We start from the raw sequence: 114,789 nt of genomic DNA, 5'->3' as shown, positions 1-114,789 counted from the left end.
GCCGAAGCTCACGATCGCTTCGAGGAAGCCACGCTCGCGAACGGCGGGCGTGGGTCGCGGGGACTAGCTCGCGGTGGGCAGCAAATGCCCATCCTCGAGTTGCTCCGAGCACTCACCCTCGACCAGGAAGTCACCGTGGTAGAGAGCCTCGAAATCCACTTTGATCACGTCGGCACTGGAGTCATCGATCCACATGTAGATGAGCGTATGGGCGTCGTTTAAGGAATCTTTGAGTCACGATTCGGAAAACGTTGGCAATTGTTACCGACAAGTAAGCCCACAGTGAGGGGCTGCCCACCGGACGGGGGATCCGGATGGTTGGAACAGGCCTATTGGGCAGACGTGTAACCGCATATGCTCCGCAAATGTCCTGGTTGTCGGGAGCCGCGTTGAACTTTCGCGGGTATCCGTCTCGTTCCTCCGGTGAGGCGTTGATGACGCGCCCGGACGTTGCGTAGGTAACTTATCGCTGATAAGTTACCTACGGTATTGAACCGGAGGACACCCATGTTGCAGCGGATCGCACTCTTTGCCCTTGCTGGGCCCAGGCGCATAGTCGCAGCCGCTGTCCTGGTCTTCGTGGCGGCGGCGGTCTTTGGACTTCCCGTGGCCAAGAGTTTGTCCGCCGGCGGTTTCCAAGATCCGGCCTCGGAGTCAGCGCAGGCGACCAAGCTGCTCTCCGACAAGTTCGGGCAAAGCGATCAACAGCTGGTTTTGGTGATCACCGCGCCGGCCGGGGCGCAAAGCGAGCAGGCGCGCAGTGCCGCCGTCGACATCGTCAACCAGGTCCAACGCTCCGACGGGGTCTACAACGTCGTCTCGGCATGGACGGGCCCGGGTGCGGCCGCCAGTCCTTCCCACTTGACCGCCGACCTGGTGAGCCGAGACGGCAAGTCCGGACTGGTCGTGGCGAACCTCAAGGGCGGCGAGAACACTGCGCAGATCTACGCCAAGCAGATCGCGTCCCGCGTTGTGCACGACCGCGACGGCGTCACGGTTCGTGCTGGCGGAGTGGCGATGGTTTACAGCCAGATCAACCATCAGAACGAGCGCGACCTGTTGCTGATGGAGTCGCTGGCAATCCCGCTCAGCTTCCTGGTGCTGGTCTGGGTGTTCGGCGGCCTGCTGACCGCGGCGTTGCCGATCTGCCTGGGCGGCCTGGCCATCGTGGGCTCAATGTCCGTGTTGCGATTGATCAGCTTCGGCACCGACGTGTCGACCTATGCGCTGAATCTGAGCAGCGCGCTGGGCTTGGCACTGGCGATCGATTACACCCTGTTGATCATCAGTCGTTACCGCGACGAGTTGGCCGACGGCAGTGCGCCGGACGAGGCCCTGGTCCGAACTATGGCCACCGCGGGCCGCACGGTGCTGTTCTCGGCGACCACCGTGGCGTTGTCGATGGCCGTGCTGGTGCTGTTCCCGATGTACTTCCTCAAGTCGTTCGCTTACGCCGGGGTGGCGACCGTCGCTTTTGTCGCGGTGGCCGCGATCGTGGTGACACCGGCGGCGATCGTGTTGCTCGGCCCGCGACTCGACGCGCTGGACGTGCGTCGGCTCGGGCGCCGGGTTTTCGGTCGGCCTGACCCCGGGCCCAAGCCGGTCGAGCGATTGTTCTGGTACCGGTCGACCAAGTTTGTGACGCGGCGGGCGGTGCCGATCGGTCTGGCGGTGGTCGCGTTGCTGTCGGTGTTGGGACTTCCGTTCTTCGGCGTGAAATGGGGAATGCCCGACGATCGGGTGCTGCCGACGTCGGCGTCGGCACACGCAGTGGGCGACCAACTGCGTCACGATTTCGCTGATGACTCGGCGACTGCGGTGTCTGTAGTCGTCCCGGATGTTCGAGGGGTGCGTCCGGGCGACCTCAGCCGCTACGCCGCTGACCTGTCACGGCTGGCCGACGTCTCGGCCGTCTCGGCGCCCACTGGCACGTTCGTGGCTGGCAAACAGGTGGGCCCGCCCTCGGCGGCCACCGGAGTGGACAAGGGCAGCGCGTTCTTGACGGTGGCCAGCAAGGCGCCACTGTTCTCGACCGCGTCCGACACGCAACTCGACCGGCTGCACGCTGTGCCCGGTCCGGCGGGTCAGCCGGTTCAGCTGGCCGGGATGGCCCAGATCAACCGCGACAGCGTGCACGCCATCATCGCCCGGCTGCCCTTGGTGCTCGGTCTGATCGGCGCTATCACGTTCGCGCTGTTGTTCTTGCTCACCGGCAGTGTGCTGCTGCCGCTGAAAGCGTTGGTGTGCAACGTTTTATCGCTGACGGCAGCATTCGGTGCACTGGTGTGGATCTTCCAAGACGGCCACCTCGGAGCGATGGGCACCACGCAGAGCGGCACGCTGGTGGCCAACATCCCGGTGCTGTTGTTCTGTGTCGCCTTCGGTCTGTCGATGGACTACGAGGTCTTCCTGGTCTCCAGAATCCGCGAGTACTGGCTGACCGCGGTGGCGTCGCATCCGGTTCCCCCGGACCACCGCACCCAGCGCGCCGACAATGACGAGGCGGTGGCGCTCGGGCTGGCTCGCACCGGCCGCGTCGTCACTGCCGCCGCGCTGGTCATGTCCATCTCGTTTGCGGCGCTGATCGCTGCGCAGGTGTCCTTCATGCGTATGTTCGGCACCGGGTTGACCCTGGCCGTGTTGGCCGATGCCACGCTGGTACGGATGGTGTTGGTGCCGGCGTTCATGCACGTGTTGGGCCGCTGGAGTTGGTGGGCGCCCAAGCCGCTGGCATGGCTGCACGAACGATTCGGGATCAGCGAGTCAGACCCGGTGGCTCCGCCGGCGACCGCCGACCCGGCGGCCGGACGTCACCGCCGAACCGACCAGGATCCGGCCGAAGCCGCCGCCTACACCGCCGCGACGGTCGCTGATGGCAGCTGACCCGTCCGTCTTGCGCAGGCGGCGCGCGCCGCGCGGATCCGGTGATCTGTTGCGCGACGAAATCCTCGACGCCGCAACCGAACTTCTCCTCGACATCGGGCAGGCCAAAGCCGTGTCTATTCGGTCGGTCGCCGAACGCGTCGGCGTGACGCCACCGTCGATCTACCTGCACTTCCAGGACAAGGATGCGCTGCTGGACGCGGTGTGTGCCCGATATTTCGAGAAGCTCGAGGAGGAGATGGAGCGGGTGTCCGTCGGACAGTCGGACACGGTCGAGATTCTGCGGGCGCAGGGGCTGGCATACGTCCGGTTCGCCACTGAGAATCCCGAGCTGTACCGGATCGCGACGATGAGCGAGTGGAAGTCGGACAGCCATGTCGACGCGGCGCTTGCTAGTTCGGCGTTCGAGCACATCTGTGCAACCGTCAAGGCGTTGATAGCCGAGGGCATACTTCCCGCCGGCGACGCGAGCGACATCGCTCTGGAACTGTGGAGTGCCGCCCACGGTGTGGCCGCGCTGCTGATCGCCAAGCCGCACTTGCCGTTCGGCGATGCCGAGGCGTTCGCCGACCGGGTGCTGCGCGCCGTTTTCTCCGGGCATATGGTGGCGGGGCTGGTCGGCGCCGACGCCACCCCGCAACAGGTGGTGGAACGGTTGACGGCGCTTGGATCGCAGCGACACTAGCGACCGCTCGAAAGGCTGGTAGGTATGGCGTCTCCCGCGGACACCGTTCACCACCCGTTCTTCGCCCGGGTCTGGCCGGCGATCGCCGCCCACGAGACCGAGCAGATGCGCCAATCCCGCAGGGAGAACCTGGCAGGGTTGGCCGGCCGGGTTCTCGAGGTCGGCGCCGGTACCGGAACCAACTTCGCGTTCTATCCGGACACCGTCGAGCACGTCGTGGCCATCGAGCCCGAGCCGCGTCTGGTCGAGCGGGCCCGGGGCGCCGCCACGACGGCACCCGTGCCGGTCGAGGTCACCAATCGGACGATCGAGAGTTTCTCGGCCGACCAGCCATTCGACGCGGTCGTATGCTCGCTGGTGCTGTGCTCGGTCGCTGAGCCTGATTCGGTTGTGCGGCAGGTTTTTTCGCTGCTGAAGCCGGGCGGTGAGCTGCGCTACCTGGAGCATGTGGCCAGCAGGGGAGTCCGGGGCGGATTGCAGAGATTTGTCGACGCGACGACGCTGTGGCCGAGGTTGGCGGGCAATTGCCACGCGCATCGTGACACCGAGGCGACGATCCGGGCCGCGGGGTTCGCAGTGGACCGCACCCTAACGCAGCACGCGTTGCCGGCGTGGGCGCCGCTGCCGGTGTCGGAATTCGTGATAGGGCGGGCGCGCCGCCCGGCGAACCCGATCTAGTTCAGCAGGGCGGGCAGTCGTTGCAACAGCGACGGCAGCGCTGTGCTGGCTGATTCGCGCATCGTGATCGTGGCACTGTCGGAGAGCGGTGTCGGCTCGGGATTGACCTCGACGACCACGATTCCACGCGCCAATGCCGCCTCCGGCAAGCTCGCCGCCGGGTAGACGATGCTCGATGTTCCCACTACGACCAGCACGTCGGCGTTGGTCGTCGCCTCGACGGCGTGCTGCCACGGTGCCTCGGGTAGCGGCTCGCCGAACCATACGATGTCCGGCCGGATCAGGCCGCCGCAGTCGCAGACCGGCGGTTCGACTTCCAATGCGGGCTCGGTCATTTCGGGCAAATTACCCGTGTAGGGCAAACCGCAAGTGGCGCAACGAAATTCGTATAGGCTGCCGTGCAAGTGATGCACGGGCGAGCTGCCCGCGCGCTCGTGTAGATTGTCGACGTTTTGGGTGACGACGCTGACCTCGGCGTGGTTCTGCCACGCGGCGACGGCGCGGTGCCCGGCGTTGGGTTCGACGGTGCCGCACAGATAATGCCGCCACAGATACCAGCCCCAGACCCGTTCGGGGTTGCGCTCCCAGCCTTGGACGCTGGACAGCTCGTAGGGATCGAACTTGGCCCAGAGCCCGTTTTTGTCGTCGCGGAAGGTCGGCACGCCGCTTTCCGCAGAGATGCCCGCGCCAGACAGCACCGTGATCCGCACCTCACCAAGATAGCTGGACTACGGGATACTTGGCGCCGTGGAGTTGCACGAGTGGCTGCAGGTCGACGGGCGGGCGGATCGTCCGCTGTTCGACCAGCTTCGCACTCAGATCATCGAGGCGATTCGCGCCGGCACCCTGGCGCCCGGCGCGCGGTTGCCGACGGTGCGTGAGTTGGCCGGTGAACTTGGCCTCGCCGTCAACACCGTGGCCCGGGCATACCGCGAACTGGAGGCGGCCGGCATCGTCGAAACCCGCGGCCGCTTCGGCACATTCGTCGCCCGGGCCGACCCGGCGGACACCGCGATGGCCGCCGCGGCCGCGGCCTATCTGGACGTCGCGCGCGGGCTGGGACTGGGCAAGGCCGAGGCGCTGCGCTACCTGGAGACCTACGTCGCCGACTGAGCAGCGGCCAGCACCTTGACCAGGGTGCGCAGGTTACGGGTGGTGGTCGTCGACTTGTATTTCTTCTTGCCCATCGTCTTGCCGATAGTGCTGTCGAGTGTCTTTCCCTTGGCGACTTGCCAATAGATCACCCTGGCGGACTTCGGGCCGCGCTCGATCTTCTCGGCACCAGCGGGAGCGAGCGCCGCCAACTCGTCCAGCACCGCACCGTCGCTGACGAGCGTGACGTAGGACTGGTATCCGTCCACCTCGGCCTCGAACGGATATCGGTCGACGATCGACTGCAACTCGGTGATCGGATAGACCAGCACCCACGCGTCATATCCGAATCGCTCGCGCAGCGCCTTCTCTGCGACCGTCCGAACGTCCGCCGCACTTTTGGCCGACGTCAGTGTCACGTTGCCGGTCGCCAGGATCGTACGCACCTCATCGAAGCCGGCATCGGTCAACGTGGTTGCCACGTCGGCCATTTTGAGGTTGACGCCGCCGACGTTGACGCCGCGCAGGAAGGCCGCGTAGTGGGTCATGGGCGCGATGGTAGCCACCTGAACGGACCGGGCCGTACGCTTTCGGCATGGGGCGCCAAGTCTTCGACGACAAGCTACTGGCCGTGATCGCGGACAACTCCCTCGGCGTGCTGGCCACGCTGAAGCGAGACGGGCGACCGCAGCTGTCGAACGTGTCGTATTACTTCGACGCCCGCAACACCACCATTCAGGTGTCGGTCACCGAGCCGCGGGCCAAAACCCGAAACTTGCGTCGCGACCCGCGGGCCTCGCTGCTCGTCAGCTCCGATGACGGGTGGTCGTATGCCGTCGCCGAGGGCACCGCGAGCTTGACCCCGCCCGCCGCCGCGCCGGACGACGACACCGTCGAGGCGCTGATTGCGTTGTACCGCAACATCGCCGGTGAGCACCCAGACTGGGACGATTACCGGCAGGCGATGGTCACCGACCGCCGAGTAGTGCTGACGCTGCCGATCGCGCACGTGTACGGCATGCCGCCGGGCGTGCGCTGAATCCCGCTGAATCGAGGTCGGGGCGCTAGGCTGCGGCTATGGCTGAAGCGAAGTCGGGGGCCGAAGACAACAAGCGCAAGTTCCGCGAAGCGCTCGAGCGCAAGAACGCCAAGTCGTCGGGCGGCGCGGACCACAAGGACGCCGGCGCCAAGGGTGCTCGAGCGCACGGCGCGGCCGGAAACCATCGGGAGTTCCGCCGCAAGAGCGGTTAACCGAGCCTGGACATGTCTGTCAGGCGGCCGGGCCGAACTTCTCGACCAGCGTGCGCCAGTCGGCTGCCGAGAGCACGTAGGCCGGCGGTTGCTTGACGGCCTGCGGGTAACCCGGCCAGGAGAATCGCTCCGCGTTGAGCGCGCAGCCGAAGCTCAGCGGCGGTAGCTCGGGCATCGCCAACGTCAGCACCGGCGTTCGCACGACGCGACTGGACTCCGCGTCGCGCGTCTCGTAGTTGAGCCGAGTTGCGGTGACACGGGAAATCGGGGCCGAGGCATCGACAGTGTGACTATCCGGCTCGATCACGCGCACCGTGTCGCGGTCGACGTCGACGAACAGTTGAGCTCGATTGAGCGAATTCACCAGTTTCTGTTTCCTCCGGAACGCGAACGGTCCCGTGTCGGCGATCGTCTGCGAGTTGGGGAACAGGATGCACCGAGTCGGTTCACCCGGCGCGGGTCCGCGCGCCGAGGCGCGCCCACCCAATCGAAGTAGTTCGTCGAAATCGGCGGCCGGCAGTCGGGCGTCGACCAGCGCAGTGGGCTCGGCGTCGAGTGGCGTAGTCGGCCCGATGCTGCGGTCCTGCCTGCCCAGCACGAACCGTCGACCCTCGGCGTGCAAGTGGAGTGCAACCCCGATGTTCGGCCACAGACCGAGCTTCGCGTCGGCGAGCGAGAACACCTCGCCCCGTGGACCGACGGTCACCTCGTCGCCGCTGACGGTGAGCACGTATTTCTGCCGAGACCGCCACAGAATGTAGACGCCGAAGACCGCGCTCAGGCCCAGCAGCACCGCGATGAAGTACAACCCGGTGTAGCGCGGGATGTCGGTCTTGGCGCCCCGCGACGTGTTCAACATCGTCGAGACGGCGAAGCCGACGAATGCCAGGAAAAACACCCAGCAGACGGCTCCCCAGATTTTGGTTCCCGTGATCCACGCGGTCGAGAACGCCTCGCGCGACGCGACGAATTTGCGTGCCGCGCCTGCTTCGTTGTTGACGCTCATGGTGCGGATCATCGCTCTCGCTCCGCCCATTGCACATCGGTCAACCGCCCTATTTCTGACGTTCGACAACTCTCGGCGGCTGAAAGCTGAGGCGTCCTAGCTGGCTGTGTCTTCCAGAAGCGGACTCAAGCCGAGCTTCTCGACGAGCACCAGCCAGTCGGCAATCGACACTTCGTACTCGGGTGGAGCATTGACCACCGGCTCGTCACGACTCCAGGAAAACCGGCGAGTGAACATTCCGGTGAAGCCGCGGCATCCAACGGTCAGCGGCGGCACGCCAGGCACGCACACGCTCATAGCTGCTGATCGCGAATAGTATTGTGACACAGCGTCAGTCGCGAGGCTTCGGAGCGACGGGATTAGATGTCGGCCGCCCAACTCGTAGGTAGCCGGTGACGCGTTCAGCCCGGACAGCGGTGCCGCCGCGATCTGTGTGTTGTCGTTCGCGTCGATCACTCGAATGCTTTCCTCGTCGACGTCGATGAACAGCTGCGGCTGCGCCAGCGATTGCTGCAAGCGTTGTCTCTTGCCGAATGCGAACGGTCCCATCGCCTGCATCTGCAGCGCGTTGGGGTAGAGCAGACACCGAGTTGTTCCCCCCGCTGAGGGAGCCTCCGTTGCTGACCCGTTCCAACGGCCACTCAACGACAGCAGCCTGTCGAAATCCGCCTCATGCAGCCAGGCGTCGACACACTGCACCGGCGGACCGTCGAGCGGCGTACCCGGGCCGATGAGCCGGCCCTGTCCACCCAGGCGAAACTGATGCGGGCCACTGTAAAGCTGAAGCGCCAGTCCCGACCTGACCCACAGACCCAACTGTGCATCGGCAAATGAGTAGACGGCCTCGCGCCGCCCGTCGATGATGATCCCGTCGCCGCTGACCTCGATCACGTACGTCCGGCGTGAACGACGCCAGACGCTGGTGTTGCTGACCACGCCAAGGACGACTACGACGCCGAAAAACCCGAACGTGACGAACGGCGCGAGGATCGGCAACGGCAGTCCGAGCGTGGGGCCCAACATCGTCACAGTCAGGAACCCGACGATCACAAAAAATCCGACTCTCCAGTACTTGCGGGCGTTCGGTCCAGAGGACTTCTCCCAAGCCGACCCGTAGGCCGAGCCCGTCGCCACGAATTGGTGTGACTTGATCGATCCATCGTCGATGCTCATGCCCGCAACTCTTCTTGCGAGGCGGGGCGCCCGCATCGGGGAAATTCCCCATATGTGTCGATTGACCGGCCTGCCATTCACTTACACGAGTCAGGTGTGATTGGCTGAATGGCAATTGGGTCGCTCGACGGAAGGAACATGTCGTTGACCGTGAAGCTATGCCTGGCGCAGGAGCCTGAGGCGGACCAACTGCTGGCCGATGATCCCCTTGCGCTGCTCATCGGGATGGTCCTCGATCAGCAGGTCACCTTCGAGACTGCGTTCGCCGGCCCCAAGAAGATCGCCGACCGGATGGGCAGTTTCAGCGCCGCCGAGATCGCCGACTACGACCCGGACAAGTTCGCTGCGTTGTGCTCGGAAAAGCCTGCGATTCACCGGTTCCCGGGCTCGATGGCCAAGCGGATCCAGACATTGGCGCAGATCGTGGTCGACCGTTACGACGGCGATGCGGCGGGCCTGTGGACCGCCGGTGATCCCGACGGACCGGAGTTGCTGCGACGGCTCAAGGGTCTGCCGGGCTTCGGAGAGCAGAAGGCGCAGATATTCCTGGCGCTGCTCGGCAAGCAGTACGGGGTGACACCCAAGGGTTGGCGGGCCGCCGCGGGAGATTTCGGCAAGGCCGGCAGTTACGTGTCGGTCGCTGACATCGCGGATGCACGCTCGATGGAAAAGGTTCGTTCGTACAAGAAGCAGATGAAGGCAGCCAAAAAGGCGACAACCGGGAAGGCGACATCGTGAAGACCCACCTGAACTGTCCGTGCGGCGAGGCGATCACCGGCAAAGACGAAGACGAATTGGTCGACCTGACGCAGGCCCACCTGGCCAGCGCGCACCCCGGTCTGGAGTATGACCGGGACGCGATTCTGTTCATGGCCTATTAGGGCCATGAACGATCGGCACGGTATGGCCTATTAGGGCCATGAACGATCGGCGCGGTATGGCCTATAGGGCCGTGAACGATCGGCACGGAATGGCCTATTAGGGCCGTGAAGAACCAGCACGGTACGGCCTACTGACGAAAAATCCGCCGGAGCCCGTGAGCCCCGGCGGATTTGGTCGTCTCTAGATCAGGGCACCACCGTCGAGCCGATGGTCGGCATGAACTGGCACTGCTTGTCCTTGGTGCTGACCTGACCGAAGATCGTCGACATGATGCTGCCCGAGCCGGTGTCAACGGTCGCGGTCAGCGTCGTCGGCCCCTGCGGGTTGATGTCGGCCTGCGGCTTGAGCGTCGCGCTGCCCGACTTGCCGGTGGTCAGGTTGACCCACGTGACGTTCAGCGGAAGTTTCTGCACATCGGCAGGTCCTGGCGTTCCTACGGCGGTGAACACGTAGGACGTTTGGCCGGCGGCGGGGCCCGGCGCGGGGATCTTGGCCGGGCCGGCGACCGAGAGCACGGGTGCCATCACGGTGCCGCCGTCGGTGCCGCAGTTGTTGCTGATCGACGGATACATGAAGTCCTGCGTGGGCGGGGCGTCCGGGCTGAATCCCGGCGCGGCGGCTTGGGGAGCCGCGGCTTGCGGCGCAGCAGCTTCGGGTGCCGGAGCCGGAGCGGAGGCCGCCGCGGGAGCGGGCGGTGTCGCCGCCGCTACCGGGACGGCGTTCGCCGGAGCGGCAGCGGGCGCCGGTGCCGGGGCTGCTGCGGGTGCGGGGCCCGCGGCGTGCACCGGATCGATCCCCGTCGGCAGGTGCGCCTGGGCGCCGGGCTCCACACCGGGCGGCACGACGTGCGCCGTCGACGCGGCATCGGGTGCTTGGGCGAATTGATTCACCGATGCCGCAACATTTTTCGATTCCTCCGGCGCCGATGGGTTTTTGCTGAACGCTTGTGCGGCGGCCATCAGCAATTGCGTGGCCTGCTCGGGGTTGCCGGCGGCCTGCTGGATGATCGGGCTCAGCTCGGTCAGAGCCGGCAGCGCGGGCAGACCCGGCAACTGCTGTGCGGGGACCGGCGCGGGCGGTGCCGCCGGGTCGGCTCCGGCGTTGGGGGACATGGCCAGTGCGGCGCTGGATGCGATGGCCGTGGCGGTAAGGGCGTAGATCAGGTTCCGTGCGATGTTCATGGTGTCCTCCCAGTCGTCGACGTTTGTGGTGGCCGGCTAGCGCACGGTGGCGCTAGCCGGCCGATGCTTGGTCAGGGCAGGGCGGAGACCGGGAACAGCGACGCGCCGGCCGACGCGGGCAGCACCGGAGCTGTCGCCAGCGGTGCTGCGGTCAGCGGCAGGGTCGCCGCGGGTGCCGCGGTCAACGGCATCGTTGCCGCGGGCGCAGCAGCCGCCGGGATGCCCGCCGCCGACGCCAGTCCGCTGCTGAGCGGCGATCCGCCGGTGAACAGCGACGTCAGGTCACCGGGCAACGACACCTGTTGTGGAAGCGGGAACGGCATTCCGGGGATTTGCGGCAGGTTCAACTGCGCCTGCGGCAGCATGCTCGCCGGGTTGCTGGTCGCCGGCGCGGCCGCAGCCGGAGCCGGCTGCGTCAGACCGGGAAGACTGAGACCCGGTGTGGTGCTGGTCGCGGCCGGTGCGGGCTGAGTCAGGCCCGGGATCCCGAGTCCTGGCGTGGTGCTGGTAGCGGCCGGAGACGGTGATGCCAAGCCCGGCAGCAGCGACGAGCCGGCGCCCGGCGTGGTGGCCGGAGGCGTCTGCGGCATCTTGATCGCCGCGCTGGCCAGCGGCGGCGGCGTGGCCGGCTGACCGCCGAGCGCACCGGCGACGCCCTGCAGCAGCTGTGGCGCCTGCGCCGCGGTGCCGACGAGCTGCTGGCCGATGTCGGGCACGGGCACCGGCGCCGGGTCGGCATGGGCTGTGCCCATCAAGCCGCCCATGAGCAACGCTGCCGACGAGCCCGCCACGACAGCGGTGGCGCGAACGAAGGTTCCGATAGTTGACATGACTCCCCTTGAATCTCGATGACAGGTCCTCGCCGGAGACGATCCATGAGGAGACCGCTGTGACTGGAGTGACACGTGTGGCATTTATTCGACCGTTACGGAACCGAGTGCTGGCGGTGACTGATCGGCGGAGCTGCGGCGCCGCTCCGGCCCGGCGATAGAGTCGTGCGAATAGACACCACCTCGGCCGCTCCGGCGGCAATCCTCGACCGCCGGCGCGCGATCTCGATAGAGACGATCGGGCCGGTGCTGCTGGTCGTGAGCGTGCTGGCGCGTCTGGCCTGGACGTATCTCGCACCCAACGGGGCCAACTTCGTCGACTTGCACGTGTACGTCGGCGGGTCTGCCATGATCGACCACCCGGGCAGCCTGTACCGGTACGTCTACGCCGATCAGACGCCGGATTTCCCGCTGCCGTTCACCTATCCGCCGTTCGCCGCGGTGGTCTTCTATCCCTTGCACTTTCTGCCGTTCGGCGTCGTCGCCTTCTGCTGGACCGTCGGGACGATGGGCGCGCTGTACGGCGTGGTCCGGCTCAGTCAGCGGCTGTTGGGCGTCGCGGCCGGTGAGGGACACCGTCTGGCGATGCTATGGACCGGAATCGCGATCTGGCTCGAGCCGCTGCGCAGCACCTTCGACTACGGACAGATCAACGTGGTGCTCGCGCTGGCCACCTTGGGCGCCGTCTTCAGCTCCCGGTGGTGGCTGTCCGGACTGCTGTTGGGGACGGCGGCGGGGGTGAAGCTGACGCCCGCAATCGGCGGCCTGTATTTCGTCGGCGTACGTCGTTGGGCCACTGCGGTGTTCTCCGGGGTGGTCTTCCTCGCCACCATCGGGCTGTCGGTGTTGGTGGTCGGTGATCAAACTCGTTACTACTTCACTGAATTGATCTTCAAGACCGATCGCGTTGGGCCGATCTGCACGATTTTCAATCAGTCGTGGCGCGGCGCGATCTGCCGGATCCAGGGTCACGACGCCGGTTACAGCCCCGCGGTGCTGATCGGAATCGCCGTCACGGCAATACTTTCCGTCCTCGCCTGGCGAGTCATCGGCGATCGGCTGGGCCGCCTGCTGGTCGTGGAGCTGTTCGGGCTGCTGCTATCCCCGATCTCGTGGACTCACCACTGGGTGTGGTTGGTGCCGTTGATGATTTGGCTGTTCCACGGTCCGCTGTCTGACCGTCGAGGCGCGCGAATTCTCGGCTGGATCTGGCTGCTGCTGCTTGTCGTCGGCGTGCCCTGGTTGCTCAGTTTTGCGCAGCCGAGCATCTGGCAGAACGGTCGACCCTGGTATCAGGCGTGGGGCGGGCTGATCTACATCGTGGCGACGCTGGCCACGTTGGCGTGGGTCGCGGTCAGTCGTCGGGGGCCGGCTACTCAGCGATAATCGCGTCGATGTCGTGAGCCATCGCGAGATCCTTGTCGGTGATGCCGCCCTCGGAATGGGTGACCAGCGCGAAAGTAACTGTCCGCCAACGGATGTCGATGTCGGGATGATGGTCTTTCTCTTCGGCGCGTTCGGCGACCCGGCGCACCGCCTCTATCCCAGCCAGGAATTCGGGGAACTTCACTGATCGACGCAACGCGCCGTCTTTGCGTTCCCACCCGTTGAGGTCAGGCAGTGCGGCGTCTACTTGGTCATCCGATAACACAGCCATGATTCGACCGTATACCGTCAGCCGCGATGGTCAACCTGATCGTGGTCGCCGGCGCGATCGTCGCCGAGTCCAGGCTGCTGATCGCGCAGCGCACGCGACCACCGGAGCTGGCCGGTCGCTGGGAGTTACCGGGCGGCAAGGTCACCGATGGGGAGACCGACGCCGAAGCGCTGGCCCGCGAACTCGCCGAAGAACTCGGCGTCGAGGTAGAGGTCGGCGCGCATATCGGGGACGTCGAACTCAACGCTACGACGACGCTGCGGGCCTACGCGGCCATGCTGCTGCGCGGCGAGCCGGAGCCCCACGACCATGCCGCGCTGCGCTGGGTGTCCGCGGGTGAACTCGACGACGTCGACTGGGTGCCTGCGGACTGCGGCTTCCTGCCGGCCTTGCGAAGACTGCTCAGCTAGAACAACGCGACCAGCGAGGCCTTAGACCGCGGTGTCCTTGCTGGGTGATATCTCGCACACCCTCACCCCTTGCGGGCGCGCCGGTACACCTTGTCCAGGGCCTTGCCACGAATGCCGTCAAGTTCGGCTTTGCGGACCTTGTGCAGCACCAACGGGCAGCTCTTACACCGCGGCGACGAGCGGCAGCACTTCTTTTTCGGTTTCGCGGTCAGGTATTTAGGCTTCCGCTGCGTTTTCGCGATTGGTGTCCTCCGCTGCGACAATCACCGACGTGGATTTTCGGAACGTAGCCATCGTCGCTCACGTCGATCACGGCAAGACGACCCTGGTCGACGCGATGCTGCGGCAGTCGGGGGCACTGACCCACCGCGGCGACGACGCTATCGAGCGCCTCATGGACTCGGGTGACCTGGAGAAGGAAAAGGGCATCACGATCCTGGCCAAGAACACCGCCGTGCACCGCCGGCACCCGGACGGCTCGATGACCGTCATCAACGTCATCGACACCCCGGGCCACGCCGACTTCGGTGGCGAAGTCGAGCGCGGGCTGTCGATGGTCGACGGCGTGCTGCTGTTGGTCGACGCGTCCGAGGGCCCCTTGCCGCAGACCCGCTTCGTGCTGCGCAAGGCGCTGGCCGCCCATCTGCCGGTGATCCTCGTCGTCAACAAGACCGACCGGCCCGACGCCCGCATCGCCGAGGTCGTCGAGGAAAGCCACGACCTGCTGCTCGACGTCGCCTCCGACCTCGACGAGGAAGCCCAGGCCGCCGCGGAGAAGGCGCTCGATTTGCCGACGTTGTATGCCTCCGGACGGGCCGGCATCGCTAGCACCACCCAACCCGCCAACGGCGAAAACCCCGACGGCGAGAACCTCGACCCGCTGTTCGACGTTCTGCTGCAACACATTCCGCCGCCGCAGGGCGACCCGGAGGCGCCGCTGCAGGCCCTCGTCACCAACCTCGACGCGTCGTCCTTCCTGGGCCGGTTGGCCCTCATCCGGATCTACAAGGGTCGCATCAAAAAAGGGCAGCAGGTGGCCTGGATGCGTGAAGTCGACGGCCACCCAGTGATCACGAACGCCAAGATCACCGAACTGTTGGTGACCGAGGGTGTCGAGCGCACGCCCACCGCGGAGGCGATCGCCGGCGACATCGTCGCCGTCGCCGGTATCCCGGAGATCATGATCGGAGATACGCTCGCCGACCCCGACCACGCGCACGCGCTGCCGCGGATCACCGTCGACGAGCCCGCCATCTCGGTGACCATCGGCACCAACACTTCGCCACTCGCGGGCAAGGTGTCCGGTCACAAACTCACCGCGCGCATGGTCAAGAACCGGTTGGACTCTGAGCTGGTCGGCAACGTGTCGATCAAAGTCGTCGACATCGACCGCCCCGACGCCTGGGAGGTCCAGGGCCGCGGCGAGCTGGCGCTGGCCGTGCTCGTCGAGCAGATGCGTCGTGAGGGTTTCGAGCTGACCGTCGGCAAGCCGCAGGTGGTTACCCAAACCATCGACGGCAAGCTGCACGAGCCGTTCGAGGCGATGACCATTGACTGCCCCGAGGAGTTCGTCGGCGCGATCACCCAGCTGATGGCCGCCCGCAAGGGCCGCATGGAGGAGATGACCAATCACGCCGCCGGCTGGGTGCGGATGGACTTCATCGTGCCGAGCCGCGGCCTGATCGGTTTCCGCACCGACTTCCTGACGCTGACCCGTGGCACGGGGATCGCCAACGCGGTGTTCGACGGCTACCGGCCGTGGGCGGGAGAGATCAAGGCGCGGCACACCGGCTCTCTGGTGTCGGACCGCAGCGGCACGATCACCCCGTTCGCGATGATCCAGCTTGCCGACCGCGGGCAGTTCTTCGTCGAGCCCGGTGAGGACACCTACGAGGGTCAGGTCGTCGGAATCAACCCCCGCGCCGAGGATCTCGACGTCAACGTGACGCGGGAGAAGAAGCTCACCAACATGCGGTCGTCGACGGCCGATGTGATGGAGACGCTGGCCCGGCCGCTGGAACTCGGCCTCGAGCAGGCGATGGAGTTCTGCGCCGAGGACGAGTGCGTGGAAGTGACACCCGAGGTGGTGCGGGTGCGCAAGGTCGAGCTCGCCGCGACACTGCGGGCGCGGGCGAAAGCACGGGCCAAGGCTCGCGGCTGACGACGGATGTCCGTCGCGGAAAAGACAAGCCCCGATACCCTGTGGGGCGTGCCGAGACGAGTCCGCCGTGTGTACGCGACCGCCGGCTTGCTGGGCACGCTGCTGATGTTCGCCGGTTGCACCGTCAGCCCGCCGCCCGCTCCGCAGAGCACCGAGACCAAACGCAGCACGGCCCCGCCGCCGCAGCGCAAGACGCAGATCATCATGGGAATCGACTCGATCGGCGCCGGTTTCAACCCGCATCTGCTCTCGGACCTGTCCGCCGTCAACGCCGCGGTCAGCGCATTGGTGCTGCCCAGCGCCTTTCGACCGGTAGTCGACCCAAGCACTCCAACCGGGTCGCGGTGGGAGATGGACCCGACGCTCCTGACGTCGGCGGAAGTGACCAGCGAGAACCCGTTCACGGTCACCTACAAGATCCGTCCCGAAGCCCAGTGGACCGACAACGCCCCGATCGCGGCCGACGACTTCTGGTACCTGTGGCGTCAGATGGTCGGCCAGCCCGGTGTGGTCGATCCGGCCGGTTACGACCTGATCACCGGGGTGCAATCGATCGACGGCGGCAAGCAGGCTGTCGTCACCTTCGCCCGGCCCTATCCAGGATGGCGCGAGCTGTTCAGCGACATCCTTCCCGCGCACATCGTCAAGGACGTTCCCGGTGGCTTTCCGGCCGGCCTGGCCCGCGCCCTGCCGGTCACTGGCGGCCAGTTCCGCGTCGAGTCGATCGACCCGCAGCGCGACGAGATCCTGCTTGCCCGCAACGATCGCTATTGGGGCCCGCCGGCCAAGCCCGACTTGGTGCTGTTCCGTCGGGCCGGGGCGCCCGCGGCGTTGGCCGACTCGGTCCGCAACGGCGACACGCAGGTCGCTCAAGTACACGGCGGCTCGGCGGCATTCGCGCAGTTGTCGGCGATTCCAGACGTCCGGACGGCCCGGATCATGACGCCGCGGGTCATGCAGTTGACGCTGCGGGCCAGCGAACCGAAGCTCGCCGACGGGCAGGTCCGCAAAGCCATCCTCGGTCTACTCGACGTAGATCTGCTCGCCGCGGTCGGCGCGGGCAGCGACAACACCGTCAGCCTTGACCAGGCGCAGATCCGGTCGCCGAGCGACCCGGGCTACGTGCCGACCGCGCCGCCGGCGATGACTCGGACGGCGGCGTTGGGGTTGCTGGAGTCAGCGGGTTACCAGATCGACAACGACACCTCGACCCCGGAAAGCCCCCGCGGGCACGTCAGCAAGGACGGTAAAGAACTGTCCCTGGTGATCGGCGTCGCTGCGAACGATCCGACCTCGGTTGCCGTGGCGAACACCGCCGCGGATCAGTTGCGCAGTGTCGGCATCGCCGCGAGCGTGCTCGCGATCGACCCGGTCGCCCTCTATCGCGACGCTCTGGTCAACAACCGGGTGGACGCGCTGGTCGGATGGAGCGAGGCAGGCGGAAACCTGGCGACGCTGCTGGCTTCTCGCTACAGCTGCCCGGCGCTGGAGGCGACAGCGGTATCCACGACCACGGCGCCGTCGTCGCCCGGACCGACCGCCAAGCCCACCCCCGTAACGACGCCGACCGCGGCCACGTCGACGCCGCCCTCGAAGGCGCAAGAGCCTGGCGCGTTGGTGCAGGCGCCGTCGAATCTGACCGGCATCTGCGACCACAGCATCCAGGCCGATATCGATGCGGCCCTCGGCGGTGCCAAGAACATCAACGACGTGATCAACGCCGTTGAGCCGCGGCTGTGGGACATGGCCACGGTGCTGCCCATCCTGCAGGACGCCACCATCGTCGCCGCAGGCCCGAGTGTGCAGAACGTCAGCCTGACCGGCGCGGTGCCGGTCGGCATCGTCGGCGACGCCGGGCAGTGGGTGAAGACCGGTCAGTGACAGGTAACGATTAGGTCACTGTTAGACGAAAGTTAGCGAAGCGTGCCCGCTAATAATGCTCTCAGGTACTGTTCGACCTGACCGGTTCAGCAAGGAAGCCGCCAGAGGCGGACCGACCAGGGGGCGGCCCGCCTTTGGTCATGAAGAACCTCATTCTGTTGTGCCGCAACGTTTCTCACGTCAAATGCGGAAGCACCGTTTCGACGATCTGGGCGAGCTGACGCTTATTCGGCGGTGCGCCGGTCAGCAGCATTTGTTGGTTGATCAACGCGGTGCCGACTCGGGCTGTGTAGGGCGTGATCGATGCGGGGTCGATTTCGCCGGTGTCCGCGGCGGTCTGCAGGATCGATTCGGTGATCCGTAGGCGGGGTCCTACGACGGCATCCGCGAAGATCGCCCGCAGCTCCGGCTCGTGCAGCAGCTGGTGCATGCTGTCCAGACCCGGGAACGCGGTCTTGCCCGCGACGACATCGCAGTGTGCGTTGAGTACGGCCAGCAGATTCTCGCGCGCGGATCGATCCGGACGCGGTTCGGGTAGCGGCGGCAACGCGTAGAGCAGCGCCGCCTGGACCAAGTCGTGCTTGCAGGACCACCGCCGGTACAGCGCGGCCTTACCGGTGCGCGCCCGCGCGGCGATTCCCTCCATCGTCAATCCGCCGTAACCGACCACAGCCAGCTCGGCCAGCGTCGCGTCAAAAAGGGCGTCTTCGAGCTGCTTGCCCCGGCGGCGGGTGCGGACCGTTGCCGTCTGCTGTCCCATCCGTCGATAGTAGCCAGCGAGGTGCATTTCCGGTGCACAGGGCTTTGCCAGACCGCCGACTGTCTTTGCAGCTCAGGCGTTTCAGTCACGAAATCCTTTGCCGCGCACGGCCCTAGTAGGGTGCGGTTCATGCAGGAGACTCCGCGGTTGCTTTTCGTGCACGCCCACCCCGACGACGAGACGATGACCAACGGCGCAACCATCGCTCACTACGTTGCGCGCGGGGCGCAAGTCCAGGTGGTCACCTGCACACTCGGCGAAGAGGGAGAGGTGATCGGCGATCGGTGGGCGCGATTGGCCGCCGATCACGCCGACCAGCTCGGCGGTTACCGGATCGGGGAGCTGACCGCGGCGCTGCGGGCACTGGGTCTCGACGGCCCGGTCTACCTCGGCGGAGCCGGCCGCTGGCGGGACTCCGGGATGGCCGGCGCACCGACATATGGGCCGCCGGGTTCTCAGCGGTTCAGCGACGCAGACCAGCACGAAGCCGTCGGCGCTCTCGTCGAGATCATTCGCACGCTGCGGCCCCACGTGGTGGTCACCTACGACCCCAACGGCGGCTACGGTCATCCCGACCACATCCAGACGCATGTGGTCACGACCGCGGCGGTCGCCGCCGCCGCTCGCAGTGACGACTTTCCGGGGCGGCCATGGTCGGTGCCGAAGTTCTATTGGACGGTGATCGCGCGTAGCGCATTCACGGCGGGCTGGGCGGCGCTCGGTCCCGACGACCTGCGCGAGGAGTGGATCGTCCCCCCGCCGGACGGAGATTTCAACGAACTCGGCTTCCCCGACGACGAGATCGACGCTGTCATCGACGATCCCGCCGCATTACCGGCGAAGATAGCGGCGCTGCGGGCACACGCGACCCAGCTCACCGTGGGTCCCACCGACCGCACGATGGCGCTGTCGAACAACATCGCGCTGCCCATCGTCACGCAGGAGCACTACATACTCACCGCGGGCGTGGCCGGTGAGCGAGACGAGCGCGGGTGGGAGACCGATCTGCTTGCCGGAGTCGACCTGACCGGTGCGGCCGCGCGGTAAGCTGCCGGAATGGATCCGGATCTGGACTACAACCAGCAGCACTGGCAGGACCGACTGGACAACTTCCAGTGGACGGTCATGTCCATCGTCTCGCAGCTGGACAGCGTCCCGACCTGACAGAGATCGAGTCGCGCGGCGGCCGAATCGCGGCCGCGACGAATCGAGTTGCCCCCGTCGTCGTCTTGGGGTTGTTGGCGTTCGACGGCGTCTTGTCCGCCATCGGCGGCGCGCTTTTCCTGCCGTCCTACATCGGAGCGATTCCGTTTCCGCTCAGCGCGCTGGCCAGCGGGGCGGTCAATGCGGCGCTGGTATTCGTCGCCATGCGGTGGACCAGCCGCAATGTGCTGGCCGCGCTGCCGGTGTGGACCTGGTTGTTGACCGTTTTGGTGATGGCCCGGCCGGGTCCCGGTGGTGACGTCATCTTCGCCGGCCGCGGAATCACCGAGTTCAGCCCATTCCTGCTGCTAGCGGCGGGTACTTTGCTGCCGTTCTGGGTGCTGTTGCGGCGCCGGACCGCGCCCTGAGGGCAGGGACCACAAGTCCTGGGCCGGAGGCTACTGTTGTCGCTCATGGCACGCGTCGGGTCGCGAAGAGTTGGGACGTGCGGATGGAATTGCGGATGAAATGGCGCCGGCCGGAAGTTACACCACTGTGCCGTTGACTCCGGGCGAAGAGCCGACCCTGCTACCCAGCCCCTCGGTTCCCCAGCGATATCGCAGGCCTGGCGATCCCGCGATGCGCCGGGTGTTGCGTCGGGCCCGCGACGGGGTGGCGCTGAATGTCGACGAGGCGGCGCTCGCGCTGACCGCTCGCGGCGAGGATCTGGCGGATCTGTGTCGCAGCGCTGCGCGGGTGCGCGACGCGGGTTTGGAGTCGGCCGGGCGGCGCGGTGGGTCGGGTCGGTTGCCGGTCAGCTACTCACGCAAGGTGTTCATTCCGGTCACTCATCTGTGCCGCGACTCATGCCATTACTGCACGTTCGTCACGGTGCCCGGCAAGCTGCGCGCTCAGGGTGCCGGCATGTACCTCGAGCCCGACGAGATTCTCGACATTGCCCGTCGCGGTGCTGAACTCGGTTGCAAGGAAGCACTATTCACCCTCGGTGACCGGCCTGAGGACCGGTGGCCCGAGGCCCGAGAATGGCTGGAGGCGCGCGGCTACGACTCCACGCTGTCGTACCTGCGCGCGATGGCGATCCGAGTACTCGAGGAGACCGGGCTGCTGCCGCACCTGAATCCTGGCGTGATGAGCTGGTCGGAGCTGTCTCGGCTGAAGCCGGTGGCGCCCTCGATGGGCATGATGCTCGAAACGACGTCACGGCGGCTGTTCGAGACCAAGGGTCTGGCGCACTACGGCAGTCCGGACAAAGACCCCGAGGTGCGGCTGCGGACGCTCACCGATGCGGGCCGGCTGTCGATTCCCTTCACCACCGGTCTGCTGGTGGGTATCGGCGAGACGCTGGTCGAGCGGGCCGAGACCATCCATGCAATTCGCAAGTCGCACAAGGAATTCGGGCACGTCCAGGAAGTGATCGTGCAGAACTTCCGGGCCAAGGAGCACACGGCGATGGCGTCGACGCCCGACGCCGGGATTGACGACTTCCTGGCGACCATCGCCGTCGCGCGCCTGGTGCTGGGGCCGGCGATGCGCATCCAGGCGCCGCCGAACCTGGTGTCGGAGCAGGAGTGCCTGGCACTGATTGGCGCCGGCGTCGACGACTGGGGTGGTGTCTCGCCGCTGACCCCCGACCACGTCAACCCCGAGCGGCCGTGGCCGGCGCTGGACACCCTGGCCGAGGTCACCGCCGCCGCGGGATACGACTTGGTCGAGCGGCTGACCGCCCAGCCCAAGTATGTGCAGGCCGGGGCGGCATGGATCGATCCGCGGGTGCGCGGTCATGTTGCGGCGCTGGCCGATCCGGCCACCGGATGGGCCCGCGATGTCACCCCGGTGGGGATGCCGTGGCAGGAGCCGGACGACATTTCGGTGTCCTCAGGCCGGGTCGACCTGAACGCCGCGATCGACACCGAAGGCCGGCGGACCGAGACCCGCAGCGATCTGGACAGCGCGTTCGGCGACTGGGAGTCGATCCGGGCCAAGGTGCACGATCTGGCTGCCCGGGCGCCCGAACGCATCAACACCGACGTACTTGCCGCGCTGCGCTCCGCCGAGCGCGATCCGGCCGCGTGCACGGACGCCGAGTACCTGGCTCTGGCGACCGCCGACGGCCCCGCCCTGGATGCTGTTGCCGCGCTGGCAGATTCGCTGCGACGCGATGCCGTCGGCGACGACGTGACGTTCGTGGTGAACCGCAACATCAACTTCACCAACATCTGTTACACCGGCTGCCGGTTCTGCGCGTTCGCCCAACGCAAGGACGACGCCGACGCGTTCTCGCTGTCGGCGGACGAGGTCGCCCAGCGCGCCTGGGAAGCGCACGTCGCCGGTGCCACCGAGGTCTGCATGCAAGGCGGCATCGACCCCGAGCTGCCGGTCACCGGCTACGCCGACCTGGTCCGCGCGGTCAAGGCGCGGGTGCCGTCGATGCATGTGCATGCGTTCTCTCCCATGGAGGTCGCCAACGGAGTGACCAAGAGCGGGTTGAGTATTCGCGAGTGGTTGACCAGTCTGCGTGAGGCCGGCCTGGACTCCATTCCGGGAACGGCGGCCGAGATCCTCGACGACGAGATCCGCTGGGTGCTGACCAAGGGAAAGCTGCCGACCTCGATGTGGATCGAGGTGGTGACGACCGCGCACGAGGTGGGACTGCGGTCGTCCTCGACGATGATGTACGGCCACGTCGACGACCCGAGGCACTGGGTCGGCCACCTCAACGTGCTGCGCGACATCCAGGACCGCACCGGCGGATTCACCGAGTTCGTGCCGCTGCCCTTCGTGCATCAGAACTCGCCGCTGTATCTGGCCGGCGCGGCACGTCCCGGCCCGACCCATCGCGACAATCGCGCCGTCCACGCCTTGGCGCGGATCATGTTGCACGGCCGTATCTCTCAGATCCAGACCAGCTGGGTCAAACTCGGCGTCGAGCGCACCCAGGTGATGCTCAACGGCGGCGCGAACGACCTCGGCGGCACGCTGATGGAAGAAACCATCTCCCGGATGGCCGGCTCGGAATTCGGATCGGCCAAGACCGTCGCCGAGCTGACCGCAATCGCCGAGGGCATCGGCCGCCCGGCCCGTCAGCGCACCACCGACTACAGCCCGCTGGCCGCATAGCCCCGGAGGCCGAACATGACGGCGGTGTCACGCTCGGCGAGCGACTAGAGCTGGGCCGCCAGCTCGGTGCCCTGCTTGATCGCTCGCTTGGCGTCCAGTTCCGCCGCGACCGCGGCGCCACCGATGACGTGTGGGTGGATTCCGTTGCGGCGCAGCTCGTCTTCCAAGTCGCGCACGGGCTCCTGGCCGGCGCAGACCACGATGTTGTCGACCTCGAGCAACCGGGGTCGTTCGTGCTTCGAGCCGAAGCTGATGTGCAGGCCCTCGTCGCTGATCCGCTCGTAGTTGACGCCGGAAAGCTGCTGTACACCTTTGTGTTTCAACGAGGCCCGGTGTACCCAGCCGCTGGTCTTTCCGAGCTTGCGACCCTGTGCACCGCTGGAGCGCTGTAGCAGATACACCTCCCGGGCCGGCGGGGCGGGGATCGGTGCGATCAGTGCGCCCGGTGCTTCCCACGGATCGGCGGCACCCCACTCGGTCTTCCAGTCCTTGAGGTTCAGCGTCGGCGACGTGTCGGTCACCAGGAATTCGCCGACGTCGAAACCGATTCCGCCGGCGCCGATCACCGCGACGCGCGTGCCCAGCGGCTTGGTACCGGTGATGGCCTGGCCGTAGGTCAGCACCATCGGGTGGTCGATGCCGGGGATGTCCGGGATCCGCGGCGCCACCCCGGTGGCCAGCACGACGTGGTCGTAGCCGGCGAGGTCGGCGGCCGACGCCCGAGTGCAGAGCCGCACGTCGACATTGTTGACACCCAGCATCGTCGTGAAATATCGGATGGTCTCGTTGAATTCCTCTTTGCCCGGGATGCGGCGGGCCAAGTCGAATTGGCCGCCGATGAAGTCGTTGGCCTCGAAAAGCGTCACCCGGTGGCCGCGACTTGCGGCGTTCACCGCGGCGGCCAACCCGGCGGGTCCGGCCCCGACCACCGCGATCGAGCGGGTGCGCCGGGTGGGGGAGAGCACGAGTTCCGTCTCGTGGCCGGCCCGCGGGTTGAGCAGACACGACACCGTCTTGTGCACGAAGGCGTGGTCCAGGCAGGCCTGGTTGCAGGCGATGCAGGTATTGATCTCGTCGGCGCGGGCCGCGTGAGCCTTGAGGACCCACTCCGGGTCGGCCAGCAGCGGGCGGGCCATCGAAATCAGCTGCACGTGGGTGTCGGCCAGAATCTGCTCGGCTGCCTGCGGCATGTTGATCCGGTTCGAGGCCACCACCGGGATGTCGACGTGACCGGCGACGGCGTGGCTGATGTCGACGAACGCATTGTTCGGCACGGACGTGACGATGGTCGGCACCCTGGCCTCGTGCCAGCCGAAGCCGGAGTTGAGCAGGGTTGCGCCAGCGGCCTCGACTTCGATTGCCAGCGCAATGATGTCGTCCCAGCTCTGGCCGCCCTCGACGAAGTCGGCCATCGACATGCGGTAGCTGACGATGAAGTCGTTGCCGACGGCGGCGCGGGTCCGGCGCACGATTTCGACGGGGAAGCGGCGTCGCTTGTCGGCGCTGCCGCCCCAGGCGTCGTTGCGCTTGTTGGTGCGCTCCGCCAGGAATTGGTTGATCAAATACCCTTCGCTGCCCATGATTTCGACGCCGTCGTAACCCGCCTCGCGGGCCAGCTGGGCGCAGCGGGCAAAGTCGTCGATCGTGCTCTGCACGCCACCCGACGAAAGCTTGCGCGGCCGAAAGGGATTGATCGGTGCCTTGATCGACGACGCGCTGACCGACAGCGGATGGTAGGCATAACGTCCGGCGTGCAGGATTTGTAGCAGGATCTTGCCACCGCCATCGTGCACCGCGTCGGTGATCGTTCGGTGCCGACGAACCTGCGCCGACGAGGTCAGGTCGGCGGCGAACGGCAGCAGCCAGCCCGTCCGGTTGGGGGCGTAGCCACCCGTGATGATCAGGCCGACGCCGCCGTGTGCGCGTTCGGCGAAGTACTCCGCGAGTCGGTCGGTGTTGCGGGCGCGATCCTCCAGGCCGGTGTGCATCGAGCCCATGACCACCCGGTTGCGCAGCGTGGTGAATCCAAGGTCCAGCGGAGACAACAGGTTTGGATAGTTCACCGGGCCTCCAGCTTCGAGTCGGCCTCCAGCGCGGCTGCCACTTCGTCCAGCCAGGCGATGGTGCCTTCTTCGGTGCGAATTCCGCCGCGGAGCACGAGGTAGTGATGTAACGCGTTGCCGCGCAACGGCTCTGAATCGGCGAATTGCTTCTCGAATCCGCGGTAGGTGTCCAGCGTTCGAGCGCGCTCGGCCCGCAGCGCGATGACTTGCTCGTGTAGCGCCCTGGAGTCGCCGTAGGCCGCGCCGCGAAGCTTGACGGCCAGCTCGCGGACTCCTGCCTCGCCCACGCGGCCTCCACCCAACGGCGCGGCAATCCAGCGGGCCAACTCGGTGCGGCCGGTGTCGGAAACGGTGTAGACCCTTTTGTCCGGCCGCCCGTGCTGGGGGATGACCGTCGCCGACACCCAGCCGTCGGCCTCCATCGACCGCAGCGTCCGGTAGATCTGCTGATGAGTGGCGCTCCAGAAGTAGCCGATCGAGCGATCGAACCGCCGCGTGAGCTCGTAGCCGGAGCCGGACTGCTCGCAGAGCGACACCAAGAGCGCGTGGGGTAGTGCCACGGCCGCAGCATAGGGAATCCGGTCAGCCCTATGCAACTAGTTGCATTGCATCGACGCGCATAGTGACCTGGTACTTGCGTTGTATATGCAACGTCTAGTATCAGTAACCGAGACATTTCACCGCCGGAAAGTGAGTAGCCACCTACCGGCGCACCCAGAACAGCCCCTGGAGTCCGTGGAGGAGACGTCTGTGACGTACACGATCGCCGAACCCTGCGTCGATCTCAAAGACAAGGCATGCATCGAAGAGTGCCCGGTCGACTGTATCTATGAGGGCGCTCGGATGTTGTTCATCCACCCCGACGAGTGCGTCGACTGCGGGGCCTGCGAGCCGGTCTGCCCGGTCGAAGCCATCTACTACGAGGACGACGTTCCCGAGCAGTGGAGCCAGTACACCCAGATCAACGCGGACTTTTTTGCCGAGCTCGGATCGCCCGGCGGCGCCGCGAAAGTCGGCCAGACCGACAACGACCCGCAGCCGGTCAAGGACCTTCCGCCGCAGGAGCATGACTGAGCCGCCTGACTGACCGTCGACGATTGTCAGCGTCACTGCCGGAGTTCCCCTGGGACACCCTGGCCGATGTGACGGCGCTGGCTAAGTCGCATATTGGAGGCATCGTCGACCTGTCGGTCGGCACTCCCGTCGACCCGGTCGCGCCCGTAATCCGGGACGCGCTGGCATCGGCCAGCGCCGAGCCGGGATACCCCACCACCGCGGGCACCCTGGCGCTGCGCGAATCGGCAGTCGCCGCGCTCCACCGCCGCTACGGCATCACTGGTCTGGCCGAGTCGGCCGTGCTGCCGGTGATCGGCACCAAAGAGGTCATCGCGTGGCTACCGACCCTGCTCGGCGTGGGGGCGGGGGACCTCGTCGTCGTGCCCGAGCTGGCGTACCCGACCTACGACGTCGGTGCGCGGCTGGCCGGGGCGCGGGTGCTGTTCGCCGACTCGCTCACCCAGATCGGGCCGGAGGCGCCCGCGCTGCTGTTCGTGAACTCGCCGAGCAACCCGACCGGGCAGGTGCTCGGCGTCGACCACCTTCGCAAGCTCGTCAGCTGGGCCCGCACCCGCGGTGTGGTGGTCGCCTCCGACGAGTGCTACCTGGGGCTGGGCTGGGACGCGCAACCGCTGTCGGTGCTGCACCCGTCGGTATGCGACGGCGACCACACTGGCCTGCTGGCCATCCAGTCCTTGTCGAAGAGCTCGTCACTCGCGGGCTACCGGGCCGGCTTCGTCGCCGGCGATGCCACCGTGGTCGGGGAGCTGTTGGCGGTTCGCAAGCACGCCGGGATGATGGTGCCGAGGCCGGTGCAGGCGGCGATGGTCGCCGCGCTCGACGACGACGTCCACGAGCACGAGCAGCGTGAGCGCTATCGGCAGCGCCGTGAGGTGCTACTGCCGGCATTCCGTGCGGCCGGGTTCACCATCGACCATTCCGAGGCCGGGCTTTACCTCTGGGTGACTCGCGACGAGCCGTGCCGCGACACCGTCCACTGGCTCGCCCAGCGCGGCATCCTGGCCGCTCCCGGCGAGTTTTACGGTGCACGCGGTGCCCGGCACGTCCGGGTCGCGTTGACCGCCACCGACGAGCGAATCGCCGCCGCGGCCGACCGGGTCACGAACTGATCCAGCGCGCCGCCCGACGAGGCGAGCGCGCCGACCGATGGTGAACGGGAGTCGACACCGAAACTATCCACATGGCATGCCGACCGCGACTGGCGGGTCTGCCGGATAGGGCGTCAAGATTCCGTTAAGAAGCGTCGCAAATCGCTGGATACGCGTTTCTGGGCGCGCGAATTCCAGCCGAGAACCGTAGGCTTTGGCGAGGTCCAACCCGTTTCTGCGTAAAGCCCTTAGAAATTGTGTGAGGTATTTGCTATGTCACAGCTGGCCGGCGAACTTCGGATCTCGCCGTCGTTTTCCGACCGGTGTAAGAGGGTCTTCCTCGGAAGGCCGATGATCAACGATCAGCTGCAGCACGAGCGGTTGTCCAACCCGATCGCGCTGGGCGTACTGTCACCCGACGCGATATCGTCCACCGCCTACGGCTCAGAACAGGTGATGATCGAGCTGCTGCCGGCGGCCGGCATGGCTGCCTTCGCATTGCTGCTGCCGATCACCGGCGTCATCTTGTTGATCCTTGTGCTGGTGGCGGCGTCATATCGCCAAGTCGTGGCGGTGTACACCCGCGCCGGCGGATCGTATGTGGTCGCACGGGAGAACTTCGGGCCGAAGGTGGCCCAGATCGCCGCCGCGTCGTTGCTGATCGACTACGTCGTCACGGTCGCCGTGCAGTGCGCGGCCGGCACGGTCGCGGTGGCGTCGGCCTTCCCGGCCCTCGGGCCCTACAGCCTCGAAATAACTGTCGGCGTTGTTCTATTGATGTGTTTTGCCAATTTGCGCGGATTACGTGAAGCCGGTTTGCCTTTTGCATTACCTACTTATTTGTTTGTCGGCATGGTCTCACTGACAATTATCGTCGGAATTGCTCGGGAATTCCTGGGAGGTTTGCCGGTTTACGATCCGGTGCACGCTGACGGCGCGGTATCGGTACACCACGGCAGCGGCCTGATCATGGGTGCCACCCTGCTGATCGTGCTGAGGGCGTTCGCCAACGGCGGTTCGTCGCTGACCGGGGTCGAGGCAATCTCGAACACCGTCAACGCGTTTCGGCCACCGGAGAGCCGCAACGCCCGCAAGGTGCTGACCATCATGGCGTGCATTCTGGCGTTCCTGCTGGCGGGCGTCGCGTGGCTGGCACACCTCACCCACGCGTTCCCGTACGAGAGCGGCTACCCGTCGATGCTGTCCGAGATTGCCAAGGCGGTCTTCGGTGACGGCGTTTTCGGGCACGTCTGCTATTTCCTCGTCCAAGCTGCGACCGCGCTGGTCCTCTACACCGGTGGGAACACCAGCTTCAACGGTTTCCCGGCGTTGACGAGTTTCGTCGCCGAGGACAGCTTCCTGCCGCGGCCGTTGATGAAGCGCGGCCATCGGCTGGTGTTCTCCAACGGCATCATCGTGCTCACCGTGTTGGCGGTCGCGCTGCTGGTCGGCACGGGCGGGTCGCTCAACGCGCTGGTGCCGTTCTACGCGATCGGCGTGTTCACCGGGTTCTCGATGGCGGGCTACGGGATGACCAAGCACTGGCTCACCCACCGCGGACCCGGCTGGCGGCACAAGCTGGTGATCAACTTCTCCGCCGGGCTGCTCTCGACGGTCGTGGTGGGTATCTTCGCGATCGCCAAATTCACCGAGGGTGCGTGGCTGGTCGTGGTGGTCTTCCCGATCCTGGTGTTCGCCTTGATGCGGGTGAACCGGCAGTACCGCGCCGAGTCGTCGGTGCTGCAGACGTCCACCACCGAACCTCCTGAGCTGCTGAAACACGCCCACCACCACGTGCTTGTGCTGGTGGACTCGGTCGACCTGGCCGAAGTCGAGGCGCTGCGCTATGCCAAGGGGCTGGAAGCCGACGAAATGACCGCGGTGCACTTCGTGCTGGACTCCAAGCATGCGGAGCAGCTGCGCCAGCAGTGGGAGCACTACGGCCACGTCACCCGTTTGCGGACGGTCGACTGTTTTGACCGCAATCTCAGCCGGGCCGCGCACGACCTGGTGTGCGAGACCATGACCGAACACGTGGACGCCAAGGTCACGGTGTTGCTCCCGCGCCGGGAGTACTCGCAACTGCTGGGCCGGCTGCTGCACGATCGCACCGCCGACATGATTGCCAAGGTCATCAGCAGGATTCCTGGAGCAAGCGCACAGATTGTCGCGTACGACGTCGCTACCAGGATCGCGATGGCCAGTGCGGCCGATGCGGAAGCCGCGAGGTGCGCGGACCTGCAGGTCGATCCGATAGAGTTGCCCCGGGCCGCAGCCGATCTGCGTGGATGATTTGTGCTCCACAAGGGTCGCTGACTCCGGAGGAAAGTGATACGTGGTTACAGCATCGCAGCGCGATTCAAGCATTCCGCCGTCATTCAGCGACGGTTGGAAGCGTTTCTTTCTCGGCAAGCCACTGACGAGTGAACAGCTCGACTCCGAGCGACTCTCGAATCCCGTTGCCTTAGGCGCAATCTCACCCGACGCCATCTCGTCGACTGCCTTCGGTCCCGAGCAGGTGATGATCGAACTCCTGCCGCGGGCGGGAATGGCAGCATTCACTCTGCTGCTGCCGATCATGGGCGTGATTCTGCTGATCCTGCTGCTGGTTTCGGCGTCCTACCGCGGCGTCGTCATGGCGTACACCCGCACGGGTGGGGCGTACATGGTCGCGCGAGACAACTTTGGGCCCCGGATCGCGCAGATCGCCGCGGCGGCATTGCTGATCGACTACGTGGTGACGGCGGCCGTGCAACCCGCGGCCGGGACGGTCGCTGTCGTGTCCGCGATTCCGATCTTGCGGCCGTATCACCTGGAACTCACGATCGCCGTACTGATCCTGATCTGTATTGCCAACCTCCGCGGATTGCGGCAATCCGGAAGGATTTTCGCGGTCACCACCTACTGGTTCGTCGGCATGATCCTGCTGACCATCGTGACCGGCCTGATCCGCGAGGCGATGTGGGGTCTGCCGAAGTACGACCCGGCAACCATCGACGGCGCGGTGCCGGTGCATCAGGGCAACGGTCTGGTGATGGGCGCGACGGTCCTGGTGGTGCTTCGCGCCTTCGCCAACGGTGGCACATCGCTGACCGGTGTCGAGGCGATCTCCAACACCGTCAATGTGTTTCGCGAGCCCCAGGGTGTAAACGCCCGTAAGGTGCTGACGCTGATGGCGTGCATTCTGGCGGTGCTGCTGGCCGGCGTCGCATGGCTCGCGCACGTCACCCACGCCACCCCGTACCTCGACGAGTACCCTTCGATGCTTTCGGAGATCACCCGTACGGTCTTCGGACACGGCGTTCTCGGCAACATCCTCTACTTCTCCGTGCAGGCATCGAGCGCCGCGATCCTGTTCGCGGGTGCCAACACCGGCTTCAACGGCTTCCCGGCGCTGGCGAGCTTCGTCGCCGAGGACCGCTTCCTGCCGCGCCCGCTGACCAAGCGCGGTCACCGGCTGGTGTTCTCCAACGGCATCATCACGCTCACCGCACTCGCGGTGGCCCTGCTGCTGGTGACCCGTGCGAAGTTGAGCGCGCTGGTGCCTTTCTTCGCGATCGGTGTGTTCACCGCGTTCGCGATGGCCGGCTTCGGCATGGCCAAGCACCACTACACCCGTCGCGGACCGGGCTGGCGCCGCAAGGTGGTGGTCAATTTCTCCGCCGGGCTCATGTCGACAATCGTCGTCGGCATCTTCGTGGTGGCCAAGTTCACCGAGGGCGCCTGGCTGGTCGTGATCGTGTTCCCGATTCTGGTCTACACCCTGATTCGGCTGAACAAGCAGTACCGGGCCGAAGCGTCGGTCTTGGAGATGTCGCGGACCGAGCGGCCCGAACTGGCCAGATACGCACGACTGCGGGTCTTTGTGTTCGTCGACTCCGTCGACCTTGCCGAGGTCGAGGCGCTGCGTTACGGCAAGGGACTGCACGCAGACGAACTGCTTGCCGTGCACTTCGTCGTCGACGCCGAGCACTCCGCCAAGCTGCAGGAGCGCTGGCAGCACTTCGAGCACGACACCCAACTCAAGGTCATCGACTGCCCGGATCGGAACCTGAGCCGGGTCGCACAGGAATTCGTCCTGCAGGTCAAGCGCAACCACCCGGACACGAAGGTGACGGTGCTGCTTCCGCGCCGGACCTACTCCGCAATGCTGGGCCGCCTGCTGCACGACCGCACCGCCGACAAGATGGCCAGGGCGGTCAGCCGCATCCCGGGTGCGACCGCGATCATCGTGCCCTACGACGTCGAGTCACGCATCGCACGAGTCGATCCGGACGCCTTGACCCCAGCGGGTCACGCGTAGTACCGCTTAGGGTGTGACGTCGTCAGCTGAAGATCAGGAAGTTCCTCCGTCTTTCGCCGACGTAATTAAGCGCGTCTTCCTGGGTAAGCCACTGATCACCCAGGAGCTCTCCAACGAGCGGTTGTCGAATCCCGTTGCGCTGGGGGCGCTTTCGCCTGACGCGATCTCTTCGACCGCCTACGGTCCCGAGCAGATCCTGACCGAACTGCTGCCGCACGCCGGGCTGGCGGCATTCGTTCTGCTGCTGCCGATCATGGGCGTCATCCTGCTGATTCTCGCGCTGGTGGCAGCGTCGTACCGGCAGGTCGTCATGGCCTACACCAAGGCCGGCGGGTCGTACATCGTGGCGCGGGAGAACTTCGGACCAAAGGTGGCACAGGTGGCCGCCGCGGCGCTGTTGATCGACTACATCGTGACGGTGGCGGTGCAGTCGGCGGCAGGCACGGTCGCGGTGGCGTCGGCGGTGCCCGCGCTCGGCCCCTACAGCCTGGAGATCACCGTCGGGGTCGTGCTGTTGATCTGCTATCTGAACTTGCGCGGGTTACGTGAGGCGGGGCTGCCGTTCGCGATCGCCACCTATTCGTTCGTGGTCATGATTCTGGTGATGATCGTGACCGGCGTTGTCCGGCATCTGGTTTGGGGCCTGCCGCAATATGATCCAGGCCATGCCGTCGGGGCGGTTCCGGTGCATCACAGCAGCGGTTTGGTGATGGGCGCGACGGTGCTGGTGCTGTTACGAGCTTTCGCCAATGGTGGCTCGTCGTTGACGGGTGTCGAGGCAATCTCCAATACCGTCAATGTCTTTCGTAAGCCGCAGAGCCTCAACGCGCGCCGTGTACTGACCGCGATGGCCTGCATCCTAGGTATCCTGCTGGCCGGGGTCGGCTATCTCGCCTACGCCACGCACGCTGCGCCGTTCCTCAGTGAATACCCGTCGGTGCTGTCCCAGATCGCCCGCGCGGTATTCGGCAACGGGGTCGTCGGTGACACCATGTACGTGCTAGTCCAGGTGTCGACCGCAGCGATCCTCTACACCGGGGCCAACACCAGCTTCAACGGCTTTCCCGCGCTGGCGAGTTTCGTTGCCGAGGACCGCTTTTTGCCCCGTCAGCTGATGCAGCGCGGGTATCGACTGGTCTTCTCCAACGGCATCCTGACGCTGGCCGTGTTGTCGGTGGCGCTGCTGGTCTTCACCGGCGGATCGGTCAATGCGCTGGTGCCGTTCTACGCGATCGGGGTGTTCACCGGCTTCTCGATGGCCGGTTACGGCATGTCCAAACACCACCTGACCGAGCGCGAGCGTGGCTGGCAGTACCGGTTGGCGATCAACTTCTCCGCGGCGGTGCTGTCGACGATCGTGGTGGGAATCTTCGCCGTCGCCAAGTTCACCGAGGGCGCGTGGCTGGTCGTGGTGGTCTTCCCGGTGTTGGTATTCGCGCTGATCCGGCTCAACCGCGAATACCGGGCCGAGTCGGCGATTCTCGAGGCATTCCGCACCGATCGCCCGCAGATGACCAAGTATGCGCGTCACCGCGTCTTCGTCTGTGTGAACTCGCTGGACCTCGCCGTGCTCGAAGCGCTGCGTTACGGCAAGGGCCTGCGGGCCGACGAGTTGGTCGCGGTGCACTTCATGATCGACTCGGACCGGGCCGCGGAATTGCGGAAGCGTTGGGACAACTTCGAACTCGACACCCGGCTGCGGGTGATCGACTGCCCCGACCGGCAAATCGTTCGCGCGGTGCAGAAGCTGGTGATCAAGGCGCGCAACGAACATCGCGACACCCACGTGACGGTATTGCTGCCGCGGCGGACCTACGCACCGGTGCTCGGACGGCTGCTGCACGACCAGACCGCGGACAAGATCTCGCGTGCCGTCAGCCGCGTGCCGGACGCCGCGGCCACCATCGTTCCCTACGACGTCCAGTCGCGGATCCGGCAGGCCTTCCCGGATATCTTGGAGCAACGCATCGCCTCCAAGATCGAGGAAATCGAGATGCGGATCTGGCGTGGCGACGACGAGCCCACCGAGGCCTACGAGCATCCAGAGAAGCCCGCGGAGGTGATCGAGGTGGGCAACCTGGTTCCGGGACGCCGCGCCACCGTCGAGGGCCGGGTCAGCCAGGTCGAAGACATCACCAAGCGGGGAAAGACATTCCGGTGGATCGTCCTCGGCGACGACAGCGGCGATGTCCGGGTGACATTCCAGCCCGGTCACGGTGACGATATCGAGCCGGGTCAGGTTCTGCGCGTCACCGGGAAGGCAACCCAGAGCGGCAACAACGAAGTGGCGATGAACGACCCGAGCTACACCGTGACCGAGACGCCCGAGCAGCCGTAGCCCGGCGACGATGCAGAGCGCGTAGCGCGATGGGGAGGAGTTGGGCAATTAAGCCGTAGCCCGGCGACGATGCAGAGCGCGTAGCGCGATGGGGAGGAGTCGGGAAATTGAGCCGTAGCTCGACGACGATGCAGAGCGCGTAGCGCGATGGGGAGGAATTGGGCAATTAAGCCGTAGGGTTCAACCCGTGCAGGTCCTTCCCGAGGTGGCTGATGCGCTGGCTGCCGGCAGGCCGGTCGTTGCGCTGGAGAGCACGATCATCAGCTACGGTCTGCCGCGGCCGGATAATCTGCGGGTTGCCCGAGATATCGAGGCGGCGGTGCGCGCGGGCGGGGCTGTACCGGCGACCATCGCGATCATCGGCGGCGAGCCGCACATCGGACTCGACGATGCGGCGCTGCGGCACGTCGCCGAGAGCGACACGGTGGTCAAGGTGAGCGTTCGTGACGTCGCGGTGCTGGCTGCGCGCTGTGGCGACGGTGCGACGACGGTCGCGTCGACCGCGCATTTGGCTGCGACAGTGGGTATTTCAGTATTCGCCACCGGCGGGTTGGGCGGAGTTCATCGGGGTGCGCGCGACACCTGGGACGAGTCCGCGGATCTGATGACGCTGTCGCGGACCGGCGTGCTGGTGGTGTGCGCCGGCGTCAAGTCGATCTTGGATGTCGGGGCCACCCTGGAACGGCTGGAGTCGCTCAATGTCGGGGTGATCGGCTACCGCACCGATCGGTTCCCCGGGTTCTACCTGGCCGATTCCGGCTATCCGGTGGGCTGGCGGGTCGAGACCCCGAGGCAGGTCGCCGAGGTGCTGCACTCCCGGCGTCAGCTGGGCACCGATCGCTATGGGCTGCTGCTTGCCAACCCCATCGCGCCCGACGACGAGATGGACCGCGCGCTGCACGACCGAGTGCTGGGCGATGCGCTGGCTGCCGCCGAGGCGGCGGGCGTGCACGGTAAGGACGTCACGCCGTTCCTGCTCGAGTTTTTTCACCGCGAGACGCACGGCGCATCGCTGGCCGCCAACGTCGCGCTGGTGCTGTCGAATGCAAGGCTGGCGGCGGAGATTGCTTCCGCCGACGTTGATGCAGAGCGAAGCGATGCGGAGGAGCGGCGAGAATAATCCCGCCGACGACGATGCAGAGCGAAGCGATGCGGAGGAGCGGCGAGAATAATCCCGCCGACGACGATGCAGAGTGAAGCGATGCGGAGGAGCGGCGAGAATAATCCCGGCTTACGTCAAGATGTAGTCGGCGTCCTGGGGCTGAGTCAACATGCGAGTCAACCGCTTCCGGTCGAACGGCCACAGGTCGATGTGATTATCGTCCGCGAAGTACCATGAGTTGCAGCCGGTGTTCCACACGGTCGGCACCATCGCCTCGGCGACCTCGTCGGCGAAGCGATCGGTGGCCTCCTCAGTGACCTCGACGGCGTTGATTTCACCGTCGCGAAAGCGGTTCAGCCACTTGGCGATATAGCGGGCGGTCAACTCGGCGGTGTGCTGCAGCGACATGGACCCGGTGGGCGAGTTGGGGCCCAGCACCATGAAGAGGTTCGGGAATCCGGGAATCGCAGTCATGCCCCAAGCCCGTGGGCCCTTGGCCCACGCGTCGTCGATCGACAACCCATCGCGGCCGCGCACCGCCATCGGTCGCATGTAGTTGTGCGCGGCGAAGCCGGTGGCCAGCACGAGCACGTCGAGTTCATGGTGAACGCCGTCGGCGGTCCGCACACCGGTCTTGGTGATCTCGACAATGGCCTCGCTGACGAAGCTCGCATTCGGCTTGCCGATGCGGCGGTAGTAGTCGCCGGAGAGCACCTGACGCTTGCAGAACGGCTGGTAATCCGGTCTCAGCCGGGCCCGAAGTTTCTTGTCGCGCACCAAGACTCGTAGGCACATCGCCCCGTAGCGCTGAGCCGCCCGGCGCCGCCACGTGGGCCGGATGACCAGGTCGGTCAGATAGTCGGAGCCGATGAACTGCGACAGCCTGACCGTCTTGTCCTGCCTTGGTAGTCGTCGGAGTAGGTGGCCGACGATGCGTGGTTGCGGCATTCTCATCGGCATCCACATCACCCATTGAGGCGTGCGGGCGAAGTGGGTGATGTGGGCCGCGTCAGGTTGTAACGCCGAAAAGACCTGCACACCAGTCGAACCGGTGCCGATGACGCCGACTCGCTTGCCTCGGGTCTTGATGTTGGTCCAGCGCGCGGTGTGCACCACCGGACCGGCGAACGAGTCGAGGCCGGGAAAGTCGGGGATGAACGGCTGGTGCAGGACTCCGGTGGCGGCGATGACGAAGTCCGCGTCGAGTCGGCCGCCGTCGGCGGTGCTTAGCCGCCATCGGCCGCCGGTGAACACCGCCTCGGTGACTTCGCAGTTGAGCCGCAGGTGGGACCGCAGCTGCAGATCGTCGATCAGGTCGCGGTGATAGCGCTGGATCTCGTCACCCGTCGCCCAGACGTGGCCCCAGTCGGGCTTCGGTGCGAACGCGAATTGGTAGCCGTAAGACGGCACGTCGCAGCGCAGGCCGGGGTAGCGGTTCCAATGCCAGACACCGCCGACGTCCGAGCCTTTCTCCACAATGGTGAAGTCGTGGAAGCCGGACTGCCGCAGCACATGACCTGCGGCGATCCCAGACATGCCGGCGCCGATGATGACGATTCGTGGATCCCGCCGTTGGGCCATGGGGGAACGCTATGCCCGCCGATTGGGTGGCGGCAATAGTTAGGCGGCTTCGTCGTCGTCTCCGTTTTGGAGGAGTTTTTCGGGGTGGTGGTAGGTGTTGGTGCGGGGTTGGCCGCGGTCGAGGTGGGGTGGTGGGATCCATTCGGTTTCGCCGCGACTGTTTTTGCGGGTGGTCCAGCCTTGTTCGGTGAGGGCGTGGTTGGGGGGACATGTGAGGGTCATGTGGTTGACGTCGCTGATGGGGTTGGTGCGGTAGGGGTTGTCGTGGTGGACCTGGCAGTGGTAGCCCGAGATGTCGCAGCTGGGGAAGGTGCAGCCGCGATCTCTGGCGATGAGGACGAGTCGTTGGGCGGGTGTGGCCAGGCGTTTGCTGTGATAGAGCGCCAGGGCTTTCCCTTTGTCGAAGATGGCCAGGTAGTGATGCGCGTGTTGGGCCAGCCGGATGACATCGGACATCGGTAGCAGGGTGCCGCCGGCGGTCAAACCCCGCCCGGCGCCGGCTTCGAGTTCTTGCAGTGTGGTGGTGACGATGATGCTGGTGGGTAGCCCGTTGTGTTGGCCGAGGTCGCCGGAGGCTAGTAGGGCGCGCCCGGCGGTGAGCAGGGCGTCGTGGGTGCGTTGGTGGGCGCCGCGGGTGTCGCCTTGGATCGCGTCCTGCGACGGGGTACCGGAGATGCAGGGTTCAGCGTCGTTGGGGTTGCACATGCCGGGTGCGGCGAGTTTGGCGAACACCGCATCCCAGGTGGCCCGCGCCTCCGGGGTCAAATAGCCGCTGATCTTGCTCATGCCGTCGATGTCCTGGCGACCGATCGTCACGCCGCGGCGCTTAGCCCGATCCACATCAGAGAAGTCGCCGTCGGGGTTGAGGCAGTCCATCAGCCGGTCGGCCAGTTTCGACAACGCGTCGGGGCGGTGCTCGGTGGCGCGGTAAGCCAGCTCCTCTTCGGCGCGTGCGCGGGTGCCGACATCAACAACGTCGGGGATGCGTTGCCAAAACGAGCGGATCACCGCCACATGGGCCACGCTCAGATCCCCACGGCGTTGGGCGGCGGCGGTCGCCGGCAACACCGGCGCCAACACCTCACCGTTCAAGGCCCGCCGCTCGCCCAAATCGGCGGCTTCGTGGATACGGCGGGACGCCTCTGAACGGCTGATCCGGAGCCGGTCGGCCAGCACCGCGGGTAGTTTCCCACCCAGCACCGCCTGGTCTTCGTGGCCCAGCTCGTTGATCAGCTCGTGCTCGACGGCGGGCAGCTGCCGGCGGAACACCTCGAAGCTTTCCAGGACGTTGAGCCGCTCGGGGGTGGTCAACGCGTCGAACCCGAGGTCCAGGGTGCGTTTCATGACAGCGCGCAGCGCGTCGAGACCCTCGACGACATCCTCACGACTACTCGAACGCATGTTCGAATTCTAACGACACCCACCGACACGATTCGACGCATGAAACTGAAGTGACGCAAGTGTTTCCAGTGACCTGAAACTCCTGTGGTTAAGTGGTGGTCGTGAAGAATTTGTCAGCCGTGTTGGCTTCGCTGGCCGGCCTCATGGGCACGGCCAACGGCTACCGGCCGCTGAGTAAGCGCGGCTATCTCTCGATGTACGCGTTCAGTTTCGGGGTATTCGCGTCCGAGTTGCCGCTGCAGGTGATCGCCGCTCAGTTCGCGTTGCTGGCCGCGGTCACGCGAAAACTCTCGCCGCATGCGCGGAAGTTCAGCTGGCTGATATCGGCGCTGTCCTGGTTGGGGCTACTCAACCTGAACCGCATCGGTCAACAGTCGACGGTGCCGTTGACAGCGGCGCTGGACGCCGGGCTGGGTCCCGACCGCCGCACCCAGTCGTCGGACTTATGGAAGCGACCGGCGGGTGCGGGAACGGCCAAGTCACCGGGCGTGCTCCGAATGGCGCGCATCTACAGCGATTACGCGCACGACACCAACATCCCCTACGGCGAGCACGGCGCGCGCAATCATCTCGACATCTGGCGACGGCCCGACCTGGATCGCGGCGGCAAGGCGCCGGTGCTATTGCAGGTGCCCGGCGGCGCGTGGATGGTGGGAAGCAAACGGCAGCAGGCGTATCCGTTGATGAGCCATCTGGCCGAACTGGGCTGGGTGTGTGTCGCGATCAACTACCGGCTCAGCCCGCGGTCGACGTGGCCGGACCAGATTGTCGACGTCAAACGGGCGTTGGCGTGGACCAAGGAGCACATCGCCGAATACGGAGGCGACCCGGATTGGGTCGCGATCACCGGTGGCTCGGCCGGCGGGCACCTGTCATCGCTGGCGGCGGTCACGCAGAACGACCCGCGGTTCCAGCCAGGATTCGAGGACGCCGATACCAGCGTGCGGGCCGCGGTTCCGTTCTATGGTCTCTACGACTTCAACCGTGAAGAGGCGGTCCACCCGCTGATGGCGCCGATGCTCGGCAAGTACGTCTTCAAGATGGGGCGTCGCGACATAGCGGAAGCCTTCCGGGAAGCGTCGCCGATCAACCACGTATCTGCTGACGCACCACCATTTTTCGTGCTACACGGGACGAACGACTCGTTGATTCCCGTCGAGCAGGGTCGGGCGTTCAGCGCCCGGCTGCGTGAAGTCAGCCAACAGCCGGTGGTGTACGCCGAACTACCTTACGCGCAGCACGCTTTCGACATTTTCGGGTCGGCGCGGGCCGGCCACGCCGCGATTGCCGTCGAGCAGTTCCTCGCCGAGATCTACGCGAAGACCAAGGTTTTGGTCTAGCTCAACGGTCGCGGACTGCGCTTGTCGAGCAAAGCAATCACCTGCGCGGCCAGCTCGTCAGTGTCGGCGCCGGCGGTGTCGAGGACGAGGTCAGCGTCCTCGGGCGCCTCGTAGGGTGCGTCGACTCCGGTGAGACCTTTGAGCTCGCCACTGCGCGCCCGCTTGTAAAGCCCTTTCGGGTCCCGCTTTTCGCATTCGGCCAGCGACGTGGCGACGTGCACCTCGATGAAGGGCAGCCCGGCCGCGTCGTTGAGGGCGCGCGCGGTCTCGCGGTCCGATTTCAGCGGAGATACCAGCGACGCCAACGCCACCACACCGGCGTCGGCGAGCAGACGCGTCAAATGACCGACCCGCCTGATGTTTTCCGTGCGATCGCCGGGGGAGAACCCGAGATCATCGGAGAGGCCGTGCCGCAGATTGTCGCCGTCGAGCAGATACGCCGTTCGCCCGGACTCGACCAGCGCACGCTCCACCGCGACCGCGATGGTCGATTTGCCGGAGGCGGGCAGGCCGGTGAACCAAATTGTCGCGCCGGCCTGGCCGGTGGCCTGCCAGCGGTGATCGCGGTCCAATGCCGAGGGATGCCAACGGATGTCGGTGCGCGAGTGAGTGCCGGGCTTGATCTCGCGCGCCTCGATGATGGTGCCGGCGCCGACGGTGTCGTTGGTGGTCTCGTCGATCAGGATGAATGCGCCGCTGTCCCGGTTGTCGTTGTACGGGTCCGCGATGACGATCGAGCTGGTCCGTAGGGTGACGGTGCCGATATCGTTGAGCGCCAGCTCGACCGGCTGGTCGAGCTCGTCGAGCGTTTCGGGATCCAGCCGTGAGTGCAGCTCCTGCACGGTGGTGCGGACGCTGTTGCTGGTTTGCTTGAGTGCCAGCCGATCTCCGGCTCGCAGCGGAGTGTCGACGAACCAGCACACGGTCGCATGCAATTCGCGGGCCAGCACCGGCAGCGATGCCTCCTCGGCACCGCTGACCAGCACGTCGCCGCGACCCACGTCGATGTCGTCGGCCAGTTCGATCGACACCGACAGCGGCGCAACACCGGTGGTGCGCTCGTCGTCGAGCGTGTCGAGCGCGGTGACCGTCGAGCGGGTCCCGGCGGGCAGCGAAATTACTGGGTCGCCTACCGACAGCGTGCCTGCCGCCAAGCGTCCGGTGTAGCGACGCCGTTGCTCGTCGGTCGGCCGCGAGACCCACTGGATTGGCAGGCGCAATCGTGCCGGCTCGGCCTGCGGCGCAGTCAATTCGATGCTTTCCAGGTAGTCCAGCAGCGTCGGCCCGTGGTACCACGGGGTGTTCTCGGAGGCGTGCACGACGTTGTCTCCGAGCTTCGCCGCGATCGGAATCACAGTGATCTCGATGTTGCCCAGTCGGGCGGCCAGCTGCTGAAGTTCGGTCTCGACCTCGGTGAACCGTTTCTGGTCGAAGTCGACCAGGTCGATCTTGTTCACGGTCGCGACAAAGTGCTTGATGCCCAACAGCTTTGCGATCCGCGCGTGGCGCCGGGTCTGCCGCAGCACGCCGGCGCGGGCGTCGACCAGCAAGATAGCCACGTGTGCATTGGAGGCGCCGGTGAACATATTGCGGGTGTAACGCTCGTGACCCGGAGTGTCGGCGAGGATGTAGCTGCGGCTTTCGGTGGAGAAGAAGCGGTAAGCCACATCGATGGTGATGCCTTGTTCGCGTTCGGCGCGCAGGCCGTCGGACAATGCCGCGAGGTCGGCGACACCTTCCTCGTCGGTGACCGCTTCCAGGTGGTCGAGCGGCAGGCTGTCGGTGTCGTGCAGCAACCGTCCGATCAGGGTGCTCTTGCCGTCGTCGACCGATCCCGCGGTGGCGATGCGCAGCAGTTGGCGTGTCATCAGAAGTAGCCCTCTCGCTTGCGGTCCTCCATGGCGGCGGCGGAGGTACGGTCGTCGGCGCGCGTCTCGCCGCGCTCGGAGACCGTCGCCGCGGAAATCTCGGTGATCACTCCGCTGATGTCGGTGGCACGTGAACGCACCGCGCCGGTGATCGTCAGGTCGCCGACGGTCCGGTAGCGGACCCACTCCGTCGCGGCTCGCTCGTCCTCCTCCGGGCTGGTGTACTCCGACACGGCCAGCAGGATGCCGTCGCGTTCGAAGACCTCACGCTCGTGCGCGTAGTAAATCGACGGTATTTCAAGGCCTTCCAGCTCGATGTATCGCCATACGTCGAGCTCGGTCCAGTTGCTCAGTGGAAACACCCGGACCTGTTCACCCTTCTTGATACGGCCGTTGTACAACGACCACGGCTCGGGGCGCTGGGCGCGGGGATCCCACTGGCCGAATTCGTCGCGGAAGCTCAGGATCCGCTCCTTGGCGCGGGCGCGTTCCTCGTCGCGGCGGGCACCCCCGAACGCGGCGTCGAATTCGCCGGCCTCGAGCGCGTCGAGCAGCGTGCGGGTCTGCGCCCGGTTGCGCGACGCACGTGGACCCGGATCCGGTACGCGGCCTTTGTCGATCGATTCCTGAACCGAGGCGACGATCAGCTTGTGGCCGTGGTCGCTGACCCGGCGGTCGCGGAACTCGATCACCTCGGGGAAGTTGTGCCCGGTGTCGACGTGCATGACGGGGAACGGCAGGGGTAGTGGCCGGAAAGCCTTCTCCGCCAATCGAAGTAGGACGATGGAATCTTTGCCGGCCGAGAACAGCAGCACGGGGCGCTCGAGTTCGGCGACCACCTCGCGGATGATGTGCACGGCTTCGGCTTCCAGCAGCCGCAATTCGTCGACGTGCGTGGTCTCAACGGATGCGGTCACAGCGGCAACCCCTCTTTCTCGGCGTCTTCGCGATACCGGTCTACCCATTCGTCGGAACGCTTATCGGCCTGGCGTTCCAGCACCGGGTCGGGTGCCAGACCGCGATCCAGCCCCAGGGACTCGAGAATGTCACCGACCACCTGAGTGAGGTTGCGCCACAACACCGGATAGGGAATCTCCAGCGGCTTCACGTTCTCCTCGGCGAACCAGTTGCGCCAGCCCTCTTCCTGACCGCGCAGCATCGTGATCACGTGCGCGATGGCGCCCGCGTGGTAGGTGGCTCGGGCGTCGCGCACAGGGTCGGGCCGTCCGCGCCAGACCCGTGTCTGTACCGCTCGCCAGAACGACACCGCTTGCGACACCACATCCGGCCGGTAGACGTAGACGAGCAGTGGGTCTTGGCCGACGACGTCGCGGATCGCGGAGAGCAGTCCCTCGCCCGACCGATCAGGCAGGCCGGCGGCGCGGTCGAGCAGCAGCGGTGTCTGGTTCCACATCAGCTTGCCGCCCCACACACCGTTCGGGGTCCGTCCGACGGTGCGGATGTAGTCGCGCCAGATCTCCGGCGGGGCGAGGTCGGGCTTGCCCTCGTCGAGCGGGTCGAGCAGGCTCAGGATCGATTCGTCGTCGACACCGGCGAACCATTCGCGCGGTTGCGGCGACTGGCTGGTGGTCGGAAGGTACTGGAAGAACTCCTGGGGCTCGCCAGCCACACCCGTCGCGCGCAACGACTCCACGAGGAGGGTGCTGCCGCTTCGCTGAGAGGCCAGCACCAGGTACGCGGTCGGGTGATCTGTCACCAGCGCAGCTTAGCTGACGGAAAAATGTTGCCCCTCTTTCATTTACCGTCACGCTGAACATAACTGTTGCACGACTCCGCGCACATTTACGAGGCGCGTTCGGCGACCCGAAGTGCCAGCGACAGCAGCAACCGGACATCGGGGTCGTCCAACGACGATGTGAGGATCGTCTCGATCCGCCGGATCCGGTAGCGCACGGTGTTGGGGTGCACATGTAACTGCTGGGCCGCGCTCGCGACGTCGCCGAACTCATCCAAATACACCCGTAACGTGTGGGTCAGCATTGGGTCGCGAGCCTGTAGTTGCCGGACCCGTGGGTCGACCAGCCGCTCGTCGGCGCCCACCATCGTGACGATCTCGTCGAGCAAAACCGTCGTTCGGGCTTCGGCCAGCGATGTCACCGCTGGGAACGAATCAGGATGGCGCTCAGCACTATCGAGTACCCGGTCGATGTCCGCCCGGACCGACGCCAGCCCGTTCAGCCCGGCCAACGGCGCGGCGAGCACCGCCCGAAGCCGCACATTCAGCTCGGAATCCAGCGCGCCGATCGTGCCGCGGATCCAGGATTGCAGTGACGACCGCTTGGTGGTCTGCGGAAACACCGCATATACCCGCGACCCGCGTGAGCCGACCTGTGCGTCGGCGCGAAAAGCGTTGGCGCTGAGCGCAAGAACATCGACTAGCCGGTCGGACCGGGCTGACTCGGTGGTGTCGACGACGTCGAATCCGACCAGTGCGGCCTGACCGTCGGCGACCACACCGAGCTCGCGCGCGATTGTGGCCAGATCGACCGGTCCGCTGTCGGCCAGCCCGAGTAGTTGTTGGGCACGCAGAACCTGGATCGACGGCTTGGCGGTGAGCCTGGACATGATGCGGGCGGCCAGCACCGCGGCGCCGCGCAACATCTCCTCGGCATCGTCGGCCAGCGGCATCGACCCCTGCTGCACCCAGATACAGCCCGCGAACGCGGGGGCTCGACGGTCGTCGACGCTTCGCTGGTGGATGCCCACCGCGAGCCGCGGTCGCAGTCCCAACTCGGGTCGCTCGGGAACGCGTATCACGTCGCCGCCGGCGCGCAGCGCGTCGAAAATGCCCCACTGGCCTAGCCAGGTGAGGTGTTCGGGCGGCCCGGCGCGACCGAGGATAGACAACCGCCGCAACTCGTCGGCCTCGTCATTGGACGCCGAATAGGCCAACACATGGGATTGCTGGTCCTCGATGCTCACCATGCCGTGGATCCGGTCGGCCAGGGACTGCGCCAGCCCGAACAAATCGGTGCCGGAGTCGTTCTCGGCATCGCCGTGGTGTTCCAGGACGTGGTCGACCAAGCGATAGAGCCGCTCCCACCTGGCCCGGGGATCGACGGCCACCACCGCCGTGCCGGTCGCGACCGCACGAGCTATCAGCGCTGGGGAGGGTTCTTTGGCGAAGATCGCGACCGGGGCCGGGCCACGATCGATCCAGTGCTGCGCCTCGGTGTCGGCGACGCCGACAAGGAAAAACACGTCGGCCGAATCTGCGCCTCGCCCCACTCCGAGCCTCACGTCGTCGGCGTCGATCAGCGCGGCCGAGGCGACGGTCAGGTCGAGGCCCCGGGGCGCTTCGATCAGCCGGGCGACTGTCGTATCCAGGGCCAGCAGGAGTTGGCCGAGCCGCACTCCTCCGACGTCCATGTTGTCCGATCGTACTAGCCAAGCACTTCGATCTTGTCCGATCAGCCAAGACGATGCGGCGTTCGCACTGAGATCCTGAGACATGGACGCGATTACTGACGTTCCGCAACCCGTCAACGAGCCGATCCACGACTACGCGCCGAACTCGCCCGAGCGGACTCGGCTGCAGACCGCGCTTGCCGAGTTGGCCGATCACCCGATCGAGCTGCCGCACGTCATCGGCGGCAGCCACCGCATGGGCGACGGCGACCGCGTCGACGTCGTGCAGCCGCATCGACACTCGGCCACGCTCGGCACGTTGACCAACGCGCAGCACCGCGATGCCGCTGCCGCCGTCCAAGCGGCGTCCTTGGCTCGAACAGCCTGGGCAGCAACGCCATTCGACGAACGCGCGGCGGTCTTCCTGCGAGCCGCCGAATTGCTGGCCGGCCCATGGCGGGAGAAGATCGCCGCGGCAACCATGTTGGGCCAGTCGAAGACCGCTTACCAGGCCGAGATCGACGCCTCCTGCGAGACGGCGGATTTCTGGCGTTTCAACGTCGACTTCGCGCGGCAGATCCTGGCGCAGCAGCCGCGCAGCGCCCCCGGCGAATGGAACCGCAGCGACTACCGCCCGCTGGACGGATTCGTCTACGCGATCACACCGTTCAACTTCACCTCGATCGCGGCGAATCTGCCGACCGCTCCGGCGCTGATGGGCAACACGGTGGTGTGGAAGCCGTCGGTGACACAGTCGCTGTCGGCGTATTTGACCATGCAGCTACTCGAGGCGGCCGGTCTGCCCCCTGGTGTGGTCAACATGGTCACCGGTGACGGTTACGCGGTTTCGGAAGTGGCACTGGCGGATCCGCGACTGGCCGGCATTCACTTCACCGGATCGACGGACACCTTCCAGCATCTCTGGCGGCAGGTCGGCACGAACATCGAGCGCTACCACAGCTATCCGCGACTGGTGGGGGAGACCGGCGGAAAGGACTTCGTGCTGGCCCACCCGTCGGCACGGCCAGACGTGGTACGTACCGCGTTGATTCGGGGGGCGTTCGACTATCAGGGACAGAAGTGCTCGGCGGCGTCGAGGGCGTTCATCGCGCACTCGGTCTGGCAGCGGATGGGCGATGACCTCCTGGCCGCCACCGCCGAGTTGCCGTTCGGCGACATCACCGACCTGACGAACTTCGGCGGGGCGCTGATCGACCGGCGAGCTTTTGCCAAGAACGTCGCGGCCGTCGAGCGCGCGAAGAGCACATCCGGCGTCACGATCGCCGTCGGCGGTGAGTACGACGACAGCGAAGGGTATTTCGTGCGTCCGACGGTGCTGCTGTCCGACGACCCGACCGACGAATCCTTCGCCACCGAATACTTCGGCCCACTCCTTTCGGTCTACGTCTACCCCGACCACGATTTCGACCGCGTGCTCGACATCATCGACACCGGCTCGCGTTACGCCCTGACCGGAGCGGTGATAGCCGACGATCGCGAAGCGGTGTTGACCGCCGAGAACCGACTTCGCTTCGCGGCCGGCAACTTCTACATCAACGACAAGCCGACGGGCGCGGTGGTGGGCCGGCAGCCGTTTGGCGGATCCCGTGGGTCGGGCACCAACGACAAGGCCGGTTCGGCGCTGAACCTCCTGCGCTGGACCTCTGCACGCTCGATCAAGGAGACGTTCGTTCCGGCAACCGACCACAACTATCCGCACATGGTGCCGCAATGACCGGCCTGTTTTCCAAGACGCTGCGGCCGGCGATCCTGGCCGCCAGTCGTTCGCATGGATTGCAGCACACCGCCGAACGGCTATCTGTCACCCGCAAAGTCGTCCACCGGTTCGTACCCGGCACGACTCTGGCGGGCGTTCTGGAAAGTGCCGCGGCACTGCGTGATTCGGGTCGCCTAGTCAGCATCGATTACCTGGGTGAGCAGGTCACCGACATCGAGGGCGCCAACGCCACCGTGTCGGCTTATCTGCATCTCCTCGACGCGCTGGGTCGCCGGCCAGACGCGACCCGGGAGGGCGTGCGGCCACTTGAAGTGTCGCTGAAATTGTCGGCGCTGGGACAGGCGCTGAACCACGACGGCGAGAAGATTGCGCTCGAACACGCCTACCGGATCTGTGAGCGCGCGGAACGGATCGGTGCGTGGGTCACGCTGGACGCCGAGGATCACACCACCACCGATTCGACACTGTCGATCGCCGCCGAATTGCGCACCGACTTTCCATGGCTGGGTGTCGTGCTGCAGGCCTACTTGCAACGCACGCCGGGTGACTGCGAGCAGTTCGCCGCCTCTGGTGCGCGCGTTCGACTGTGCAAAGGCGCCTATGACGAACCCGCATCGGTGGCCCATCGCGACGCTGCCGCGGTGACCGCCGCTTATCTGCGCTGCCTTCGACTGTTGATGGCCGGACCCGGATACCCGATGGTGGCATCGCACGACCCTGCGGTGATCGACGCGGTTCCCTTGCTCGCTCGCGAGACCGGTCGAACGGCAACGGACTTCGAATACCAGATGTTGTACGGCGTCCGCGACGACGAGCAGCGTCGGCTGGCGGCCGACGGCAATCGGGTGCGGGTCTACGTGCCGTTCGGCACCCAATGGTACGGCTACTTCATGCGGCGGCTGGCGGAACGACCCGCCAACCTGACCTTCTTCATGCGCGCGTTGGCGCACCCGTAGCGGAGCAAGGACCTTCTTCAGCGTGCGACAATCACGGTGAAATCGCTGTGGCGCAACGCCGGGTCGGCGGCTGGACTTATGAGCTTGCGCAACTCGTGGACCGCGGTGGCGCCGACGACGGCCACCTGAACGGACGCCGCATTGTCGGCGAGGTAATTGAGGAACGGTCCGTACTTGACGACGGTGCGCACCGTCACGCGAGGATAGTGCGGACTCCACAGCGCCGCGTAATGATCCAATACGTCGTGCTTACGGCGTTCCTGTTCGGTGAGGGCAGCGTCGTCTTGAAGGTCTTCCAACCCAGATCGCCACGCCATCATCAGTACCAGCGGTGCGTCTCGTCGCTCGGCTTCTTCGAAGCCTCGCTGGACGGCGAATTCGTCGTCGAGTGATCCGACGACATAAGCGACCACTGAGCGCTTTTCGTCGTGATGGGGCATACCTCCTCGGACGACGGCGACCGAGCAGTGCGCGTGCTGGATCAATTCGGTAGCGGTAGAACCGAATCCCGCCGGCGATAGCCGGCCAGCCCCGACGTCACCGACACAGATCAGCTGCGTCGACTTCGAGGCTTGGACCAGCATCGGCACCGGACGGCCTTCGACGATCTCCATTTCGATTTTCACCGCTTGGCCCATTGCGACGACCGCGTCGTAGGCGGCGTACACCGCGGCCTCACCGGCTTCGAACGCTGCGCGAGTTTCGGCCCGACTTGCGCCCGAGTTCAAATCCCTCACATAGAGCAGCCGCAACGGGACGTCGGTGTCGGCGACCTCGTCGACCGCCCACTGAGCGGCTCGAATGGCTGCGTCCGATCCGTCGATACCAACAATCACCGACTTCGGAGCAAACGAATCCAGCATCAAATCTCCCGATATCTCGATGATGTGAAAGGCTCTCGACAGCAACGCTATTGCGCGGTGCGAGGCCGACGTAGGAGGAGATGGTCCTGAACTGAAAGGTATTGATACCTTTTCGTCCGGTGCCCCTGGGGCTTCAGCGGCACCGAGGACCAAAGCCTCTCGTGACAGAGCGCTGAGTTGCGCAGACTGGCGTCATGTCTGCGTCGACTCAATTCACCAAGATCGCGGTAGTTGCGGCTTTGCTCTATGCCGCACGCCGGTATTACCGCAACTGGGGAACCACCAAAGGCGAGTGCAAAGCACCGTTGCCGGGCGACGAGATGCTCGGTGAGCCGGCTATCCAGGTGACCGAAGCGATATGGATAGATTCGCCGCCGGCGATCGTCTGGCCGCTGCTGCTACGCATGGGGCTGGGACGCGGCGCTCGTGGCAGCCGATTCGCGCTGGAGAACATGGCGGGCCTTCGGATGCACGAATCCGAGCGCAGCGGTCGGGAATGGAAGCCGCTAGCGGCCGGAGACACCCTGCGTCTCAAGCCCGATGGCTGGATGGGGCTTCGTGGCGGGCTGGCCTTCAGGGTCGAGGCGGTGACACCCGAACGTGACATCGTGCTCAGCGCTGTCGCGCCAGCTCTGCCGAACGTGGTGTGGTCATTTCGCCTGCAGTCGCAGACGGCAACCCATACGCGGCTGTTGGCCCGGGCTCGGGTCGGCCTGCGGCACCCGGGTGAGGTTGTTGTGGTCGAACTTGCGCGGCCCGCCATTGCTCTGTTGATCCGGAAAGTGTTGTTACGCATCAAAGATCAGGCGCAACGGCAGAGCGAAGACCTCGCGGCCGTGCAGATTGCCGACTAACCCCTCGATCCCGGAGTCGAAGGGTATTCGACGCTTCGTAAATGGTTACGCCGATCGCTGCCACAAGTGCGCCTTGACCCCGCCCGACGAGCGCTGCATCCACCACCACGCCTCGACGACAGCGGCACCCGCCACCCCGATGCCGACTGCGGTGGCGGTCAACGCGACGTTCGACGGATCGATCGTCAAGTGGCTTCTCGCGAAGGAACTGCACAGAATCGCCAGGTACGCCCCACCCGACGACGCGACCAAGGCCACCTTCCACCAGGTGTAGGGGCGGGCGACCGTTGCCAGCACCCACACCGCGATCACCAGCAGGGTGATCAGCGCCGAGGTCGAAGCTTGCACCTGGCGGATTGAGACCTCCGTGTTTCCCTGCCATGCCAGCAGGTAGCACGCAAAAGTTGCGACGCCGGCGACCGTGCCGTTGGGCACCGCCGCCGTCACCACGCGGCGCACGAAACCCGGGCGCGCCTGTTCGTGGTTCGGGGCCAGCGACAGGATGAACGCGGGGACACCGATGGTGAACCATGCCGCGATGGTGACCTGGATGGGCTCGAATGGGAACATCGGCGACCGGAAGCCCGACCACCGCGCCGCGACACCGCAGAGTCCTACCAGCAGGGCCAGCAGCGCGGAGTACACGGTCTTCGTGAGGAACAGATTGGCTACCCGCTCGACATTGCCGATCACGCGGCGGCCTTCGCTGACGACGATTGGTAACGACGCGAAACTGTTGTCCAGCAGCACGATCTGAGCAACGCTGCGCGAAGCGGGACTGCCCGCCCCCATCGCCACGCCGATATCGGCGTCTTTGAGTGCCAACACATCGTTCACGCCGTCGCCGGTCATCGCCACCGTATTGCCGCGCCGCTGCAACGCGCGCACCATCGCACGCTTCTGGTCTGGTCGCACTCGGCCGAAACCGGTGTAGTGGTCCATCGTTTCGGCAAGTTCGTCGAGGTCAGTCGGCAACGTCCGCGCGTCACACGTCTGTCCGTCGAGGCCGGCGAGCGATGCCACCGCGCCGACCGAGGCGGCATTGTCACCGGAGAGGATTTTGACCGAAACGCCTTGCTCGGCAAAAAAGCGCAAGGCGGCGTGAGCATCCGGTCGGATCCGCTGCCGCAGCGTGATCAATGCGACGGGAGTAAGGCAACCCGGTGCATCTGGATGATCGACGGGAATCGGGCTGGATCCGAGCAGCAGTACCCGAAATCCCTGCGAGCCTGCGGCTTCGGCCTGCTGTGCGGCCTCGGATGAGGGTTCCTGGAGAACGTCTGGGGCACCGAGAATCCAGTTGCCGTGTTTTGCGAAGGAACATCCACTCCATTTCGTCGACGACTTGAACGGCGCGGTCGAAGTGACGGTCCAACCCGGCGGATGGGGATATGCCTGAGCGATCGCCTGCATGCTCGCGTTCGGGTGGGCGTCGCGCGCCGCAAGCGACGCAAACACGTCGACAATGGCGTCGAGCGCGATACTCGAGTCGAGCTGCTCTAATCCTGCGACCTGCATACGGTTCTCGGTCAGTGTTCCGGTCTTGTCGGAACACACCACGTTGACCCGGGCCAGGGCTTCGATCGCCGGCAACTCTTGCACCAGACACCGGCGCTGGCCGAGGCGAATCACGCCGACGGCGAACGCTATTGACGTCATCAGAACTAGGCCTTCGGGGACCATCGGCACTAAGGCGCCCACGGTGCGGAGCACGGATTGCCGCCAGTCGGCGTGTGTCGTGAACAGCTGCGTGTAGATGATCAGCAAAGCGGTCGGTATCAACAGGTAGGTGATGATTCCGAGAATCTTGTTGACGCCCGCCTGAAGTTCGGACTTGGTCAAGGTGAATGCGCCGGCCTCGAGGGTCAACTTTGCGGCGTACGCGTCACCTCCGACGTTGGTGGCGTGATAGGCGCCGCTGCCTGCGACGACGAAACTGCCCGACATCACCATGTCGCCAGTCTTTTTCAGCACTGGGTCGGCCTCGCCGGTCAGCAGTGACTCGTCGACCTCCAGCGCGGAATCGTGGACCACCATGCCGTCCACCGCAATTTGTTCACCGGGCCCGAGTTCGATCACATCGTCGGAAACCACCTCCGCCGGCGGCACTTCGCGCGCCTGGCCGTCGCGGCGTACCACCGGCTTGGCCTGCCCGACGATGGTCAGCCTGTCCAGCGTCAGTTTGGCCCGCAGCTCTTGCACGATTCCGATGACGCTGTTGGCGACGATCAGGAGGCCGAACAGCCCGTTGATCAGCGAGCCGGTCGCGACCACCACGATGAACAGCACGGCCAGGATTGCGTTGATTCGCGTGAAGAGGTTCGCCCGGACAATGTCGGACACCGCGCGTGTCGTCCGGCGGGGAACTGTGTTGACTTTGCCTTCCGCGACGCGTTGCGCAACCTCGGCAGACGTCAAACCGGCCGCCGGCGACGCGTTCGTAGTTGACGTCCCTATGGGCGCGCGATCAGACGTGGTGCCTCCCAATGCCGTACGCCGGGGCGAGTTCCACAGGTTGTCGGAAATACTAGGTGTGCGGCTTTTCCATGTGCAGAGACTTTCGGCACTGGCATCACCGTCCTAAGTCCCGGCGACCGCGGGCGGTCCGAGTCGGCAAGCGATTCGAAAGCTAGTCACCTTTAGAGCCTTTGGGCCCTAACCAGCCCCGCCGAATCCGCTCATCCTAAAGCAACACACGAGATGACGACAGGCGGTCACAATCCCATGAACGCTTCCTTTCCGGATCGCGACACCGTGAAGACAGCGCTGTCGCTGGCCGCCCGCGCACCATCGGTGCACAACACTCAGCCCTGGCGCTGGCGGGTGGGTTCGAACAGTTTGCACCTTTACGCCGATCGCAGGCTGCATCTTGCCAAGACCGACCCCGACAGCCGCGATCTGACATTGAGTTGCGGTATCGCTTTGCATCATTGTGTCGTGGCGCTCGGCGCGCTCGGCTGGCAATCCAAGATCCATCGGCTGCCGGATCCCGATGATCCCGAGCATCTTGCCGCGATCGAAGTTCACCGCCGGCCGGCCAACGAGCTGGATATCACGCTGGCAGCGGCCATTCCACGACGACGCACCGATCGGCGGCGCTACAGCTCGTGGGAGGTTCCCGCCAACGACATTGCGCTGCTGGGCGCGCGCGCGGCCCGCACCGGTGTAATGCTCCGCCAGGTCAATTCGCGGTCTGGGCTGAAAGACATTATGGTGCAGGCCATTCGTAAGCACGCCACAGACTACGGCTACCTTTCCGAGTTGACGGTGTGGAGCGGACGATACGCATCGTGGGCGGGCGTGCCGGCCCGCAACACCCCGGACGCCGATCCCACGGCTCCGCTCCCGCCGCGGCTCTTCGCGGGCCCCGCTTTGGACCAGCCGGTCGATACCGAACCATCCGACGACAACGCCGTGGTGCTGGCGCTCGGCACCAGAGAAGACGACCTCCTGGCACGGCTTCGAGCCGGAGAAGCCAGCAGCCTCGTGCTGCTGAGTGCCACAGCTATCGGACTGGCCAGTTGCCCAGTCACCGAACCTTTGGAGATCCGCGAGACACGCGATGCCGTGCAGCTCGAGGTCTTCGGGCTCGACGCCTATCCGCAAATGTTGCTTCGCGTGGGTTGGGCTCCGGTCGACGCTGACGTATTGCCCGCCACGCCCCGTCGCCCACTCGGGGACGTCGTCGAGTACCTGGACGGTTCACGGTTCTGCTGACGGCTCGGGACTCGGATTGAGTCGGCTTCTTAGACGGAGTCGAATTCCGCGCCGCTGAGATCGACGTCGAGGTGCACGACACCGCAGTCGTAAGCTTTGCGCTGCGGCTTCAGACCGGCCTCGTGGAGGAGGTCGAACATCGCGGAATTCGCCGATAACACATCGCCGACCAGATGCCGAACGCCGTTGACCCGCGCCACATGCACCAGCCGGCGCAGCAAAGCGGTGCCCACTCCGCGTGAATGATCACCATGCGCAACGACCGCGGCGACGTCCGCTGTCGCAGGCTTGCCGCACATCGCGTAGTTGGCCACCCCGACCAGCTCGTCGGCCTCGAAGGCGCCAAGCGCGTAGTTCTGACCGCCGCTGTCGGTGAGCTGATCGGCCAACTCAGGCAGGAAACCCGGATGGGGGGTGAAAAACCTTAGGTAGAGCTCTTCCTTGGTGAGCCTGTTGTGCAATTCCTTCACCGCATCGATGTCACTTGGGCCGAGCCGTCGCAGCAACACGGTGGCACCGTCGCGGAGCTTAGAGCTGACCGGGTCTTCCATTGCGGCACAGCATATTTCATGGTCGGACCACACGGAGTCTACGGCCGGACGATCAGAACGGAGCATTCAGCGTGCCCGATCATCGAGTGATCATGCGGCCCGATCAGGTTGGCGACCTGGTCCGCATCGCTGCTTCCGATGACGGCCAGCGCAATCGTCCTGTTCGTCACGCCGAGGAAATCCGCGATGCCGTCGCGCGTGGCCGCGCAGTAGACGTCGACGTCCGGGTGGGACTCGTTCCAGCACTGAACTCGGTGTTCCCAATCGCTGTTGGGCATGCGACTGGTCTCCCCGCGCAGCACCTCGACAGCAAGAACCGGCGCCGTGCGCAATCTCGCCTCTTTGATGGCCATTTCGACCACTGCGTCGCTGTCGTCCGACTCATCGATCGCGGCTACGATCAACGGGCTCAGCCGGGTCGCATGGCCTTCGTGGCTGCGGACGATCGCCACCGGGCAGTGCGCATTTTCGGCGACATCAGTGGCCGTCGAACCCAGCAGAGCGCGCGCCAGCCGACCGATACCGGTCGAGCCGATACAGATCATTGCGGCATCGACAGACTCGGCGATGAGTATTGGCGCGGGGTCACCGCGGACGACTTCGGTGTCGACCTTCACCGTCTTGCCGGTGGCGGTCACCGCCGCGCACGCCAGCCGCAGCGCCGTTTCGGCGTATTCGACTTCCATGTCGACGTTGCCGACGGCGCTGAACGGAGCGGGTTCGATCTGGGAGGGGATGGCGTGCACCAGGCGCAGCGGAATGTCCCGCTCAACGGCCTCGTCGACCGCCCATTCCGCAGCCCGGATCGCGGCCTCAGAGCCATCGATGCCCACTACTATTGCTGGGCAGAGGATTTCAGCGGTATCCACGGATGCCTCCTCGTGCAGTCCTCTTCGATTCAGGTGCCTTCAGCGTCGCGGGAGCATCGACCCCGCCGGCAGGGCCATTGGTCATCAGGGGCTCGCCATCGGACCCGCAACGGCTGTTTGCGTTGCCGCCAGGCGGGTACGACGTGAAGATGAAAGCTGTCACTTGGCACGGCAAGCGCGACGTTCGCGTCGACTCGGTGCCCGACCCCAAGATCCAAGAACCAACCGACGCCATCGTGGAGGTGACGTCGACCAACATCTGCGGGTCAGACTTACACCTGTACGAAGTGCTGGGCCCCTTCATGAACGCCGGTGACATCCTCGGGCACGAGGCGATGGGGATCGTTCGCGAAGTCGGGAGTCAGGCAGGTGACCTTCGGGTCGGCGACCGCGTGGTGATCCCGTTCCAGATTTCCTGCGGAAGCTGTGCGACGTGCGATCAGCAGCTCTACACCCAGTGCGAGACGACCCAGGTGCGCGACCAGGGAATGGGTGCGGCGCTCTTCGGTTACTCCGAGCTGTATGGCGAAGTCCCCGGCGGACAGGCAGAACTTCTACGAGTGCCGCAGGCGCAATTCACCCACATCAAAGTGCCTGTCGGGCCGCCCGATTCACGCTTCGTGTACCTGTCCGATGTGTTGCCCACAGCGTGGCAAGGGGTGGCGTACGCCGACATTCCGGACGGCGGTTCGGTCACAGTGCTCGGCCTCGGTCCGATCGGTGATATGGCGTCGAGGATCGCCCACCATCTCGGCTATCGGGTGATCGCGGTCGACCTGGTGCCCGAGCGGCTCGCCCGGGTCGCGGCTCGCGGCATCCAGACCATCGACCTCAGCAACATCGATGAACCCGTCGGAGACGTCATTCGCGAGCTGACCGACGGCCGTGGCACCGACTCGGTCATCGACGCGGTGGGCATGGAAGCGCACGGTTCGCCCGTGACCAAAGCGGCTCAACAGGTCGCCGGCCTACTGCCGGATGCGCTGGGCAAACGACTGATGCAGACCGCGGGTGTGGATCGGCTCGGCGCACTGTACTCGGCGATCGACATCGTCCGCCGTGGCGGGACGATCTCGCTGTCCGGGGTGTACGGCGGAATGGCTGATCCACTGCCGATGCTGACCCTGTTCGACAAGCAGATCACGTTGCGAATGGGCCAGGCGAACGTCAAGCGGTGGTCGGACGACATCATGCCGCTGCTCACCGACGACGACCCGTTGGGAGTCGACACCTTTGCCACGCACGTCCTTTCGCTCGACGAGGCTCCGCACGCCTACGACATATTCCAGAAGAAACAAGATGGCGCGGTAAAGGTGATTCTGCGGCCCTGAGCAAACCGGTTTAACGCCTGCGGCGCCGGGTACTAGTACTGCGCCGCATTCTTCAGCTCGCAGGAATGGATCCCGCGGATCTCAGTGGACAGACGCCGTCAGAGGCCCGTCACTCCTGTCGGTTCCATTTCGTCGAAGGGGATCACGTTGCGTGTTGCCTCGGTGCCGGCGTCGCATGTCTATGTCCGGCATCTGTCGCCACCCGGGATGCCGGATGATGTTGTCCGGCTTGATGATCCGGAGCCCGCGGACGGCCGCAAGGTTCCCGGCGGCTGGTGGCCGCCGCTGATGCTCGAGCCCGGTTGGGTGACGTCCAACCACCGGCTGTTCGATGTATTCCACGTACACTTCGGCTTCGACGCGGTCGGGCCGGACGAGCTTTTCGACGTCACGCGAGAGCTTCACCGGTTCGGCAAGCCGCTGGTCTACACCGTGCACGATCTGCGCAATCCGCATCATCCCGACCCGCGGGCGCACACCGATCAGCAGCAGGTGCTTGTCGATGCCGCTGCCGAACTCGTCACGCTGACAAATGCTGCCGCAGAAGCGATTCGGCGGCAGTGGGGCAGAAATGCCCGCGTGCTGCCTCATCCGCATGTCCTCGAGCAAGCTCGTATCGAGCGGCAGCGACCGCACGGCGAACGTTTTACCGTGGGCGTGCACGCCAAAAGTCTTCGCGCCAACATGGATCCGCTGCCGGTTCTCGACGCGCTGGTCAAAATCGTGGCGGCGCTGCCCTGCGGTGAGTTGAGAATCAATGTGCACGACGAAATCTTCGACCGTGACAACCACTGGTTCGCCCCCGATGCCGGAGCGGCACTGTTGGAGTACGACCGGCACGACCACGTCCGGGTCCGTGTCCATCGGTACTTCTCCGACGACGAGCTGTGGGATTACCTTTCGTCGCTGACCGTGTCGGTGCTCCCGTACCGATTCGGAAGTCATTCGGGATGGTTGGAAGCCTGTTTCGACCTGGGCACCGCGGCCGTTGTCCCGAGTTGCGGCTTCTACCATCAGCAACACCATTGCGGCGTATTCGAATTCGACGAGCACCGCTTCGATGAAGAGTCGTTGCGCCGCGCCATCGATGACCTATACCGCGAGTGGGCGATGGGGCGTTCGGTGCCGCGTGCCACTTGGGCGGCCCGCCGTGCAGAACGCGATCGGCTCGCCGTAGCTCACCGTCGCCTGTACCAGAGCGTGCTGTCATGACGTCTTCGCTGCGGATCGCGCTGATCGCATCCAGCCGATTTCCCATTCGACAGCCGTTCGCCGGTGGTCTGGAAGCGCACGTGTGGCATCTGGCTCGTGCCCTCGCCGGATGTGGTCACGACGTGTCGATCTTCGCTGCGCCGGGCTCGGACCCCGGCATCGGCTCTCGAACGCTGGACGTCCGGCCGTTGTTGATCTCGCCGTCCGCGCGCGCCGACGTGTCGATGACAGCGGGGCCGTTCCTCGCCGATCACCATGCCTACCTGATGCTCATGATGCAGTTAGTACGTTGCACTGCCGATGATTTCGACATCATCCACAACCACAGCCTGCACTACCTGCCGGTCGCGATGGCGCCGATGCTTGCCACGCCGATGCTCACCACCGTGCACACACCGCCGACGCCGTGGCTGGAATCCGCGATCGACGCCTCAGGTGGGGCCGGCACCCGGTTCGCCGCCGTGTCGCAGCACACTGCATCAGCATGGCGGCATGCCATCGCGGACATCAGCGTGGTGCCCAATGGAATCGACACCGACCGATGGCCTTTGGGCGCGGGCGGGGATCATCTGGTGTGGTTTGGCCGCATCACCCCGGAGAAGGCGCCGCATCTCGCCATCGACGCGGCCCGCCGCGCCGGACGGGACCTCGTGATTGCCGGGCCGGTGTCCGACTCGAATTACTTCGAGGAGCACGTCTCGTCTCACCTCGGTGACCAGATTCGGTACGCCGGTCATCTGCACCACGAAGAATTGGCACGCCTCGTCGGGGGCTCTGCCGCGGCCCTGGTGACACCGGTGTGGGACGAGCCTTACGGACTGGTCGTTGCCGAGGCGATGTGCTGCGGAACTCCGGTGATCGCCTTCGCGCGCGGAGGCGTGCCCGAACTGGTTGCGCCTCAGTCAGGTCAGCTGGTCGCACCCGGCGACGTCGCGGGCATGGCGGCGGCCGTGGCGGAGGTGGAGAACCTGTCGCGCGCCGCGGTGCGCCAGCATGCCCTCGAGCGGTGCTCGGCCGAAGCGATGCTGCGCGGTTACCTGGATCTGTATCGCCACACCATCGACACGCATGACGAGGAAAGCCATGATCGGCTACTACATTCACCACTGCGGCTACGGACATCTCGCACGCGCGACAAGCATTGCCGCGAGGCTGGAGAACCCAGTCACGGCGTTGAGTTCGTTACCCATACCGGAACCCCATCCGTTCGCCGAGGTCATTCGTTTAGCGCGTGACGACGATTCACAACAACCGCCGAATCCGACCGCGTATGGGGCTTTTCACTGGGCACCGCACCACGACGACGGACTGCGTGACCGAATGAACGTGATCGCGCGCTGGGTCGCCGACACCCGACCCGACGCCGTCGTCACAGACGTGTCGGTCGAGGTGGCGACATTCGTCCGGCTGCTCGGTGTGCCGGTCGTCGTTATGGCCCTGCCCGGTGGCCGGTTCGACGCACCGCACGTGCTTGCCCACCGGCTGGCGGATCACATCATCGCGGCGTGGCCGCGCGAACTGCTGGCTCCTTCGTGGCTTCGCGGTCACGCGGCCAAGACCAGTTATGTCGGGGGGATCAGCCGATTCGACGGGCGGAGCTGTCCACCCCGCGTCCCCTCAGCCGACACCCAGGTCCTCGTGCTGGCTGGTGGCAGCGAGGATTTCGGCGCCGCAATCGACGACTGCGCACGAGCATGCCCGGCCACTCAGTGGACGGTCGTCGGTGGAACGGCCGGTTGGAAAAGCGATCCGTGGCCGCAGATTTGCGCCGCAGACGTCGTGGTGACGCACGCGGGACAGGGTGCTATCGCGGATGTCGCCGCCGCGCGACGGCGGGCCGTCGTCATTGCGGCGCCGCGCCCGTTCGACGAGCAGGCCGCCACCGCTGAGGTGCTCCGCCGGCATCGCCTCGCCACCGTCGCCCGTGGCATGCCGGACGCCCGGGCTTGGCCCGGGTTGATCGCCCACGCGCTCGCTACCGATCCCCAGAAGTGGGTTCGGTGGGAGGTGTCAGGCGCCGCGGAGCGGGCGGCCGCCGCGATAGAATCCACCGTGCGACGCTGCGCGAAAGCCGTTGTCTAGTGCGCACTGCCGTTATCACCACCGTGTCTGGACGAGGAGCGCATCTGCGCCGCCAGCTCCACGGGCTGCTCCGCAGCACCCGGCAACCCGACATGCATATCGTGGTCGCGCTGGGTGATCGCCGGGTCGCCGGCATCGTCGCCGACGCCGGATCCCCGGCCGTTGTGCTTGACCTGGAGGTCGGCGAGCCGTTGCCGCTCGCCTACGGGCGCAACCAGGGTGCGGCCGCCGCGTTACGAGAGTCCGCGGAGCTCTTGGTGTTTCTCGACGTCGACTGTATTCCGCACACCGAGCTGATCGGTCGCTATCACGACGTGGCCGAGGATCCGCACTATGCCCAGGCTCTGCTGTGCGGTCCGGTCACCTATTTGCCTCCGCCGGGTCCGCGAGGCTACCCGATGGAGGAACTTCCCGCGCAGACCAATCCGCATCCGGCCCGACCGGACCCGCCTGCCGGCGAGGTAGTGCAGACGGTGAACTACCAGCTGTTCTGGTCACTGTCGTTCGCAGTCAGAGCGCAAACCTGGACCAACCTCGGAGGGTTTTGCGAGCGCTACCGCGGCTACGGCGGGGAGGACACCGACTTTGCGCAATGTGCGTCAGCACAACATATTTCGATGTACTGGGTGGGTGGGGCGCATGCATATCATCAATATCATCCGACTGCAGATCCGCCGGTCCAACATGTCGACGACATCATCCGCAACGCCGTGATCTTTCATCGACGCTGGGGGTGGTGGCCGATGCAGGGTTGGCTGGCCGGTTTCGAGCGGGCCGGTCTGATCACCCGCGACGCCCTTGGGCGGCCAGTCAGCGCTGCCAGGAGCTGACCCGGCGGCTTCAGGACGAACAGGCGACGATCACCGGCGCGCGCACGGCCTGGACGACGGCATTGCTGACCGAGCCCAGCAGCATGCCGGCAAGGGCGCCGCTTCCGTGCGTCCCAACCACGACCAGCTGCGCGGACTCCGATGCATCGACGAGCGCGTGCGCCGCTCGGTTTTTGACGAGGCGATTGTGCACCGGAACGTCCGGGAAACGCTGTTGGAGACCGCTCAGCGCCTTGGCCAGGACGCCGCCTTCTTTGGCGGTCGTCGGTGACCAGTCGTAGCCGGGAATTGCATTCATGTCGACGTCATTCCACGCGTGCAGCGCTACTAGGTCGGCGTGGCGAAGCGATGCCTCGTCGAATGCGATTGCCGTCGCGAGATCGGAAGTCGCTCCGTCGATTCCGACCACCACGGGACCATCGGCGGCGTGCTGTCGTTCGCTGTCGCGGATCAGTGCCACCGGGCAATGCGCGTGACGAATGAGCCCGGCACTGACCGAGCCGAGAATGCTGCGGGACAGTGCCCCGCGCCCGCGTGAGCCCACCACTATGAGCTGGGCGTCTTTTGATTGCTCGACGAGCGTCGAGACAGTGGCCGCAGACGACAGCAATTCCCCGTTGATATGTACCTGCGCCGTATCCGACAGGGCATCCTGGGCAATCTTCGACGCGTGGTTGAGCAAGTCGCGGCCCTTCGCTCGTTGCTCGTCGGCCGTTTCTTCGAGTTCCGCGGCTTGGGCCCACACTGCGTCGACGGGGCTCGCCACGTGCACGAGCGTGAGCGGTAGGTTGCGGATAGCCGCGTCGAGCGCGGCCCACTTGACGGCTGCATCGGATTCCGGCGATCCGTCGACACCTGCGATGATTCCGTAACGCTTCGTTGTCTCCACCATGGCGATCTCCTCTCGTCGAAGAGAACGCTAACGCAGTACAGGCCGCGCGCCAGGGGTCTTTGGTCCCGATCTAAGGCTGACGAATGTTCCTGTCTATCAACGGATGTCGGACGCGCGTCGCGGCCGTGAACGGTTGTTGGCGAAACCGTGAACAACATGTGAGCGCACGAAGTCGGCGACCACTTCCGGGTCATCCATGTCCAGCGTCGATGAGGGAGTGCTGAACAGCGAGAAGAGGATTCGCGCGAACCATTCGGCGCTGGCCTGGACGTTGAGGTCCTTGCGGACTTCGCCGGTGAGCTTGGCGGCCGCCAGATGGGGTGCAAAGAAGTCGACGCACTCACGCAGCAGCACAGCGGCATCCTTGGTCAACAGCAGGCTGATGGCTTCTTCGTCGAAGAATTTCTCCGATGCAATCGCGCGCCGAGCCTGGGTGACGAAAACCGCTGCGCGGGCGAGCTTCTCCTCGAGCGACCCCGCGCGGTCCATCGCCAACGACATCTGCCGGTAAAACTGCTCGGAAGTGTGCTCGGCGCAAGCCTCGACGATCGCCGCTTTGTCCCGGAAATACTCATAGATTGTGCTCCGGGAAATTTGCGCCTCCCTGGCGATGTCGACGATCGTCGCCTTTTGCAAGCCCTGCTTGCGAAAGCAGGCGTACGCGGACTCGATGATGAGTTCGCGGGTGTCGGCTGACGCGGCCTGGGTCATGGCTCTTCGCTCGTCGCCGGTCTTGACGCCAGTGTCACGCACCGATCCCCTCGAGGAGGCTCAGGACGGCGGTTCCCGAGACGTGGTTACCGAGGCTGTTGGCGGCTTGGAACGTGACTTCGACGAAATCTTCAGCAGGCCGTCGCCCTGCGGGACCCGGAGTCTTGCCGGTGACGGTGCCGGTGAAGCGCAGCGGGTCGTCCGGAAAGCACGGCACCCCAAGGCGAATGGCCAACTTAGTCACCATTGCCTCGGGGCCGGCCCAGTCGGTGAGGAAACGGATGCAGTACCCGTTCGAGGTCAGGATGTTCATGAACAGGTTTGGCGATCCCTGCTTGTTGGCGTAGGCCACGTCGTGGTGCACGGGCATGAAATCACGGGACGCGATCGCACCGGCTACGATCATCGTCGTGGTCACCGGGACCTCAAGCGGAGTCACCTCGTCGCCGACGTTGATGTCACTCCACTTGAGGGTCGTGGTGCGGGGGATTGTCGCCATCAGCGGGCCGGCTTGAAACGCAGCACCCGGAAGCGTTGCTTGCCAAGGACTTCGCCGTGTTGGTCGGTGTAGGTGAGGACCCACGTCACGAAGAAGCCGGTTCCCAGCGCGGTCGTCTTCTCATCGGAGACTTCCTCGAATACCGATGTCGCGCTGATAACGTCGCCCAGTCTGGGGTAGCGACTGATTTCGAATTCCGAGTTGGTGGCCACGATGCTGGTGTAGCCGGCCTCGTCGAGAAAAGCAGTGGGATTGTTGGTGATTTCGACGGGTGAGCCGCCGCGTTCGCCGATCCCTTCCAGCTTCGGCGCCGGCATCGTCCAGGTTTGCAACATCACCGGCGGCGACACGATGCCGCCGAACCGCGACTTCTCCGCGAACTCCGCGTCGAGGTACACCGGGTTCATGTCGCCCAGTGCATACGCCCAGTGCCGGATCATCGGCTGATTTACCGGGTCCGGGGCCACCGAAGGCCTTGCGGAGCCACCGGTCGGTTGGCCGACAAGTGCTTTCAGCTTATCGAGCAGGTTGGTGTCGGTCACTGAGTGCATCCTCCAGTCTGCTCGGTTGCGTAACGCTCACGTGGCGCACGGCGGAATCGCACCGGCAATCAAGCCTCCTCGCCGCGAACGACCGTACATAAACCGTCGATCTGTCCGATCGACTCTGTCTACTCTGATGGCGCCGATGGTGTCAACAAGCTGCGACCGAAATGAAATGGCAGTGTCTCGTTATCGACATTGACGACAACGGATATGCAGGTGTAGACCGAACGTGAGCCGCCGGAACGTCCATCCCAAAGGAACGAGCATGGCTGACACACGCTCGCTGATGGACACGTACGGCGTTTACATCGACGGCCGGTGGGTCGAGACCAAGAGCCGTTACGACGACGTCAATCCGGCTACCGAGACGGTGATCGCGCCCGTGCCCGACCCGAGTCGCGCTCAGGTCGCCAGCGCGCTCGCGGCAGCGCAAGCGGCCTTCGACACAGGACCGTGGACCGACGCCGGGCCCGAGCAGCGGGCGCGCTACTTGAACCAGCTAGGCGAGGCGCTGCTGGTGCACGCAGACGTGATTTATGAACTCGCGCAACAGGAATAGGGAGGCACGGCGAATGAGCAGGCCGTTCACGTGGAAGGCCGCGCTTTCGCGGCATTGAACGCCGCGGAATAGGCAACCCATCCTGTCGAAGAGCCGATCGACGCCTTCGGCGCGGCTGGTCAGACGCTGCTGCGTTACGAACCACTGGGGGTGGTGTCGATGCTGACCTCGTGGAACTTCCCGCACACGCTCAACGTCATGAAGGTCTGCGCGGCGTTGGACGACGAGAAGTTGCAGCGAATCTTGCTCGAGTCGTGCTCGTTTCACGCCGGGCAGGTCTGCATCCTGCACAGCCGCTTAGTGCTTACCGACGTGATGCATGTCGAGATCGTCGATCGGCTGGCCGCGCTGACCCGATCGGTGAAGGTCGGTGACCCCACCGATCCGCACGTCACGATGGGTCCGTTGATTAGCGAGGCTCAGTGCGCGCGCGTTCAGGCGCACGTGGATCGGACGCTCGACGAGGGCGAAAGTGGTTGTCGGCGGCGGCCGGCCAGCCGGTCTGGACAAGGGGTTCTATTTCGAGCCGACCATCCTCGTCGACGTCGCGCCGGATTCGACGATCGCTCAGGAGGAGGTGTTCGGACCGGTGCTCTCGGTGTTGCGCTACCGCGGTGACGACGAGGCGGTGAAGATCGCGAACAACTCCCGATACGGGCTTTCCGGGGCCGTGTGGGGCACCGACGTCGACCGGGCGTTGGCGGTCGCGCGCCGGGTGCGCACTGGGCAGATCGCGGTCAACGGATCCGGTCCTGGCGGAGCGCCGCGGCGGATTCAAGCAGAGCGGAATCGGCCGAGAAAGTGGCGGCATCGTCGGGGTCCGGCAGTACATGGAGCTCAAGGCGGTGGGACTGCCGGCGTGACGAGAAGTCCCGAGGGCCCGGGCTTTGGTGACTTCTGGCTCTGCCCGATGCTTGCCGCCGGCGAGCACCGTCGTATTCATGGACCACTTATCGACTCTTGACGCGACATTCCTGCAAGTCGAAGACGCCGATCCGCATATCAGCCTGGCCGTCGGTGCGTTGGCGGTCCTCGACGGTCCGGCACCCGAATTCACGGATTTCATTGCGGGCCTTGGTGCGCGGCTGGCGGAAGTCCCGCGGTTCCATCAGGTCCTGCGCACGCATCCGCTGAATCTCGGTGCCCCGGAGTGGGTCGACGATCTTGCATTCGACGTTCGCCATCATGCCCGGCGCGCGGCCGTGGTGCATCCAGGCGACGACACTGCGCTCTTTCAGCTCACAGCAGATCTGATGGAGCGCAGGCTCGATCGCGATCATCCGCTGTGGGAATGCTGGATGATCGAAGGCCTGCAGAACGGTCAGTGGGCCATCCTGATAAAAATCCACCACTGCATCGCCGACGGGATTGCCACCGCTCAGCTGCTCAACAGGCTCGCCGACGACCGCAGCGATACGTTCGCCCGCAAACTTCATCCGGTGCCGGCACTCCCCGATGACGACGGAGCGGGCTTTTCGGTGTTCGATCCCCGTGACTGGATCAGCCGGTTGTGGCGCACTTCGTTGGCCGTTACGGACGCCGCGGTGCGGGCGGGAGAGGGCATTCTCGAGGTCGGCTCCGCGCTGATGCGGCCGGCACAGCCCACCGAGCTGAGCGGTCATATCACCGGCATGCGGCGATACGTGGCTGTGAGCGTCCCGCTGCGCGAGGTGCGGAAAGTGTGCAAGGCCTACGGCGTCACGGTCAACGACGTTGCGTTGGGAGCGATTACCGCGAGCTACCGCGCCGCATTGCTCCGTCGACGCGAGCGGCCTCAGTCGCGGTCGTTGCGCACGCTGGTGCCGGTGTCGGTGCGTTCGGGGAGTGCGCTGGACCAGTTCGGCAACAACGTGTCGTTGCTCCTGCCCTACCTTCCGGTCGAGGAGTCCGACCCGCTCGAACAATTGCGCACCGTTCAGCGGCGTCTGACCGCGGCAAAGCGTAGTGGCCAACGTCAGGGTGGCAGCCTGGTGGTTGCAGCGACGAACTTGCTGCCGTTTCCCATGACGGCGTGGGCGATACAAGCGATGGCGCGGCTGCCACAGCGAGCCGTCGTCACGGTCGCAACCAATGTTCCCGGGCCGGCAAAGCGGTTGAAGGTCATGGGCCGGTCAGTCGTCCGCGTGCTGCCGATTGTGCCGATCGCGCTGCGGGTGCGCACCGGTATCGCGATTGTGAGTTACGCCGACGACCTGACATTTGGAATCACCGCCGACTATGACGCCGCATCGGATGCGAACGAGCTTGGAAATGGCATCGTCGACGCGGTGCATCAGCTCGCGGCGTCGGCAACTGCGCTGCGATCACTGCGCGACGGAGCCCATTTACCCGGTTCGCGCAGTGCGCGTAGTGCGCGCAGTTAAGAAGCCTGCAGTGTCAGTGCACACGCTCAACCCGTCACAGCGGGAGCAGTGGATCGAGCTGATCCGGAAGGCGTCGGTGGGGCGTCTCATCTTCACCGAACTGGCTTTGCCTGCTGTGCAGTTGGTCGAGTTCTGTTGTTGGCGTGACGATGTGGTGGTACGGGTAACCGACGCTCCGGTGCTGGCCGCTGTGTCGCGAAACCAGGTGCTGGCTTTCGAGGCAGATGAATTCGACGCAGATCTCGAAAGCGGATGGAGTGTCACGGTGGTTGGCCACTCCGCTCCCGTCACCAAGGTGCCCGAACTTATCGAGTTGTCCGGAATGTTTTCTCGGCCGTCGGCTGGTGGCCGATGGGATTACTTCGTGCGGATCCGCTGCGAAAGGGTGTGTGGTCGCCGGTTTGGCTGAGCTGACGCGTCCCATGGCGACAGTCTCCGGTCTGCGGGTGGGAGGACCAATGGCCCTGGATTGCGGCGGCCGGACCCGCAAGTGTGAGTGAAGGGATTGCAGTGCGACCCCACAAGCGTGACGCCGGAGGAGCAATGATGTTCGAGACCTCAACGAAATACGGCATTGTCGTCGGTGTAGACGGATCGCCAGAATCTGATGCTGCTGTCCGCTGGGCGGCACGTGAAGCGTCGCTGCGCGGCGAGCCCGTCACGCTGATGCATGTTGTGCAACCGATAATCACCAGCTGGCCGGTGAGTGCCGGTCAGCTCGGAGTTGCCGAATGGCAGGAAGAAAACGCACGGCGGGTCATCGATCAAGCACAGGCAGACGCCCGCTCGGCGAATGAGTCGGAGCCACAAGATGTTCGCAACGAGGTGCTGCACGCGACCCCGGTGGATGCGCTCGTCGACGCCTCAGCCGATGCTCGGATGGTCGTGGTGGGTAGTCACGGCAGGGGCGCCCTCGGGCGTCTTCTGATGGGCTCGGTCAGCAAGGCCGTGCTGGAGAACGCCCACTGCCCGGTGGCCGTCATCCACGCCAGTGGCGGTTCGGCCGTCGTCGACCCGTCAGCGCCGATCCTGCTTGGCATCGACGGGTCACCCGCCTCGGAGGCCGCTACGGCGTGGGCATTCGAGGAGGCATCGCGTCGCGCGGTCGCGCTGACCGCACTGCACGCCTGGAGCGACGTCGGGGTCTTCCCGATCTTCGGAATGGATTGGCGTGAGTATCAAGAACAAGGTGAAGAGCTGCTGGCCGAACGCCTGGCCGGGTGGCAGGAACGTTACCCCGATGTGCACGTCACGCGACGGCTGGTCTGCGATACGCCCGCTCACTGGCTGATTCAGTTAGCGCAACGCGCGCAATTGGTGGTGCTCGGTAGCCGCGGTCGTGGCGGTTTCGGCGGGATTCGGCTGGGCTCGGTGAGCGCAGCGGTAACCCAGTCGACGACTGTGCCGGTCGTCGTGGTGCGTTCGGGGCGCTAGGCGCTACCGGCCCGGTACGACCAACGTCCCGTCGTTGCAGGACTTACGGCTCTGGTGCACAACGGATTCGAGATGATCGGATGGTCACGTGGGGTCCGTACGTCCCCGAAACAGCAGATTCCAACGGAGGTATCGCGATGAAATCCACAGACTCACTTCAAGAGCGGACTCGGATGTTCGCCCGCGTGCTAGGCCCGTATCTGGCGATCGTGGCATTCTCGGCCGCGCTGCGCCCGCGCGATATGAAGGCCATGCTGGCCGGGTATGAAGCAAACCCGTTGTGGTCCTGGGTTACTGGTGCCTTCATCCTGGTGCTCGGTCTGACGGTGATCGCGCTGCATCCGTTCTGGCGAGGTGTGGCGGCCGTGCTGGTCTCCGGTTTAGGATGGCTTGTCGCGGTCAAGGGACTGGTCCTGGTGACCGCGTCGCAGTGGTACTACTCGCTGGCCAACTCGATGATCGATTCGACTGGCTGGTGGCGCACTGGTGCCGCCGTCGAGGTGCTCATCGGGTTGTACCTGTCCTATGTCGGCTGGGTCCCTGCGCAAGGCGCATCGGCCTTACATGAGGCGAAGCACGCGACCGACCTTCCGCGCGCCGCGTGACGTTAGGGCTTCGGTGCCGGTCCGTAGCTGGACCGGCACCGACGTCATCCGCGGATAGCCGACGTGCCGGTACTTCGTTCCTTGCCGCAACCAATAGCCAGCACGGGAAGCGTGCATCGTCGGAGTCGGACAGCCGAATCATGCCTGCAGGGGATCTGCCCGGCCCGGTTGTCGGCGCTCCCGGCCATTTGCTCTAGCGGTCGGCCGTCGGCTCCGACCCGGGCAGATCCAGTCAAAGCATCGCAAACAAGAACGGGGGTGCCCTAGGGCCGAAAGGCACCCGACCGGATGGAATCCCGACACCCTGGGTTCGAATCCTGATGTCCCGCAAGGAAACCGGCGGCAGGAGAATAGAAATGACTCGTGCGCTTAGGGTTGGCGAGCGACGATGACCGGCATCCGGGCCGAATGGGCCACCGAGCTACTGACCGATCCCAACAACATGCCGGCGAACCCGCCTCTGCCGTGACTGCCGACGACCACCAGCTGAGCCGCCTCGGAACGCCGGACGAGTTGGTATGTGGGATGGTCGCATTCGACCACCCGCCGCACCGTCACGTCGGGATAGCGTTCCTGCCAACCGGCCAGTCGCTCGGCGAGCACTTCTTCTGCCGCCGGCTTCATCGCCGGCCAGTCGATAGCGGGATAGTCGTTGACCTCGACGTCGCTCCACACGTGCAGGGCGATCAGGTCGACACCCCGCCAGGACGCTTCCTGGAAGGCGATCGCGGTCGCTGCCTCCGATGCGGGCGAGCCGTCGATGCCGACCAGGATCGGGGCATGCGCGGGATCCGCCATCAGCGGGTCCTCGTCGTGGACCACCGCCACCGGGCAATGCGCGTGACGGATCAGGCTCGAGCTCACCGAGCCCAACACGCTGCGCGCGATCGGTCCTCGCCCCCGGGAGCCGACGACCACCACGTCGGCGTCTTTCGACATATCGATCAGCGCCGGAATCGCATGGGAGAACACGAGTTCCGACTCGGGCGGCTTGGACCCACCGCCAGCAGTGGCCGCCTGGGCCAGGCCGACAGCCTGGTCGAGGACGCGTTGTCCGTGCTCGACCTGCCAGCGCGCGAAAATTGTGACCGACGTCAGGGGTGGTTGGGTGAGTCCGATGGGGCGCACGGCGTGGACGATGGTGAGCCGGGTACCGCGCATGGCGGCGTCGCGTGCCGCCCAGTCAACCGCATATTTGGCCGCGGGCGACCCGTCGACACCGACCACAACACCCAAATTGGTTTCCGGGCTGGACATGTGCATCTCCTCTGCTAAAAAAGCAACTGCTGCTAACGGTTGGTGAAACCACCGTCGACGAGACTGCGGATGTCCCTGTCCCACTCGGTGTCTCGCGTGCGTTGTAGGTGCGCGCGGACAGCGCCAACCGCTTCCGCGGCGGCCAGCGCCGCGATCGTCCATCCGATGACCGCGGCCGACACCGCTTCCGTCCCTGCTCGCTCGACCGGCTTGGGCGGTGCCGCAGGACGCCCCTGGGCGTCCACCCAGAGTTGGAGGGAATCGCCGGCTTGCACCGTCCGGTTCCACCCGATCAACTCGACGTGGTCGATCCCGTTTGCCTTCCATCGGGCGTGAACCGTGAACCGTATCGTCGTGGAGGAGGCCGTCGGTTTTCCGTCGTCGATGGCCCAGGCCACCACGGTATGCCGCGTCCGCGCCTGCTCGTGATATTCCTGAGCTCGCGCATCATGGATCAGCGTGCCTATCACCCCGGCGCCGGCCGCCGCGACAACGACGAACAGCACTGCCAGGGTGACGATTCCGCTTTCGATACGGTCACTCGCGCGGATCAACGGGTTACGGCTGAACAGGCGGAGCACCGGCCACGTCATAGGTCGGATCACGAAAGTCTGCATAACGTAACTCCTCACGGCTGGCTAGTCGAAGGCTCGGGTGCGCAGGACCTCCGAAAGTGGCCGTCGTGGTGTGGGTTTCGGCGTCCGTTCGGTGAGTGGGACCAGCCCGAGTCTGATAAGGACCTGCGGTACGGTGGCGGCGGGCACCAGTGAACGGATCACGTCGCGGGTAGCGGGCAACTCGGTCAGATGGGTGACCGTGCAGCTGGCCAAACCGGCCGCCGTCCAGTGCAGCAGGGTCGCGGAGAGCGCCTCGCCGGTGGCCACCGCGTCGGCGCGGCCGTCTGCGTCCGTGGACAACAGCAGGATCACGGCTCGGTCCTCGGAGATCTCGGTACGACGCTCACCGCCGTGAATCACAGGGAATAACCGCTCGACGCCGACCCGGTCACTCTCGGCCGCTGTCACGAGGGAGCTGTGTGGAATACCCTCTGCCTTCTCGAATGGAGCTGTCCACCAGCCGAGTTCGGCGTGATAGGCACCGTCGTACAGCCGTAGCGACTCCGCCATCTGGGCTGCTTCGGTCAATGTGGGAACCCCAGCTTCGGGAATCGAGTCCAAGTGCACCGCGGTGCCGACGGCCTCCTTTGTCCAGGATGCGGAGATCGAAGGCCAGTTGGTCGGCGCGCTGAACGGCAGCCGGTCCGTGCAACGCGTCCAGATGGCATCCGCCAGCAGACGGTCTCTGGCGGTGGTGAAGTCGGCCGGCCGGAAATCTATCGATGCCAGGTGATCTGGCCGGTCCGAGTTCGGGAATCGATCGACGACTGCTTGCCAACCCGCGGCGGCCGCCGCGGCCCGCAAGTGGTCCAATGCCGCACCGCAGCCGATCAGCGCCTCGCGCGCCGACTGGTCGGTATCCATCACGCGACTGGAGTCGAGGAACAGGCGGAGTTCGCCGCCGCTGTACACCCACTGCCAGGGTTGGCTGTTGTGCAGTGACGGGGCCCGGCATGCCGAGTTCACCGCGTCGTGGATGACGGCGCTGTCGATCGTGGTGGTGGGCATCTGTCGTCCTCCTGATTGTTGCTTGAGATTTCAAGGCGCCCGTGTCCGACGCGGCACGTTTCTCAGCGTCGCCTCGTCGAGGTCGCCGACGTAGGGTCGAACGTCCACTGCCGACAGGCCCTACGACACCAGCGAGATGCGGGGCGGGTCAGGCCTCGTGGTCAGGCGTTTCCGCCGATCTGCGCGACCGACCAGGAAGAGGTCACCCGGATGCGGCGGGTAGCCTGCAGTCAGTGTCAGGGTGAGGTGCCGCAGGAGGTTGCGGTGGTTGGATCCTGATCACCTGGTGTCTGGCTCATAGCCTGCCTGCCGCCTTCGGTTGGCGTTCATGCGTTTTGCCGGCACCGGGTGTGAAGGACCGGCCGGCGTGACTTGATAGGAGCGTGGCACCGCCCCCACTGAGGTTTGTCCGCCGACCGGCCCAACCGTCACCTCACAGTGAAGGAGGCAACCCCTATGGTTGTTGTTGGAGCCGATGTTCACAAGCACACCCATACCTTTGTTGCTGTCGACGAGGTGGGGCGCAAGCTCGGCGAGAAGACTGTCAGAGCGGTCACTGCCGGGCATGCTGAGGCGGTGATGTGGGCCCGGGAACGCTTTGGCGCCGAGGTGGTGTGGGCAATCGAGGATTGCCGGCATTTGTCAGCGCGCCTGGAACGCGACTTGCTGGGTTCTGGCCAAAAGGTGGTGCGAGTACCACCGAAGTTAATGGCCCAAACCCGTGCGTCGGCACGGACCCGGGGCAAGTCTGACCCGATCGATGCGCTCGCAGTTGCGCGGGGATTCCTGCGTGAACCCGATCTGCCGGTAGCGTCCCATGATGAGGTGTCCCGCGAGCTGAAGCTGCTGGTGGATCGCCGGGAAGTTCTTGTGGCACAACGGACTGCAACGATCAACCGGTTGCGCTGGCGAGTTCATGAACTTGATCCCGAGCGCGCCCCCCGTCCTGGGTCGTTGGATCGCGCTAAACATCGCCTGCTGTTGGGCGCCTGGTTGACGACCGTTCCCGGTCTAGTCGCCGAGCTGGCCCGCGATGAGCTCGCCGACATCGACCGGCTGACCGAAGCGATCGACGCGCTGGCCAAGCGGATCGGTGCGCGAGTGCGCGCGATTGCCCCGACACTGTTGGCGATGCCCGGGTGCGGGGAGTTGACCGCGGCCAAGCTCGTCGGTGAGACGGCAGGAGTGACCCGGTTCAAAAGCGAGGCCGCCTTCGCACGGCATGCCGGGGTGGCCCCGGTACCAGTGTGGTCGGGCAACACCGCCGGTCGAGTCCGCATGACCCGCTCCGGCAACCGACAACTCAATGCCGCCCTGCACCGCATCGCCGTCACCCAAATCCGCCTCGAGGGCCTCGGACAGACCTACTACCGTCATCGATTAGCCGCAGGCGACTCCAATCCCGAAGCCCTGCGCTGCCTCAAACGCCGCCTCGCCCGCGTCGTCTTCGGCCGCCTCCACACCGACCAGCAACACCGAACTCAGCCTTGCCAACCGGCAGCGGCTTGACATAGGAGAAACTCGTGCTGCTGTCCTCGCTGAACCCGTCCGTCGTCGCGGCTGGCCACGATCTCGAGGACGCCGTCCGGTTCGAGGACGTCACGCTGAGCCGCAGCGACGTCGTCGGGGCCGCGAACTCGGTCGCCGAGCGCGTCCGCGGCGCGGGCGTCATCGCCGTGCTGGCCACTCCGACCGCGCCGACCGCGCTGGCGATCGCCGGCTGCCTGATCGCCGGAGTGCCGGTGGTGCCGGTGCCCGCCGACGTCGGAGAGGCCGAGCGCCGCCACATCCTCATTGACTCGGGTGCTCAAGGTTGGCTCGGCCCGGTTCCGGACGAACCCGAAGGGCTGCCGCACATCCCGGTCCGGATGGGCGCTCGGTCCTGGCACCAGCAGCCCGAGCCGTCGCCGCGGGACACCGCGCTGATCATCTACACCTCGGGCACCACTGGTCCGCCCAAAGGAGTGCAGCTCAGCAACCAGGCGATCGCCGCCGACCTGGACGCGCTGGCCGAAGCCTGGCAGTGGACCGCCGAGGACACGCTGGTGCACGGTCTTCCGCTGTTTCACGTGCACGGGCTGGTGCTGGGACTGCTCGGTTCGCTGCGGATCGGAAATCGCTTCGTGCACACCAGAAGACCGACCCCGGAGGCTTACGCGGCCGCCGGTGGCACGCTGTACTTCGGCGTCCCCACGGTCTGGTCGCGGGTGATCGCCGACCCGGCCGCCGCCGAGGCGCTGCGTTCGGCGCGGTTGCTGGTGTCCGGGAGCGCGGGCCTGCCGGTGCCGGTGTTCGACAAGCTGGCAGCACTGACGGGGCATGCGCCTGTGGAGCGGTACGGCTCCACCGAGTCGTTGATCACGTTGTCCACCCGCGCCGACGGCGAGCGTCGCCCCGGTTGGGTCGGTGTGCCGCTGCCGGGAGTCGAGTCCCGGTTGGTCGACGACGACGGCAAGCCAGTGCCGCATGATGCCGAAACCATTGGCCGTCTGCAGGTTCGGGGTCCGACGTTGTTCAACGGCTACCTGAACCGACCGGATGCGACCGCGGAGGCGTTCGACGCCGACGGCTGGTACCGCACGGGAGACGTCGCGGTCATCGACCCCGACGGGATGCACCGCATCGTCGGCCGCGAATCGGTCGACCTGATCAAGTCCGGGGGATACCGCGTCGGGGCCGGTGAAATCGAGACCGTCCTGCTCGGACATCCGGGCGTCTCGGAGGCCGCGGTAGTTGGTGTGCCCGACGACGACCTGGGCCAGCGAATCGTCGCGTTCGTCGTCGGTGACGCCGAGCCGCCAGAGCTGATCGATTATGTGGCGCAACAACTTTCTGTGCACAAGCGACCACGCGAGGTCAGGGTGATGGACGCGTTGCCGCGCAACGCGATGGGGAAGGTGCTCAAGAAGCAACTCCTGGACTGACAGGGCGGCAGGTGTGACAGCTGGCCCGTTTTTCCCTACCGTCGTAGCCGTGCAGACAGGTAGTGCGACGCCCATGCGGCGAGTGGCCGCCGCATGTATGGTCGGCTCGGCGATCGAGTTCTACGACTTCCTGATCTATGGCACCGCCGCGGCGCTGGTGTTCCCTACGGTATTTTTTCCGGACCTGAGTCCGACCCTGGCCACCATCGCGTCGATGGGCACCTTCGCCAGCGCATTTGTGTCGCGTCCGGTAGGCGGCGCGGCATTCGGATACCTGGGCGACCGGTTGGGCCGAAAACGGTCTTTGATTGCCACGTTGCTGATCATGGCCACGGCGACCGTGAGCGTCGGCCTGGTGCCGACTACCGCCAGCATCGGTGCGGCGGCGCCATTCATCCTGGTCGCGTTGAGATTGATCCAGGGGTTCGCCGCCGGTGGGGAGTGGGCCGGGTCTGCGCTACTGAGCATCGAGTATGCGCCCGCCGACCGGCGCGGCCGTTATGGCATGTTCACCCTGCTCGGCGGCGGTCTGGCGGCGCTGCTTACCAGCCTGACGTTCCTCAGCGTGAACCTCAGCATCGGGGAAAGCAGCGAGGCGTTTTTGCGCTGGGGTTGGCGCATACCGTTCTTGGTCAGTTCGGTGCTGGTCGGCATTGCACTGTATGTACGACTGCGCATCGACGAGACCCCGGTGTTCGCCGCGGAAGAGGCCCGACACCTCACTCCGAAAGCGCCGCTGCGTGAGCTGCTGCGCAGTCAGCCGCGCGAAGTTGCATTGGGCGGCGGCAGCATTTTGAGCGGCATGACCTTCGTGTACATGGCGCACACTTACCTGCCTCACTTCGCGCACTCTGACCTCGGTTACAGCCGCACCTTCATTTGGACCGTCGGCGCACTCGGCGGCCTGGCGAGCATGACGGTCGTGGCGATCTCGGCGGTGCTGAGCGACCGGTTGGGCCGTCGGCGGACGATGATGCTGGGTTGGGCCGGCTGTCTGTTGTGGGCGCCCGCCGTGATTCCCCTTATAGAGACCGGCAAGCCGGTCTGCTACGCGGTAGCCGTCATCGGAATGCTGGGGATCGCCAACATCGGATCCGGACCGACCGGTGCCTTTATCCCCGAACTTTTCGCTACGCGCTGGCGCTACAGCGGAGCGGCACTCGCGGTCAACCTGGCGGGCGTCGCCGGCGGAGCCCTGCCGCCGCTGCTCGCCGGGACCTTGCAGGCGAGCTACGGCGCCTGGGCGATCGGTCCGATGCTGGCCGTTACTGCCTTGGTCAGCCTCGGCTGTACTTACACGTTGCCGGAAACCAAGGACGCCGCCCTGCAGCCCGATTCAATCGCCGACGCGGTACCGACGGGCCGCTGACGGCTTACGGCATCGATGCCCCGGCAGGGCTCGTGTGATCAGTTGGCGTGCAGATCCTCGTTCAGGGCTATCCCGCGGCCGTCGCGGGAAACCACCTCTACCGCGCCGGTCAGCGAGTTGCGGCGGAACAGCAGATTGCTGCTGCCGGCCAGCTCACGCGCCTTGACCGAATTGCCATCGGGCAGAGCGACTTTCGTCCCGGCGGTGACGTACAGGCCGGCTTCGACGACGCAGTCATCGCCCAGCGGAATGCCGAGCCCGGAGTTCGCGCCCAGCAGGCAGCGCTTGCCGAGCGAGATCACCTCGGTGCCGCCGCCGGACAGCGTGCCCATGATCGAGGCGCCACCGCCGATATCGGAGCCGTCGCCGACCACCACGCCCGCCGAGATGCGACCCTCCACCATCGACGTGCCCAGCGTTCCCGCGTTGAAGTTGACGAAGCCTTCGTGCATCACCGTGGTGCCGGACGCCAGATGGGCGCCGAGACGCACCCGGTCGGCATCGGCGATGCGTACGCCGCTCGGCACCACGTAGTCGACCATCCGTGGAAACTTGTCGATGCCGTACACGGCGACCGGTCCGCGGCGGCGCAGGCGGGCGCGCACCACCTCGAAACCCTCGACGGCGCAGGGCCCGTGGCTGGTCCACACCACGTTGGTCAGCACACCGAACAAGCCCTCGGCGTTGAGCCCGTGGGGAGCGACCAGCCGATGGGAGAGCAGGTGCAGCCGCAGGTATGCGTCGTAGGCGTCGACGGCCTTGTCCTCAAGCGAACCGATCACCGTCCGGACCACCACGGTTTCCACGTCGCGGTCATCGTCGCGGCCGGCCAACTCGCCGAGTTCGGCGGGCACCTCGGCCACCGACAACCGCGTCGTACCGGAGTCGCCCGACTCGATCAGTTCCGGTGCGGGAAACCAGGTGTCGAGAACCGATCCGTTGGCGGCGATCGTCGCGAGGCCAATACCCGAAGCTGCAGTCACCGGCCTTACGCTACCCACCCACTACGCTGGGCCTGTGCTGGACCTACGCGGTGACCCGATCGAGCTGACGGCTGCGCTGGTCGACATTCCAAGCGAATCGCGGCACGAAGAACTCATCGCCGCCGAGGTCGAGGCGGCGCTGCGTGCGCAGACGTCCAACTTCGAGATCGTCCGCAACGGCAACGCCGTGCTGGCCCGCACCGCGCTGGGGCGTCCGACCCGGGTGTTGCTGGCCGGTCACCTCGACACCGTGCCGGCGGCTGACAATCTGCCGAGCCGCCGTGACGCCGAGTCGCTGCACGGCTGCGGCACCACCGACATGAAATCCGGCGACGCGGTCTTTCTGCACCTGGCCGCGACCGTCGCCGAGCCCGTGCACGACGTGACGCTGGTGCTTTACGACTGCGAGGAAATCGAGTCGTCGGCAAACGGCCTGGGCCGTATCGAGCGCGAGTTGCCGGACTGGCTGGAAGCCGACCTGGCAATCCTGGGCGAGCCTACCGGCGGTTACATCGAAGCGGGTTGTCAAGGCACGCTGCGCGTTATCCTGCGCGCCAGCGGGACTCGTGCGCACTCGGCACGATCCTGGTTGGGCGACAACGCAATTCACAAGCTCGGCGCGGCGCTGGATCGGCTGACGAGTTACCAGCCGCGCAGCGTCGATATCGACGGCTGCGTGTATCGCGAGGGGTTGTCGGCCGTGCGTATCGACGGCGGGGTGGCCGGCAACGTGATACCGGACGCCGCGTCGGTGACAGTGAATTTCCGCTTCGCTCCGGACCGCTCGGCCGACGCCGCGCTGCACCACGTCCACGAGGTCTTCGACGGTCTCGACGTGGACATCGAATTGACGGACTCGGCGGCCGGGGCGCTGCCTGGTTTGTCGAACCCGGCGGCAAAAGGCCTGCTCGAGGCGGCCGGCGGCCAGGTGCGGGCGAAGTACGGCTGGACCGACGTGGCCCGCTTCGCCGCTCGCGGTGTGGCCGCGGTCAACTACGGCCCGGGCGACCCGAACCTTGCGCACACCCGCGACGAGTTGGTGCCGCTGCACCGGATCACCGATGCCGTCACGATGCTGCGGGCGTACCTAACCGGCTAGGCGTTGTGCCTGGGCGGCGGCGTCGGCGGCGGCGGGATGCAGGCCACGATCGGCCAGATCGGCGGCGACATCGGCCAGCGCGGTGGCGTCGGCGGCAGCTAGGGCGCGGGCGTGGGCCAGCGTCAGTCGACCGAGCACGCAGTCGACTTCGCCCGCCAGGCGTCCGGCCCGCTGCACCGCCCGGACGTCGCCCAGGCGTGCGCAGTCCTGCAAGGCGCGCACCGCGATCGCCGACTGCCCGCCGCGTTCGGCGGTCTGCACCGCCTCGCGGGCGGCGTCGATCGCGCCGGTTGTGTCGCCGTGGGCCGCCTTAGACCACGCCTTGGCCAGCGCCAGTTCCGGGGCGAACAGCGACGACTTGAGTCCGTGCAGCGACTCGGCCCGGCTGAAAACCATTGCGGCGCGCTGTTGTTCGCCTTGCTGGCCGAGGGCCTGAGCCAGCAGCATCAGCGACAGCGGACCCCATGAATAGCCCGTGCGCGCCAGCGGTTCGGCGGCCCGGCCCAGCAGTGTGATGGCCGAATCGAAGTCGCCCTGGGCGACCGCGACGTAGCCGACCAGCGTCTCGCCGATCGCCCGGCCCGGCTGTTGCAGCTCGGCGAAGTCGGTATAGCGCTGGGCCAGTGCGCGGGCATCGGCCAAGCGGCCTGCCATCACCAGAGCCGTGATCCGGCCGAATCCGCTGGTGAATCGCAGCAAGCCGGGATGGTCGGCCGCGGTCGCGCGCCGGGCCAGGGCCTCGACGTCGTCGAAGCGTCCGGTGCGGGCCGAGCTCAGCGCCGCAGACGACGCCGCCCACCCCACGGCCACCGCGTCGGCGTGTGGCGACGCGAGCACGTCACCGGCGATCCGCAGCGTCCGTAGCGGCGTGCCCGCGTTCATGGCGAAGGTCGCCGTCAGGGCGTCCAGGGTGGCCTGCGCGCTGGGTGACTCGACCCGGTTGCGGGTGGTCTGCAGAAACGCCGTGGCCTGCGCCGGCTGGCCAAGCATCCAGAACTGGTTGGCCGCGCGCGGCAGCGCCCACGCCATCAGTTCCGGCGGCGAGAGCCGCTCGGGGTCGACCGCCGCGAGCACGGCGTCGGCTTCACGCCCGCGGCCCTGCCAGGCCAGCGCGTGGCCGAGCGCCAGCCGCGCGGCCAGCCCGTCCGCGCGTTCCAGGGCGGCGCGGGCCAGGCGTTCGGCGAGGGTGAGTTCGCCGAAGCGCAGCGCGTGCTGGGCGGCGTCGCTCAAATCGCCGTCGAAGGCGTCGTTGTCGGGGCAGTCCGCGGCCAGCGCGGCCGCGCGCAGCCGGTCGCCGATGTGGTCGGCGGGCCCGGCCGCGAATTGTCGGACCAGCGACATGCGCAGTGTCCGTGCGGTGTCCGGCGCCAGGACCGCCCCCGCCCGGGTGGTGCAGAGCGAATGCGCCGGGTAGACCATGCCGGCGGCGTCGACCGTGATCGCGTCGAGGTTTTCGGCTTGACCGACGGCGTCGTCGCCGACCAGCGCGGCCAGATCGCCGCGGTGCAGCGGGGTGGCCAGCGACAGGTAGTCCAGTGCCGAGCGCACCGGCGCGGGCAGATCGGCCAGGTAGCCGTCGGCCCGCGCCGGCGCGTCGTCTGCCGGGGCGACCTCGATGCGGGTCAGCAGGCCGTCGGCCCACAACGCCTCGACGGCGTCGGGCAGCTCGGCGCCGGAGCGGGCCGTGACGATCAGCCGGGCCGAGCCGCCGAGCGCCAATTGGTAGATCAGCGTGGCCGAGAGCCGGTCCAGGTAGTGCGCGTCGGCGACGACGAAAAACCGCTCGGTGGCCAGCTTCTCCTGCGCGGTCCGCAGCAGCTCGGCCGGTCGGGCGGAGTCGTCGGCGTCGATACCGGCCAGCAGCGAACGGAACGCGCCGAACGGGATGGTCTGCTCGCTGGCCGTGCCGATCACCCAGCGGGCGTCACTCGCGGCCGCGGCGCGGGCCAGCAACCCCTTGCCGGAACCGTCGGGGCCGACGATCGCGACACCGGCACGATCGGGGTCGTCCAACCCGGCCACAACGTCGCGCAGGACCGTCTCCGGCGGCGCGGTGACCAACAGACCGGGCATCGCCGGATTTTATGGCCCGGCCGCCGGTGCTGCGTGCGGTTAGCTCGAAATGCACACGGGGGCAACGGTGGTCTAGGTTTCCTCTGTGCCCGCGATCTGCGTCTACTGTGCGTCTGGACCCACCGACCCCGGGTTACTGGCGCTGGCCGCCGATCTCGGCGAGGCGATCGCCGACCGCGGCTGGACCCTGGTCTGGGGCGGCGGCAACGTCTCGGCGATGGGCGCGCTCGCGACCGCCACTCGGGCCCGCGGCGGCCGGACCGTCGGCGTCATACCCGAAATGCTGGTCCGCCTCGAGGTCGCCGACCACGACGCCGACGAGCTGATCGTCACCGACACCATGCGTGAGCGCAAACAGATCATGGAAGACCGCGCCGACGCGTTCATCACGCTGCCCGGCGGCATCGGCACACTCGAGGAATTCTTCGAGGCCTGGACCGGTGGGTACCTCGGTGTACACGACAAGCCACTGGTGCTGCTCGATCCGGACGGGCACTACGACGACCTGCTGGCGTGGCTGTCCGGGATTGTCGACAGCGGTTACGTTTCACAGACCGCGCTGGATCGGCTGGTGGTGGTCCGCGACATCGACGCGGCCCTGGCGGCTTGCGCACCCCGCTGAGCGCCTTTGCTGGATATGGATAGGCTGGCGCGCATGTCCGACCACAACTCTTCCGGCACGTCGATCGGGCTGATCGATATCGCGACCCGCGCTCCCGGCCTGCTGGCCGACCTTCCGGTGATGGCCCGCGGGTTGCTCACGTTGGTGCGGGCGCAGCCCAACTTCAAGATCTCGATCGGCAAGGTCTTCCAGGACCGGGCCGAGAGCCACGGTGACCGGGTCTTCGTTCGCTTCGGCGACCAGCAGCTGACCTATCGCGAAGCCAACGCGACGGCCAACCGGTATGCGGCCGTCCTGGCCGCCCGTGGCGTCGGCCGCGGCGACGTCGTCGGCATCATGTTGCGGAATTCGCCCAATACGGTGCTGATGATGCTGGCCGCGGTCAAGTGCGGCGCTGTCGCCGGGATGCTCAACTACCACCAGCGCGGCGACGTGCTCGCGCACAGCATCGGGCTGCTGGATGCCAAGGCGCTGGTCGTCGAGACGGATTTCGTCGACGCGGTCGAAGAGTGCGGTGGCGCGACCATCGAGCCGACCACCATCGAGGAGATGGAGCGGCTGGCTGCCACCGCGCCCACCAGCAACCCGCCGTCGGCGTCGGCGGTGCTGGCCAAGGACACCGCCTTCTACATCTTCACCTCGGGCACTACCGGTCACCCCAAGGCCAGCGTGATGACCCACAAACGCTGGCTGTCCGCGCTGGCGGTGTTCGGCGGACTTGGCCTGCGGCTCAAGGGATCTGACACGCTCTATAGTTGCCTGCCGCTGTACCACAACAATGCGCTCACAGTGGCGCTTGGATCTGTGATCAACTCCGGGGCGACGCTAGCTCTCGGCAAGTCTTTCTCGGCTTCGAAATTCTGGGACGAGGTGATCGCCAGCGAGGCAACGGCGTTCATCTACATCGGAGAGATCTGCCGCTATCTGCTGAACCAGCCCGAGAAGCCGACAGATCGCGCCCACAAGGTGCGCGTGATCGCGGGCAACGGGCTGCGTCCGGAAATCTGGGACGAGTTCACCAAGCGGTTCAACATCCCGCGGGTATGCGAGTTCTATGCGGCCAGTGAGGGAAACACGGCGTTCGTCAACGTGTTCAACGTGCCGCGATCGGCGGGCTGGGCTGCGTTGCCGGTGGCTTATGTCGCTTACGACGCCGACACCGGCGAACCGCAGCGAGGTGAGGACGGCTGGGTGCAGAAGGTGCCCGCCGGCGAACCCGGCTTGCTGCTCAGCCCGGTCAGCAGGCTTCAGCCGTTCGACGGCTACACCGACAAGAGCGCCAGCGAGAAGAAGTTGGTGCGCAACGCTTTTCGTAAGGGTGACGTCTACTTCAACACCGGCGACGTAATGCGCCCGCAGGGCATGGGCCATGCCGCCTTTGTCGACCGGCTCGGCGACACGTTCCGCTGGAAGGGCGAGAACGTGGCCACCACTGAGGTGGAGCGGGCACTGAGTTCCGACAAGGCGGTCGAGGAGTGCACGGTGTTCGGGGTCGAGGTACCGCGCACCGGCGGTCGTGCGGGGATGGCAGCGGTGAAGCTGCGCGAGGGCAGCGACTTCGACGGCAAGGCGTTGGCGCAGACGGTGTACAAGCAACTGCCCGCATACGCCATGCCGCTGTTCATTCGGCTGGTCGACTCGATGGAGCACACCACGACGTTCAAGAGCCGCAAGGTCGACCTGCGCGAGCAGGCGTACGACGCCGGGATCGAGGATCCGGTGTACGTGCTAGCCGGCCGCGACGAGGGATACGTGCCGTTCTACGACGACTATCCCGAAGAAGTGGCCAACGGCAAGCGTCCCCAGGGTTAGGTCTTCGTCGCCGAGATCGCGGTGAGGCCCGAAGGCACGCACATCGGCGGAGCAGGCACGATGGAGACGTGCAGTCCACCTTGTGCGGTCGCCTGGTGAGCGATCAGCGTGCGCTGATCATGGCGATCGTCAACCGCACCCCGGACTCGTTCTACGACCGTGGCGCCAACTTCGCCGACGACGACGCGCAGGCCGCTGTGCACCGGCTGATTGCCGAGGGCGCCGACGTCATCGACGTGGGTGGCGTCAAGGCCGGGCCGGGGGAGACCATCGACACCCAAGCCGAGATCGCCCGCGTCGTGCCCTTCATCGAGTGGGTGCGCGACGCTTACCCCGAGCAACTGATCAGCATCGACACGTGGCGTTCGGAGGTCGCTCGGCTGGCCTGCCGGGCGGGCGCGGATCTGATCAACGACAGCTGGGGCGGCTATGATCCCGCGATGCCCGAGGTAGCGGCCGAATTCGGCGCGGGACTGGTGTGCTCGCACACCGGCGGGGCGAAGCCGCGCACCCGACCTTTTCGGGTCAGTTACGGCATCAGCACCCGCGGCGTCGTCGACGACGTGATCGCCGAACTCACCGCGTCCGCGGAACGGGCGGTCGCCGCCGGGGTCGACCGCGATCGTGTGGTGATCGACCCGACCCACGACTTCGGCAAGAACACGTTCCACGGCTTGGCGCTGTTGCGGCACATGGAAGATCTTGTAAACACGGGGTGGCCGGTATTGATGGCGTTGAGCAACAAAGATTTCGTCGGGGAGACTCTTGGGGTGGAGCTGACCCAGCGCCTGGAGGGAACCCTGGCCGCGACTGCTCTGGCGGCCGCTGCTGGAGCCAGGATGTTCCGGGTGCACGAAGTCGGGCCGACCCGGCGGGTGTTGGAGATGGTGGCGTCGATTCAGGGCCAACGCCCGCCGGCGCGCACGGTGAGGGGGCTGGCATGACGGCATCTGAGCTGTTCGATCTCGCTGCCGAGGGCGCATTGGCCGCCTCGCCGGGCGACGTCTGGTTGGCCGACCGCAGCTGGACTCGTCCGCAGTGGACGATCGAGGAACTCGAGGCTGCCAAAGCCGGGCGGACCGTCTCGGTGGTGCTGCCCGCCCTCAACGAGGAAGACACCGTCGAATCCGTGATCGAGAGCATCTCGCCGCTGGTCGGCGGGCTGGTCGACGAGCTGATCGTGCTCGACTCGGGATCCACCGACGACACCGAGATCCGGGCAATCGCCGCCGGGGCGCGCGTCGTCACTCGTGAGCAGGCCCTGCCGGGCATCGCGCCGCGGCCCGGCAAGGGCGAGGTGCTGTGGCGTTCGCTGGCCGCTACCAGCGGTGACCTCGTCGTCTTCGTCGACTCCGACTTGATCGAGCCGCACCCTATGTTCGTGCCGCGGTTGCTGGGTCCGCTGCTGACCGAGGACGACATTCACCTCGTCAAGAGCTTTTATCGGCGGCCTCTGAACGGCGACGCCGGCCGGGAGGGCGCCACCGGAGGTGGCCGCGTCACCGAGCTGGTGGCGCGACCGCTGTTGGCCGCGCTGCGGCCCGAGCTGGGGTGCGTACTACAGCCGCTCGGCGGCGAATACGCGGCCACCCGGGAGCTGCTGACGTCCGTGCCGTTCGCGCCGGGCTACGGCGTCGAGATCGGCTTGCTGGTCGACACCTACGACCGGTTGGGACTCGACGCCATCGCCCAGGTGAACCTCGGTGTGCGCGCGCACCGCAACCGTCCGCTCGCCGAGCTGGGCCCGATGAGCCGGCAGGTGGTGGCGACGTTGCTGTCGCGCTGCGGCATCCCCGACTCTGGTGTCGGGCTCACCCAATTTTTCGTCGACGGTCCGGACTCGATGTCTTTCACCCCGCGATACTCCACGGTGTCGCTGGCCGACCGGCCGCCGATGAACACCGTGGCGATCGCAAGCGTGGCGCAGCCACGTGCAGCGGGTCGCCCGCGATAGGCACCGTGGCGATCGCAAGCGTGGCGCAGCCACGTGCAGCGGGTCGCCCGCGATAGGCACCGTGGCGATCGCAAGCGTGGCGCAGCCACGTGCAGCGGGTCGCCTGCGATAGGCACCGTGGCGATCGCAAGCGTGGCGCAGCCACGTGCAGCGGGTCGCCACTGACATAGGTCTGCACACTTGCGTCGGACCCGTAGGGCAATATCGGTGCCGTGGCATTGGTGTTGCTGTACGTAGTGGTCTTGGTGCTGATAGCAATCGTGCTGTTCGGGGTGGCCAGTCTGCTGTTCGGCCGCGGCGAGCCGTTGCCGCCGCTGCCCCGGGGCACCACCCCGACGGTGTTGCCGGCGTCCGGCGTCACCCGCTCCGACGTCGAGGCGGTCAAATTCACCCAGACCTTGCGTGGTTATAAGACCAGCGAGGTCGATTGGGTGCTCGACCGGCTCGCCCAGGAGCTGGACCTGCTACGCGGGCAGCTGTCGTCGGTGCATGCCGCGGCCGCAGCCGGAGGCGACAAGCACGACGACGCCCGAGGCGATGCCAATGACTGACGACGGCCTGGTCCGTTGCGGCTGGGCAATTGGCAAGCCGGGCAGCGCGGACTTCGAGCTCTACCGCGATTACCACGACTCGGAGTGGGGTCGGCCCCTGCACGGCGACGTGCCGTTGTTCGAGCGGATGAGCCTGGAGGCCTTCCAAAGCGGCTTGTCCTGGCTGATCATCCTGCGCAAACGAGAAAACTTCCGGAAGGCGTTCGCCGGTTTCGCGCCCGAAAAGGTCGCCCGGTTCACCGACGCCGACGTCGCCCGGTTGATGGCCGATGACGGCATCGTCCGCAACCGGGCCAAGATCGAGGCGACCATCGCCAACGCCAGGGCCGTCGCGGAAGTCGACGACTTCTCGGAGTTGCTGTGGTCGTTCGCGCCGGCCGGCCGGCGTCGCGCTCGGCCCAAGACCTTGGCGGACGTCCCGTCCGTCACGCCGGAATCCACCGCGATGGCCCGCGAATTGAAGCGCCGCGGGTTCCGCTTCGTCGGACCCACCACCGCCTATGCCCTGATGCAGGCGACCGGGATGGTCGACGATCACGTACAGACCTGTTGGGTGCCTCCCTCTGCCCATGAGGCGGGCCGCTGAGGAGGCGGACAGTCGGCGCGAGCCGCCGACGACGCGGCCCGTGAAACGCCGAGCCGGAGGTCATGTGCACCTAATCACGCGGATAGGGAACAATGGGGTGGTGAATGTGCAGTTGACGGGCCAGCTCGAATTCGGAGGGAGCGCTCGATGGCGGCGATGAAGCCCCGGACCGGTGACGGTCCACTGGAAGCGACAAAGGAGGGGCGCGGCATCGTGATGCGGGTACCGCTGGAAGGCGGTGGCCGACTCGTGGTCGAGCTGACACCCGACGAAGCCGCTGCACTGGGCGATGAGCTCAAGGGCGTCACGAGCTAAAGCCCGTCGCTTCACCCGCGTCTGACGCCCGTCGTCACGCGCACACTTTCTGGTAGATCTCCAGCGTCTGTTGCGCGATCTGCGCCCAGGAGAACTCCGCGATGCAGCGCTGACGTCCCGCGCGGCCATAGCGCCTGGCGCGCTCCGGGTCGGCTACCACCGCGTTGACCGCCTCTGCGATTCGGCTCTGATAACCGGCCGCGTCGCCCGCGTCGTAGTGAACCAGCGTCCCCGTCACCCCGTCATCGACCACCTCCGGGATGCCGCCCACGTCGGACGCGACCACCGCCGTGCCGCACGCCATCGCCTCGAGATTCACGATTCCCAGCGGCTCGTACACCGACGGGCACACGAACGCTGTTGCCGCCGAGAGTATTTCACGGATCTTTTCGACCGACATCATCTCACGGACCCAGAACACCCCGCTGCGTGAGGCGGCCAACCGGGCGACTCCTTCGCTTACTTCGGCGGCGATCTCGGGGGTGTCGGGCGCACCGGCGCACAGCACCAACTGCACCTCGGGATCGAAAAGGTGGGCGGCCGCCAACAAATGCGGTACACCCTTCTGCCGGGTGATCCGGCCGACGAATGCGACGATCGGCCGACTGCGATCGACTCCGAGGTCGGCCAGCACCGACTCGCCTGGCGGCGGCTCGACCGGGTGCCAGACGTCGGTGTCGATTCCGTTGCGTACGACGTGGACTCGACCAGGATCCACCCTCGGGTAGACCTGCAACACGTCGTCCCGCATGCCGGAGCTGACGGCGATCACCGCCTGGGCGGCATCGACCGCGGTCTGCTCGACCCATGACGAGATTCGGTAGCCGCCACCGAGCTGCTCGGCCTTCCACGGCCGCAGCGGCTCCAGCGAATGGGCTGTCAGCACGTGCGGCACGTCGTGCAACAGCGACGCCAGGTGCCCGGCCATCCCGGTATACCAGGTGTGGGAGTGGACGACATCGGCGTCCGCCGCGGCGCCGGCCATCACCAGATCGGTCGACAGGGTGGACAGCGCCGGATTCGCTCCGCGAAGTTGGGCGTCGGGCTGGTACGCGTGCGCTCCTGCCCGCGGAGCACCCTGGCAGTGCACGTCAACCTGGCACAGGCTGCGCAATTGCGCGACGAGCTGGGTCACGTGTACTCCGGCGCCGCCGTAGACCTCCGGCGGATACTCCCGAGTCATCATCGCCACGCGCATACCCGGCACGGTAGTGCTCGCGCCCGGACCCCGCAGGGGCCGACCCCTCAGTGGCACGTGATCGCCGTCTCGCAAGAACAAGCCAAAATGGTTGATGGACAGTCCCTCCGCGTGGGTATTCACCCGTTTGATCTGGCAGGGGTCACCAACGGCCGTTAGGTTTGATGCATGAGGGAAGCGCCGCACGTGCTGGGAATTGTCCTGGCCGGGGGTGAAGGCAAGCGGCTGTATCCGTTGACCGCCGACCGGGCCAAGCCGGCGGTTCCCTTCGGTGGGGCGTATCGACTGATCGACTTTGTGCTGTCCAACCTCGTCAACGCCCGGTATTTGCGGATCTGCGTTCTCACGCAGTACAAGTCGCATTCACTGGACCGCCACATCTCGCAGAACTGGCGGCTATCCGGCCTGGCCGGCGAATACATCACGCCTGTCCCGGCTCAGCAGCGGCTCGGGCCGCGCTGGTACACCGGATCGGCCGATGCGATCTATCAATCGCTCAACCTGATCTATGACGAGGACCCGGATTACATCGTGGTTTTCGGCGCCGACCACGTCTACCGGATGGACCCCGAGCAGATGCTTCGCTTCCATGTGGAAAGCGGAGCCGGTGCAACGGTTGCCGGAATCCGGGTGCCGCGTGCGGAAGCCAGCGCGTTCGGCTGCATCGACGCGGACGAGTCCGGCCGCATCCGCAGCTTCATCGAGAAGCCGAGCAACCCGCCCGGTACGCCGGACGACCCGGAGGCCACCTTCGTGTCGATGGGGAACTACATCTTCACCACCAAGGTGCTCATCGACGCGATCCGCGCCGACGCCGACGAGGACCACTCCGATCACGACATGGGCGGTGACATCATCCCGCGATTGGTCGCCGACGGGATGGCCGCGGTCTACGACTTCAAAGACAACGACGTCCCCGGCGCCACTGACCGCGACCGGGGTTACTGGCGCGACGTGGGGACGCTGGACGCGTTCTACGACGCCCACATGGACTTGGTATCGGTGCATCCGGTGTTCAACCTCTACAACCGACGCTGGCCGATCCTCGGCGCGTCGGAGAATCTGGCGCCGGCCAAGTTCGTCAACGGCGGATCGGCCCAGGAGTCGGTGGTCGGCGCGGGCAGCATCATCTCGGCTGCGTCAGTACGCAACTCGGTGTTGTCCTCCAACGTCGTGATCGACGACGGGGCGATCGTCGAGGGCAGCGTGATCATGCCGGGCGCGCGCGTCGGCCGCGGCGCGGTGGTGCGCCACGCAATCCTGGACAAGAACGTGGTCATCGGGCCGGGCGAGATGGTCGGTGTCGACTTGGAGAAGGATCGCGAGCGTTTCTCGATCAGCGCCGGCGGCGTGGTCGCGGTAGGCAAGGGCGTCTGGATCTAACGCGGGCTAACCACCCTGAGCCGCCTGAGCCGCGAAACGTGCCCATCCCACGACCCAGGCGTCTTTTTCGCGACGGCGTCACCACACGTAGGGCAGCAGCCGGTAGCGAACGCGGCGGGTGTATTCGCGGTAGCCGTCCAGCTCCTCCCTCAGTAGCTCTTCCTCGTCGCGGATACGCAACACGAGCACCAGCAGTCCGGGAACGATCAGGAACAACCCCCAGTACGAGGCGAGGGCCAGCGGGATGCCCAGCATCAGCAAAACGTTTCCGGTGTACATCGGATGGCGCACCCGCCCGTACAACCCGGTCGAGACCAGCGCCTGGCCTTCCTCGACCCGCACATTGGCTGCCGCGTAACCGTTTTGGACGACCACCAACATCGCCAGCGCGAGCCCGATCGCGACCAGTAGGTCGCCGATCACCGATACCGGCGCCGGTACCCTCGACCACCCGTAGCGCCAGTCCAGGGCGCTGACGATGAACGTCGCCGGAAACGCGACGAAGATGACGGTAATGAGAATCTTCTGCAGCGGCCGGGTTTCCGCACTAGGCCCCGCCTGCAACCGCCGCTCGAGCGCGGCGGGGTTGGTGCGCGCCAGATACACCGACGGGATGGTGGACAGCGCGAAGACTGCGAGGAATGCCCAGCCCTGCCAGTAGTGCGTCGTGCCGGCCGGCACGAACACCAGCAAGCCGAACGTGAACAGGCCCACGGTGGCCGAAAGTGCACCTTTGACAGCGGTACTCATGACTGTCTCCTTACGACTGAACATCGCGACGGCGGAACGCCGCCACCCCGAGTGCGATCAGCGCGGCGTCGAGTGTCAGCAGCACGATTAGCGGGATCCAGGAGAAGGCGTTGCCCGACACCGGCGGGATGTGTGCGAACGGCTCCAGGTCGAGCACCCACTGCGGGAAGCGGGACAGCTCGCCGATCAAGTGCAGGGCGACGAATCCGACCAGCACGCCCCACGCCAGCGAACTGAAACGCGGCATCAGCCCGAACAGCGCGACCGTAGTCGCGGCCGGCAGCCATACCGCGGGCAGTTGAACCAGCGCGGTGCCCATGACTGCGCCGAGCTTGCCGCCGATGTCGTGGGCGGCGATTCCGTAGCTCAGCCCTGTAGCACCGCCGGCGATCACGATGGCCAGGGCCGATCCCGTCAGCGCCAGTATGAGGTGGCTTGTCAGCCAACGGTTTCGGCTCACCGATCCGCTCAGCAGCGTCTCCGCGCGTTGACCGGCTTCTTCCTGACGGAGTCGCAGGGCCAGCGAGATCCCGAACGCGGCCGCGACCATGCCCAACATGGAAAACGCCGCGGTGACGAAGGCTTGCTCGACCACCTGGCTGCCGCCCATCCGGAGCACCACATCACGTGCGGCGTCGGTGCCCAGCTCGTCGCCGATGCCATGCGCAACGCTGCCGATCAGCAGGCCGTACAAGCCCAGCCCGGTGGTCCAGAGCAGCAGCGCGCCGCGGTCCAATCGCCAGGCCAGCCCGAAGGTGTTGCGTAGCAACCGGGTTGCGTTCGAAGGACCCGGGCGTTCGGCGATCACGCCGGCGCCGACGTCGCGGGTGGCCAGCAGCCAGTAGGCCACCGCGGTCAGCAGCACCGTGGCGGTGAGATGCAGCAACAGCACCCACCACCGGTCGCCGGCGTATGGCCGGACCTGTAGCGACCAGCCGAGCGGGGAGACCCACGACAACCCGGGCCAGCCGGCGTCCCCGACGGCCCGCAGCGCGAATGCCGTGCCGAGCACCGCGAAGGCGGCACCGCGTGCAAACCGCGCGCTCGTCGACAGTTGCGCTGTCACAGCGGCAACCGCGGTGAACACCAGGCCCGAGCAGGCCAGGGCCGCACCGAAAACCAGCGATCCCCGGGCGGGGACGTCGGTACCCAGCAACCCCGTCGCACCGATGACACCGGTGATCAGCGACGCCCCGAAGGACAGCAGCAGGGCAGCGGTGAGGCCGGCGTAACGGCCCACGACGGTCGAGTCGATCAGCTCGGCGCGCCCGGTCTCCTCGTCGGCGCGGGTGTGGCGGACGACGGTCAGAATCACCGCCACGGCGATCAGCACGTGGAACATGCCGGCCTTCCAAATCCCGGTAGCGCCCAGGCTGTCGTTGTAGATGTTGCCGTAGAGCGCCCGTTGGGCCGGGCTGGCCTTGATCATCGCGGCAAAGCCGGCCCGAGCCGCCTGGCTTGGGTAGACCTTTTCGATCCCACCGATGTACACCGTCGCCAGCGGCGTCGACAGCAGTAGGACCCAGAGCGGCAACACAATTCGATCGCGCCGCAGATATAAGCGCAGCATTCCCGGCGTCCCGGTGAATACCGACGACACAGCGATGGGACGTTCCAGGATGGCAGTCATTTGCGTGCCATTTCACGGTCGGCGCCGTAGTGCCGCATGAACAGTTCCTCGAGCGTGGGCGGCTGGCTGACCAGGCTGCGGACGCCGGTGTCGCCAAGGACCCGGATCAGTTCGCCGAGTCCCTCGCTGTCGACGTGGGCGTGCAGGACCGTGCCGTCGTAGCTGACGTCGGCAACGCCACGGATGCGGGTGAGGTCGCCGGGGTCGCGCAGCAGGTCGGCGGTGATCGTCGTTCGGCTGAGATGCCGCATCGACTCCAGCGTCCCGCTCTCGACGGTCCGGCCGGCGCGGATGATCGTCACCCGCTGGCACAGCCGCTCGGTCTCGGCCAGGATGTGGCTGGACAGCAGCACCGTCGCGCCGCGATCGCGGGCTTCGGCGACGCATTGCTGAAAGATGTTCTCCATCAGGGGGTCCAGGCCGCTGCTCGGTTCGTCGAGCAAGAGCAGCCTGGCCCGCGACGAGAAGGCAGAGATCAGCGAGACCTTCTGCCGGTTGCCTTTGGAATAGGAGCGAGCCTTCTTGTGCGGGTCGAGCTCGAAGCGCTCGATCAGCTCGTCGCGGCGCCTGTCGTCGATGCCGCCGCGCATCCGGCCCAGCAGGTCGATGGTCTCGCCACCGGTCAGGTTCGGCCACAACGTCACGTCGCCCGGCACGTAGGCGATCTGGCGGTGTAGGTCGACCGCGTCGCTCCAGGGATCGCCGCCGAGTAGCCGCACCATTCCGCCGTCGGCTTTGACCACGCCGAGCAGGATCCGGAGCGTCGTCGATTTTCCGGCGCCGTTCGGTCCGAGGAACCCGTGGACTTCCCCCTCGCGCACGGTCAGCTCCAGGCCGTCGAGTGCCCGGGCCTTGCCGAACGTCTTCGTCAGGTGATGAACCTCAATCGCGTGCATGACCATCCTCTCCTTCTGCTTGCGCCACAAAGGCGTCGTACATGTGGCTGTCGGTCATCAGGCCGTTGGTGTAGAGCTCGAGGGCGGGCAGCACCATGTCGTTGGCGTAGTCGCGCAACACTGCCCGTAAGTCCGTCGGCGTCTCGTGCATTTGGAGGTAGAGCAGGAAGCCGCCGCCGCCGGTGATACCGAGATATTTGGCCCGGGCGGCCGGATCCCGGCTGGGCTTCAGCATGCCCGACTCGACACCCTCGGCCAGGTAGCTCGCGGTGTTGTCGATCATCGTGCGCCACAACGTCTTTGCCAGCTCGCCGCCGGATTGCATGCTGCGCACCAGATACGCCATCAGCGGTGCGTACTCCTCGATCTCGGCCATCGCGGCGAACCAGGTCGCCGGGTCGCTGGAGGTCATCGCCTCGGATTTGGTCGTGCGAATCTCCTCGGCGACGTAGTGGTCACAGGCCTTGCGCAGGCCGTCCTTGGAGCCGAAGTGATGAATCACCAGAGCCGCGCTGACCCCGGCCGCTTCCGCGATCGACCGCAGGCCCACGCCGAAGCCCTGTTCGCCGAACTGACGGATTGCCGCGTCGCGAATTCGGGCGGCCGCGGTGAGATCGTCAGCTGAACGCATGTTCAGAACACTAAACAGCCGTTCAGTCGCCGGTCAAGGGGTTAGCGCGTCACAACCTCGTCAAGAAATCGGATCAGTCGCGCACGGCGGCCAGCAGGCCGTCGCCGAGCGGCACCAGCGCCGGGGTGAGCAGTTCGTTTTCGGCGATCAGCCGGGCGGCCTCCCGCACCGCGGCCACCTCGGCGTCATGGGCCGACGGATCGCCGGCCCGCCCTCCGGCGGCGGCTCCGTGTACCACGATCACGCCTCCGGAGCGCAGCAGTCGCACCCCTTCGACGACGTAGTCCGGCTGGTCGAGCGGGTCTGCGTCGACGAAGACCAGGTCGTAAGAGTCGTCGGCCAGCCGGGTCAGCACGTCCTGGGCGCGACCGCTGATCAATCGGGTGCGAGACGGGCCGATGCCGGCGTCGGAGAACGCCTCCTTGGCGATCCGCTGGTGTTCGGGCTCGATGTCGATCGTGGTCAGCACGCCGTCGTCGCTCATCCCGGACAGCAACCACAAGCTGCTGACGCCCGCGCCGGTACCCACCTCGACGACGGCTTTTCCGCCGCTGAGCTTGGTGAGCAAGCTGAGCAGCGCCCCGACCGCCGGGGTGACGGCGCCGGCACCGATGTCGGCGGCGCGCTCGCGGGCAGCCAGTAGCACCGCGTCCTCGGAGATCGATCCCTCGGCGTGGGCCGAGAGCGACTCGGCCCGACTGTTCGCTGGCTGGTCGGTCGTGGCCATGGCGTGAGCGTAAGACCAACCCGTCCCGGGTGCACCCAGGTAGGCCCGCGACACGCTCAACGAATCGGCGTGATCGAAACGTGACCTGACCCATTTGCCCAGTCCAGCGGGGTTTTGGAGCCATTCTCAGCCCCAGCTCAGTGCGGTCACATATCGCGCATACGCCGATGGACGACGGTATCCATCATGGAGCGTGGTGGTCGCTGGTCCGGGAATACCTCTCGCAATCTTCGCGTTGCGCGCGGTGACGAATTGCCTAGTTTTGACGGCAGTCTGAACCCGGAGGATTTCAACATCAGCACACTGATGAGCCCGTCGAGCATGTCGCACCCGGAGCAGTACCGCGACGCGGATTGGGTCGAGCCGGCCGACGAACCTTACGGCACGGCGGTTTTCGACGCGACAGGTGACAAGACGGCGATGCCGTCGTGGGACGAATTGGTCCGCCAACACGCCGATCGGGTCTACCGGCTGGCCTATCGTCTGTCCGGCAACCAGCACGACGCCGAGGACCTGACCCAGGAGACCTTCATCCGGGTGTTCCGCTCGGTGCAGAACTACCAGCCGGGCACGTTCGAAGGCTGGCTGCACCGCATCACGACCAACCTGTTTCTGGATATGGTGCGCCGTCGCGGCCGGGTGCGGATGGAAGCGCTGCCCGAAGACTATGACCGGGTGCCGGCCGACGAGCCCAACCCCGAAGAGATTTACCACGACGCGCACTTGGGTCCTGACCTGCAGGCCGCGCTGGACTCGCTGCCGCCGGAGTTCCGCGCCGCGGTCGTCCTCTGTGACATCGAGGGACTGTCCTACGAGGAAATCGGCGCCACGCTGGGCGTCAAGCTCGGCACCGTCCGCAGTCGCATCCACCGTGGCCGCCAGGCGTTGCGCGACTATCTCGCGGCGCACGCGGACCGCTCCGTCCCCGCCGAGGGCTGAAACACACGGCCTGATCGGTGCGTTCATCGATGTTCGGTATCGGTCGGCGCGCTACATTCGAGGTAGTGCCGCGAACCGACGCGATACCGAGAGGAGCTGGTGATGGTCGATCGGGGACATGTGTTCCGCCGAGCGTTCTCCTGGCTTCCCACCCAATTCGCCTCACAAAGCGATGCGCCGGTCGGGGCCCCGCGGCAGTTCGGCTCCACCGAACACCTGTCGATCGAGGCCATCTCCGCCTTCGTCGACGGTGAGTTGCGGATGAACGCCCACCTGCGCGCCGCCCACCACATCTCGCTGTGCCCAGAGTGCGCCGCCGAGGTGGACGGCCATCGCCGCGCCCGCGCCGCGCTACGCGACTCGCATCCGATCAGGGTTCCGAGCGCGCTGCTCGGATTGCTGACGCAGATCCCGCACTGCCCGCCCGACGACGAGACGGAAACCAGGCAGGGTGATTCGCCCGGTCGCGGCCACCGCGGGCCGCCACCGCAGGGCGGGCGTCCGGCCACGATGCGCGACCGGTTCTCCGACGGCAACAGGCGCGATCGCCCAGAGCCTCGGTAGGGTGGATACCAGTTTGGCCAAGCCGGTGCGCGGCGCCGTGCTCGAATCCATAGCGCTTGGTGTCCGGGCGCTGGCGAAGAGGATGACGTGAGCTCCGATCAAGACAACAACGGTGCCCCCCGGCTGGCGCCGCGTCCCGTGTCTCGTCCACCGGTCGACGCCGCGTCGAGCCAAACGTTCGGTCGTCCCGAAGGCGTCCGAGGCTCGTTCGTCGCCGACCGGGTTCGCCCGTCGAAATTCCGCGACGGTGGCGACTTCACCCCACACACCCAACCAGCCGACCCGGTGCTGACCGAGGCGTTCGGCCGTCCCTTCCCGGGCGCGGAGTCGCTGCAGCGCCACCCCGCCGACGCGGACGCGCTGGACGACGGCACGGCCAGCAACGAACTCGAGGATCCCGAAGACCCGTGGCGTGATCCGGGTGCCGCCGCCGCTCTGGGTGAGCCCGCGGTGACGTCGTCCGCGCAGCGCCCCGAGGTCGTTCGCGACGTGCTCGGTGTGCGTGACGTCTTGTTCGGCGGCCGGGTCTCATACCTGGCGCTCGCGGTGCTTGCCGTCCTGGCGCTGCTGATCGGTGTGGTCGGCGGCGTGGTGGGTCGCAAGACAGCCGAGGTGGTCGAGGCATTCACCACCTCCAAGGTCACCCTCTCGACGAACCACAACAGCGAGTCTCCCGCCGGGCGGTTCGCCAAAGTGGCTGCGGCGGTAGCGGATTCGGTGGTCACGATCCAGTCGGTGAGCGACCAGGAGGGCATGCAGGGCTCGGGCTTCGTGGTCGACGGCCGTGGCTACATCGTCACCAACAACCACGTCATCTCCGAAGCGGCCAACAACCCGAGCCAGTTCAAGACCACCGTCGTGTTCAACGACGGCAAGGAAGTGCCCGCCAACCTCGTCGGCCGCGATCCCAAGACCGACCTTGCGGTGCTCAAGGTCGACAACGTCAACAATCTCTCGGTCGCCAAATTGGGTGACTCCGACAAGGTCCGTGTCGGTGACGAAGTGCTCGCCGCGGGCGCCCCCCTAGGCCTGCGCAGCACCGTGACCCACGGCATCGTGAGCGCGCTGCATCGCCCGATTCCGTTGTCGGGGGAGGGTTCTGACACCGACACCGTGATCGACGCCATCCAGACCGACGCCTCGATCAACCACGGAAACTCCGGTGGCCCGTTGATCGACATGGACTCTCAGGTCATCGGCATCAACACGGCCGGCAAGTCGCTGTCCGACAGCGCCAGCGGACTGGGCTTCGCGATCCCGATCGACGAGGCGAAAGTCGTTACGCAGACGTTGATCAAGGACGGCAAGATCGTCCACCCGACCCTGGGCCTGAGTGCCCGGTCGGTGAGCAACGCCATCGCGAAGGGCGCCCAGGTCGCCAACGTCAAAGCCGGTGGCCCCGCCGAAAAGGGCGGCATCAAGGAGAACGACGTGGTGGTCAAGGTCGGTAACCGAGGGGTGGCCGACGCCGACGAGTTCGTGGTTGCGGTGCGGCAGTTGACCGTTGGGCAGCCCGCGCCGATCGAGGTGGTCCGCGACGGCCGCCACGTCACGCTCACCGTGACCCCGGGGCCGGACGGCGGCTGATGTTCGCCAACGTCGGCTGGGGCGAGATCCTGGTTCTCATCGTGGTCGGCTTGGTCGTCCTGGGACCCGAGCGCCTGCCCGGCGCGATCCGGTGGACGTCCACCGCATTGCGGCAGGCGCGGGACTACCTCAGCGGCATGACGACCCAGCTCCGCGAGGACATGGGCCCTGAGTTCGACGACCTGCGCGAGCCGCTGTCGGAGTTGCAGAAGCTGCGCGGGATGACGCCGCGCGCTGCGCTGACCAAGCACCTGCTGGATGGCGACGACTCGCTGTTCAAGGCGTTCGAACAACCGCCGGTGACGCCGCCGACCCCGATGCCGGCTTCAGCACCCGAAAGCGCTGCGCCGCAATCGATGATGACGCCGCAGAAGATTCAGCCGGCGTCCGGGCCGGCCCCGTTCGACCCCGACGCCACCTAGTCCGGCGACGATGCAGAGCGCTGCGATGAGGAGGAGCCGGACACCGCCACCTAGTCCGGCGACGATGCAGAGCGCTGCGATGAGGAGGAGCCGGACACCGCCACCTAGTCCGGCGACGATGCAGAGCGCTGCGATGAGGAGGAGCCGGACACCGCCACCTGAGCTCTAACCACGCACAGCGGCGACGGCTTTCACCAGCAGATCCGACAACAGCTGCTGAGGGTGGAGATCGGTCTCGGTGCCACCCATAACGGCGACCGACGTCTGGTCGGAAAGCGCAGCCGTGAAAACGTACCCGCCGGGTGAGCTGTCGGCGGCGGGCTTCAGCCTCACACCCGTGGTCGTGACGCCCTCAATCTGAGGTGCGGGAACGGCTTCGGCTGTCCCGGACGATTCTTCAGATCCCGACATCGCGACGTGACCGCAGCCAGGTGGCGGCGGGCTGACTTCGACCGGATGCGGCAATCGCATTGCGGCGACGAAGATTTCGCCTCGTTCGCCTTCCGCGCTCAGTATCGCGGCCTGGGCGCCTACCACCGGCTCGACATAGGTCGGGATGACGAGCGCTCGGCATTGCGGCGGGGCGTAAACGGCTTTGGTGAACGGGATGACCCTTGCGTTGTCGATATCGTCCCGGGTCAACGTGATCGGGGCCTCCGGAGCCGCCGTGAAGCCGGCGGGAAAGTCGCCCTTGATGTTGTTGACTCGGGCGATGTCGTAGTCCACCGCCGGGCCGGTGGTTGAACCCGATGGCTGGGACGCCTGCGTTCCGCCGCACGCGCTAGCGGAGAGAGTGATCAAGCCCAGGGCGGTGAGCCTGGAAGCCCGTCGCGAGAGGGTCGGCATCCCTACACCGTAACGGTGGCTCTCAGCGCCGGCTGGTGTCCAATCCCAGTGACATGCCGGCCAATCCGCGGCGGCGGGCCGACAGGGCGTCGGCCACGTTCTGCAGCTCCTTGCCGACCGGTGAGTCGGGCGCACTGAGCACCACCGGCACCCCGGCGTCGCCCGCCGCGACGAGGGCAGGGTCCAGCGGAATCTGGCCCAGCAGTGGGACGTCGGCGCCCATGACGCGGCTCAGTCGTTCGGCGACCTGGGCGCCGCCGCCCTCGCCGAACACCTGCATCATCGTGCCGTCCGGCAGCCGCAGGCCCGACATGTTCTCCACCACGCCGACCACGCGCTGCTTGGTCTGCAGGGCGATGCTGCCGGCCCGTTCGGCCACCTCGGCCGCGGCGTTTTGCGGTGTCGTGACGACGATGATCTCTGCGTTCGGGATCAGCTGGGCGACCGAGATCGCGATATCGCCGGTGCCCGGGGGCAGGTCGAGGAGCAACACATCGAGGTCACCCCAGTAGACGTCGGCCAGGAACTGCTGCAGCGCCCGGTGCAGCATCGGCCCGCGCCACACCACCGGGGTGTTCTCCTGAGTGAACTGCGCTATCGAGATCACCTTCACCTCGTGCGCGATCGGCGGCAGGATCATCGACTCGACCTGGGTCGGCCGGTCGGTGGTGCCCATCATCCGCGGAATCGAGTGACCGTGGATGTCGGCGTCGAGCAGGCCGACCGACATTCCGCGCGCGGCCATCGCCGCCGCCAGGTTGACCGTCACCGTCGACTTCCCGACGCCGCCCTTGCCGGACGCGATGGCATACACCCGGGTCAGCGATCCTGGCTGGGCGAACGGGATGACCGGCTCTCGCGAATCGCCGCGCAGCTGCTTGCGCAATTCGGTGCGCTGCTCGTCGTTCATCACGTCGAGGCTGACTTGAACGGCGCCGGTGCCGGGCACGTCGGCGACGGCCTGACGCACCCGGTCGCTGATCTCGGTCTTCTTGGGGCACGCGGCGGTGGTCAGGTAGATCTCGACGTGAACGTCGCCGCGGGGGCTCACCTCGATACCTTTGACCATCCCGAGTTCGGTGATGGGACGGCGCAGTTCAGGATCGATTACCTTCGCCAGCGCGGCGCGTACGTCTGCAGTCGGATCGGACATCACCGCCGAGTCTAGTGCCGCGACGATGCGGGCCATCTCGGCCCGGTGAGGAGCGGCACTGTGGGGCCGAGCCGGCGACGGGAGCGGTCTTGACGTCGAGTGTGTAGGTCACGGCGGCCGTCGGCGGCTTTCGCCTCCATGACGCGCGCATTCGGCGCGAAGGGTCAGGCCGGGGGAGCCTGCTGCGGGCCTGGCGGCGGGCCCACCGGCGCGGGCGCGGGGGCCGGTGCGGCAGCGGGTGGCGGGAGGGCCGGCGGAGCGGGTGGTTGCATGACCGGCGGTGGCACCAGCGGCTGCGCCATCGCTGGCGGTATCGCAAAGGGGGGCGGGGCCGCCTGCGGGGGCAGGAAGGCCGGCGCGGACTGCGGTGGCGTCAGGCCGGGAGGACCCTGCGGCGCGAGCGCGTTCGGCGGTGGGGTGTTGAAACTCTGCAGCGGGCCCGGGCCCTGGTCGCCGATGCAGATCACCGTGCAAGAGGGGTTGTAGCCCGTCGGTCCTTGCGCCGACCACGGCTGCCCGGTGCTGGGTGTGCCACTGAGGTCGATCAACGGCGTGCGCCCCATCGGGTCGGCTGTCGACAGGCCGTGCATGTTCAGCGGCAGGTTGGGGCCGAGACCTTCCGCGGCGCTCTCCAGGTGGGCGTCGCCGAGTGGCGGCGGCGGCCCGGTGATCGGAGGCAGGTCGACCGGGATGACGCCGGTGGCGTAGGCCGCGGCCCAGCCCAGCACGTTCTGGGCATACGGCATCGAGTTGTTGTAGCGCAGGATCGCCGACAACACCTGCGACTGGTCGCGCAGGTTCAGGTTGCCGCTGCACAGGTACCGCGCGGCGGCCAGGGTCGAGTCGTAGAGGTTCTGCGGATCGGCGACGCCGTCGCCGTCCCCGTCGGAGGCGTAATGGGCCCACGTGCCGGGCAGGAACTGCATCGGGCCCATTGCGCGGGCGTAGCTGACGCGCCCGGGGGCGGCGCTCTGCACGACTACTTCGTTGCCGGGCAGCGTGCCGTCCAGGGTTGGCCCGTAAATCGGCCGGACCGCGGTGCCGCGCGCATCCGTCGCGCCGTTGCTGGCGTGGCCCGATTCGATGCGGCCGATGCCAGCGAGCAGATTCCAGCTGATGCCGCAGGCCGGATCGGACGCGGCCATCATCCGCTCGGCATTGCGGTACGCGGTCAACGCCACCGCGGGGATGCCCAGTGCCCCAGGGCTGTTCACGACGAGGGTCGGCGGCGGGGCGGATGCGGCGGCCTCGGCGATGTGGAAACCGGTTTTCGCGCGCTCGACGGCGACCACCAGCGGACCCGTCGGGTCGGTGGAGGCGCGTGCGACGGCGGCAACCGGGGTGATCGCGGCGTCGTGCACTGTCGACTTGGCCAGGGGAAACGGCGGCGTGCCGGCGCCGTCGACGCTGGGATAGATCAGGCAGGCGATCATCACCATTCCGAACGCCGGCGACTTACCGGTGCGCGTCAGGGTTTGCTGGACGGTGGTCCCGACCGATTGCGAGGTCGCGGCGATCGCGGCCAGCACGACGGGAATCCTCGCGGCCTGCGCCGCACGAGTGGCCGCATCGCGTACCGACGACGCTGTATTGGCAAGCGCCGCAGGCATTTTCGGAGCTTTAGGCGCGCGCAGTGCCCGCTGCCGCATCGTTGCAAGGGCTGGACGTACGCCCGAGCGTTCCCCTACCCGCACTCGACCTGCCTAGTCCTCGAGCGTTGTGGGGCCCGCGATTTCCGCGTGAGCCTCGTGAACTACGTCACCATACATAACGCTGGTGACTCCAGTGACAACAATGGCGGACTCATTACCTGTGAAAACGCCGTGTTCGGGACGCTGTGTCAAGTAGAGGAAGCGGCGTGTGAGTCGACCTCGTCGGCGTCGGTCGGGGACGATCCGCCGAACCGGGCTTGTATCAGCTCGTGCAGATCTTCGAGCTCGCGCCGCAGGTGTTCGCGCGTCTTCGCGACGTCACCGATCGCCAGTCGCAGCGCCGCCAGCTCGCGGGCCAGGTATTCGGTGTCGGCCTTGGTCTCCTCGGCGCGTCGTCGGTCTTGTTCGAGCGCCACCCGGTCGCGGTTCTCCTGGCGGTTCTGGGCCAGCAGAATCAGCGGCGCTGCGTAGGCGGCCTGTGTGGAAAACGCCAGGTTGAGCAAGATGAAGGGGTAGGGATCCCACCGCATCCCGACGGCGAAGACGTTCAGCATGATCCAGACCGTCACCACGATGGTCTGGATCAGCAGGTAGCTGCCGGTTCCGAAGAATCGGGCGATCGCCTCGGTGAAGTTGCCGACAGCCTCGGAGTCCAGCCGCGGGGACGGCAGCCGGGAGATGCGTGGGGTGTAGAGCCGCGACCGCGGCGGCGACTTGCTCACGACCGGTCTCCGGCCGCGTCCAGCACGGGGTCTTCGGTGGTGTCGCGCCAGTCGTGCGGCAGCAGATGGTCGAGGACGTCGTCGACCGTCACCGCCCCGAGCAGATGGTGCTGCGCATCGACCACCGGCCCGCAGACCAGGTTGTAGGCGGCAAAATAGCGGGTCAGCACTGCCAGCGAGGTGTCTGGCTCCAGCCACGGCAGGTCCGCGTCGACGATTCCGCCGACCAGCATCGACGGGGGTTCGCGCAGCAGTCGCTGCAACGTCACACAGCCCAGGTACTGGCCGGTCGGGGTGGCAGTCGGTGGGCGGACCACCAGCACCAGCGACGAGAGCGCCGGTGTCAGGTCGGGATCGCGAACCCGGGCCAGCGCCTCGGCGACCGAGGTGTCCGGTGTCAGCACCACCGGCTCTGGTGTCATCAGACCGCCCGCGGTGTCCGGGGAGTGCTTCAACAGCCGTCGCACCGGGTCGGAATCCTCGGGGTCCATCTGCCGCAGCAGTCGTTCGGCCAGCGTCGGGGTCATGGTTCCGAGCAGGTCGGCGGCGTCGTCGGGATCCATCTCCTCGAGCACGTCGGCCGCGCGCTCGTCACCCAGCTGCATCAGCAGCTCGGTCTGCTCGTCTTCCGGCAGCTCCTGAAGGATGTCGGCCAGCCGGTCGTTGTCGAGGGCGGCAATCACCTCGTATCGCCGTTTGGGCGGCAGTTCCCGAACGGCGTCGGCCACCTCGATCGGACGCCACTTCTCGAACTGGTGCAGCAGCTGCGCGACCGCTTGACCCGGCATGGCCAGTGCCGACGGCGTCAGCCCCTGCACGTTGCGCCAGTTGACGATGTGGCTGCTGCTGCGCCGGCCGAGCCGCCGGGGCACCCGCACCGACACCCGGGTGACCATCCAGTCGCGGGTCCGGGCCTGCTCGAGGCCCAGGTCGGTGACGACGACGTCGATGCCGGCCAGCTCGGGAAGTTCAGGGTCGCTCACCCGCACCTTGGTGTCGATGATCTGGCCGAGCACGAGCACCTCCCCGGGCCGCTGCTCGAACCGCAGCATCGAGACGTTGTTGGTGTTCAGCGTCACCGCGTTGGGCTCGATCGCGGAGACGCGCAGGATGGGTACGAAAATCCGTCGGCGCGAAGCCATTTCGACGACGAGTCCGAGAACACGCGGTTGCTGGCGAACGATGCTGATGCTGACCACGACGTCGCGGACTCGCCCGAGGGCCTCGCCCATCGGGCCCAGGACCTGCATTCGCGCCAGCCGCGCGGCGTACACCCTGTTGATCGAGGCCATAGTTCAAAGGGTAGGAGTGGGGTGTGAACAACGCGTACCGGCCCCGTCGCACCTGCCTGTCTGTGCCGGGCAGCAGCCAGAAGATGATCGACAAGTCCAAGGGCCTTCCCGCCGACGAGGTGTTTCTCGATCTGGAGGACGCCGTCGCTCCCGACGCCAAGGCCGACGCCCGCGGCCGGGTGGCCGCCGCGCTGGCCGCGCCCGGCTGGGCCGGGCAGCTGCGCGGGGTGCGCGTCAACGATTGGACCACGCCGTGGACGCACGCCGACCTCATCGAGGTGGTCTCCGCCGTCGGCGCGGCGCCTGACGCGAAGCTGGACGTGGTGGTGCTGCCGAAAGTGTCTGACGTGTCGCACGTTCAAGCGCTCGACCTGTTGCTGACCCAACTGGAGACGATCCACGGGCTGCCGGTCGGTGAAATCGGCATCGACGCGCAGATCGAGGACGCGCAGGGGCTTACCAACATCAATGCGATCGCCGCGGTGCCACGGGTGCACGCGCTGGTGCTCGGCCCGGCCGACCTGATGGCCAGCCTGAACACCCGCACGCTGGTGGTCGGGGAGCAGCCCGAGGGCTATACCGAGGGCGACGCCTATCACCACGTGCTGATGACGATTTTGATCGCCGCCCGCGCACACGGGAAGGCGGCCATCGACGGGCCATACCTGAAAGTGCGTGACACCGAAGCGTTTCGGCGGGTGGCCGGGCGGTCGGCGGCGCTGGGCTACGACGGCAAGTGGGTGTTGCATCCGGACCAAATCGCCGCCGGCAACGAAATCTTCAGCCCCCGTCAGGCCGATTACGATCACGCGGAACTGATCCTGGAGGCCTACGAGTGGCACACCTCCGCGGCCGGTGGTGCACGCGGTGCGGTGATGCTCGGTGACGAGATGCTTGACGAGGCCAGTCGCAAGATGGCTCTGGTGGTCGCCGCGAAAGGACGGGCGGCGGGCATGGAGCGCCGGGGCGAAAGGTTCGAGCCGCCGACCGGTTAGCGGGTGAACATCGGCGAGTGGAACATCGCGGCGGCGAAGATCATCATCCCCAGCACGATCAGCGCTGTCGTGGCACCCCCGATCGCAATTCCGGCGATGGCCATCCCGCGGCCCTGCTGGCCGGTCTGCTTGATCTGGCTCAGGGCGATACCGCCCAGCACGGCGCCGATGACGGGAATCAGCCAACCCAAGAAGCAGAAGATGGCCAGCGGGATCCCGAAGACGACCCCGGCGATCGACGTGACCAGCGAGGCCACGGCCAGGCTGTTGGTCTGTTGCGACGGATATCCCTGGTAGGGGTCATAGGGCCCGGGGTAAGGCGGCGGGCCGTAGGGCGGGTACGGCGTCGGCGGGCCGCCCTGTCCGCCGGGCCAGTACGGAGGCGGAGGCGGGTAGGGGTAGTCCGGGTAGTTCAGCGGGGCCTGCGGATCGACTGGCGGGGGCTGGTACGGCTGCCAGGGACCCGGTTGATCGCGGTAGGGCTCACCGCCGCCCGGAGCTGTCATGCGTTCAACCTAGCCGCGATGACGTCGATCCTGCGTACAGGGCGTCATCTCGTCGCACTTCCGCGCCATGGGCGCAGACTCGATACGCCGAAGCGGGCACAATGGCTTCCATGAGCAGCCCGTTTCAGCCAGGACAGGTTCCCGGTGCCACGCCCGGCACTCCGAGCGGGAGCCGCCGTGCTCCCGGACTGCCGACTCCACCCAAAGGCTGGCCGGTCGGGTCCTACCCGACCTACGCTGAGGCGCAGCGAGCCGTCGATTACTTGTCCGACCAAGAGTTCCCGGTGCAGCAGGTGACCATCGTGGGCGTCGACCTGATGCAGGTGGAGCGGGTAACCGGGCGGCTGACATGGCCGAAGGTCCTGGGCGGCGGCGTGATCAGCGGGGCCTGGCTGGGCCTGTTCGTCGGGCTGATGCTCAGCCTGCTGTTCTCCAGCCCACACCCGTTGGAGGCGCTGACCACCGGGCTGGTCGCCGGTGTGTTCTTCGGGCTGATCACCTCCGCGATTCCCTACTCGATGGCCCGCGGCACCCGGGATTTCAGCTCGACGCTGCAACTGGTGGCCGGCCGCTACGACGTTCTCTGCGACCCGCAGAACGCCGAGCAGGCCCGGGATCTGCTGGCCCGCTTGGCCATCTGAGTCGTGCGTCGCCGGTTGGCCGCAATCGCCGCGGCGGTGTTGACCGCTGTGTCGGCGCTGTCCGGTTGCGGTACCCGCGACGACGGCCGAGCCATCGGCTTGTACACCCCGGCCGGCGACGCCGGGACGTTCGCCGCGCTGGCGAGGCGCTGCTCGGAGGAGTTCGGTGGCCGGTTCACCGTCCGGCAGTCCAGCTTGCCGCGTTCGACGGACGACCAGCGCATCCAGCTGGCCCGCAGGCTGAGCGCCGACGACCACAGCGTCGACATCATTGCAATGGACGTGATCTGGACGGCGGAGTTCGCCGAGGCCGGCTGGGTGCTGCCGCTGTCCGACGACCCGGCGCACCGCGCCGAGGCCGACGCCGCCGCCGACACGTTGGCCGGCCCGTTGTCCACCGCGACATGGCGCCACCGGCTCTACGGCGCACCGGTTGCCGCCAATACCCAATTACTGTGGTATCGGCCAGATTTAATGCGGGAGCCGCCGACGACGTGGGCCGCGATGATCGGGGAGGCCGCGCGGTTACACGCCGCCGGTGAGCCCAGCTGGATCGGTGTGCAGGCCAACCAGAACGAGGCCGTGGTTGTGTGGTTCAATACGCTGCTGGAAAGCGCTGGGGGACATGTGCTTTCGGACGACGGCCGGACGGTCACGCTCACCGACACCGCCGAGCACCGGGCGGCCACTGTCGCAGCGCTGCAGATCATGAAGTCGGTGGCCACTGCGCCGGGCGCCGACCCGTCGGTCACCCGCAGCGACGCGGGCACCGCGCGGTTGGCGTTCGAGCAGGGCAAATCCGCGCTCGAGGTCAACTGGCCGTATGTGCTGGCCTCCATGCTGGAGAACGCGGTCAAGGGCGGGGTGCCGTTTCTTCCGCTGAACCGCCGGCCGGACTTGACCGGCAGCATCAACGGTGTCGGCTCGTTCACGCCCACCGGGCAACAGTTCCGTGCGGCATATGAGGCCAGCAGAAGCGTTTTCGGCTTTGCGCCCTATCCGAGCGTGCACCCGGGACAGCCGGCCAAGGTGACTATCGGTGGCTTGAACCTCGCGGTGGGTGCGACGAGCCGGCACAAAGCCGAGGCGTACCAAGCCATCCGGTGTCTGCGCAGCCCAGCCAACCAGAAGGTCGTCTCGCTCGACGGAGGCCTGCCTGCGGTGCGCACGTCGGTGTATTCGGATCCGCAGTTCCAGGCCAAGTACCCGATGTACGACATCATCCGCCGCCAGCTCGCCGACCCCGCGATGCGCATCGCGACGCCGGCCTACCAGGCGGTGTCGACTCGGATCGCCGCGACGGTGGCCCCGATCAGTCGGATCGAGCCGCAGCGGACGGCCGACGAGCTCGCGCTGCAGGTGCGCAAAGCGATAGACGGCAAGGGCCTGCTGCCGTGAACGCGAGCGAGAAGCGGTTGGCCTTCGTTCTGGTCGCGCCCGCGGCGCTGCTGATGCTGGCAGTCACGGCGTATCCGATCGGCTACGCGGTGTGGCTGAGCTTGCAGCGCAACAACTTGACCACGCCCAACGACAGCCGCTTCGTCGGTCTCGGCAACTATCAGACCATCCTGACCGACCGCTACTGGTGGGCGGCGTTGGCGGTGACGCTGGCGATTACGGTCGCGTCGGTATCGATCGAGTTCGTCCTGGGCTTGGCGTTGGCGCTGGCGATGCACCGCACACTGGTCGGCAAGGGCCTGGTGCGCACCGCGGTCCTCATCCCGTACGGCATTGTGACGGTGGTCGCGTCCTACAGCTGGTACTACGCGTGGACACCAGGCACCGGCTATCTGGCCAACCTGCTGCCGCACGCCTATGCGCCTCTGACACATCAGTTTTCGTCGCTCGGAGTGGTGGTGATCGCCGAGGTCTGGAAGACCACACCGTTCATGTCGCTGCTGCTGCTGGCCGGTCTGGCGGTGGTGCCGGCGGACCTCCTCAAGGCCGCCGAAGTGGACGGCGCGGGCGCGTGGCGACGGCTGACGTCGGTGACGCTGCCGCTGATCAAGCCGGCGATCCTGGTGGCGCTGTTGTTTCGCACGCTGGACGCGTTCCGGATCTTCGACAACATCTACGTGCTCACCGGCGGTACCGGCAATACCGGCTCGGTGTCGATCCTCGGCTACGACAACCTGTTCAAGGGCTTCGATGTCGGCCTCGGGTCGGCAATATCCGTGCTGATCTTCTGCTGCGTGACGTTGATCGCGCTGCTGTTCATCAAGGTGTTCGGTGCCGCCGCACCGGGTGGTGCCGATGCACGCTAAGCGGACCGCCGGGTGGGTGATCGTCGACGCCCTGGTGTTGGCGTACGCGCTGGTGCCGGTGCTGTGGATTCTCAGCCTCTCGCTCAAGCCGACGTCGAAAGTCAAGGACGGCAAGCTGATTCCGTCGTCGCTGACCTTGGATAACTACCGCGGAATCTTTCGCGGTAACTTCTTCAGCTCGGCGCTGATCAACTCCGTCGGGATCGGAGTCCTTACGACAGTGATCGCGGTCGTGATCGGCGCGATGGCGGCCTACGCGGTCGCGCGGCTGGAGTTTCCGGGCAAGCGGCTGCTGATCGGTGCGACGCTGCTGATTTCGATGTTCCCGGCCATTTCGCTGGTTACTCCGCTGTTCAACATCGAACGCCGGATCGGGCTGTTCGACACCTGGCCCGGCCTGATCATCCCCTACATCACCTTCGCGTTGCCGCTCTCGATCTACACGCTGTCGGCGTTCTTCCGGGAGATTCCGTGGGACCTGGAGAAGGCGGCCACGATGGATGGCGCGACGCCGGCCCAGGCCTTTCGCAAAGTGATCGTGCCACTGGCCGCGCCGGGCATCGTCACCACCGCGATCCTGGTCTTCATCTTCGCGTGGAACGACCTGCTGCTGGCGTTGTCGCTGACGGCCACCAATGCCGCGATCACCGCGCCGGTCGCTATCGCGAACTTCACCGGCAGTTCACAATTCGAGGAACCGACCGGCTCGATCGCGGCCGGCGCGATGGTGATCACGGTGCCGATTATCGTTTTTGTTCTAGTGTTCCAACGACGGATTGTCGCGGGCTTGACGTCGGGTGCGGTGAAGGGATAGCGATGGCCGAGATCGTGTTGGACCGGGTGACCAAGAGTTACCCCGACGGTGCACAGGCCGTGCAGGAGTTCAGCCTCACCATCGCAGAGGGCGAGTTCATCATTCTGGTCGGCCCGTCCGGCTGCGGCAAATCAACGACGCTGAATATGATTGCCGGACTTGAAGATATCTCGTCCGGGGAGCTGCGTATCGGCGGCGAACGGGTGAACGAAAAAGCTCCCAAGGACCGTGACATCGCGATGGTGTTCCAGTCGTATGCGCTTTACCCGCACATGACGGTCCGCCAGAACATCGCCTTCCCGCTGACGCTGGCCAAGCTGAAGAAAGGCGAGATCGCCCAGAAGGTCGAGGAGACCGCGAAGATCCTTGACCTGACCGAGGTGCTCGACCGCAAACCCGCGCAGTTGTCCGGCGGGCAACGGCAGCGCGTCGCGATGGGCCGCGCGATTGTCCGGCAGCCCAAGGCATTTCTGATGGACGAGCCGCTGTCCAACCTCGACGCCAAGCTGCGTGTGCAGATGCGCGGCGAGATCGCCCGGCTGCAACGACGGCTGGGCACCACCACCGTCTACGTCACCCACGACCAGACCGAAGCCATGACGCTCGGCGATCGCGTGGTGGTGATGCGTGGCGGCGTGGTGCAACAGATCGGCAAGCCTGACGAGTTGTACGAGCGTCCGGCAAACCTGTTCGTGGCCGGCTTCATCGGATCTCCGGCGATGAACTTCTTTCCAGCCAGACGGACCGTGACCGGGCTGAAGCTGGCGTTCGGTGAGGTGACGCTCACCCAGCCCGTCCTCGACCGGCTTGCGGCAACATCTGCGCCGGAGAACGTCATCGTCGGGGTCCGGCCCGAACATCTCCACGACGCTTCGCTGATCGACGGGTATCAGCGAATCGGCGCGCTGACCTTCAACGTCAAGGTCGACATGGTCGAGTCGCTGGGCGCCGACAAATACGTCTACTTCACCGCCGAGGGCCCCGCAGCGGAGTCCGAGCAGTTGTCCGACATCGACGACGAATCCGGCCCCCAGGAGCACGAGTTCGTCGCCAGGGTGCCGGCCGCGTCGAAGGCCGCGAAAGGCGCGACGGTCGAATTGGCCTTCGACACCGCTCAACTCGCTGTCTTCGATCCCGAGTCCGGGGTGAACCTGACGGTCGCGACCGCGTGAGCCGAACGCTGGAGCGGGTGCGCGCACACCTGGACGCGCACTTCGGCCAGGCCGAGCCCGACGTCGCCAGCGTGACATTCCTCGGCGCCGAACCGATGAACGTACTGCGCTATCGGGTCGGTGACGACCGCGTGGTCAGTTATGTCTCGCTGGGGTGTTCGCGGCACCCGATGGTCGACCCGACCGCGATGGTGGCCGACTCAGAACTCGGCCCGCGCGCCGAAGTCGTTCTGCGGCTGCGTGATACGGAAACCATCACCGGGTTGGCCCGCACCCTGGCCATCGTCGCAGCATCCCCGGCGGTCGAGGGTGTGGTGTTGGTTGCCGATGCTCTGGTCGACCTGGGCGGTCCGCTGTGGACGGTGCCGTCGGCCAGAGTTCCGTTCACCGCGTTGCTGCTCGGCGAGAGCGACATCGCCGACCTGCCGCTGGAGCCGCCGCGCGATCCCGTCCGGTTCCTGTCGGCGACGCCGATTACCGCGACCGAGGCGGCCTGGGTCCGGCTGAAGGGCGCCGAGGCGATGCGTGAAGCGTGGCGCAGCGACAGCGTCGACGTCTTGGATCCCAAACGCCCTGCCGCACAACCCAACTGACCAACTCGTCGCACCAGCGACTGGGTCGAACACTAGGCGGTTTGCCCGCCTCCGAGCGACAACCCGAGCGTAGGGAAGCGTCATGTGCACCACGACCCGCGGCCAGGTTGTCGCTCGAAGGTGGGCACGTCGAAGGTCGCTTCCTCGACGCTGGGTGGCCTGACTACAGCCAGTCGTTGCGCCGGAACCGGCGGTACAGCATCAGACAGATCGCGGCCGTCCCGAGAACGGTTGTCGGGTATCCCCAATGCCATTTCAAGCCGGGCATGTACTCGAAGTTCATCCCATAGATGCCGGCCACCATCGTCGGTATCGCCAACAGCGCGGCCCACGCCGACATTTTGCGCATGTCGGTGTTCTGCTGCATCTCCACCCGGGCCAACGCCGCCTGTACCAGCGAACTCAGGTTCTCGTCGTAGCTGGCGATCTGGTCGGCGGCATGGGTGTGGTGGTCGCCGACGTCGCGCAGATAGCGCCGGACCTCCTTGGAGATCAGGTCCTTGTGTTCGGTCTGCAGCCGGGCGAACGGCACCGACAGTGGATTGACCGATCGGCGTAGCTCGACCACCTCGCGCTTCATCTGATAGATCGGCTCGATCCGGGTGCGGTGTTCGGGGGCGAACGCCTCCTCCTCGATCGCGTCGATGTCGCGTTCCATCGACTCGGTGACTTCGAGGTAGTGGTCCACCACCGTGTCGGCGATCGCGTGCATCACCGCGAACGGCCCCAGCTGCATGTGCTCGGGGTCGGCGTCCATCCGCTTGCGGACGTCCGTCAACCGACCGTGGTCGCCGTGGCGGACGGTCACCACCACATCCCGATTGACGAAGATCATGATCTCGCCGGTCTCGACGATTTCGGGGGCCAGCAGAGCGGACTCGTGCGGCAGGTAGTTCAGCGTCTTGAGCACCAGGAACAGCGACTCGTCGTAGCGCTCCAGCTTGGGCCGCTGGTGGGCGCAGACCGCGTCCTCGATGGCCAGCTCGTGCATGCCGAACGCTTCGCCGACCTCCTGCATCTGATGCTCGGTCGGTGCGTGCAGTCCGATCCAGGCGAAGGCTTCCAGACCGCTGAGCTGGAGTTCGCTGACCTTCGCGCGAGCCTCGACGTAGCTGAACGTCCCGGGCAGCCGCTCGCCGTTGACGTAGATCCCACAGTCCACGACGGCCTGGTCGGCGGTCAGAAGCTCCTGCGGCGGCTGCGGATGGGGAGGCTCGTCCCGCTGGGGCCGTGCCAGTGGACGCAGTGTCTCGGGGATATCGCGTAGTTCTCGAAACGAAGGCATCCGTAACCTCCCATCTGCAGCGAGAATCCGATAAAGCCTCGGTCATGCTACGCGCGTTGAATGGCAAGCGCCTGGCAGCTGATGGCGCAGCTCTCACCGAGGTGGGGTAGGGATTTTCCGCCTGCGGCGGTGCGCTAGTTTCGACCCGACGCGAATGTCGATCTGCACGCAAGGAGCCAATGACGTGAGCACTACACCACTGAAGGTTGCCGTCACCGGCGCGGCTGGCCAGATCGGCTACAGCCTGCTGTTTCGCCTGGCCAGCGGCTCGCTGCTGGGCCCCGACCGGCCGATCGAGCTGCGGCTGCTCGAGATCGAGCCCGCGCTCAAGGCGCTCGAGGGTGTGGTGATGGAACTCGACGACGGCGCGTTCCCGCTGCTGTCCGGGGTCGAGATCGGCGCCGACCCGAACAAGATCTTCGACGGCGTGAACCTGGCCCTGCTGGTCGGCGCCCGGCCCCGCGGCCCGGGCATGGAGCGCGGCGACCTGCTGGAGGCCAACGGCGCCATCTTCACTGCGCAGGGCAAGGCGCTGAACTCCGTCGCCGCCGACGACGTCCGCATCGGTGTCACCGGTAACCCGGCCAACACCAACGCGCTGATCGCGCTGAACAACGCGCCCGACATCCCCAAGGAGCGGTTCTCCGCGCTGACCCGTTTGGACCACAACCGGGCCATTTCGCAGCTGTCGAAGAAGACCGGCGCCAACGTCACCGTCATCAAGAAGGTCACCATCTGGGGCAACCACTCGGCCACCCAATACCCCGACATCTTCCACGCCGAGATCGGCGGCAAGAACGCCGCCGAGGTCGTCAACGACGAGAAGTGGATCGCCGACAAGTTCATCCCGACCGTTGCCAAGCGCGGCGCGGCGATCATCGATGCGCGCGGCAGCTCGTCGGCCGCCTCGGCGGCGTCGGCGACCATCGATGCGGCCCGCGACTGGCTGCTCGGCACACCGAAGGACGACTGGGTGTCGATGGCCGTCTACTCGGACGGCTCCTACGGGGTGCCGGAAGGCCTGATCTCGTCGTTCCCGGTGACCACCTCCGGCGGGGACTGGAGCATCGTGCAGGGTCTGGACATCAACGACTTCTCACGCGGCCGGATCGACAAGTCCACCGCCGAGTTGGCCGACGAGCGCAGCGCGGTCTCCGAACTGGGTTTGATCTGAGAGGCGCAGCCACCAAGGGGTCGCGCCGGCGATTAGGGCTACTAATGAGTAGTCAGTACGCTGGGCTGCGTGTCTCAGTTGGTTGAATCGTTTCAGAACCGTACTGACGAAGGTGCGATCACCGACGCGGAGATTTTCGACGCGCACTCGGGCGGCAAGCTTTCCGTCGGTTTGACGACGTCGTTGGACACCCAGCGTTCGTTGTCGATTGCCTACACCCCGGGTGTGGCTCAGGTGAGCCGCGCGATCGCCGGCGACCACACGCTGGCCGCCCGCTACACGTGGTCTGCACGGCTGGTCGCGGTGGTCAGCGACGGCAGCGCGGTGCTCGGTCTGGGCGACATCGGACCCGCCGCCTCGCTGCCGGTGATGGAAGGCAAGTGCGGGCTGTTCAAGGAGTTCGCCGGCCTGGACGCCATCCCGATCGTCCTCGACACCAAGGACCCCGACGAGATCGTCGAGACGCTGGTGCGGCTGCGACCGACGTTCGGTGCGGTGAACCTCGAGGACATCTCCGCGCCGCGCTGCTTCGAGATCGAACGCCGCCTCATCGACGCGCTGGATTGCCCGGTGATGCACGACGACCAGCACGGCACCGCCATCGTCGTGCTGGCGGCCCTGATGGGTGCCGCGACGGTGCTCGACCGCGACATGGCCGCCCTGCGGGTCGTCGTCTCCGGCGCCGGTGCGGCCGGTATCGCGTGCGCCAATTTGCTTCAGGCCAAGGGTGTTTCGGATATCACCGTGCTGGACTCGCAGGGCATCCTGCACCGTGACCGGCCCGGGATGAATGGTGTCAAAGCCGAGCTGGCGTCCCGCACCAACCCGCTGGATCGCACTGGGGGGATGGTCGAGGCGCTCGAAGGTGCGGACGTGTTCATCGGGGTTTCCGGCGGTGTGGTGCCCGAGGAGCTGATCGCCACCATGGCGCCGAGGAGCATCGTGTTCGCGCTGTCCAACCCCGACCCGGAGGTCCACCCGGATGTAGCGGCCCGCCACGCGGCGGTCGTCGCGACCGGGCGCAGCGACTTCGCCAATCAGATCAACAACGTGCTCGCTTTCCCCGGCGTGTTCCGCGGGGCGCTCGACGCCGGCGCCGACCGGATCACCGAAGAGATGAAAATGGCTGCGGCGCAAGCGATTTACTCCATCGCGGTCGACGATCTGGCCGAAGACCGGATCGTGCCGAGTCCGCTGGACCCGCGGGTCGAGCCAGCGGTGGCCGCCGCCGTCGCGTCCGCTGCCGATAACGGCGAGTGACGACCGGCCGATTTGCTGCGCTGGCGCTGACCGCTGCGCTGGCGACGGCAGCTTGCGGCCACCACGCGCATCGGCCGGCCGACTTGGTGGTCGGCTCCCGCGCCGGGATCGAGTCGACGCTGCTGGCCGACGTCTACACCGGTGCGTTACGGTCCTACGGCTTTCCGGCCCACACCGAGCAGGCGCCGGATCCGTTGTCCAAGTTGGACTCCGGGGCCTTCGTCGTCGTCCCGAGCCTGACCGGCCGGGTGTTGCGAACCTTCCAGCCGGAGGCCGCCGTGCGCGCCGACGCGCAGGTCTACAAGGCGATGATCGGCGCGCTGCCGGAAGGCATCGCGGCTGGTGACTACACCACTGCCGCCGAGGACAAGCCGGCGCTGGCGGTGCCTGCCGCGACCGGAAAGGATTGGGGCGGAAGTGATCTCGGTGTACTTGCCCGCCATTGCGACGGGCTGGCCATCGGCTCGGTCGCCGGTGCGCCGACGCCGTCGGTGGTCGGCACCTGTCGGCTACCGGCGAGCCGTGAGTTCGAAACCGAGGCAGCGCTTTTCGCGGCCGTGAAGTCGGGGGAGCTGACGGCGGCCTGGACCACGACTACCGACCCCAGCGTGCCCACCGACCTGGTGGTGCTCACCGACGGTAAGCCGGCGCTGGTGCAGGCCGAGAACGTGGTGCCGCTGTACCGCCGCAACGAGTTGAGCGCTCGACAGTTGTTGGCGGTCAACGAAGTTGCTGGTGTGCTGGACACCGCGGCGTTGGTCGACATGCGGCGCCAGGTGGTCGCCGGGGCGGATCCGCAGGTGGTCGCCGACGGGTGGCTCAACGAGCACCCGTTAGGGCGTTAGCGCCGCCGACTAACGCGACGGCGGTTTGATCCGGCCGATGACCGGGGCGAACAACCGCTGGTAGTGCGATCCGGTGATCCGCACCAGCAGATCTATCACCACGGCATCCTGACCCACCAGAACCCGGGCCTTCTTCTTGCGCACCGCATCCAAGATGATCTCAGCCGCTCGCTCCGGGGTGGTGCTGGCCAGCCGCTTGTCGAAGACTTTGGATTGGGCCTCGGCGCTGACTCCCTCGGCGGTCAGGCCGTTGCGCGCGATGGCCGTCTTGATGCCGCCGGGGTGCACCGTGGTCACCTCGACCGGCTCTCGGTTGTGCATCATCTCCTGGCGTAACGCCTCGGTGAAGCCACGCACCGCGAACTTGGCCGAGTTGTAGGCGGCCTGCCCGGGAACCGACAGCAGCCCGAACAGGCTGGAGACGTTGACCACGTGGCCGTCGCCGGAGGCGATCAGGTGCGGCAGAAATGCCTTGGTGCCGTTGACAACTCCCCAGAAGTCGACGTCCATCACCCGCTCGATGTCCTTGAACGCGGTGATGTCGACGTCACCGGTGTAGGCGATGCCGGCGTTGTTGTAGATCTGGTTGACCTTGCCGTAGTGGCCGTTGATGGTATCGGCGTAGATCTGGAACGCCTCCCGCTCGGTGACGTCGAGTCGGTCGCTGCGGACCGGAGCGCCGATGGCCTTGAGTCGTTCCTCGGTGGTCGCCAGGCCCTCGAGGTCGACGTCGCTGATGGCCAGCGAGGCGCCCGAGCGTCCCAGCTCCATGGCCAAAGCCTGGCCGATTCCCGATCCGGCGCCGGTCACGACGGCAACTTTTCCGGCAAAGCCTTCCATGGACGCTCCTTGTCACGTGGTTGTCGTCCAGGTTAGTCGGTACCACTGGTACCGCAGGGAGCGGTAGCGGTTGAGCTCGCTGACTCGCGCGCCATACGGCTCGATAGCGCGGCGTCGGTCGACGATCGTGAACATCTGCACGCCGGCGCGTCGCGGACCTGTGGCCTGGGCGAGCAACATCTCGGCTGCTGGAGCTGCCGCGACGTCCTCGAGCCGAATCTCTCGCGGCATGGCTGACGTTAATTTAAGGTGGCAACGAATCGACAACCGGGCAAGGGGAAATGTGAGGGGACCGGGGCTACCGCTGTGGTTGCTACTAATGTGCGCCATTTCGGTGGCGATCTTTTTTACCGCGTGCGCAATCCGGATCGGTTACCGCTTACGACCGGTCGTGGTGCTCCCGGACCACAACTCGGCATTGTCGCCATTCATGTCCTTTGCCGGCATCGTTTACGGTGTGCTGCTTGGCTTTACGGTTATCACGAATTGGGATCAGTTCGCCTCGACACGGGTCATCATCGCCAGCGAGGCATCCGCGCTCACCACGATGTACCGGCAGACAATTGCCATGCCCGACGACGAGCGCGATGAGGTGCGGCCGCTCATCCGCCGATACACGAACGCGGTGGCGGGCCCGGAATGGAATCAGCAGAACAGCAACGGTGCGCGCGCCGCGATATCCGGCATGTACCGAGTCATCGGCCATATGCCCGCCGACGCCAAGTCAAGCGCGGTCAATTCCGAATTCCTCAGCCAGTTGACCGCGCTGGCCTCCGACCGAAACGAGCGCATCACCGGTACGAGGCCTCGCATGCCGGGCTTGTTGTGGGCAGTGCTCATATCCGGAGCCTCGATCATGGTTGGGCTTCTTGGCCTCTTGCGTCTGCCAAGCATCGTCGGACATGTGGTCATCGCGTCGTCAGTCGCAACGCTGCTGGCGATGTTGCTGTCGATGGACTATGCACTCGACTATTCGTTCTCCACCGACCATGCATATGTCGCTGGTCCCTTCAGTCACGCCAACGACATCTTCGACCTAGTCGATGAAGGAACCTGACGAGGTCATGAGCCAGAGCGCAAGCGAGCGTTCGATCCAACATGTCCATCGCTGGCTGGTGCTCGCCATTTCCGTTGCGACAACCTCGTGTTCGTTCCTCTTCATCAACTGCGGTGTTTTTCTCATTCCCGCGCTTCACACCGTTCGTGGTTCGTCGTTGACGCAGGCCGGCCTGTTGGCCGCGATGCCGAGCGTCGGGATGGTGCTGACGTTGGTGGGATGGGGCTTCTTGGTCGATCGTTACGGGGAGCGGTTGGTGCTGACCGCCGGTTTGGGCCTGACCGCTATCGCGGCTTTCTGCGCCGCTCGGCAGAACTCGTTGGTAGCGATCGGCGTATTGCTCTTTCTTGGTGGTATGGCCGCGGCCAGTTGCAATACCGCCGGTGCCCGGATGGTCTCCGGGTGGTTCCCGCACAATCAACGCGGTTTGGCGATGGGCATCCGCCAGACTGCGCAACCGCTCGGTGTCGCGATCGGCGCCGCTTTGATGCCTGAGCTCACCGAGATCGAGGACGGTTTCTTTGCCGCGTTGCTTTACCCCGGGATCGCCTGTGCTGTCGGCGCAGTCGTTAGCTTCGCGTTCTTGACGGACCCGCCGCGCCCGGCCAAGGCTGCGGCCGAGCCAACGGAATTGATCAACCCGTACCGTTCGAGCAACATCCTGCAACGTATTCACGTGGTGTCCGCGCTTCTGATGGTGGCTCAGTCGGTGACCGCGACATTCATGTTGGTCTGGCTGATCGCAGATCACCACTGGTCCACCTCGTCGGCAAGCGCTCTGGTTGGGTTTGCGCAACTTACGGGCGCGCTAGGCCGTATCGCGGTCGGC

The 114,789-nt window shown here is 66.3% G+C and carries 107 protein-coding genes and 3 pseudogenes (1 of these 110 only partly in view); 64 read left to right on the top strand and 46 right to left on the bottom strand.

Annotated features, from left to right (window positions below; translation table 11 throughout):
* Positions 1–63: 63 nt before the first annotated feature.
* The gene (locus MKK62_RS02265) at positions 64–195 is read right to left on the bottom strand and encodes a hypothetical protein (protein ID WP_260060465.1); all 132 of its coding nucleotides are present in this window, start codon (positions 193–195) and stop codon (positions 64–66) included.
* Between the two features lie 312 nt (positions 196–507).
* Between MKK62_RS02265 and MKK62_RS02260 the strand changes: the two genes are divergently transcribed.
* Genes MKK62_RS02260 through MKK62_RS02250 form a run of 3 tightly spaced genes read left to right on the top strand, consistent with a single transcriptional unit; the run spans position 508 to position 4,246 of the window.
* Positions 508–2,883, top strand: a complete 2,376-nt coding sequence (locus tag MKK62_RS02260; RefSeq protein WP_240262602.1) for an MMPL family transporter — start codon at positions 508–510, stop codon at positions 2,881–2,883.
* On the top strand, positions 2,873–3,568 hold the full coding sequence (locus MKK62_RS02255; RefSeq protein ID WP_240262603.1) for a TetR/AcrR family transcriptional regulator: 696 nt from the start codon (positions 2,873–2,875) through the stop codon (positions 3,566–3,568). Before MKK62_RS02260 ends, MKK62_RS02255 begins: the two co-directional genes overlap by 11 nt.
* A gap of 24 nt (positions 3,569–3,592) precedes the next feature.
* Entirely contained in the window at positions 3,593–4,246 is a 654-nt protein-coding gene (locus MKK62_RS02250; protein WP_240262604.1) for a class I SAM-dependent methyltransferase, read from the top strand.
* Here MKK62_RS02250 and MKK62_RS02245 read toward each other — a convergent pair.
* Positions 4,243–4,956 (bottom strand): NAD-dependent deacylase, encoded by a 714-nt coding sequence (locus tag MKK62_RS02245; RefSeq protein WP_240262605.1) that lies wholly within the window; start codon positions 4,954–4,956, stop codon positions 4,243–4,245. The genes MKK62_RS02250 and MKK62_RS02245 overlap by 4 nt on opposite strands.
* Before the next feature lie 37 nt (positions 4,957–4,993).
* On the opposite strand from MKK62_RS02245, the gene MKK62_RS02240 reads away from it, so the two are divergent.
* Positions 4,994–5,359 (top strand): Rv1152 family transcriptional regulator, encoded by a 366-nt coding sequence (locus tag MKK62_RS02240; RefSeq protein WP_240262606.1) that lies wholly within the window; start codon positions 4,994–4,996, stop codon positions 5,357–5,359.
* On the opposite strand, the gene MKK62_RS02235 is transcribed toward MKK62_RS02240, so the two are convergent.
* Complete coding sequence (locus tag MKK62_RS02235) at positions 5,344–5,886, bottom strand: DUF1697 domain-containing protein (RefSeq protein ID WP_240262607.1); 543 nt, start codon at positions 5,884–5,886, stop codon at positions 5,344–5,346. The two genes, MKK62_RS02240 and MKK62_RS02235, sit on opposite strands and share 16 nt — an antisense overlap.
* Positions 5,887–5,933: 47 nt before the next feature.
* Between MKK62_RS02235 and MKK62_RS02230 the strand changes: the two genes are divergently transcribed.
* Together MKK62_RS02230 and MKK62_RS02225 are read left to right on the top strand one after the other, a co-directional pair.
* Positions 5,934–6,377: a PPOX class F420-dependent oxidoreductase gene (locus tag MKK62_RS02230; RefSeq protein WP_240262608.1), complete on the top strand. Its 444-nt coding sequence runs from the start codon at positions 5,934–5,936 to the stop codon at positions 6,375–6,377.
* A gap of 38 nt (positions 6,378–6,415) precedes the next feature.
* On the top strand, positions 6,416–6,589 hold the full coding sequence (locus tag MKK62_RS02225) for a DUF5302 domain-containing protein (RefSeq protein WP_240262609.1): 174 nt from the start codon (positions 6,416–6,418) through the stop codon (positions 6,587–6,589).
* A gap of 19 nt (positions 6,590–6,608) precedes the next feature.
* Here MKK62_RS02225 and MKK62_RS02220 read toward each other — a convergent pair whose 3' ends face one another.
* Positions 6,609–7,595: a hypothetical protein gene (locus MKK62_RS02220; protein WP_240262610.1), complete on the bottom strand. Its 987-nt coding sequence runs from the start codon at positions 7,593–7,595 to the stop codon at positions 6,609–6,611.
* 96 nt (positions 7,596–7,691) lie between these two features.
* A complete protein-coding gene (locus MKK62_RS02215) occupies positions 7,692–8,768 on the bottom strand; it encodes a hypothetical protein (protein WP_240262611.1) in 1,077 nt (358 codons plus the stop codon).
* Positions 8,769–8,906: 138 nt separating this feature from the next.
* Here MKK62_RS02215 and MKK62_RS02210 point away from each other — a divergent pair, with 138 nt between their 5' ends.
* Together MKK62_RS02210 and MKK62_RS02205 are read left to right on the top strand one after the other, a co-directional pair.
* Entirely contained in the window at positions 8,907–9,506 is a 600-nt protein-coding gene (locus MKK62_RS02210; protein WP_240262612.1) for an HhH-GPD-type base excision DNA repair protein, read from the top strand.
* A complete protein-coding gene (locus tag MKK62_RS02205) occupies positions 9,503–9,649 on the top strand; it encodes a DUF1059 domain-containing protein (protein WP_067334757.1) in 147 nt (48 codons plus the stop codon). Before MKK62_RS02210 ends, MKK62_RS02205 begins: the two co-directional genes overlap by 4 nt.
* A gap of 186 nt (positions 9,650–9,835) precedes the next feature.
* On the opposite strand, the gene MKK62_RS02200 is transcribed toward MKK62_RS02205, so the two are convergent.
* The gene (locus MKK62_RS02200) at positions 9,836–10,831 is read right to left on the bottom strand and encodes an Rv1157c family protein (protein ID WP_240262613.1); all 996 of its coding nucleotides are present in this window, start codon (positions 10,829–10,831) and stop codon (positions 9,836–9,838) included.
* A gap of 71 nt (positions 10,832–10,902) precedes the next feature.
* On the bottom strand, positions 10,903–11,661 hold the full coding sequence (locus MKK62_RS02195) for a hypothetical protein (RefSeq protein ID WP_240262614.1): 759 nt from the start codon (positions 11,659–11,661) through the stop codon (positions 10,903–10,905).
* A 120-nt stretch (positions 11,662–11,781) separates the two neighbouring features.
* Here MKK62_RS02195 and MKK62_RS02190 point away from each other — a divergent pair, with 120 nt between their 5' ends.
* Positions 11,782–13,047, top strand: coding sequence for a mannosyltransferase (locus MKK62_RS02190; protein ID WP_240263864.1), 1,266 nt, complete (start codon positions 11,782–11,784; stop codon positions 13,045–13,047).
* Here MKK62_RS02190 and MKK62_RS02185 read toward each other — a convergent pair.
* Positions 13,034–13,318, bottom strand: coding sequence for a 4a-hydroxytetrahydrobiopterin dehydratase (locus MKK62_RS02185; RefSeq protein ID WP_240262615.1), 285 nt, complete (start codon positions 13,316–13,318; stop codon positions 13,034–13,036). The genes MKK62_RS02190 and MKK62_RS02185 overlap by 14 nt on opposite strands.
* Before the next feature lie 26 nt (positions 13,319–13,344).
* Here MKK62_RS02185 and MKK62_RS02180 point away from each other — a divergent pair, with 26 nt between their 5' ends.
* Positions 13,345–13,728: a (deoxy)nucleoside triphosphate pyrophosphohydrolase gene (locus MKK62_RS02180; protein ID WP_240262616.1), complete on the top strand. Its 384-nt coding sequence runs from the start codon at positions 13,345–13,347 to the stop codon at positions 13,726–13,728.
* 62 nt (positions 13,729–13,790) lie between these two features.
* Here MKK62_RS02180 and MKK62_RS26560 read toward each other — a convergent pair whose 3' ends face one another.
* Positions 13,791–13,970 (bottom strand): hypothetical protein, encoded by a 180-nt coding sequence (locus MKK62_RS26560; protein WP_434085066.1) that lies wholly within the window; start codon positions 13,968–13,970, stop codon positions 13,791–13,793.
* Positions 13,971–13,999: 29 nt separating this feature from the next.
* Between MKK62_RS26560 and typA the strand changes: the two genes are divergently transcribed.
* The gene (gene typA / locus MKK62_RS02175; protein WP_240262617.1) at positions 14,000–15,889 is read left to right on the top strand and encodes a translational GTPase TypA; all 1,890 of its coding nucleotides are present in this window, start codon (positions 14,000–14,002) and stop codon (positions 15,887–15,889) included.
* Positions 15,890–15,895: 6 nt separating this feature from the next.
* Entirely contained in the window at positions 15,896–17,770 is a 1,875-nt protein-coding gene (locus tag MKK62_RS02170) for an ABC transporter family substrate-binding protein (RefSeq protein ID WP_240262618.1), read from the top strand.
* Between the two features lie 175 nt (positions 17,771–17,945).
* Here MKK62_RS02170 and MKK62_RS02165 read toward each other — a convergent pair whose 3' ends face one another.
* Entirely contained in the window at positions 17,946–18,530 is a 585-nt protein-coding gene (locus MKK62_RS02165; RefSeq protein ID WP_240262619.1) for a TetR/AcrR family transcriptional regulator, read from the bottom strand.
* A gap of 129 nt (positions 18,531–18,659) precedes the next feature.
* On the opposite strand from MKK62_RS02165, the gene mshB reads away from it, so the two are divergent.
* From mshB to MKK62_RS02150, 3 genes are all read left to right on the top strand, one after another.
* Positions 18,660–19,577: an N-acetyl-1-D-myo-inositol-2-amino-2-deoxy-alpha-D-glucopyranoside deacetylase gene (mshB, locus tag MKK62_RS02160; RefSeq protein WP_240262620.1), complete on the top strand. Its 918-nt coding sequence runs from the start codon at positions 18,660–18,662 to the stop codon at positions 19,575–19,577.
* Between the two features lie 182 nt (positions 19,578–19,759).
* A complete protein-coding gene (locus MKK62_RS02155) occupies positions 19,760–20,101 on the top strand; it encodes a hypothetical protein (RefSeq protein ID WP_434085015.1) in 342 nt (113 codons plus the stop codon).
* 100 nt (positions 20,102–20,201) lie between these two features.
* Positions 20,202–22,811 carry a bifunctional FO biosynthesis protein CofGH gene (locus MKK62_RS02150; RefSeq protein ID WP_434085014.1) on the top strand — a complete coding sequence of 870 codons (2,610 nt, stop codon included), beginning with the start codon at positions 20,202–20,204 and terminating at the stop codon, positions 22,809–22,811.
* A gap of 44 nt (positions 22,812–22,855) precedes the next feature.
* On the opposite strand, the gene MKK62_RS02145 is transcribed toward MKK62_RS02150, so the two are convergent.
* Together MKK62_RS02145 and MKK62_RS02140 are read right to left on the bottom strand one after the other, a co-directional pair.
* Entirely contained in the window at positions 22,856–24,874 is a 2,019-nt protein-coding gene (locus MKK62_RS02145) for an NADPH-dependent 2,4-dienoyl-CoA reductase (RefSeq protein ID WP_240262621.1), read from the bottom strand.
* Positions 24,871–25,434 (bottom strand): PadR family transcriptional regulator, encoded by a 564-nt coding sequence (locus tag MKK62_RS02140; RefSeq protein WP_240262622.1) that lies wholly within the window; start codon positions 25,432–25,434, stop codon positions 24,871–24,873. The genes MKK62_RS02145 and MKK62_RS02140 overlap by 4 nt, the downstream gene beginning before the upstream one ends.
* A gap of 190 nt (positions 25,435–25,624) precedes the next feature.
* On the opposite strand from MKK62_RS02140, the gene fdxA reads away from it, so the two are divergent.
* The 6 genes and pseudogenes from fdxA (at position 25,625) to MKK62_RS02110 (ending at position 34,800) form a co-directional block, all read left to right on the top strand.
* Positions 25,625–25,948 (top strand): ferredoxin, encoded by a 324-nt coding sequence (fdxA, locus tag MKK62_RS02135; protein ID WP_240262623.1) that lies wholly within the window; start codon positions 25,625–25,627, stop codon positions 25,946–25,948.
* Positions 25,949–25,971: 23 nt separating this feature from the next.
* A complete protein-coding gene (gene dapC, locus MKK62_RS02130; RefSeq protein WP_240262624.1) occupies positions 25,972–27,060 on the top strand; it encodes a succinyldiaminopimelate transaminase in 1,089 nt (362 codons plus the stop codon).
* A gap of 252 nt (positions 27,061–27,312) precedes the next feature.
* Positions 27,313–29,241: pseudogene (locus MKK62_RS02125) on the top strand (APC family permease); the annotation flags it as partial.
* A 133-nt stretch (positions 29,242–29,374) separates the two neighbouring features.
* Positions 29,375–31,315: pseudogene (locus tag MKK62_RS02120) on the top strand (APC family permease); the annotation flags it as partial.
* A 40-nt stretch (positions 31,316–31,355) separates the two neighbouring features.
* A complete protein-coding gene (locus tag MKK62_RS02115; protein ID WP_240262627.1) occupies positions 31,356–33,680 on the top strand; it encodes an APC family permease in 2,325 nt (774 codons plus the stop codon).
* Between the two features lie 187 nt (positions 33,681–33,867).
* On the top strand, positions 33,868–34,800 hold the full coding sequence (locus MKK62_RS02110; protein ID WP_240262628.1) for a pseudouridine-5'-phosphate glycosidase: 933 nt from the start codon (positions 33,868–33,870) through the stop codon (positions 34,798–34,800).
* A gap of 111 nt (positions 34,801–34,911) precedes the next feature.
* Here the strand turns inward: MKK62_RS02110 and MKK62_RS02105 are convergent, their stop codons facing one another.
* Complete coding sequence (locus MKK62_RS02105; RefSeq protein WP_240262629.1) at positions 34,912–36,363, bottom strand: flavin-containing monooxygenase; 1,452 nt, start codon at positions 36,361–36,363, stop codon at positions 34,912–34,914.
* A 39-nt stretch (positions 36,364–36,402) separates the two neighbouring features.
* Positions 36,403–37,764: an HNH endonuclease signature motif containing protein gene (locus MKK62_RS02100; RefSeq protein ID WP_240262630.1), complete on the bottom strand. Its 1,362-nt coding sequence runs from the start codon at positions 37,762–37,764 to the stop codon at positions 36,403–36,405.
* 143 nt (positions 37,765–37,907) lie between these two features.
* Here MKK62_RS02100 and MKK62_RS02095 point away from each other — a divergent pair, with 143 nt between their 5' ends.
* The gene (locus MKK62_RS02095) at positions 37,908–39,104 is read left to right on the top strand and encodes an alpha/beta hydrolase (RefSeq protein WP_240263867.1); all 1,197 of its coding nucleotides are present in this window, start codon (positions 37,908–37,910) and stop codon (positions 39,102–39,104) included.
* Here MKK62_RS02095 and cysC read toward each other — a convergent pair.
* The 4 genes from cysC to MKK62_RS02075 form a co-directional block, all read right to left on the bottom strand.
* The gene (gene cysC / locus MKK62_RS02090) at positions 39,101–40,972 is read right to left on the bottom strand and encodes an adenylyl-sulfate kinase (protein WP_240262631.1); all 1,872 of its coding nucleotides are present in this window, start codon (positions 40,970–40,972) and stop codon (positions 39,101–39,103) included. The genes MKK62_RS02095 and cysC overlap by 4 nt on opposite strands.
* Complete coding sequence (cysD, locus tag MKK62_RS02085; RefSeq protein WP_240262632.1) at positions 40,972–41,889, bottom strand: sulfate adenylyltransferase subunit CysD; 918 nt, start codon at positions 41,887–41,889, stop codon at positions 40,972–40,974. Before cysD ends, cysC begins: the two co-directional genes overlap by 1 nt.
* On the bottom strand, positions 41,886–42,689 hold the full coding sequence (gene stf0 / locus MKK62_RS02080; RefSeq protein ID WP_240262633.1) for a trehalose 2-sulfotransferase: 804 nt from the start codon (positions 42,687–42,689) through the stop codon (positions 41,886–41,888). Before stf0 ends, cysD begins: the two co-directional genes overlap by 4 nt.
* 86 nt (positions 42,690–42,775) lie before the next feature.
* Positions 42,776–44,362: a PucR family transcriptional regulator gene (locus MKK62_RS02075; RefSeq protein WP_240262634.1), complete on the bottom strand. Its 1,587-nt coding sequence runs from the start codon at positions 44,360–44,362 to the stop codon at positions 42,776–42,778.
* An 82-nt stretch (positions 44,363–44,444) separates the two neighbouring features.
* On the opposite strand from MKK62_RS02075, the gene pruA reads away from it, so the two are divergent.
* Complete coding sequence (pruA, locus tag MKK62_RS02070; RefSeq protein ID WP_240262635.1) at positions 44,445–46,076, top strand: L-glutamate gamma-semialdehyde dehydrogenase; 1,632 nt, start codon at positions 44,445–44,447, stop codon at positions 46,074–46,076.
* The gene (locus tag MKK62_RS02065; protein ID WP_240262636.1) at positions 46,073–47,035 is read left to right on the top strand and encodes a proline dehydrogenase family protein; all 963 of its coding nucleotides are present in this window, start codon (positions 46,073–46,075) and stop codon (positions 47,033–47,035) included. Before pruA ends, MKK62_RS02065 begins: the two co-directional genes overlap by 4 nt.
* 17 nt (positions 47,036–47,052) lie before the next feature.
* Here MKK62_RS02065 and MKK62_RS02060 read toward each other — a convergent pair whose 3' ends face one another.
* On the bottom strand, positions 47,053–47,898 hold the full coding sequence (locus MKK62_RS02060) for a universal stress protein (RefSeq protein ID WP_240262637.1): 846 nt from the start codon (positions 47,896–47,898) through the stop codon (positions 47,053–47,055).
* Between the two features lie 194 nt (positions 47,899–48,092).
* On the opposite strand from MKK62_RS02060, the gene MKK62_RS02055 reads away from it, so the two are divergent.
* A complete protein-coding gene (locus MKK62_RS02055) occupies positions 48,093–48,752 on the top strand; it encodes an SRPBCC family protein (protein WP_240262638.1) in 660 nt (219 codons plus the stop codon).
* 45 nt (positions 48,753–48,797) lie between these two features.
* On the opposite strand, the gene MKK62_RS02050 is transcribed toward MKK62_RS02055, so the two are convergent.
* Positions 48,798–51,209 (bottom strand): HAD-IC family P-type ATPase, encoded by a 2,412-nt coding sequence (locus tag MKK62_RS02050; protein WP_240263868.1) that lies wholly within the window; start codon positions 51,207–51,209, stop codon positions 48,798–48,800.
* Between the two features lie 267 nt (positions 51,210–51,476).
* On the opposite strand from MKK62_RS02050, the gene MKK62_RS02045 reads away from it, so the two are divergent.
* The gene (locus MKK62_RS02045) at positions 51,477–52,469 is read left to right on the top strand and encodes an Acg family FMN-binding oxidoreductase (RefSeq protein WP_240262639.1); all 993 of its coding nucleotides are present in this window, start codon (positions 51,477–51,479) and stop codon (positions 52,467–52,469) included.
* A gap of 29 nt (positions 52,470–52,498) precedes the next feature.
* Here the strand turns inward: MKK62_RS02045 and MKK62_RS02040 are convergent, their stop codons facing one another.
* Together MKK62_RS02040 and MKK62_RS02035 are read right to left on the bottom strand one after the other, a co-directional pair.
* The gene (locus MKK62_RS02040; RefSeq protein WP_240262640.1) at positions 52,499–53,020 is read right to left on the bottom strand and encodes a GNAT family N-acetyltransferase; all 522 of its coding nucleotides are present in this window, start codon (positions 53,018–53,020) and stop codon (positions 52,499–52,501) included.
* 38 nt (positions 53,021–53,058) lie between these two features.
* Positions 53,059–53,889, bottom strand: coding sequence for a universal stress protein (locus MKK62_RS02035; RefSeq protein ID WP_240262641.1), 831 nt, complete (start codon positions 53,887–53,889; stop codon positions 53,059–53,061).
* A 149-nt stretch (positions 53,890–54,038) separates the two neighbouring features.
* Between MKK62_RS02035 and MKK62_RS02030 the strand changes: the two genes are divergently transcribed.
* From MKK62_RS02030 to MKK62_RS02010, 5 genes are all read left to right on the top strand, one after another.
* Positions 54,039–55,220 carry a zinc-dependent alcohol dehydrogenase gene (locus MKK62_RS02030; RefSeq protein WP_240262642.1) on the top strand — a complete coding sequence of 394 codons (1,182 nt, stop codon included), beginning with the start codon at positions 54,039–54,041 and terminating at the stop codon, positions 55,218–55,220.
* A gap of 162 nt (positions 55,221–55,382) precedes the next feature.
* Complete coding sequence (locus tag MKK62_RS02025) at positions 55,383–56,432, top strand: glycosyltransferase family protein (protein ID WP_240263869.1); 1,050 nt, start codon at positions 55,383–55,385, stop codon at positions 56,430–56,432.
* On the top strand, positions 56,429–57,667 hold the full coding sequence (locus MKK62_RS02020; protein WP_240262643.1) for a glycosyltransferase family 4 protein: 1,239 nt from the start codon (positions 56,429–56,431) through the stop codon (positions 57,665–57,667). The genes MKK62_RS02025 and MKK62_RS02020 overlap by 4 nt, the downstream gene beginning before the upstream one ends.
* Entirely contained in the window at positions 57,651–58,514 is an 864-nt protein-coding gene (locus MKK62_RS02015) for a glycosyltransferase (RefSeq protein ID WP_240263870.1), read from the top strand. Before MKK62_RS02020 ends, MKK62_RS02015 begins: the two co-directional genes overlap by 17 nt.
* Positions 58,514–59,344 carry a glycosyltransferase family 2 protein gene (locus MKK62_RS02010; RefSeq protein ID WP_240262644.1) on the top strand — a complete coding sequence of 277 codons (831 nt, stop codon included), beginning with the start codon at positions 58,514–58,516 and terminating at the stop codon, positions 59,342–59,344. The genes MKK62_RS02015 and MKK62_RS02010 overlap by 1 nt, the downstream gene beginning before the upstream one ends.
* A gap of 10 nt (positions 59,345–59,354) precedes the next feature.
* Here MKK62_RS02010 and MKK62_RS02005 read toward each other — a convergent pair whose 3' ends face one another.
* The 4 genes from MKK62_RS02005 to MKK62_RS01990 all read right to left on the bottom strand — a co-directional run bounded on the left by MKK62_RS02005 (position 59,355) and on the right by MKK62_RS01990 (position 61,913).
* Positions 59,355–60,236: a universal stress protein gene (locus MKK62_RS02005; RefSeq protein ID WP_240262645.1), complete on the bottom strand. Its 882-nt coding sequence runs from the start codon at positions 60,234–60,236 to the stop codon at positions 59,355–59,357.
* 96 nt (positions 60,237–60,332) lie between these two features.
* A complete protein-coding gene (locus MKK62_RS02000) occupies positions 60,333–60,947 on the bottom strand; it encodes a TetR/AcrR family transcriptional regulator (RefSeq protein WP_240263871.1) in 615 nt (204 codons plus the stop codon).
* Between the two features lie 34 nt (positions 60,948–60,981).
* Positions 60,982–61,446, bottom strand: coding sequence for a MaoC family dehydratase (locus tag MKK62_RS01995; RefSeq protein WP_240262646.1), 465 nt, complete (start codon positions 61,444–61,446; stop codon positions 60,982–60,984).
* Positions 61,446–61,913 (bottom strand): MaoC family dehydratase, encoded by a 468-nt coding sequence (locus MKK62_RS01990; RefSeq protein ID WP_434085065.1) that lies wholly within the window; start codon positions 61,911–61,913, stop codon positions 61,446–61,448. The genes MKK62_RS01995 and MKK62_RS01990 overlap by 1 nt, the downstream gene beginning before the upstream one ends.
* 364 nt (positions 61,914–62,277) lie before the next feature.
* On the opposite strand from MKK62_RS01990, the pseudogene MKK62_RS01985 reads away from it, so the two are divergent.
* The 5 genes and pseudogenes from MKK62_RS01985 (at position 62,278) to MKK62_RS01965 (ending at position 66,952) form a co-directional block, all read left to right on the top strand.
* Positions 62,278–63,413 (top strand): annotated as a pseudogene (locus MKK62_RS01985) (aldehyde dehydrogenase family protein).
* 78 nt (positions 63,414–63,491) lie between these two features.
* Positions 63,492–64,913: a wax ester/triacylglycerol synthase family O-acyltransferase gene (locus MKK62_RS01980; RefSeq protein ID WP_240262648.1), complete on the top strand. Its 1,422-nt coding sequence runs from the start codon at positions 63,492–63,494 to the stop codon at positions 64,911–64,913.
* Positions 64,914–64,923: 10 nt separating this feature from the next.
* Positions 64,924–65,322, top strand: coding sequence for a pyridoxamine 5'-phosphate oxidase family protein (locus tag MKK62_RS01975; RefSeq protein WP_240262649.1), 399 nt, complete (start codon positions 64,924–64,926; stop codon positions 65,320–65,322).
* 137 nt (positions 65,323–65,459) lie between these two features.
* Positions 65,460–66,347: a universal stress protein gene (locus MKK62_RS01970; RefSeq protein WP_240262650.1), complete on the top strand. Its 888-nt coding sequence runs from the start codon at positions 65,460–65,462 to the stop codon at positions 66,345–66,347.
* Positions 66,348–66,484: 137 nt separating this feature from the next.
* Positions 66,485–66,952 carry a hypothetical protein gene (locus MKK62_RS01965; protein WP_240262651.1) on the top strand — a complete coding sequence of 156 codons (468 nt, stop codon included), beginning with the start codon at positions 66,485–66,487 and terminating at the stop codon, positions 66,950–66,952.
* Positions 66,953–67,321: 369 nt separating this feature from the next.
* Here the strand turns inward: MKK62_RS01965 and MKK62_RS01960 are convergent, their stop codons facing one another.
* Genes MKK62_RS01960 through MKK62_RS01950 form a run of 3 tightly spaced genes read right to left on the bottom strand, consistent with a single transcriptional unit; the run spans position 67,322 to position 69,834 of the window.
* Positions 67,322–68,209: a universal stress protein gene (locus tag MKK62_RS01960; RefSeq protein WP_240262652.1), complete on the bottom strand. Its 888-nt coding sequence runs from the start codon at positions 68,207–68,209 to the stop codon at positions 67,322–67,324.
* Between the two features lie 32 nt (positions 68,210–68,241).
* Positions 68,242–68,826, bottom strand: coding sequence for an Rv1733c family protein (locus MKK62_RS01955; RefSeq protein WP_240262653.1), 585 nt, complete (start codon positions 68,824–68,826; stop codon positions 68,242–68,244).
* Positions 68,827–68,847: 21 nt separating this feature from the next.
* On the bottom strand, positions 68,848–69,834 hold the full coding sequence (locus tag MKK62_RS01950; protein ID WP_240262654.1) for an Acg family FMN-binding oxidoreductase: 987 nt from the start codon (positions 69,832–69,834) through the stop codon (positions 68,848–68,850).
* 438 nt (positions 69,835–70,272) lie between these two features.
* Here MKK62_RS01950 and MKK62_RS01945 point away from each other — a divergent pair, with 438 nt between their 5' ends.
* The 3 genes from MKK62_RS01945 to MKK62_RS01935 all read left to right on the top strand — a co-directional run bounded on the left by MKK62_RS01945 (position 70,273) and on the right by MKK62_RS01935 (position 74,127).
* Positions 70,273–71,343 (top strand): IS110 family RNA-guided transposase, encoded by a 1,071-nt coding sequence (locus MKK62_RS01945; protein ID WP_240258159.1) that lies wholly within the window; start codon positions 70,273–70,275, stop codon positions 71,341–71,343.
* A 14-nt stretch (positions 71,344–71,357) separates the two neighbouring features.
* Positions 71,358–72,758: an acyl-CoA synthetase gene (locus MKK62_RS01940; RefSeq protein WP_240262655.1), complete on the top strand. Its 1,401-nt coding sequence runs from the start codon at positions 71,358–71,360 to the stop codon at positions 72,756–72,758.
* A 73-nt stretch (positions 72,759–72,831) separates the two neighbouring features.
* Complete coding sequence (locus tag MKK62_RS01935; protein ID WP_240263872.1) at positions 72,832–74,127, top strand: MFS transporter; 1,296 nt, start codon at positions 72,832–72,834, stop codon at positions 74,125–74,127.
* Between the two features lie 38 nt (positions 74,128–74,165).
* Here the strand turns inward: MKK62_RS01935 and dapD are convergent, their stop codons facing one another.
* The gene (gene dapD / locus MKK62_RS01930) at positions 74,166–75,110 is read right to left on the bottom strand and encodes a 2,3,4,5-tetrahydropyridine-2,6-dicarboxylate N-succinyltransferase (RefSeq protein WP_434085013.1); all 945 of its coding nucleotides are present in this window, start codon (positions 75,108–75,110) and stop codon (positions 74,166–74,168) included.
* Positions 75,111–75,144: 34 nt separating this feature from the next.
* Between dapD and dapE the strand changes: the two genes are divergently transcribed.
* Positions 75,145–76,209 (top strand): succinyl-diaminopimelate desuccinylase, encoded by a 1,065-nt coding sequence (gene dapE / locus MKK62_RS01925; protein WP_240262657.1) that lies wholly within the window; start codon positions 75,145–75,147, stop codon positions 76,207–76,209.
* Here the strand turns inward: dapE and MKK62_RS01920 are convergent.
* Positions 76,198–78,282, bottom strand: coding sequence for an AAA family ATPase (locus MKK62_RS01920; protein WP_240262658.1), 2,085 nt, complete (start codon positions 78,280–78,282; stop codon positions 76,198–76,200). The genes dapE and MKK62_RS01920 overlap by 12 nt on opposite strands.
* An 85-nt stretch (positions 78,283–78,367) precedes the next feature.
* Between MKK62_RS01920 and log the strand changes: the two genes are divergently transcribed.
* The 7 genes from log to MKK62_RS01885 all read left to right on the top strand — a co-directional run bounded on the left by log (position 78,368) and on the right by MKK62_RS01885 (position 84,122).
* A complete protein-coding gene (gene log, locus MKK62_RS01915) occupies positions 78,368–78,904 on the top strand; it encodes a cytokinin riboside 5'-monophosphate phosphoribohydrolase (RefSeq protein ID WP_240262659.1) in 537 nt (178 codons plus the stop codon).
* Positions 78,905–78,937: 33 nt separating this feature from the next.
* Positions 78,938–80,716, top strand: a complete 1,779-nt coding sequence (gene fadD6 / locus MKK62_RS01910; protein ID WP_240262660.1) for a long-chain-acyl-CoA synthetase FadD6 — start codon at positions 78,938–78,940, stop codon at positions 80,714–80,716.
* 119 nt (positions 80,717–80,835) lie between these two features.
* Positions 80,836–81,660 (top strand): dihydropteroate synthase, encoded by an 825-nt coding sequence (gene folP / locus MKK62_RS01905; RefSeq protein ID WP_240263873.1) that lies wholly within the window; start codon positions 80,836–80,838, stop codon positions 81,658–81,660.
* A complete protein-coding gene (locus MKK62_RS01900) occupies positions 81,657–82,670 on the top strand; it encodes a glucosyl-3-phosphoglycerate synthase (RefSeq protein ID WP_240262661.1) in 1,014 nt (337 codons plus the stop codon). Before folP ends, MKK62_RS01900 begins: the two co-directional genes overlap by 4 nt.
* Positions 82,671–82,882: 212 nt before the next feature.
* Positions 82,883–83,221 carry a DivIVA domain-containing protein gene (locus MKK62_RS01895; protein ID WP_240262662.1) on the top strand — a complete coding sequence of 113 codons (339 nt, stop codon included), beginning with the start codon at positions 82,883–82,885 and terminating at the stop codon, positions 83,219–83,221.
* Entirely contained in the window at positions 83,214–83,807 is a 594-nt protein-coding gene (locus MKK62_RS01890) for a DNA-3-methyladenine glycosylase I (protein WP_240262663.1), read from the top strand. Before MKK62_RS01895 ends, MKK62_RS01890 begins: the two co-directional genes overlap by 8 nt.
* Positions 83,808–83,954: 147 nt before the next feature.
* Entirely contained in the window at positions 83,955–84,122 is a 168-nt protein-coding gene (locus tag MKK62_RS01885; RefSeq protein ID WP_003406247.1) for a DUF3117 domain-containing protein, read from the top strand.
* A 34-nt stretch (positions 84,123–84,156) separates the two neighbouring features.
* On the opposite strand, the gene glgA is transcribed toward MKK62_RS01885, so the two are convergent.
* Entirely contained in the window at positions 84,157–85,320 is a 1,164-nt protein-coding gene (gene glgA, locus MKK62_RS01880) for a glycogen synthase (RefSeq protein WP_240262664.1), read from the bottom strand.
* A 168-nt stretch (positions 85,321–85,488) separates the two neighbouring features.
* On the opposite strand from glgA, the gene glgC reads away from it, so the two are divergent.
* Positions 85,489–86,703, top strand: coding sequence for a glucose-1-phosphate adenylyltransferase (gene glgC, locus MKK62_RS01875; protein WP_240262665.1), 1,215 nt, complete (start codon positions 85,489–85,491; stop codon positions 86,701–86,703).
* Positions 86,704–86,781: 78 nt separating this feature from the next.
* Here glgC and MKK62_RS01870 read toward each other — a convergent pair whose 3' ends face one another.
* The 5 genes from MKK62_RS01870 to MKK62_RS01850 all read right to left on the bottom strand — a co-directional run bounded on the left by MKK62_RS01870 (position 86,782) and on the right by MKK62_RS01850 (position 91,337).
* Positions 86,782–87,453: a methyltransferase family protein gene (locus MKK62_RS01870; protein ID WP_240262666.1), complete on the bottom strand. Its 672-nt coding sequence runs from the start codon at positions 87,451–87,453 to the stop codon at positions 86,782–86,784.
* A gap of 10 nt (positions 87,454–87,463) precedes the next feature.
* Complete coding sequence (locus MKK62_RS01865; protein ID WP_240262667.1) at positions 87,464–89,083, bottom strand: ABC transporter permease; 1,620 nt, start codon at positions 89,081–89,083, stop codon at positions 87,464–87,466.
* Entirely contained in the window at positions 89,080–89,979 is a 900-nt protein-coding gene (locus MKK62_RS01860; RefSeq protein WP_434085012.1) for an ABC transporter ATP-binding protein, read from the bottom strand. The genes MKK62_RS01865 and MKK62_RS01860 overlap by 4 nt, the downstream gene beginning before the upstream one ends.
* Positions 89,966–90,610, bottom strand: a complete 645-nt coding sequence (locus tag MKK62_RS01855; protein ID WP_240262669.1) for a TetR/AcrR family transcriptional regulator — start codon at positions 90,608–90,610, stop codon at positions 89,966–89,968. Before MKK62_RS01855 ends, MKK62_RS01860 begins: the two co-directional genes overlap by 14 nt.
* Before the next feature lie 73 nt (positions 90,611–90,683).
* Complete coding sequence (locus MKK62_RS01850; RefSeq protein WP_240262670.1) at positions 90,684–91,337, bottom strand: O-methyltransferase; 654 nt, start codon at positions 91,335–91,337, stop codon at positions 90,684–90,686.
* Positions 91,338–91,523: 186 nt separating this feature from the next.
* Between MKK62_RS01850 and sigE the strand changes: the two genes are divergently transcribed.
* From sigE to tatB, 4 genes are all read left to right on the top strand, one after another.
* Positions 91,524–92,276: an RNA polymerase sigma factor SigE gene (sigE, locus tag MKK62_RS01845; RefSeq protein WP_240262671.1), complete on the top strand. Its 753-nt coding sequence runs from the start codon at positions 91,524–91,526 to the stop codon at positions 92,274–92,276.
* Between the two features lie 102 nt (positions 92,277–92,378).
* Complete coding sequence (gene rseA / locus MKK62_RS01840) at positions 92,379–92,840, top strand: anti-sigma E factor RseA (RefSeq protein WP_240262672.1); 462 nt, start codon at positions 92,379–92,381, stop codon at positions 92,838–92,840.
* Between the two features lie 87 nt (positions 92,841–92,927).
* A complete protein-coding gene (gene htrA / locus MKK62_RS01835) occupies positions 92,928–94,427 on the top strand; it encodes a serine protease HtrA (protein WP_240262673.1) in 1,500 nt (499 codons plus the stop codon).
* Positions 94,427–94,849 (top strand): Sec-independent protein translocase protein TatB, encoded by a 423-nt coding sequence (tatB, locus tag MKK62_RS01830; protein ID WP_240262674.1) that lies wholly within the window; start codon positions 94,427–94,429, stop codon positions 94,847–94,849. The genes htrA and tatB overlap by 1 nt, the downstream gene beginning before the upstream one ends.
* Positions 94,850–95,014: 165 nt before the next feature.
* Here tatB and MKK62_RS01825 read toward each other — a convergent pair whose 3' ends face one another.
* The 5 genes from MKK62_RS01825 to MKK62_RS01805 all read right to left on the bottom strand — a co-directional run bounded on the left by MKK62_RS01825 (position 95,015) and on the right by MKK62_RS01805 (position 100,514).
* On the bottom strand, positions 95,015–95,695 hold the full coding sequence (locus MKK62_RS01825) for a DUF5642 family protein (protein WP_240262675.1): 681 nt from the start codon (positions 95,693–95,695) through the stop codon (positions 95,015–95,017).
* Between the two features lie 22 nt (positions 95,696–95,717).
* Positions 95,718–96,884, bottom strand: a complete 1,167-nt coding sequence (locus MKK62_RS01820) for an Mrp/NBP35 family ATP-binding protein (protein WP_240262676.1) — start codon at positions 96,882–96,884, stop codon at positions 95,718–95,720.
* Between the two features lie 128 nt (positions 96,885–97,012).
* On the bottom strand, positions 97,013–98,287 hold the full coding sequence (locus MKK62_RS01815) for a lytic transglycosylase domain-containing protein (RefSeq protein ID WP_240263874.1): 1,275 nt from the start codon (positions 98,285–98,287) through the stop codon (positions 97,013–97,015).
* 401 nt (positions 98,288–98,688) lie between these two features.
* Positions 98,689–99,222 carry a DUF1003 domain-containing protein gene (locus MKK62_RS01810; RefSeq protein ID WP_240262677.1) on the bottom strand — a complete coding sequence of 178 codons (534 nt, stop codon included), beginning with the start codon at positions 99,220–99,222 and terminating at the stop codon, positions 98,689–98,691.
* Complete coding sequence (locus MKK62_RS01805) at positions 99,219–100,514, bottom strand: magnesium transporter MgtE N-terminal domain-containing protein (protein ID WP_240262678.1); 1,296 nt, start codon at positions 100,512–100,514, stop codon at positions 99,219–99,221. Before MKK62_RS01805 ends, MKK62_RS01810 begins: the two co-directional genes overlap by 4 nt.
* A gap of 23 nt (positions 100,515–100,537) precedes the next feature.
* On the opposite strand from MKK62_RS01805, the gene MKK62_RS01800 reads away from it, so the two are divergent.
* Positions 100,538–101,509, top strand: a complete 972-nt coding sequence (locus MKK62_RS01800; protein ID WP_240262679.1) for an HpcH/HpaI aldolase/citrate lyase family protein — start codon at positions 100,538–100,540, stop codon at positions 101,507–101,509.
* Here MKK62_RS01800 and MKK62_RS01795 read toward each other — a convergent pair.
* Positions 101,506–102,015, bottom strand: a complete 510-nt coding sequence (locus MKK62_RS01795) for a DUF4190 domain-containing protein (protein ID WP_240262680.1) — start codon at positions 102,013–102,015, stop codon at positions 101,506–101,508. The genes MKK62_RS01800 and MKK62_RS01795 overlap by 4 nt on opposite strands.
* Before the next feature lie 110 nt (positions 102,016–102,125).
* Here MKK62_RS01795 and MKK62_RS01790 point away from each other — a divergent pair, with 110 nt between their 5' ends.
* The 6 genes from MKK62_RS01790 to MKK62_RS01765 are packed head-to-tail and all read left to right on the top strand — an operon-like array spanning position 102,126 to position 107,499.
* On the top strand, positions 102,126–102,656 hold the full coding sequence (locus MKK62_RS01790; RefSeq protein ID WP_240262681.1) for a YflT domain-containing protein: 531 nt from the start codon (positions 102,126–102,128) through the stop codon (positions 102,654–102,656).
* Between the two features lie 3 nt (positions 102,657–102,659).
* Positions 102,660–104,054 carry an extracellular solute-binding protein gene (locus tag MKK62_RS01785; protein ID WP_240262682.1) on the top strand — a complete coding sequence of 465 codons (1,395 nt, stop codon included), beginning with the start codon at positions 102,660–102,662 and terminating at the stop codon, positions 104,052–104,054.
* The gene (locus tag MKK62_RS01780) at positions 104,051–104,920 is read left to right on the top strand and encodes a carbohydrate ABC transporter permease (protein WP_240262683.1); all 870 of its coding nucleotides are present in this window, start codon (positions 104,051–104,053) and stop codon (positions 104,918–104,920) included. Before MKK62_RS01785 ends, MKK62_RS01780 begins: the two co-directional genes overlap by 4 nt.
* Positions 104,910–105,734, top strand: coding sequence for a carbohydrate ABC transporter permease (locus MKK62_RS01775; protein ID WP_240263875.1), 825 nt, complete (start codon positions 104,910–104,912; stop codon positions 105,732–105,734). Before MKK62_RS01780 ends, MKK62_RS01775 begins: the two co-directional genes overlap by 11 nt.
* 2 nt (positions 105,735–105,736) lie before the next feature.
* The gene (locus MKK62_RS01770; RefSeq protein ID WP_240262684.1) at positions 105,737–106,906 is read left to right on the top strand and encodes an ABC transporter ATP-binding protein; all 1,170 of its coding nucleotides are present in this window, start codon (positions 105,737–105,739) and stop codon (positions 106,904–106,906) included.
* On the top strand, positions 106,903–107,499 hold the full coding sequence (locus MKK62_RS01765) for a suppressor of fused domain protein (RefSeq protein ID WP_240262685.1): 597 nt from the start codon (positions 106,903–106,905) through the stop codon (positions 107,497–107,499). The genes MKK62_RS01770 and MKK62_RS01765 overlap by 4 nt, the downstream gene beginning before the upstream one ends.
* A gap of 163 nt (positions 107,500–107,662) precedes the next feature.
* Here the strand turns inward: MKK62_RS01765 and corA are convergent, their stop codons facing one another.
* Positions 107,663–108,784 (bottom strand): magnesium/cobalt transporter CorA, encoded by a 1,122-nt coding sequence (gene corA / locus MKK62_RS01760; RefSeq protein WP_240262686.1) that lies wholly within the window; start codon positions 108,782–108,784, stop codon positions 107,663–107,665.
* 184 nt (positions 108,785–108,968) lie between these two features.
* Between corA and MKK62_RS01755 the strand changes: the two genes are divergently transcribed.
* The 3 genes from MKK62_RS01755 (at position 108,969) to MKK62_RS01745 (ending at position 112,063) form a co-directional block, all read left to right on the top strand.
* Positions 108,969–109,958 carry a malate dehydrogenase gene (locus MKK62_RS01755; RefSeq protein ID WP_240262687.1) on the top strand — a complete coding sequence of 330 codons (990 nt, stop codon included), beginning with the start codon at positions 108,969–108,971 and terminating at the stop codon, positions 109,956–109,958.
* 69 nt (positions 109,959–110,027) lie between these two features.
* Entirely contained in the window at positions 110,028–111,218 is a 1,191-nt protein-coding gene (locus MKK62_RS01750) for an NAD(P)-dependent malic enzyme (RefSeq protein WP_240262688.1), read from the top strand.
* The gene (locus MKK62_RS01745; RefSeq protein ID WP_434085011.1) at positions 111,215–112,063 is read left to right on the top strand and encodes a glycine betaine ABC transporter substrate-binding protein; all 849 of its coding nucleotides are present in this window, start codon (positions 111,215–111,217) and stop codon (positions 112,061–112,063) included. Before MKK62_RS01750 ends, MKK62_RS01745 begins: the two co-directional genes overlap by 4 nt.
* Positions 112,064–112,072: 9 nt before the next feature.
* Here the strand turns inward: MKK62_RS01745 and MKK62_RS01740 are convergent, their stop codons facing one another.
* Both MKK62_RS01740 and MKK62_RS01735 read right to left on the bottom strand, forming a co-directional pair.
* Positions 112,073–112,903, bottom strand: a complete 831-nt coding sequence (locus MKK62_RS01740; protein WP_240262689.1) for an SDR family NAD(P)-dependent oxidoreductase — start codon at positions 112,901–112,903, stop codon at positions 112,073–112,075.
* A gap of 12 nt (positions 112,904–112,915) precedes the next feature.
* Positions 112,916–113,134, bottom strand: coding sequence for a hypothetical protein (locus MKK62_RS01735; RefSeq protein ID WP_240262690.1), 219 nt, complete (start codon positions 113,132–113,134; stop codon positions 112,916–112,918).
* A gap of 103 nt (positions 113,135–113,237) precedes the next feature.
* Here MKK62_RS01735 and MKK62_RS01730 point away from each other — a divergent pair, with 103 nt between their 5' ends.
* The gene (locus tag MKK62_RS01730; protein WP_240262691.1) at positions 113,238–113,960 is read left to right on the top strand and encodes a bestrophin-like domain; all 723 of its coding nucleotides are present in this window, start codon (positions 113,238–113,240) and stop codon (positions 113,958–113,960) included.
* Between the two features lie 7 nt (positions 113,961–113,967).
* On the top strand, positions 113,968–114,789 hold the 5' portion of the coding sequence (locus MKK62_RS01725) for an MFS transporter (RefSeq protein ID WP_240262692.1). Its footprint extends 381 nt past the window's final position; only the first 822 of its 1,203 coding nucleotides appear in the window; its start codon is at positions 113,968–113,970; its stop codon lies off the right edge, out of view.

This window comes from Mycobacterium paraterrae (genome assembly GCF_022430545.2).
In the GTDB taxonomy this organism is placed as follows: Bacteria; Actinomycetota; Actinomycetes; order Mycobacteriales; family Mycobacteriaceae; genus Mycobacterium; species Mycobacterium paraterrae.
The sequence above is the reverse complement of the archived record's forward strand: the minus strand, read 5'-3'. Positions and strand labels throughout refer to the sequence as shown.

Bases quoted from the DNA above. Each gene is read 5' to 3' on its own strand.
- MKK62_RS02265 (WP_260060465.1), bottom strand. From the start codon at position 195: ATGTGGATCGATGACTCCAGTGCCGACGTGATCAAAGTGGATTTCGAG.
- MKK62_RS02260 (WP_240262602.1), top strand. From the start codon at position 508: ATGTTGCAGCGGATCGCACTCTTTGCCCTTGCTGGGCCCAGGCGCATA.
- MKK62_RS02255 (WP_240262603.1), top strand. From the start codon at position 2,873: ATGGCAGCTGACCCGTCCGTCTTGCGCAGGCGGCGCGCGCCGCGCGGA.
- MKK62_RS02250 (WP_240262604.1), top strand. From the start codon at position 3,593: ATGGCGTCTCCCGCGGACACCGTTCACCACCCGTTCTTCGCCCGGGTC.
- MKK62_RS02235 (WP_240262607.1), bottom strand. From the start codon at position 5,886: ATGACCCACTACGCGGCCTTCCTGCGCGGCGTCAACGTCGGCGGCGTC.
- MKK62_RS02230 (WP_240262608.1), top strand. From the start codon at position 5,934: ATGGGGCGCCAAGTCTTCGACGACAAGCTACTGGCCGTGATCGCGGAC.
- MKK62_RS02225 (WP_240262609.1), top strand. From the start codon at position 6,416: ATGGCTGAAGCGAAGTCGGGGGCCGAAGACAACAAGCGCAAGTTCCGC.
- MKK62_RS02220 (WP_240262610.1), bottom strand. From the start codon at position 7,595: ATGAGCGTCAACAACGAAGCAGGCGCGGCACGCAAATTCGTCGCGTCG.
- MKK62_RS02215 (WP_240262611.1), bottom strand. From the start codon at position 8,768: ATGAGCATCGACGATGGATCGATCAAGTCACACCAATTCGTGGCGACG.
- MKK62_RS02210 (WP_240262612.1), top strand. From the start codon at position 8,907: ATGTCGTTGACCGTGAAGCTATGCCTGGCGCAGGAGCCTGAGGCGGAC.
- MKK62_RS02200 (WP_240262613.1), bottom strand. From the start codon at position 10,831: ATGAACATCGCACGGAACCTGATCTACGCCCTTACCGCCACGGCCATC.
- MKK62_RS02195 (WP_240262614.1), bottom strand. From the start codon at position 11,661: ATGTCAACTATCGGAACCTTCGTTCGCGCCACCGCTGTCGTGGCGGGC.
- MKK62_RS02185 (WP_240262615.1), bottom strand. From the start codon at position 13,318: ATGGCTGTGTTATCGGATGACCAAGTAGACGCCGCACTGCCTGACCTC.
- MKK62_RS02180 (WP_240262616.1), top strand. From the start codon at position 13,345: ATGGTCAACCTGATCGTGGTCGCCGGCGCGATCGTCGCCGAGTCCAGG.
- MKK62_RS02170 (WP_240262618.1), top strand. From the start codon at position 15,896: ATGTCCGTCGCGGAAAAGACAAGCCCCGATACCCTGTGGGGCGTGCCG.
- MKK62_RS02165 (WP_240262619.1), bottom strand. From the start codon at position 18,530: ATGGGACAGCAGACGGCAACGGTCCGCACCCGCCGCCGGGGCAAGCAG.
- mshB (WP_240262620.1), top strand. From the start codon at position 18,660: ATGCAGGAGACTCCGCGGTTGCTTTTCGTGCACGCCCACCCCGACGAC.
- MKK62_RS02150 (WP_434085014.1), top strand. From the start codon at position 20,202: ATGGCGCCGGCCGGAAGTTACACCACTGTGCCGTTGACTCCGGGCGAA.
- MKK62_RS02105 (WP_240262629.1), bottom strand. From the start codon at position 36,363: ATGGCCCAACGGCGGGATCCACGAATCGTCATCATCGGCGCCGGCATG.
- MKK62_RS02100 (WP_240262630.1), bottom strand. From the start codon at position 37,764: ATGCGTTCGAGTAGTCGTGAGGATGTCGTCGAGGGTCTCGACGCGCTG.
- MKK62_RS02095 (WP_240263867.1), top strand. From the start codon at position 37,908: ATGGGCACGGCCAACGGCTACCGGCCGCTGAGTAAGCGCGGCTATCTC.
- cysC (WP_240262631.1), bottom strand. From the start codon at position 40,972: ATGACACGCCAACTGCTGCGCATCGCCACCGCGGGATCGGTCGACGAC.
- MKK62_RS02075 (WP_240262634.1), bottom strand. From the start codon at position 44,362: ATGGACGTCGGAGGAGTGCGGCTCGGCCAACTCCTGCTGGCCCTGGAT.
- pruA (WP_240262635.1), top strand. From the start codon at position 44,445: ATGGACGCGATTACTGACGTTCCGCAACCCGTCAACGAGCCGATCCAC.
- MKK62_RS02065 (WP_240262636.1), top strand. From the start codon at position 46,073: ATGACCGGCCTGTTTTCCAAGACGCTGCGGCCGGCGATCCTGGCCGCC.
- MKK62_RS02060 (WP_240262637.1), bottom strand. From the start codon at position 47,898: ATGCTGGATTCGTTTGCTCCGAAGTCGGTGATTGTTGGTATCGACGGA.
- MKK62_RS02055 (WP_240262638.1), top strand. From the start codon at position 48,093: ATGTCTGCGTCGACTCAATTCACCAAGATCGCGGTAGTTGCGGCTTTG.
- MKK62_RS02045 (WP_240262639.1), top strand. From the start codon at position 51,477: ATGAACGCTTCCTTTCCGGATCGCGACACCGTGAAGACAGCGCTGTCG.
- MKK62_RS02040 (WP_240262640.1), bottom strand. From the start codon at position 53,020: ATGGAAGACCCGGTCAGCTCTAAGCTCCGCGACGGTGCCACCGTGTTG.
- MKK62_RS02030 (WP_240262642.1), top strand. From the start codon at position 54,039: ATGAAAGCTGTCACTTGGCACGGCAAGCGCGACGTTCGCGTCGACTCG.
- MKK62_RS02020 (WP_240262643.1), top strand. From the start codon at position 56,429: ATGACGTCTTCGCTGCGGATCGCGCTGATCGCATCCAGCCGATTTCCC.
- MKK62_RS02005 (WP_240262645.1), bottom strand. From the start codon at position 60,236: ATGGTGGAGACAACGAAGCGTTACGGAATCATCGCAGGTGTCGACGGA.
- MKK62_RS02000 (WP_240263871.1), bottom strand. From the start codon at position 60,947: ATGACCCAGGCCGCGTCAGCCGACACCCGCGAACTCATCATCGAGTCC.
- MKK62_RS01995 (WP_240262646.1), bottom strand. From the start codon at position 61,446: ATGGCGACAATCCCCCGCACCACGACCCTCAAGTGGAGTGACATCAAC.
- MKK62_RS01980 (WP_240262648.1), top strand. From the start codon at position 63,492: ATGGACCACTTATCGACTCTTGACGCGACATTCCTGCAAGTCGAAGAC.
- MKK62_RS01970 (WP_240262650.1), top strand. From the start codon at position 65,460: ATGTTCGAGACCTCAACGAAATACGGCATTGTCGTCGGTGTAGACGGA.
- MKK62_RS01965 (WP_240262651.1), top strand. From the start codon at position 66,485: ATGAAATCCACAGACTCACTTCAAGAGCGGACTCGGATGTTCGCCCGC.
- MKK62_RS01960 (WP_240262652.1), bottom strand. From the start codon at position 68,209: ATGTCCAGCCCGGAAACCAATTTGGGTGTTGTGGTCGGTGTCGACGGG.
- MKK62_RS01955 (WP_240262653.1), bottom strand. From the start codon at position 68,826: ATGCAGACTTTCGTGATCCGACCTATGACGTGGCCGGTGCTCCGCCTG.
- MKK62_RS01950 (WP_240262654.1), bottom strand. From the start codon at position 69,834: ATGCCCACCACCACGATCGACAGCGCCGTCATCCACGACGCGGTGAAC.
- MKK62_RS01935 (WP_240263872.1), top strand. From the start codon at position 72,832: ATGCGGCGAGTGGCCGCCGCATGTATGGTCGGCTCGGCGATCGAGTTC.
- MKK62_RS01920 (WP_240262658.1), bottom strand. From the start codon at position 78,282: ATGCCCGGTCTGTTGGTCACCGCGCCGCCGGAGACGGTCCTGCGCGAC.
- fadD6 (WP_240262660.1), top strand. From the start codon at position 78,938: ATGTCCGACCACAACTCTTCCGGCACGTCGATCGGGCTGATCGATATC.
- folP (WP_240263873.1), top strand. From the start codon at position 80,836: ATGGCGATCGTCAACCGCACCCCGGACTCGTTCTACGACCGTGGCGCC.
- MKK62_RS01900 (WP_240262661.1), top strand. From the start codon at position 81,657: ATGACGGCATCTGAGCTGTTCGATCTCGCTGCCGAGGGCGCATTGGCC.
- MKK62_RS01890 (WP_240262663.1), top strand. From the start codon at position 83,214: ATGACTGACGACGGCCTGGTCCGTTGCGGCTGGGCAATTGGCAAGCCG.
- MKK62_RS01885 (WP_003406247.1), top strand. From the start codon at position 83,955: ATGGCGGCGATGAAGCCCCGGACCGGTGACGGTCCACTGGAAGCGACA.
- glgA (WP_240262664.1), bottom strand. From the start codon at position 85,320: ATGCGCGTGGCGATGATGACTCGGGAGTATCCGCCGGAGGTCTACGGC.
- glgC (WP_240262665.1), top strand. From the start codon at position 85,489: ATGAGGGAAGCGCCGCACGTGCTGGGAATTGTCCTGGCCGGGGGTGAA.
- MKK62_RS01870 (WP_240262666.1), bottom strand. From the start codon at position 87,453: ATGAGTACCGCTGTCAAAGGTGCACTTTCGGCCACCGTGGGCCTGTTC.
- MKK62_RS01865 (WP_240262667.1), bottom strand. From the start codon at position 89,083: ATGACTGCCATCCTGGAACGTCCCATCGCTGTGTCGTCGGTATTCACC.
- MKK62_RS01860 (WP_434085012.1), bottom strand. From the start codon at position 89,979: ATGCACGCGATTGAGGTTCATCACCTGACGAAGACGTTCGGCAAGGCC.
- MKK62_RS01855 (WP_240262669.1), bottom strand. From the start codon at position 90,610: ATGCGTTCAGCTGACGATCTCACCGCGGCCGCCCGAATTCGCGACGCG.
- MKK62_RS01850 (WP_240262670.1), bottom strand. From the start codon at position 91,337: ATGGCCACGACCGACCAGCCAGCGAACAGTCGGGCCGAGTCGCTCTCG.
- sigE (WP_240262671.1), top strand. From the start codon at position 91,524: ATGGAGCGTGGTGGTCGCTGGTCCGGGAATACCTCTCGCAATCTTCGC.
- rseA (WP_240262672.1), top strand. From the start codon at position 92,379: ATGGTCGATCGGGGACATGTGTTCCGCCGAGCGTTCTCCTGGCTTCCC.
- tatB (WP_240262674.1), top strand. From the start codon at position 94,427: ATGTTCGCCAACGTCGGCTGGGGCGAGATCCTGGTTCTCATCGTGGTC.
- MKK62_RS01825 (WP_240262675.1), bottom strand. From the start codon at position 95,695: ATGCCGACCCTCTCGCGACGGGCTTCCAGGCTCACCGCCCTGGGCTTG.
- MKK62_RS01820 (WP_240262676.1), bottom strand. From the start codon at position 96,884: ATGGCCCGCATCGTCGCGGCACTAGACTCGGCGGTGATGTCCGATCCG.
- MKK62_RS01815 (WP_240263874.1), bottom strand. From the start codon at position 98,287: ATGGTGATGATCGCCTGCCTGATCTATCCCAGCGTCGACGGCGCCGGC.
- MKK62_RS01805 (WP_240262678.1), bottom strand. From the start codon at position 100,514: ATGGCCTCGATCAACAGGGTGTACGCCGCGCGGCTGGCGCGAATGCAG.
- MKK62_RS01795 (WP_240262680.1), bottom strand. From the start codon at position 102,015: ATGACAGCTCCGGGCGGCGGTGAGCCCTACCGCGATCAACCGGGTCCC.
- MKK62_RS01790 (WP_240262681.1), top strand. From the start codon at position 102,126: ATGAGCAGCCCGTTTCAGCCAGGACAGGTTCCCGGTGCCACGCCCGGC.
- MKK62_RS01775 (WP_240263875.1), top strand. From the start codon at position 104,910: ATGCACGCTAAGCGGACCGCCGGGTGGGTGATCGTCGACGCCCTGGTG.
- MKK62_RS01770 (WP_240262684.1), top strand. From the start codon at position 105,737: ATGGCCGAGATCGTGTTGGACCGGGTGACCAAGAGTTACCCCGACGGT.
- corA (WP_240262686.1), bottom strand. From the start codon at position 108,784: ATGCCTTCGTTTCGAGAACTACGCGATATCCCCGAGACACTGCGTCCA.
- MKK62_RS01740 (WP_240262689.1), bottom strand. From the start codon at position 112,903: ATGGAAGGCTTTGCCGGAAAAGTTGCCGTCGTGACCGGCGCCGGATCG.
- MKK62_RS01735 (WP_240262690.1), bottom strand. From the start codon at position 113,134: ATGCCGCGAGAGATTCGGCTCGAGGACGTCGCGGCAGCTCCAGCAGCC.